The sequence below is a fragment of the Pseudomonas sp. 5Vm1k genome, assembly GCF_056161485.1.
In genome coordinates this window covers 1-115,107 of sequence record NZ_JBSPCZ010000011.1, presented here as the reverse complement: position 1 = coordinate 115,107, position 115,107 = coordinate 1, and the positions used below count along the sequence as shown (strand labels likewise).

Genomic DNA, 115,107 nt, shown 5'->3' with positions numbered 1-115,107 from the left:
CATGGCAGCTCGTTGATTGCCGGTTATGGCACGACCCAGACCGCCGGCTATGAAAGCAGCCTCACCGCTGGCTATGGCAGCACCCTCACGGCCCAGGAAAGCAGCTCCCTCACCGCTGGCTACGGCAGTACCGAAACCGCTGGCGGCGACAGTTCGTTGATCGCCGGTTACGGCAGTACTCAAACCGCCGGTTATGACAGCAGCCTGACAGCCGGGTATGGCAGCACCCTCACCGCACAGGACGGCAGTTCCCTCACGGCGGGATATGGCACGACGGAAACCGCCGGGCATGAAAGCTCGCTGATCGCTGGCTACGGCAGTACGCAGACGGCCGGCTATGAAAGCCACCTGACCGCAGGCTATGGCAGCACGCAAACCGCGAGGGAAAACAGTGTCCTGACCGCGGGTTATGGCAGCACCGCGACGGCGGGTGGCGACAGTTCCGTGATCGCCGGTTACGGCAGCACGCAAACCGCCGGACACGACAGCACGCTGACGGCAGGCTACGGCAGCACCCTCACCGCCCGGGAACACAGTTCACTCACGGCTGGCTACGGCAGCACCGAGACCGCCGGCTACAAAAGCACGCTGACCGCTGGTTATGGCAGCACGCTGACCGCGCGGGAAAGCAGCGTCCTCACCGCTGGCTATGGCAGCACCGAAACCGCCGGTTGCGACAGTTCGCTGATCGCCGGTTATGGCAGCACACAAACGGCCGGCTACGAGAGCACGCTGACGGCGGGTTATGGCAGCACCCTCACCGCCCAGGACAACAGTTCCCTCACCGCCGGTTATGGCAGTACCGAAACCGCTGGCTATGAAAGCTCGCTGATCGCCGGCTACGGCAGCACGCAAACCGCCGGTTACGCAAGCACGTTGACGGCAGGCTACGGCAGCACCCTCACCGCCCAGGACAACAGCTCCCTCACCGCCGGTTATGGCAGCACCGAAACCGCTGGCTACGACAGTACTTTGATCGCCGGCTACGGCAGCACCCTGACGGCTCAGCACAACAGCACCCTCACTGCTGGTTACGGCAGCACAGAAACTGCGGGCCAGGACAGTTCCTTGATCGCCGGCTACGGCAGCAGTCTGACCAGCGGCATTCGCAGCTTCCTCACGGCGGGATACGGCAGCACGTTGATCAGCGGGTTGCGCAGTGTATTGACTGCCGGGTACGGCAGCTCGCAAACCGCCGGTTACGAAAGCACGTTGACCGCCGGATACGGCAGCAACCAGATCGCCAGTTATCGTAGTTCACTGATCGCCGGCCCCGACAGCACACAAATCGCCGGGCATAAAAGCATGTTGATCGCCGGCAAAGACAGCTCACAAACTGCCGGTTATCGCAGCACGCTCATCGCCGGCGCCGGCAGCACCCAGACCGCAGGCGATCGCAGCAAATTGATCGCGGGCAAGGACAGCACGCAAATCGCCGGGGACCGCAGCAAATTGCTGGCGGGCAGCAACAGCCACCTCACGGCGGGTGATCGCAGCAAGCTGACAGCGGGTGATGACTGTACGTTGATGGGCGGCGATAAAAGCATTTTGACGGCGGGCAAGAACAGCATTCTGGTGGGCGGTGCCAGCAGCAAGTTGATTGGCAGCCTGGGTTCGACGCTGACGGGGGGCGAGAATGCGACGCTGATTTTTCGCTGCTGGAACGGCAAGCGCTACAAGAATGTCGTGGCGCGTACCGGCAAGGATGGCGTCGAGGCGCATGTGCCGTATCAGGTGGATGAGACGGATAACATCGTCAGCAAACCAGAGGAGTAAGGGACGGAAAGTAAATCCGCCCCTTGTTCAAGACCCTCAATAACCGAGCGACAACCCGGTATTGCGACGCGGATCATTCGCGCCGTAGTAGCGGTTCTTGCCCACCGGTTTGCCGCCCAGCGAAGGAGCGCCGACCAGGATCGCCGCCACATGGTTGGCATCCTGTGGCCCGGCAAATTTATGCCCCCAACTTTCGAGCAGCTTCACCGTATCCGGGCTGGTGGTGAAGGTCTCCAGGTTGGTTTCTTCCGGCAACCACTGCTGGTGGAAACGCGGCGCATCCACCGCTTCCTGGATGTTCATGCCGTAGTCGATCACGTTGAGGATGGTCAGCAACGTCGCGGTGATGATGCGGCTGCCACCCGGCGTGCCGACCACCATCACCACTTTGCCGTCCTTGGTGACGATGGTCGGGCTCATGGACGACAGCGGTGCCTTGCCGGGCGCGATGGCGTTGGCCTCCCCTTGCACCAGGCCGTACATGTTCGGCACGCCGATTTTCGAGGTGAAGTCGTCCATTTCGTCGTTGAGAATGACCCCCGTCTTGCTCGCCATGACCCCGGCACCGAACCAGTCGTTGAGGGTGTAGGTCATCGAGACCGCGTTGCCCCATTTGTCGACGATGGAGAAATGCGTGGTGTTACTGCCTTCATGCGGTGCTACGCCGGGTTTGATCTCGCGGGACACACCAGCCTTTTGCGGCTGGATGGCGGTGCGCAGTGTGGTGGCGTAGTTTTTGTCCAGCAGATGGGCGATCGGGTTCTTCACGAAATCCGGGTCGCCGAGGTAGCTGTTACGGTCCACATAGGCGTGGCGCATGGCTTCGATCTGATAGTGCATGCCCTGGGCCGAGTGGTAGCCCAGGTCTTTCATCGGGTAGCCGTCGAGGATGTTCATGATCTCGCAGATCACCACCCCGCCGGAGCTTGGCGGTGGCGCGGAGACCACGTGGTAGCCACGGTAATCGCATTCCACCGGGGCCAGTTCGCGGGTCTTGTACTTGTCGAGGTCGGCCTGGGTAATGATGCCCTTGTTGGCCTGACTGGAGGTGACGATGGCGTCGGCCACCCAACCTTTATAGAAACCGTCGGCGCCCTTCTCGGAGATTTCCCGCAGGGTTTTGCCGAGGTCTTTTTGGATCAGTTTCTGCCCGACCTGCATCGGTTCGCCGTTGCTCAGGAAGATCGAACCGGAGTCGCGCATGTCTTTCTTGAACACGTCAGTCGCCGTTTCCAGCAGATCGACATCGCCTTGCTCCAGCACGAAGCCTTCTTCGGCGAACTTGATTGCCGGGGCGATCACTTCCTTGCGCGGCTTGGTGCCGTATTTGCTCAGGGCCAGTTCCATGCCGGACACGGTGCCCGGCACGCCAACGGCCAGGTGACCACGGGTGCTCAGGTCCGGAACGACGTTGCCGTCCTTGTCCAGGTACATGTTGGCAGTAGCGGCCAGCGGGGCTTTTTCGCGGAAATCGAGGAAGGTCTTGCGCCCGTCCGCCAGTTGAATGGTCATGAAACCACCGCCGCCCAGGTTGCCCGCTGCGGGATAGACCACCGCCAGCGCATAAGCAACCGCAACCGCGGCATCCACGGCGTTACCACCGTTCTTCAGTTCATCCACGCCGACGTGGGTGGCCAGATGCTGGGCCGTGACCACCATGCCGTTTTCGGCCGCGACCGGGGCCACCGAGGCTGCGTAAGCACTGAGGCAACTGAGCGCCAATGAGGTCGCAATCAGCGATTTGGCAAAAGGTTCGAACTTCATGATTCGGTCTCTTTTTTGTTTTTAGGCTCTGCAATAACAGAGGGAACGCTTCAAGAACAGTAGCCAGTATGGCTGGGATTACGTATTGCGCCTCCCCGATCAGGCAGTATGCTTGCCCTCTATTCAGCTGTTTTCGGAGCTCGCCGGCATGAGTTACACCTTCACCACCATGGCCTCCCCTGTCGGCGAGTTGAAGCTGGTCGCGAACGGTTCAAGACTGGCAGCCATCCTCTGGGAAAACGACAAACCGAATCGGGTACGACTCGGGCCGATGACTGAAGCGCCAGACAATCCGATCCTGTTGCGCACCGTTCAACAGTTGCAGGAATACTTTGCCGGCACGCGAAACCGGTTCGACCTGGAGCTGGATTTTGCCGGCACCGACTTTCAGAAAAAGGTCTGGCAGGCGCTGCTGACCATTCCGTTTGGCGAGACCCGCAGTTACAGCCAGATTGCCGAGCAGATTGGCAATCCGAGTGCGGTTCGAGCGGTGGGTGCAGCGAATGGCAAGAACCCGATCTCGATCGTGGCGCCGTGCCACCGGGTAATCGGGGCGTCGGGGAAGTTGACCGGGTTTGCGGGTGGGCTTGAGGCCAAGGAAAGGTTGCTGACGCTGGAAGGTTGTGAGTGGTCTGGGGCTGGCCGGACGGGTGACCTATTCTGACTGAGCTGCCCTTTGTGGCGAGGGAGCTTGCTCCCGCTCCAGTGCGTAGCACTGGCAAGGACCTTGGGGCTGCTTCGCAACCCAGCGCGAGCAAGCTCGCTCGCCACAGTCAGATTCAGGATTCTGCGAAGAGGTTCTTCATCGCCGCATATTGCAGCAGCATGATGGTCTTCGCATCGCAGATCTCCCCGCGATAAAACGCCTCAAGTGCCGCGTCGAATTTCCATTCCAGCACTTCCAGCTCTTCGGTTTCTTCTTCCAGCCCACCGCCATCACTGACTTTCGACGCAGCGTCATATTCAGCGATGAAGAAGTGCAGTTTTTCAGTAACCGAGCCCGGGCTCATGTAGGACTCGAAGACCTTTTGCACGTGGTGCACGCGATAGCCGGTTTCCTCTTCAGCTTCAGCACGAATCCGTTCTTCCGGTGCCGCGCCTTCGAGCAGGCCCGCCGCCACTTCAATCAGCAAACCATCGTGACCGTTGACGAACACCGGCAGCCGAAACTGACGCGTCAGCACGACGGTTCTTTTTTCGCGGTTGAACAGCAGAATCGCCGCACCATTGCCACGGTCGTAGACTTCGCGGGTCTGGCGCTGCCACTCACCATCATTACGCTGATAGTCGAAGGTAATTTTCTTCAGCAGGTACCAGTCGTGGGACAACACCTGGGAGTCGATGAGGTTGACCCGGTCGGCTGTATTCGCCATCACAACGCATCCTTTTTTCGTGAGAGGAACCCCATGGTAGGCGAAAACGAAAAAGCCCGGCATCTTTACCGGGCTTCTTTTTTACTGCTGGCTGGCGACTTCAGGCGCCGCGAGCTCTTCTTCGTGGGACGAGAGCCGCTTGCCGTTGATCAACGGCCCGTAGCGACGACTGAATTCCCAGTTGTACGGCACGTGGTCCTTGTTGACGCCATTGTCCCAGTTCACCGACCAGGTCATCAGGCCTTTGATCGAAAGCCCTTTGGCGTCCAGACGCTTGAAGGCGTTCACCACTGCCGCCGGGTTGATCACATAACCGGTGGCCGCCGCATCGACGTTGGCCGGCAGGCCGATCACGAACTTGTCCGCCGGGATTTTGGTGAACCCGCGAGTTCCGCTGACCAGACTTTCGGTCAGGTAGAACAGAAAGTCCTCTTTCATCGCGTCGTTATTTTGCGCGATCCATGCACCATTGCCGTTATTGGCTTCCTGCACCCAGATTCCGTCACCACCCTGGTTGTAATACTGCGGGGCGATGAAGTCGTAATAGCCTTCCAGGGCCTGGAGGTAGCCGACATATTTGCCAGCGGTGGTCAGATACGGAAACTCCGGCGCCATGCTGATGATGAAGTGTTTGCCTTCACCGGCGTAATGGTCCTTGACCAGTTTCAGCGCGGCAGGCAGGACGGTCTTGTTGTCGGCGAAATCAATCGCGCTCTGTTCAAGATCGATGTCCAGGCCATCGAAACCGTAGGTTTCCACCAGGCGGATGATTTCGTTGGCCAGTGGCTGTTCGTTGCCTTTGTGCAGTTCGATGTGCGCGTCGGCGCCACCGAGGGAAATCAGCACCGCCCTGCCCTGGCTGTTCAGCACGCCGACCTGGCGACGGAACTCGGCATCGGACAGGTTGTACGGCTTGAAGGTTGGGATACCGTTGCCTTTCATGAAGGCCACGGCCACCACGTTGTAATCCTTGGGCACATCCTGCAGCGCGATGTTGGCGAATTGGCCACGCTGGTAACCGTCGCTCGGCCCAGCAGGCCAGTTATGCCAGAAGCCCATGAGGATCTTTTTGCCGGCAATGCTCGGCATCAATGAAGCCGCGTCGCTGACGGGCGATTTCAATAACGTAAAGTCGAATTTAGACATGTTCTATTCCTTCAGAACGTGGGGAGGTTAACGCCGTGGGCTTATTTGAAGTCCACGTCGAACGCTTGATAGAAGGCATTGCCGGTGTTGGCCACGATCCACACCAGCACGATGACGTGATGGCCTTTTTTGTGGGCTGGCAATTTCACTTCGTGGTTGACCTTGGCTTTCATCTCATCGGAATGGCTGTAGTACGGGACCTGGGTGTAGAAGTCGTCGAAGAACGATTTCGGCTCCAGTTGCGCACGGCTGATGCGCTGTTTCGGGTCCCAGCCATCCTTGGTGATAAACCAGCTGTAGCCACGGGTAACGTGAGGCGCGGTGTATTCCCAGGTGACTTTGAAGGTCTGGCCCGGGTCGACATTCAGCAGCGGCCAGGCGAACGGACGGTTGAGCTTTTTGCTCAGTTCTTCGTTGGTGAAGTTGATGCAGTCACGGGCATCGACCTTGCCACCGCTGAGAATGTAACCATCGGCGGGTGGCACGTCGCTGGCGGTGTCGGTTTGATATGGCGCTGGGAACGGGCCGGCGGTCAGCGACGGGAAGTTCTTGCCGCCTTCCATTTCGTTGACCTGCCAGTTACCCAGCAGGCCCAGCTCTACGGCGACTGCACCGCGGCTGGAAGGGGATGTGACACGACCGTGTCGCAGTTGGGGTTGAGTCTGTGGTTTGTTCATCTTCTTCACTCCATTGATTTAAGAACTCTCCTTCCTGAGGAGAGGCCTTCAACCTAACGGAGCTGCTTTTTTTGTCCACCGACCGGATTTCTGCTGCCGATGCTGCCTGCTTGGCTAATCGCCAACAAATACTGGATATAAAACCAGTACTTTGAGCCAAGTCCTACGCCCCCTGTAGCAAAAGACCTACACCGCAAGGCAGCAATCGGAACCATTCTCACCTCAAGAAAGTTGTTCCTTGTATTCCTTTTCATACTGGCCGGCGAGGGACTCTTTTTGCTTGTCATCGAGCAGCTTGCCAGCCATCTGGAAGAACTTCTGCTCCTCTTCCTTCAGGTGGTGGTGGACCTTCTCGGACAGTTTTTTTGCTGTCACCAGCCACGTCGGATCAGACATCTCAGTTTCATCCAGGGTCTCCATCATTTCGTCCATCTCATGGTGTTCGGAAATGGCATGGCGGCTCAGATCGACACCGTTGTCGAACTCCATCAGCGGAATGTAGAAATACCGCTCTTCCGCGGTTTCATGGGCCTGGAGTTCAGCTTTGAGCTGTTTGTAGGCTTCGACCCGTTCCGGGGTGTCGCCGCTGGTCTTGACCAGTGCGTCGGCATAGCTGCGCTGGCGGTCGTGGCTTTCGCGCAAGGCTTCGAAAATGTTCATTGGCTATCCTCATGGCCGCGTTCTGAATTGACGCTCTAGAGGCTAGACATCTGCGCGTAAGCGACGGTTCCACTGGCGTTCGGGGATGGAACAATGGCAGCGAGCCAGATAATCTCCGGGCTCACAGCCATAAGGACATCGCCATGACATTGCGGATCGAACGCTCGCAAGACCCCACCAATGAAGAGCGCGAGGCCATCCTTGCACCGCTGCGCACCTATAACGCGGCGCAAGCGGGGCTCGCCAAACCTGAGCCGGTCGCCTTGCTGGTGCGCGACGAGAATGGCGAGATTCTCGGCGGGCTCTATGGCCGGGTGTTTTACCAATGGCTATTTATTGAGTTGCTGTCAGTACCGGAACAAGGCCGGGGACAGGGGCTGGGCACGAAACTGATGCAGATGGCCGAAGAACTGGCGCTGGAGAAGGAATGCGTAGGGATCTGGCTCGACACCTTCAGCTTCCAGGCGCCGGAGTTCTACAAGAAGTTGGGGTACAGCGAGTTCGGCCAGATTGCTGACTACCCGCCGGGGCATAAGCGCCACTTCTTCCAGAAGCGCCTGATTCATACCCTTTAAAACACAAAACCCTGTGGGAGCGGGCTTGCTCGCGAAGGCGATTTAACATTCAACATTGATGTCGACTGACACACCGCCTTCGCGAGCAAGCCCGCTCCCACAGGGGATCTTCATCTGCCATCAATTACAAACAGGTCGCCAACGCCGCTAACCGGCGCTTGGTCACAAAATCATCGTGCTGCGAGTAGAAACTCAACTGCGTCCCGGAAGCATCGCTGCTCAAGTCCACAAACACTTCCGCCGACCGGGTGTAAACCGTCGAACCACCCTTCTTGCCCGGTTGCAGATAAGCCCCGGCATCCACCCCGAATACCGCTTCGTCCTGCCAGGCGAATTGCACGCACTGGGCGACGACTTTTTCCGGTTTGTCCGAGTTCAGGACCTTGGTCGGGGATTTGGTGCGGGAGTCGTCCATTACCGAGCCCGCGCAGCCCGCCAACAGGGTTGCGGCCAGCGCCACCATCAGAATTCGCATTGTGTTCGCTCATCAAGAAAAAGCGGACTGTATCACCGTGGCGCGGCGTATCGTTCTGCTTTACTTCATTTATAGCGCGACACCGCGTGACGATTCGCGCACCCTGTCGCGCAATTAACAGCGCATCACCTCTTTTTCTGGAAAGCCACATGACACCCAACGCCGAATTTTACAAACCAACCGCCGAATACGCCGACAAGCTGATCAGCCAGATCGGTCAGACCCCTTCCTGGATCGCCAAGCGCATCGGCGTCACCGACAAGCGGATTCGCTACATCCTCGACGGCGAACGGACCGTCAAGGGCGAAACCACGCCAATCCAGATGACCTACCCCGAGCAGTTCGCACTTGAATGCCTGGCCGCAGCGGCCAAAGCCAAGAAACAGTCTTCGTAACCTGACCTGCAAGGAGCGACCATGGCAGCCACCGAACAGCAACACGAGCAGGCACTGAAAAGGTTTCTCGATGAGCGCCCGGAACTGCGTCACGAGCTCGACAACCTCAACCCGCTGCTCGCCCAGGCCAAGGGTGAAACTGCGGCCCAGTACCGCGACGAGCGCTTGCACGAAGCCTTCGAAGCCGAGGCTGAGCGCCTGGGCTTGTTTGCCTGGGAGCTGACGTTGCAACTGACCGCCTCCACTGCCGAGGACTATCAGGCCCAGCGCATGGAAGTGCATAAAGAAGTGGCTGAAATGGCCGGCATGGACTGGCTGGAGTATTGCGAGTTATATGGATTGAGTAAGTGACCGCCACGGTCACTGCCTGAGGACGATTTACGCCGATGCTGCCATCCGCCTCCACTCACCGGGCCAGCCCTGGCCATTTGCACATCCAGAAATGGCGCGGGCGCATCGGCATGACGCTGGTCGCCACACTGTCGGTGCTCGCCGGCATGACCGACGCCATCGGCTTCATGGCCAGCGGCGACTTCGTATCCTTTATGAGCGGCAACACCACCCGCCTCGCCGTGGCTATCAGCGATGGCGACCTGGGACTGACGCTGCGGCTGTTGATTCTTGTAGCAACGTTCATCGTCGGCAACGCGCTGGGTATTGTCGTCAGCCGCCTCGGCGGGCGGCGGGCGCTGCCGTTATTGTTGTGCATCGCCACCTTGCTCTGTGGTGCGGCCGCGTGGCCGTATGACGAGCAACTGCCGGCGCTGCTGGCGGCGATCATCGCCATGGGCATGCTCAATGCCGCCGTGGAGGAAGTTAACGGGCTACCCGTCGGCCTGACCTACGTCACCGGCGCCCTGTCGCGGTTTGGCCGTGGCCTGGGACGCTGGATGCTGGGCGAGCGGCGTAATGGCTGGCGGGTCCAGCTGATTCCCTGGACTGGGATGTTCGCCGGCGCAATCCTCGGCGCGGTGCTGGAACATCACTTAGGGCTCAAGGCATTGTTTGTCAGCGGCTTGTTGGCCGGGGTGGTGGGGTTGCTGTCGTTGAAGATTCCGCGGCGGTGGCAGTTGGGTTATATGCCGCGCTGACCCGCCCCGAAAAAATCGACCCATCTGCAAACGGAAGGCTTTGCAGCCCTCCATTTAGACTAAGCAGTTTTTTGTCGATATCCACACATGCTCCAGCGTGTGCATTGCTGCTGACTTTTCCACTCCAACAACGAACCCACATCGCACCGAGGACAAGGTAATCGCTGTTCCCCCTGACTAATCCATTGAATGGCGCCATTTGCGCCGTTCTGGTCCTGCAGCTCAAAAATGAACTGGCTGGGCTTCCTGGCTACCGACAACACTACCGCTTGGTGTCGGGCACGAGTCAGTCCTACATAGAAAAGACGTCGCTCCTCTTCTACGGGGTCAGCTCTCAAGGGCAAAACCAAATCCAGCAGCGGCTCTGGCGCTCTTTCGTCCGGGAAACCACCAAAGCCTGAGTCAAGTCCCGGAAGGATGACAAAGTCGGCTTCAAGGCCCTTTGAACCATGGGTGGTCATCAACTCAATGTTCAGAGTGGACTTGTAGTTATTCTGTAAATCTTCCAGAAACTCATCGTCCAGTCCTTTTGGCGCAGTTGCTGGTGACTTAGTCCGACGCAATATCAAAACGGTCGGTAACTCGGTCCTGAGATTACCTGCGGATAACTTGATGGCTGCGGCATCCAGAACCAACCGGTCGAGCTCCGCACACAACGCTTCGCGACGGTCTTGCAGATCCACACCATGCTCGACGACGCGCACGGCGTCCACGCGCTGTGCGTTGCGCGCCTGGACCGGCTTGCTGACCTGCCCAGGGTTACGCGAGACCACGACACGCGACACATCGGCGATGCCTTGCGAGCAGCGAAAGGTATCGGGCAGGATTACCGACTCGACGTGGCGTCCAAAATGCTGACCCATCCCGGTAAAAATGCGCACATCCGATCCGGAGAAGCGATTAATTGTCTGCCAGTCATCCCCTACTCCGAAAACAATTGAATCCCGCCCAGCCTGATCCAGCAATGCCTTGACCAGATTAGCTTTAAGCAGGGAAATATCCTGAAATTCATCGACCAGCACAAACCGATAGGGGCTTTTTACGCTGGCGTTTTCCAACAGGGTAACGGCGTCTCGAAGCATGTCCGAGAAATCGATGTTGCCGGCAGAGCGAAGTGCATGCTGATAACCATCAAAAACTGCGAATGCCACTTTCAGGAACAGCTGCGCTCTATGCCGATTATCGGACTCAAGTGCTTGATTCTCGACCTGCTGTTTGGTCAGGCCACTGTCTTTGAACGCCAGGACGAAGTTTTTTAGCAGCTCTTCCGGCTCACTGATCAGACGAAAGCTGGCCAATGCCTGATCGGCGATGCGTTGATCAGGCTGATCAATTTTCACGCCAGCATCGGTAAGTTGGGTGCGCAGTTTGTCGAAAATACTCCCGTCATAAAAATCAGCTGAGCGCGTTTCAATGAAAATGACTTTCTGAGATTTGCTATGTCGAGTCTCCTCAGCCCACCGCATATACATCTTGCGCTTCTTTCGAGCGTGCTCCTCGTAAAGGGCACCACCCATCCAGGGTGGCGCTACACCTTGGGCATTGAGTGCAAAATGCTCATGGACAATACGAACATCCGGTTTTACTGAATCCCCCTCGGATCGAGGTAGTCGATAGGTAAAGTCCGGCTTGCACGGAGGCGTTTTGGCACCTTCTTTTTTTGCCTTCAACTCCAACCGCTTGCCGCCCTCCCAGTCCAGCTCTTCATATTTAAAACCGACCTTATGCAAGGTTAGCCAGTTGGCAATACTGCGTTCCTGAAGCGAACGTACATTAACATTCTGATCGAATGTCGGAATGCTCGGTTCAAAAGGCTTCTCCTTGGCTTGAACCCGACGAGCGCATAGCGCTTCGTAGCGCTTTTCACACTCTTGCAGATCGTCGGCCTGTCCCACTGGCTGAGGATCGTCAAACGGGGCCAACAGCATCCATTGAGTCAACTGCGACTTAAAAGTGATGTCGTTTCTGAAGAGACTGTCTATGACTGTCTTCATCAGTCGACCCTCTTCACCATCTTCCTCTTTGAAGACTTTGGGTTTGTAGTCGTCGCCATAGTGTTCGAGCAGAATTGACAAACCAAAGCTATGAAACGTGCGCGAGGCCACACTTATCTGACGGCCAAGTGCTACGGACAGTTTGTCCTTCAAGCGAACCTGCAACTCTTTTGCGGCCTTTTTGTTATAGGCGAGCGCCAGAACTTCGCTCTCTTTGAACATCCCAGTTTTCAGTGCAAAGCCGATTTTGGCCACGATGCAGGAGCTCTTGCCCGATCCTGCTGCTGCAGTAACTAGCGTTGCATCGTCGAAAACCAGCGCTGCCTTGGTCTGCGATGGCGTTAGCGGACTGCTTTCAACACTACTGAAATAAGGCTGTTCTGCCAAAGTTTGATCAGCAATGACGCGCGTATTGTGTTGCGTCCTTGCCGCTGAACGGTCCTCTATATAGGGCCTCAGCTCATTGACTTTGGATAACAAGGAACGAAACTGAACGAACAATGTTTCGCCCATCAGGGCTTGCAAGCCACAGCAATAGTTCACGGCCTTGGACAGATCTTCGAAAGCTTTGGCATGGGTACTCGAAAATTCTTCGGCACGGGAATGACGCACGTAGCGATCAACGGGATAAGTCACCACATGATCAGAGCTTATCGTGTCCAAGGACGTGGACAACCTTTGGGCGATGGACTGGAAGGATGACTTCACATATCCATCCAGCACCGTATGCAGTTCGATTGCCTGCTGGCTAAAGGTGTAAAACACAACCTGATGCAGGTTCTTCTCGCGCCGGTACTGAATCACTACCGCCCGGACATCAAACAGCTGCCACAGCGCAGAGCCTTGCTCAATACGAAGCTGCCGGACACTGACAAATGGAATTTCGAATCCGTTTATCCAAAGTCCGCTCTCAGATGCATCAATCCTTAGACGCCTTTTGAACCGAGTCCAGGCAAACAGGCGACGCTCCTTGTAAATACCACTCCCTACAACACCCACTGATTACCCCCAATCGAAATCCAAACGCCTGCCGCACCTGACAAACCGCCTACGGTTGCCGGACGCAGCACAAGGAAACGAAAAGTAACACAGCGCGTTTGACAGTTCCTCCGTCTTACAGAGTTTGCTCCATATAGGTAGGAAGTATCTTCGCCGCAGGTAAGACAGGCGCTGAAGTCGAATGCATAACCCTTGCAACTCGCACAGGTGCATCCAAAGACGTTTCGCCGCCCCACCGATAAAGCTTTATCATGGCCGCAGTTTTGCTGATCGAGTCCGTCATGAAGTTCGCCATCGCGCTGTTTTCCGCCGCCCATGCGCCCTCCTCGCGCCGTGCCTTGCTGTTCGCCCAGGCCGCGCTGGCCGGCGGGCATGAGATTGTCCGGCTGTTTTTCTATCAGGACGGCGTCTACAACGCGTCCAGCAGTGTGGTCACGCCCCAGGATGAGCAGGATTTGCCCAAGCAATGGCGCGCATTTGTCGCCGAGCATCAACTGGACGGCGTCGTGTGCATCGCTGCCGCCCTGCGCCGTGGTGTGCTGAACGATGAAGAAGCCAAGCGCTATCAGCGCGAAGCGGTAGCCGTCGGTGCACCGTGGGAGTTGTCCGGCCTCGGTCAGTTGCATGATGCAGTGCAAGACGCCGATCGCTTGATCTGTTTTGGAGGCGCGTGAGATGGCTAAATCTCTACTGATTATCAGCCGCCAGGCGCCATGGTCTGGGCCGAGCGCGCGGGAAGCGCTGGACATCGTGCTGGCCGGCGGCGCGTTCGACCTGCCGATCGGCCTGCTGTTTCTCGATGACGGGGTATTCCAGCTCGCCACGAAACAGGACGCCAAGGCATTGCAACAAAAAGACCTGAGCGCCAACCTGCAAGCGCTGCCAATGTTTGGTGTCGATGACCTGTTTGTCTGCGCCGACAGCGCCGCCGAACGGGGTCTGGACCCGAGCGCTCTGGCGCTGGAAGAAGCCCAGGTGCTGCCCGCCGCCGAAATCACCGCCCTTATCGACCGTTACGACCAGGTGATCACCCTCTGATGTCGACTTTGCATGTGTTGTCTCATTCCCCGTTCGGCGACGATCGCCTGACAAGTTGCCTGCGCTTGATCGGCGCCAACGATGCGTTGCTGCTGTCCGGCGACGCGGCGTATGCCTTGCAACCTGGCACAGCACCGTTCGATGCGCTGAATGCTCGCAGCCTGAAACTGTTCGTGCTGGCCGAAGATGCCCAGGCTCGGGCGCTGGATGTTCCGGATTGGGCCGAAGCCATTGACTACCCGGCCTTCGTCGAGCTGTCGATCCACTACGACAAGGTCAACAGCTGGCTATGAATTCCCTGACCGTCGGCGCCCGCGCCATCGAACTGGACAAGGACGGCTTCCTGGTCGAACTGAGCGACTGGTCCGCCGATGTCGCCAGCGCCCTCGCTGCTGCCGAAGACATCGAGTTGAGCCCCGAGCACTGGGAAATCCTCGAACTGCTGCGCAGCTTCTACGACGAATTCCAGCTGTCCCCGGCGACGCGCCCGCTGATCAAGTACACCGCGTTGAAACTCGGCCCGGAAAAAGGCAACAGCCTGCACCTGAACCGACTGTTCAAAGGCACCCCTGCCAAACTCGCCGCAAAACTGGCGGGCCTGCCCAAACCGACGAATTGCTTATGACCGACTTCCCTGCACTGACCCTCGAAACGCCCGCCGAGCACCCGTTCGCCCAGTTCGTACGAATCCTCGGCAAAGGCAAGCGCGGCGCCCGTGACCTGACTCGCGATGAAGCCCGGGAAGCCATGGGCTTCGTGCTGGACGACAAGGTCGAGGACACTCAACTCGGCGCGTTCTTGATGTTGTTGCGGCACAAGGAAGAAAGCGCCGAGGAAATGGCCGGGTTTACCGAAGCCTTGCGTGAACGGTTGCAGCCCCCGGCCTTGAAGGTCGATCTGGATTGGCCGACGTATGCCGGCAAGAAGCGCCATCTGCCGTGGTACTTGCTCGCGGCCAAGTGCCTGGCGCAGAACGGCGTGCGGATTTTCATGCACGGCGGCGGCGCACACACGGCGGGTCGGCTGTACAGCGAGCAACTGCTGGAAGAATTGCAGATCCCGCTGTGTCGCGACTGGCAGCAGGTGGGTGAAGCGCTGGACAACGGCGGTCTGGCATTTATGCCGCTGGTGGATTGGGCGCCGCAGCTTCAGCGCATGATCGACCTGCGCAATACCTTGGGCCTGCGTTCGCCGATCCATTCCCTTACGCGCATCCTCAATCCGTTGGGCGCGCGCTGTGGTCTGCAAAGTATTTTCCATCCTGGCTATCAAGCCGTGCATCGCGATGCCAGCGGCCTGCTCGGTGACACCGCGATTGTGGTCAAGGGCGATGGCGGCGAAATCGAAATCAACCCGGACGCCGACAGTCACTTGTACGGCACCACCGGCGGCGAAAGCTGGGACGAAGAATGGCCGCAATTGTCAGCGCAGCGCCACGTCAAACCGGCGAGCCTTGATCCTGAACATTTGAAAGCCGTGTGGCGTGGTGATGTGGTCGACAGCTACCCGCAAATGGCGTTGATCTCGACCATGGCCCTGGCCTTGCGCGGCCTCGGCCAGACCCGCGAACAAGCCTTCGAAACCGCCCAGCAATACTGGGATGCCCGGGACAGATCGATTTAACCGATCATAACTGCCCAACCTTTGCGCTATTTTATCGAACCTATGCGCATAGACTCCTCTCCAACGCTTATCGGTTGAGGAGTCTTGAAATGGGTTTGTTAGTTGAAGGCCGCTGGCACGACCAGTGGTACGAAAGCAGCAAGGACGGTGCGTTCCAGCGCGAACAGGCGCAGCGCCGCAACTGGGTGACCGCGGATGGCCAGCCCGGCCCAAGCGGTGTTGGTGGCTTTGCCGCCGAGGCCGGTCGTTATCACCTCTACGTGTCCCTCGCCTGCCCGTGGGCGCACCGCACGCTGATCCTGCGAAAACTCAAAGGCCTCGAAAGCCTGATCGATGTGTCGGTGGTCAGTTGGTTAATGCTGGAAAACGGCTGGACCTTCGACAAGAGCCTAGGCTCGACCGGCGACAAGCTCGATCACTTCAATTTCATGCACCAGCGTTACACCGCCGATACCGCCGACTACACCGGACGCGTCACCGTGCCCGTGCTGTGGGACAAACAGCAGCAGCGTATCGTCAGCAATGAATCGTCAGAGATCATCCGCATGTTCAACAGCGCGTTTGATGACCTGACCGGCAATGACCTGGATTTCTATCCGGCGCCGTTGCGGGGCGAGATTGATGCACTGAACGAACGGATTTATCCAGCAGTGAACAACGGCGTGTACCGCGCCGGGTTTGCCACGTCGCAGCAGGCTTATGAAGCAGCGTTCGATGATGTGTTTGCCGAACTGGATCGACTGGAGTTGCTGCTTGGTGAGAACCGCTATCTGGTTGGCGAATACCTGACGGAAGCGGACATTCGGTTGTTCACCACGCTGATTCGTTTTGACGCGGTGTACTACGGGCACTTCAAGTGCAACCTGCGGCGGATTGCCGATTATCCGAACTTGTCGAACTGGCTGCGGGAGTTGTATCAGTGGCCGGGGATTGCCGAGACGGTGGATTTTGAGCACATCAAAAATCACTACTACGGCAGCCACAAGACCATCAATCCGACGGGCGTTGTGCCGAAAGGGCCGGCGCAGGATTTCACAGCGGCCCATGATCGGGCGCGGTTGAGTGGGAAAGGGGTTTGGCGCAGGGCCTGATACGCCGCTGAAACCTGAGGGTGGGCACGATCAATTGTGGCGAGGGGGCTTGCCCCCGTTCGGCTGCGAAGCAGTCGCAAAACAGCGAGCGCGGTCTTTTCAGTCAGAACTCGCTCGCCGCTTCAGGGCCGCTGCGCGCCCCAACGGGGGCAAGCCCCCTCGCCACAGGTCAGACCTGCGCCTGAGCCCCTTCAAACCACGCCAGTTTCTCGCGCAGTTGCACCACTTCCCCAACAATCACCAGCGTCGGTGCATGCACTTCATGCTCCGCCACCATTTGTGGAAGGTCGGCCAACGTACCGGTAAACACCCGCTGATTAACCGTGGTGCCCTGCTGAATCAACGCCGCCGGGGTGTCCGCCCCACGACCATGCTTGATCAACTGCTCGCAGATAATCGGCAAGCCCACCAACCCCATGTAAAACACCAGGGTTTGCGCCGGGGCAACCAGGTCGGCCCACGGCAAATCGGTGGAGCCGTCCTTCAGGTGCCCGGTGACGAACCGCACCGACTGCGCGTAATCACGATGCGTCAGCGGGATCCCGGCATAGGCCGCGCAACCGCTGGCCGCCGTAATGCCCGGCACGACTTGGAACGGGATGCCATGGGCCGCCAGCTCTTCGATCTCTTCACCGCCACGGCCGAAGATGAACGGATCACCGCCCTTCAACCGCACCACGCGCTTGCCTGCCTTGGCCAGGTCCACCAATTGCTTGTTGATCTGGTCCTGCGGTACGGCGTGGTCAGCGCGACGCTTGCCGACGTAAATCCGCTCGGCATCACGACGGCACAAATCCAGTATCGCCGGCGCCACCAAGCGGTCGTACAGCACCACATCGGCTTGCTGCATCAGGCGCAAGGCACGGAAGGTCAGCAAGTCCGGATCACCCGGCCCGGCACCAACCAAATACACTTCACCGGTTTTTGTCGGCGGCTCGCCAGCGATTTTCGCCAGCAGCAAGCGCTCGGCTTCAGCGCCCTGCCCGGCCAGTTGCCGATCGGCGATCGGGCCCTGGAAAACATCTTCCCAGAACGAACGACGCTGCTGGACATCTGGAAGCAGGCCTTTGACCTGGTTACGGAAACGCGCCGCCAAGCCGGCCAGTTGACCGTAGGTGGAAGGAATCCAGGTTTCGATTTTGGCCCGAATCAGCCGCGCCAGCACCGGCGCATCGCCACCGCTGGAGATGGCAACGATCAGCGGCGAACGGTCGACAATCGCCGGGAAAATCACGCTGCACAGGGCCGGCGCATCCACCACGTTGACCGGCACGCAACGCCGATGGGCGTCGGCAGAAACTTGTGCGTTCAGCGGTTCGTCATCGGTGGCGGCAATGATCAGCCCGCAACCGTCCAGATCCGTTTCGACGTAGCCACGCAACAGGCACTCGCCACCGCTGCCGGTTACCAGTTCGCGCAATTGCGGTTCTATTTCAGGTGCGACCACCCGCAGCAGCGCACCGGCTTCGGCCAGCAGGCGGGACTTGCGCAAGGCAATCTCCCCGCCGCCGACGACCAACACACGACTGCCGCGCAGGTTATGAAACAGCGGCAGATAGTCCATTTAGCCGATGACCTCAAGGCCACCCATGTACGGTTTCAGTACGGCTGGCACACGGATCGAACCGTCGGCCTGCTGGTAGTTTTCCAGCACTGCCACCAGGGTACGACCGACCGCCAGGCCGGAACCGTTCAGGGTGTGAACCAGTTCAGGCTTGCCGGTTTCCGGGTTACGGAAACGCGCTTGCATACGACGGGCCTGGAAATCGCCGCAGTTGGAGCACGACGAAATCTCGCGGTACTTGTCCTGGCTCGGAATCCACACTTCCAGGTCGTAAGTCTTGACCGCGCTGAAGCCCATGTCGCCGGTGCACAGCGCCAAGGTGCGATACGGCAATTCCAGCAGTTGCAGGACTTTCTCGGCGTTAGCAGTCAGGCCCTCCAGCGCGTCCATCGAGGTCGATGGCTCAACGATCTGGACCATCTCGACTTTGTCGAACTGGTGCTGACGGATCATGCCGCGGGTGTCGCGACCCGACGCGCCGGCTTCACTGCGGAAGCACGGGGTGTGGGCAACAAATTTGATCGGCAGCAGTTTCGAATCGACGATTTCGCCAGCAACGATGTTGGTCAGCGACACTTCGGCGGTCGGGATCAGGTACAGATCGGCTTCGCCTTCGCGGCTGATCTTGAACAGGTCTTCTTCGAATTTCGGCAACTGGCCAGTGCCTTGCAGGGCCGGCGCCTGGACCAGATAAGGCGTGTAGGCCTCTTCGTAACCGTGTTCGCTGGTGTGCAGGTTGATCATGAACTGCGCCAGGGCGCGGTGCAGACGGGCGATCGGGCCACGCAGCAAGGCAAAGCGTGCGCCGGACAGCTTGGCGGCGGTTTCAAAGTCCAGCCAGCCGAACTTCTCGCCCAGGGCCACGTGATCCAGAATCGGGAAATCGAATGCGGTCGGTGTGCCCCAGCGGCGCACTTCGACGTTGCCATCTTCATCGGCGCCGATGGGCACGGATTCGTGTGGCAGGTTCGGGATGCCGAGCAGAATCGAATCCAGGTCGGTCTGGATCTGATCCAGTTCTACCTTGCCGGCGCTCAACTCGTTCGCCATGCGCTCGACGTCGGCCATCAACGGTGCGATGTCTTCGCCGCGCTGCTTGGCCTGACCGATGGATTTGGAGCGCGCATTACGGTCAGCCTGCAGTGCTTCGGTGCGGGTCTGGACGGTCTTGCGCTGTTCTTCCAGCGCTTCGATGCGCGCAACATCCAACGTGTAGCCACGGGATGCCAGGCGGTCCGCTACGTCCTGAAGGTTGCTACGTAACAGTTTGGAATCGAGCATGTCGGTCTCTCGTTTATCAAAGTTTGGTCAAGGACAGGCCAGCCCAGGTGGCAAGCAGCCCGCCGAATACGCTGATGGCAGCATAGCCCAGGGCCAGCGGCACTTGCCCGCTTTCGAGCAGGCGCACCGTATCCAGTGAAAAGGATGAAAAAGTCGTCAGCCCCCCGAGGAAGCCAACTATCAACCCGGCGCGCACCTCGATCGGCACCTCCGGGCGTATCAAAAACAGACCGTATAGAACGCCGATCAGCAAACAGCCGACGATATTAACGGCCAGCGTCGCGGTATAGAAGTGCCGCGGCCAATTAGCGTTGATCCAGTTGCCGGTAGCAAAGCGCAACAGCGTGCCGGCGATCCCGCCGATGGAAACCGCAACGATCAATGGAAGCACTATTTTCTCCGCTGCCGGGGGCTCAGACGGTCAAGTTGCGCGAGGTGATTGAGCTTCTCGCCGATCTTCAATTCCAGGCCTCGCGGCACCGGCTGATAGAACGGTTGTGGCTCAAGCTCATCCGGGAAGTAGTCTTCGCCAGCAGCGTAGGCGTCCGGCTCATCATGGGCGTAACGGTATTCGTCGCCATAACCCAGCTGCTTCATCAGCTTGGTCGGTGCGTTACGCAGATGCAGCGGCACTTCCAGCGAACCGTGTTCGGTGGCACTGCGCATAGCGGCTTTGAAACCCATGTACACCGCGTTGCTCTTCGGCGCACAAGCCAGATAGGTGATGGCCTGGGCCACCGCCAACTCGCCTTCGGGGCTGCCGAGGCGTTCCTGCACTTCCCACGCCGCCAGGCACAGGCTCAGGGCGCGGGGATCAGCGTTGCCGATGTCTTCGCTGGCCATGCGCACCACGCGCCGGGCCAGGTACAGCGGATCGCAACCGCCGTCGATCATGCGCGCGAACCAGTACAGCGCGCCGTCGGGGTTAGAGCCGCGTACGGATTTATGCAGTGCAGAAATCTGGTCGTAGAACGCTTCACCACCCTTGTCGAAACGCCGACGGGTGTCGCCGAGCAGACTTTGCAGCAGATCAATGCCTATCTCGCTGTTGTCTTCGGCCAGATCAGAGGCGTTTTCCAACAGGTTGAGCAAACGCCGACCGTCGCCATCGGCGGCGGACAGCAGCATCTGGAAGCCTTCATCGCTGAGGGTCAGTTGACGCTTGCCCAGGCCACGCTCTTCGGTGAGGGCGCGGTGCACCAGCTTGCGCAGGGCCGCTTCGTCGAGGCTTTTGAGCACGTAGACGCGCGCCCGTGAGAGCAAGGCGTTGTTGAGTTCGAAGGACGGGTTTTCGGTGGTCGCGCCGATGAAAATCAGCGTGCCGTCTTCCACGTACGGCAGGAAGGCATCCTGCTGGGACTTGTTGAAACGGTGCACTTCGTCGACAAACAGAATGGTGCGTCGGCCGTACTGCCCGGCCTGTTGCTTGGCGATTTCCACCGCCTGACGGATTTCCTTCACCCCGGCCAGTACCGCTGAAACCGTTTCAAAGTGCGCATCCGAGACTTCCGCCAACAACCGCGCCAGGGTGGTTTTACCCACACCTGGCGGGCCCCAGAAGATCATCGAGTGCAGGGCACCCTGCTCCAGCGCTTCGCGCAAAGGCTTGCCGCGAGCGAGCAGGTGTTCCTGACCGACGTACTCATCCAGATTGGCTGCACGCAAGCGAGCGGCCAAGGGTTGAGCAATCGGGGCACTGCGAAACAGGTCCATCACTACTTTCTGAAACCTCACTGAGTCTTGGTGCTGCCCCCTGTGGGAGCGGGCTTGCTCGCGAATGCGGTGTGTCAGGCAACAATGATGGCGACTGACACGCCCTCTTCGCGAGCAAGCCCGCTCCCACAGGTCCGGCGGTTATTCCTGGATCACGTCGGCACCCTTGGGGATGTCGAACTTGAACTTGGACGCGGGGATCGGCTCGTTGGCCTTCACGCCGGTGAACAGGATGTTGGTGCGCTGGCCGACGCTGTCGATCAGTTGCATGTCATTGACCAGGCCATTGCGGAACGACAGGCGCAGGCTGTCGAACAGGGTGTCCTTGGTTTTCGGCTTGAGGGTGAAATCGATCACGCCGCCGGCTTCCTTGGCGCTGATGTCGAAGCTCTGGCTGATTTTCGACACATCACCGGACAGCAGCAACGCCGGGGTCTGGGTCAGGCGCAGGTCGAGGGTCTTGATGGTGACCTGTTCCAGGTCCGGGTCCCACAGGGTGACCTTCTTGCCATCGGAAACCATGGTTTGTTCGGCTGGCGCATTGGTGTGCCAGTAGAACAGGCCCGGACGCTGCAGCGACATATCGCCAGCGGTTTCCTGCAATTGGGTGCCGCTACCATCGAGGGTCAGCTGCGAGAAACGCGCAGTCAGGGTCTTGGATGTTTCCAGCAATTGGGTCAGACGCGCCACGTCCTTGTCATCGGCGTGGGCCGAGAGTGTGGTCAAAGCCAGTACCGGCAGCAACAGCATGCGGATAAGACGCATTGGAGTCCTCTTGATATGCGTGGGGATGCGGCGGTGCGTCATTGCTCCACCGTTTTTCAATTCAATCAGTCGCGCACCGGGCCAGGGGCCAGGACTTCGCGCGAACCGTTGGTGTTCATAGACGTCACGACCCCGGCCATTTCCATGGCTTCGATCATGCGCGCAGCGCGGTTGTAGCCGATTTTCAGCTTGCGCTGAACCGCCGAGATGGAGGCGCGACGGCTTTCCAGCACGAACTGCACGGCTTCGTCGTAGAGCGCGTCGGATTCGCTGTCTTCATCGCCGCCGCTGCCGCCTTCAAAGCCGCTACCCGGCTCTTCGACACCGGCCAGGATCTCGTCGTTGTATTCCGGTGCGCCGCGCAGTTTCCAGGCTTCAACCACCCGGTGCACTTCGTCATCGGACACGAATGCACCGTGAACCCGAATCGGCAGGCTGGTGCCCGGCGGCATGTAGAGCATGTCACCGTGGCCCAGCAGTTGTTCGGCGCCGCCCTGGTCGATGATGGTCCGGGAATCGATCTTGCTCGACACCTGGAACGCCATGCGCGTCGGAATGTTGGCCTTGATCAGACCGGTGATCACGTCAACCGACGGACGCTGGGTCGCGAGGATCAAGTGGATACCGGCGGCACGGGCCTTCTGGGCGATACGGGCGATCAGTTCTTCAACCTTCTTGCCGACGATCATCATCATGTCGGCGAATTCGTCGACGACCACGACGATGGTCGGCAGCTTGTGCAGCAGCGGCGCTTCGTCGTGGATGCTTTCGCGCTTGTACAGCGGATCGGACAGCGGCGTACCGGCCTCCTCCGCGTCCTTGACCTTCTGGTTGAAGCCCGACAGGTTACGCACGCCCATCTTCGCCATCAGTTTGTAGCGACGCTCCATCTCCGCCACGCTCCAGCGCAGGGCGTTGGCCGCGTCCTTCATGTCGGTAACCACTGGGCAGAGCAAGTGCGGAATGCCTTCGTAGATCGACAGCTCAAGCATTTTCGGGTCGATCATGATCAGCTTGGCGTCTTCCGGGCCGGACTTGAACAGGATCGACAGGATCATCGCGTTCACACCCACCGACTTACCGGAACCGGTCGTACCGGCTACCAGCAAGTGGGGCATTTTCGCCAGGTCGGTGATGACCGGCTTACCGCCGATGTCGTGGCCCAGGGCCAGGGTGACCGGCGATTTGAAGTTGTCGTATTCCGGCGAGGACAGCACTTCGGAGAAGCGCACGATCTGCCGGTCTTCGTTGGGAATCTCGATACCGACGGTGGTCTTGCCGGGAATCACTTCCACCACCCGCACGCTGGTCACGGCCAAGGAACGCGCCAGGTCTTTCGCCAGGTTGGAAATGCGGCTGACCTTGACGCCTGCGGCCGGCTGGATCTCGTAACGGGTAATCACCGGACCGGGGTGAATCGAATCCACGGTGACTTCGACGCCGAATTCCTTGAGCTTGATTTCCAGCAAGTGGCCAACCGCAGCCAGGGATTCGGGCGAGTAATTGAGTTGTTTCTTTTCTGCCGGGTCGAGAATCGAGATCGGCGGCAAGGTGCCTTCCACGGCGCTGTCGACGAACAGCGGCGCCTGCTTCTCTTTTTCCACGCGTTTGCTCGGCGCTGCCGGCTTGGACGGTGCTGGCGCAATCACTGGCGGCACCTGCTTCTCGCGGTCCGACATGTGCTTGCTCAGGGCCTGCTCGCGCTCGATCAGGCGTTCCTTGACCTTGGCCTGTTCGCGCTTGTCGGTCACGGTCGGCGCCACTACATCGTGGACGCGGTCGTCGACTTCACGCAACTGGGCTACCAGCTGTTTGCGTTCGACACGCGCCGCCCACCAGCGATTGGCCGCGCCTTGGAACAGTTCGAACAAATCGAGGGTGATCTTGCCGGTAAGGTCCATCACCTTGAACCAAGACAGGTCGGTGAACACCGTCAGGCCGAACAGGAACAGGGCGATGAACAGCAGCGTGCTGCCCTGGATGTTCAGGGCATTGCGGGCCAGGTCGCCGAGGCTTTCGCCCAACGCGCCACCTGCGCCGGCCGGCAGACCGGTCGCCGCATGGAAATGGATATGCGCCAGCGCCGCGCCCGACAGCACCAGGAACACCAGGCCGATCAGGCGCCAGGAGAACAGCCAGCCGCTCCACTGCCACGGTTCGTGGCGTTGACGGAAGATCTGGTAGATTTTGACCGCCAGCAGCAGCGGGAAGATGTAGGCGAAGTAACCCAGCACCATGAACAGGATATCGGCGCTGTAGGAGCCAACCGGACCGCCGAAGTTCTGCACATCGTCGATCTTGCTGTTATGGCTCCAGCCCGGATCGTCCTTGCCATAGGTCAGCAAGGCCATCATCAGGAACAGGCACAAGGCGCCGATGGCGATCAATGCACCTTCCTTGAGTCGGTAGTGCAAATGCTGGCGCCAGAGCGGAACGACGGCTGGTTTAGGTGCTGCGGTGGATTTCTTCAAAACGCTACTTTTCCTGCGCCTATGGCGCGTCCATCTGTTGAATGACTATAAAAACTGCCCAATCCAGGCAGGTAAAAAAGTTAACAGGTGCAACTGGGACTACTTTTAACACTGCACCCCGGTGTTTCAAAACAGGGCAGGCACTGCTTTTTTAATACAAGCGCTGTAACAAGCAGGCATTGTACGGGTTTGTTCGCCCGATGCCATGCTTGAGGCCCTTGGGTGTAGCATAGCCAAAAGCACATTACACACGGTCCAATTTGAGCACGCATTCTCTTTTGTGACAAAGGCTTATGAGGTGTTTTTATGAGCGAAGCTAAGCATTCACGCCTGATCATTCTGGGTTCCGGCCCTGCCGGTTACAGCGCCGCCGTTTATGCTGCCCGCGCCAACCTCAAACCGGTGGTCATTACCGGCATACAGGCCGGTGGTCAGCTCACCACCACCGTCGAAGTCGACAACTGGCCCGGTGACGTCGAAGGCCTCACCGGCCCGGTGCTGATGGAACGCATGCAAAAACACGCCGAGCGCTTTGACACAGAGATCGTTTACGACCACATCCACACCGCCAAGTTGCAGCAGCGCCCTTTCGAACTCATCGGCGACAGCGGCACTTACACCTGCGACGCGCTGATTATCGCCACCGGCGCCTCGGCGCAATACCTGGGACTGCCCTCGGAAGAAGCCTTTGCCGGCAAGGGCGTTTCGGCCTGCGCGACGTGCGACGGCTTCTTCTACCGCAATCAGGTGGTCGCCGTGGTCGGCGGCGGCAACACCGCAGTTGAAGAAGCGCTGTACCTGTCGAACATCGCCAAGGAAGTCCATCTGGTGCATCGACGCGACAAACTGCGCTCGGAGAAGATTCTTCAGGACAAATTGTTCGAAAAAGCTGCCAACGGCAATATCCGCCTGCACTGGAACCATAATCTCGACGAGGTGCTGGGCGATGCCAGCGGCGTGACCGGCGCCCGTCTGCGCGACAGTCATACCGGCGTCACCAGCGAATTGCCGCTGGCTGGCGTGTTCATCGCTATCGGTCACAAGCCCAACACCGACCTCTTCCAGGGCCAATTGCCGATGCGTGACGGTTACCTGCTGATCAAGGGCGGCAACGAAGGCGACGCCACCGCCACCGAGATACCGGGCGTGTTTGCCGCCGGCGACGTGGCCGATCACGTTTACCGCCAGGCGGTAACATCCGCTGGAGCGGGTTGCATGGCCGCGCTGGACGCCGAGAAGTACCTCGACGATATTCCTGCCGTCTGACGCTCCATTTCACGGCGGATCGACAAATCCGCCACCGCCCTCCCCTACTGCAAGCCCGGATGCCATGCTGACTTGGTTACAACGCAACACCCTGACTTTTCCGCCCCTGGAAAAAGCCATGCGCGACCCCAACGGATTGTTGGCTGCGGGCGGCGATCTGTCCGCCGATCGGCTGATTCAGGCCTATCGCCACGGCTGTTTCCCCTGGTTCTCTGAAGGCCAGCCGATTCTCTGGTGGTCACCGGACCCGCGCACGGTTTTGTTTCCCGACGAACTGCACGTTTCTCGCAGCCTGAACAAATTGCTGCGCCAGCAGCGCTATCAAGTGACCTTCGATCAGGATTTTGCCGCAGTCATCCGCGCCTGCGCTGCGCCGCGCGATTACGCTGACGGCACCTGGATTACCCAAGCCATGCAGGACGCCTACCTGGAACTGCACCGGCGCGGCTACGCCCACTCGGTGGAAGTCTGGGATCAGGGCGAACTGGTCGGCGGGCTGTACGGCCTGGCCATGGGGCAGCTGTTTTTCGGCGAGTCGATGTTCAGCCGTGCCGACAACGCGTCCAAATATGGCTTTGCCACATTGGTGCGACATCTGAAAGACTCGGGTTTTGTGCTGATCGACTGCCAGATGCCCACCGACCACTTGCACAGCCTCGGCGCCCGAGCGATCCCCCGCAGCGAGTTCGCCGCCTACCTGGCGCGCCATCTGGACCAACCCAATCACGCCAACTGGGTTTGCTGAGCGACTTTTGCGCCGGTGGCTTACACTTAATTCAAAAGCTTATCCCGAGGGTTGATCATGACCGAGTTGGCGCGTTTGAAGTTCTATGCCACTCAGCCCCATTCTTGCAGTTATCTGCCCGAGGAGCAGGCCACGACCCTGTTTCTCGATCCTAGTCAGCCCATGGATGTGCATGTCTACGCAGACCTGTCGGAAATGGGTTTTCGTCGCAGTGGCGATCATCTTTATCGGCCTCATTGCCAGAATTGCAATGCATGCGTACCGGCACGCATTCCTGTGGCCCAATTTGCGCCTAACCGTCAGCAGAAACGCATTTTCAAGCGCAACGCCGACTTGCAGGTGCGCCCGGCCCGGCCCGGGTTCAGCGAAGAGTATTTCGACCTTTATCAGCGCTACATTGAACAGCGTCATGCCGACGGCGACATGTACCCGCCCAGCCGCGATCAATTTTCGACGTTCCTGGTGCGTGACCTGCCGTTTTCCCGATTCTACGAATTTCGCCTTGATGGACGGCTGGTGGCTGTAGCCGTGACCGATTTGCTGCCCAACGGTCTGTCGGCGGTCTACACCTTCTACGAGCCCGCCGAGGACCATCGTAGCCTCGGACGTTACGCAATCCTCTGGCAGATTGCCGAAGCCCAGCGGCTGGGACTGGAAGCGGTCTACCTCGGCTATTGGATCAAGAACTGCAAAAAGATGAACTACAAGACCCAGTATCGTCCCATCGAACTGCTGATTAATCAGCGTTGGGTCGTCCTGAACTAAGGCAATCCGTAAACCCCTTGGCGTAAACCCCATTTTTCGGGCACAATGCACGCCGCTTTTGCCTGGCGCAGTTGCACCGGGCCATTCATTGGATACCGAGGGCTTTACTGCATGTCGAAAGAAGACAGCTTCGAAATGGAAGGCACTGTCGTCGACACCCTGCCCAACACCATGTTTCGTGTGGAGTTGGAAAATGGGCACGTCGTAACCGCGCATATTTCCGGCAAGATGCGCAAGAACTACATTCGTATTCTTACCGGTGACAAAGTGCGCGTCGAGCTGACGCCCTATGACTTGAGCAAAGGGCGCATTACTTACCGCGCTCGCTAATCAAGTCAATACAAAACGCCCGGTTATGCCGGGCGTTTTTGTGTCTGGGGTTTGGGGGTCTTGTGTGTTTATCCGTTGCTGCGTTAACGGCTGATTTGGGGGTTGGGGGTTGGGTGAATATCCGTTGCTGCGGTGATGGCGGCTGGCGGTTTCGCTCTTACAGCGACTCACTTTTCCAGACGCCGAAAAGTAAGCAAAAGGCTTCGCCCCGGCGTACGGCATCTCGCTTCGCTCAATGTACCCTCGCTACGGTGTCCATCAGGGGGCATCGCCTACGGTCTGCTTCGCGACGACCTCCTCTCGATGTGTGCGGCTTCGCCGCACGGCGCTACGCGCCTAACCCCCTGATGAACACCTACGCTCGGCCTGCCGAAGGGGCGAGAGATCAAGATCAACATCAAAATCAACGTCCACAGCCACAGCCACAGCCACAGCCACAGCCACAGCCACAGCCACAGCCACAGCCACAGCCACAGCCACAGCCACAGCCACAGCCACAGCAATATCTGGGGTTTGGGCCCGGATCAAAAGTTCGTAGCCTTCGGCAACTCAGGTATCAGTACGCCAGAAAGAGATAAGTCGGCCATCAGGCCGTCTTCGCGGGCAAGCCTCGCTCCTACAGGGAGCGGTTTACACCACCCCGCTTCTCACCACTCAACAGGCCGAGCGTTAGCTCGCCTGCAGCTCGTGATCTTGCTTTGCCCGCCCCTTCGGGAGGCTGAGTGGAGGTGTTCAGCTGGGGGGTGGGCGCGTAGCGCCGTACGGCGGAGCCGCACACATCGAGAGGAGGTCGAAGCGAAGCCGACCGTAGGCGATGCCCCCAGATGAATACCGGAGCGAAGGAACGCCGAGCCTAAGCGAGGGGCCGGACGCTCGGGGCGAGCCTTTTTTTGCTTACTTTTTTTTGGCGTTTGAAAAAAAGTGAGTCGCCGTAAGGGCGAAACCATAAGCAGCCGTTACCGCAGAAATGGATATACACCCAAACTAAAAAAGGCGCCTTTCGGCGCCTTTTGCTTTACAGCAACAACCCTCAGGCCATTTCTGCCGTGGTCTCAAACTCAAAGGTCAGCTCGCCGTCCTTCAGGTCGATATGAACCACACCACCATGGTCAGCCAATTCGCCAAACAAGATCTCTTCCGCCAACGGACGCTTGATCTTGTCCTGAATCAAACGTGCCATAGGTCGAGCGCCCATCGCCGAATCGTAGCCACCCGCCGCCAGCCAACTGCGCGCCGCATCGGTCACCTCCAGCTGCACGCGCTTGTCTTCCAACTGCGCCTGAAGCTCGGTAAGGAACTTGTCCACCACACTTTTGATGACCTCATGACTGAGGCGACCAAACTGAATAATGGTGTCCAGACGGTTGCGGAACTCTGGCGTGAAGCTCTTCTTGATCACTTCCATCGCATCAGACGAGTGGTCCTGATGGGTGAAACCAATCGAAGCACGGGCTGCGGTTTCGGCACCGGCGTTGGTCGTCATGATAACAATCACGTTACGGAAATCCGCCTTGCGCCCGTTGTTATCGGTCAGCGTACCGTGGTCCATGACCTGCAACAGCAGGTTGAAGACTTCCGGATGCGCCTTCTCGATCTCATCGAGCAACAACACGCAGTGAGGCTGCTTGGTGATGGCTTCGGTCAGCAGACCGCCCTGATCGAACCCGACATAGCCTGGAGGTGCACCGATCAGACGCGATACGGTGTGACGCTCCATGTACTCGGACATGTCGAAGCGAACCAGTTCGATGCCCAACGCCTTGGCCAACTGACGCGCCGCTTCGGTTTTACCGACACCGGTAGGACCGGCGAACAGGAACGAACCGACAGGCTTGTCAGGCGACTTAAGGCCAGCACGGGACAGTTTGATCGCAGTCGACAACGAGTCGATCGCGGCATCCTGGCCAAATACCGTCAGCTTCAGGTCACGCTCAAGGTTACGCAGCAGCTCTTTGTCGGAACTGGTGACGTGCTTAGGCGGAATCCGCGCGATTTTCGCCACGATGTCCTCAACCTGAGGCACCTCGATGCGTTTCACGCGTTTCTCGATCGGTTGCAGGCGCTGGTAGGCACCGGCTTCGTCAATGACGTCGATGGCCTTGTCCGGCATGTGCCGGTCGTTGATGTAGCGCGAGGCCAGCTCTGCTGCTGCACGCAACGCTTCATCGCTGTATTCGATGCCGTGGTGCGTTTCGAAACGCCCTTTCAGGCCACGCAGGATGCTGATGGTGTCTTCGACCGAAGGCTCCGACACATCGACCTTCTGGAAGCGGCGTGCCAAGGCACGATCCTTCTCGAAGATCCCGCGAAATTCCTGGAATGTAGTCGAACCGATGCAGCGGATATCGCCGGACGACAGCAACGGCTTGAGCAGGTTCGAGGCATCCATGACGCCACCGGACGCGGCACCCGCACCAATGATGGTGTGGATTTCGTCGATGAACAGGATCGCCTGCGGACGTTTTTTCAGTTCATTGAGCAACGCCTTGAAGCGCTTCTCGAAATCACCGCGGTACTTGGTCCCGGCCAGCAAAGCACCGAGATCAAGGGAATACACCACGCTATTGGCCAGCAGGTCCGGAACCTGGTTGTCGACAATACGTTTGGCCAGGCCTTCGGCAATCGCGGTTTTACCCACGCCCGCCTCGCCCACCAACAGCGGATTGTTTTTGCGACGACGCGCCAGGATCTGCGCGACACGCTCGACTTCCATCTCACGGCCTACCAGTGGATCGATGCGACCCTGGCGCGCGAGTTCGTTGAGGTTACTGGCATAAGCATCCAGAGGATTGCCTGAAGAAGAAGACTCACCGCCCTCGTCGTCCTGCATATCTTGCTCACCTTCAGAGTGATCGCCGTGCCCCGGTACTTTGGAAATGCCATGGGCGATGTAGTTGACGACATCAATGCGTGCAACGCTCTGCTGTTTCAGCAGGAACACTGCCTGGCTTTCTTGCTCACTGAAGATTGCGACCAGCACGTTGGCGCCAGTCACTTCGCGTTTGCCCGAGCTCTGTACGTGAAAGACAGCACGCTGCAGAACACGCTGGAAGCCCAGAGTGGGTTGGGTCTCGCGATCCTCGTCATGCACGGGGATCAGCGGCGTGGTGGAGTCGATGAACTCCTGCAGGTCATGCTTGAGTTTGTCGAGGTTTGCGCCGCAGGCACGCAAAACGGTGGCGGCAGCCTCATTGTCCAATAGGGCCAACAGGAGATGTTCGACGGTCATGAATTCATGACGTTTCGAACGAGCCTCCTTGAAGGCTAAATTGAGGGTGACTTCGAGCTCGCGGTTTAACATAGCTTCACCTCATACCCAAGTGGTCGGCGATTAACCGTCCTTCTCGATTTCACAGAGTAGCGGATGCTGGCTTTCCCTGGCGTACTGGTTGACCTGCATGGCCTTAGTCTCGGCGATGTCGCGGGTAAACACTCCACATACTGCCCGTCCTTCTGTATGGACGGCCAGCATGACCTTGGTCGCCAGCTCGCGATTCAGGTTAAAAAACACCTCGAGCACTTCGACGACGAAATCCATCGGTGTGTAGTCATCATTAAACAAAACCACCTTGTACATCGGCGGCGCCTGTAAAGCAGGCTTGGCCTCCTGAACAGCAATGCCTGCGGAATCGTCGTCGTGTTCCTCCGGGTGTTCTTTCTGGAGAGTCGGGCGATCCTGATTGAATGTTAGTCGAATCTGGCTGATTGCATGCATGGAAAGAAAGGTTCGTCAGTTGTGCAAATACAGTGGTGGGGGCGGCTATCAACGATTTCAACTCCGACTACCCGGTCACCTTGACTATCGGGAAAACGGTGTTACAACCAATAGAGCCCACAGTGGGTAAAAAAGGTCCGCGGAGTCAATCTTATTTATGAGATTAGACTGCGGATGTACTGGATGATACTCCAGTGATGGAGTCTGTTGCAGAGGGATATGAGCATGGCAGTCGGCAAGGTCAAGTGGTTCAACAATGCCAAGGGGTTCGGTTTCATAAATACCGAGGCCCGGGAAGGACACGACGAGGACGGTAAAGAAATCGACTTCTTTGCCCACTTTTCGGCCATCGAGATGGACGGATACAAGACCCTCAAGGCCGGACAAGCCGTCAACTTCGAGATCGTCCAGGGCCCCAAAGGCCTGCACGCCGTGAAGATTACGGCTGCACATGTCGAGCATGAACTCGCCAGGCACTCTTCCCATCACGACCATCATGAAAAGGTATCGCACTGACGCGACCGATCATCCAGTCATAAAAAAACCGCCCGAAGGCGGTTTTTTTTGGTGCGAATGCCTTACATGTGCGAGATCAGCGCGTCGCCGAAGCCGGAAGAAGACACCAATTTGGCGCCGTCCATCAGGCGTTCAAAGTCATAGGTCACGGTCTTGGCGGAAATCGCGCCGTTGGTGCCCTTGATGATCAGGTCGGCCGCTTCGGTCCAGCCCATGTGCCGCAGCATCATTTCGGCGGACAGGATCAGCGAACCCGGGTTGACCTGGTCCTTGCCGGCGTACTTCGGCGCGGTACCGTGGGTCGCTTCGAACATCGCGATGGTGTCGGACAGGTTGGCGCCTGGCGCAATACCGATACCGCCCACTTCGGCCGCCAGGGCGTCGGAGAGGTAGTCGCCGTTCAGGTTCAGGGTTGCAATCACGTCGTACTCGGCCGGGCGCAGCAGGATCTGCTGGAGCATGGCGTCGGCGATGGCGTCCTTGACGATGACGTTCTTGCCGGTTTTCGGGTTCTTGAACTGCATCCACGGACCGCCGTCGAGCAGGGTCGCGCCGAACTCTTCAGCCGCCACTTCGTAGGCCCATTCCTTGAAGGCACCTTCGGTGAACTTCATGATGTTGCCTTTGTGCACGATGGTCAGCGAATCGCGATCGTTGTCGACCACATATTGCAGGGCCTTGCGCGCCAGACGCTTGGTGCCTTGCAGCGAAACCGGTTTGATGCCGATGCCGCAGTTCTCGTCGAAACGAATCTTGGTAACGCCCATTTCATCTTTAAGGAACTTGATGACTTTGGTCGCTTCCGGCGAACCGGCTTTCCACTCGATACCGGCGTAGATATCTTCCGAGTTCTCACGGAAGATCGTCATGTCGACGTCGCCTGGCTTCTTGACCGGGCTCGGCACGCCTTCGAACCAGCGTACCGGACGCAGGCAAACATAAAGGTCGAGTTGCTGACGCAGGGCCACGTTCAGCGAGCGGATGCCGCCACCGACCGGGGTGGTCAGAGGGCCCTTGATGGAAACCACGTAATCCTTGACTGCGTCCAGGGTTTCCTGAGGTAGCCAGGTATCCTGATCGTAAACCTGAGTCGCTTTTTCCCCGGCGTAGACTTCCATCCAGGAAATTTTGCGCTCGCCGCCGTAAGCCTTCTTAACAGCAGCATCGACAACCTTGATCATGACCGGGCTGATATCAACGCCGATGCCATCGCCTTCAATGAAGGGGATGATCGGGTTGTTAGGAACATTGAGAGAATGGTCCGCGTTGACGGTGATTTTGTCGCCGACTGCTGGAACCTGAATCTTCTTGTATCCCATGCTGAACTCCATTGTTTGGATTGAACATCTGGCTTCGTTCGAGCGTACCCCAGTTAAATCGGCGCGCAAACCCTATGTTCCACCCATCTGCCGCAAAGCTGTGCAGTTCGTGATCTACAAGCCTGAAAGCAAAGGGAAAAGCGCCAAACTCAAGCACGGTGGAAGACTCTACGCCGCCCGCTCCCCTGCGACCTTTAGACCAATGGACGAGAATCGTTGCATATGAACCATCGGCAGATTGCCAGCTACCTATGTATAATGCCGCCGCTGACCGAAGGGTCACAAAGGCCAAGCTCTCTATTACGAGACTTTCGGCCAGATTGAAGCCGGGTTGTTACCGCAACCCACCCGCTTGACGCTCGACTGATGCACCCAACATCACCGCGAAGAAACCTCGACATTCGGCTCATGGATGACTTTGAACGAACGCGCTTACCCGGCGCCCCTCGAGTTTTCTGCGCATGCTTTAGCAAAGAAGAGAGTTAATCCGAATATGCCCACCCGCTCGAAGATCATCTATACCTTCACCGACGAAGCCCCAGCCCTCGCCACCTATTCACTGTTGCCTATCGTAGAGGCCTTCACTGCCTCCGCTGATATCGCCGTGGAAACCCGCGATATCTCTCTTGCAGGGCGCATCCTGGCCAGCTTCCCCGAGCAACTGGGTGACAAAGCCGTAGCCGACCACCTCGCCGAACTGGGCGACCTGGCCGTTACGCCTGAAGCCAACATCATCAAGCTGCCGAACATCAGCGCCTCGGTTCCGCAACTGCAAGCCGCGATCAAAGAGCTGCAAGCCCAGGGCTTTGCGCTGCCGGACTACCCGGAAACCGTGACCACCGAGGCCGACAAAGAAGCCAAGTCGCGTTACGACAAGATCAAGGGCAGTGCCGTGAACCCGGTTCTGCGCGAAGGCAACTCCGATCGTCGCGCCCCGCTGTCGGTCAAGAACTACGCTCGCAAGCACCCGCACAAAATGGGCGCCTGGGCTGCGGACTCCAAGTCCCACGTCGCGCATATGAGCACCGGCGATTTCTACGGCAGCGAAAAAGCTGCCCTGATCGACGCCGCTGACGCCGTTAAAATCGAACTGATCGCTCAAGACGGCACCACCACCGTCCTGAAAGAAAAAACCACCGTGCAAGCCGGTGAGATCCTCGATTGCGCGGTACTGAGCAAAAACGCCCTGCGCAGCTTCATCGCTGCCGAGATCGAAGACGCCAAAGCCAAAGGCGTGCTGCTGTCGGTTCACCTGAAAGCCACCATGATGAAGGTCTCCGACCCGATCATGTTCGGCCAGATCGTTGCCGAGTTCTATAAAGACGCACTGGCCAAGCATGCTGACGTGCTGGCCCAGATCGGCTTCAACCTGAACAACGGCATCGGCGACCTGTACGCTCGCATCAAGGCTTTGCCGGCGGAGCAACAAGCGCAGATCGAAGCGGACATCCAGGCGGTCTACGCCGTTCGTCCGTCGTTGGCCATGGTCAACTCCGACAAAGGCATCACCAACCTGCACGTGCCGAGTGACGTCATCGTCGACGCCTCGATGCCGGCAATGATCCGTGACTCCGGCAAAATGTGGGGCACCGACGGCCAGTTGCACGACACCAAGGCTGTGATCCCGGATCGCTGCTACGCCACCATCTACCAAGCCGTCATCGAAGACTGCAAGGTAAACGGCGCTTTCGATCCAACCACCATGGGCAGCGTGCCAAACGTTGGCCTGATGGCGAAAAAAGCTGAAGAGTACGGCTCCCACGACAAGACTTTCCAGATCAAGGCCAACGGTGTCGTTCGCGTCACCGACAGCAAAGGCGCCCTGCTGCTGGAACAGTCGGTTGAAGCCGGCGACATCTTCCGCATGTGCCAGACCAAAGACGCGCCGATCCAGGATTGGGTCAAACTGGCCGTCAACCGTGCTCGTGCAAGCGCTACTCCAGCGATCTTCTGGCTGGACCCGATGCGCGCTCACGATGGCGTTGTGATCGAGAAAGTTCAGGCTTACCTGAAGGATCACGACACCTCTGGCCTGGACATCCGCATCATGTCGCCTGTCGACGCGATGAAGTTCACCCTGGAGCGTACTCGCGAAGGCAAGGACACCATCTCGGTGACCGGCAACGTACTGCGCGACTACCTGACTGACCTGTTCCCGATCATGGAACTGGGCACCAGCGCCAAGATGCTGTCGATCGTGCCACTGATGAATGGCGGCGGCCTGTTCGAAACCGGCGCTGGCGGCTCGGCACCGAAGCACGTTCAGCAACTGCTGGAAGAGAACTTCCTGCGCTGGGATTCCCTGGGCGAGTTCCTGGCCCTGGCCGCTTCCCTTGAGCACCTGGGTGTTACTTACAACAACCCTAAAGCTCTGGTTTTGGCCAAGACCCTGGACCAGGCCACCGGCCAGTTCCTGGACAACAACAAGTCGCCATCGCGCAAAGTCGGCAACATCGACAACCGCGGCAGCCACTTCTACCTGGCGCTGTACTGGGCACAAGCCCTGGCCGCCCAGTCCGAAGACACTGCACTGCAAGCGCAGTTCGGCCAACTGGCCAAAACCCTGACCGAGAACGAAGCGACCATCGTCGCCGAGCTCAACGCCGTTCAGGGCAAGCCAGTGGACATCGGCGGTTACTACCACGCCAATGCCGAGCTGATCAGCAAGGCGATGCGCCCAAGCAACACCTTCAACGCCGCGATCTCCGCGCTGGTTTAAGGTTGTAAGGATGCAAAGAAGCCCCGGCCCAGTGCCGGGGTTTCTGTTTCTGGTCTCACCACAGAACCAATGTGGGAGCGGGCTTGCTCGCGAATGCGGTTTATCATTCAACACTTTTATTGACTGACCCACCGTATTCGCGAGCAAGCCCGCTCCCACATTGACCGCATTTCATTATTCAGAATTTGAGGAAGCACTATGGATTGGCTACCCCACATCACTGTCGCCACCATCGTCGAAGACAACGGCCGCTTCCTGATGGTCGAAGAATCCAAAGGCGGACGAACGGTGCTCAACCAGCCCGCCGGCCACTTGGACCCGGATGAAACCCTGATCGAAGCCGCCGTGCGCGAAACGCTTGAGGAAACCGGCTGGGACGTCGAGCCGACCGGCATAGTGGGGATTTACCTCTACACCGCCCCGAGTAACGGCGTGACTTATCAGCGGGTCTGCTTCATCGCCAAGGCGCTGAAACACCACCCCGACTATCAACTGGACGACGGCATTGTCGGCGCCAAGTGGCTAACCCGTGACGAACTGCTGGCACAACGCGCAAACTGGCGCAGTGAGCTGATCATCCGCTGTATCGATGATTATCTGGGAGGCTTTCACTTCGGTCTCGAACTGATCCGCCCTTCTCTTTAGCCTTGCGGGCTTCGGCCTGTTAGAATCGCGTCCTTTTTCAAGACACTCATTGAATCCCTATGCGTGATCCAGCCCCTTCTGACACAAAAAAGAAGCGCGTCATTGTCGGTATGTCCGGCGGCGTGGACTCTTCCGTTTCCGCTCTCCTGCTGATCGAGCAGGGTTATGAGGTGGAAGGCCTGTTCATGAAGAACTGGGAAGAAGACGATGGAACGGAATACTGCACCGCCATGGACGACCTGGCGGATGCGCAGGCTGTGTGCGACAAAATCGGCATCAAGCTGCACACCGCCAACTTCGCCGCCGAGTACTGGGACAACGTGTTCGAGCACTTCCTGGCCGAATACAAGGCCGGTCGCACGCCGAACCCGGACATCCTGTGTAACCGCGAGATCAAGTTCAAGGCGTTCCTCGACTACGCCATGATGCTCGGCGCCGACCTGATCGCCACCGGTCACTACGTGCGTCGCCGCGATATCGATGGCCGCACCGAACTGCTCAAGGGCCTGGACCCGAACAAGGACCAGAGCTACTTCCTGCACGCCGTGGGCGGTGAACAGATCGCCAAGACCCTGTTCCCGGTCGGCGAGCTGGAAAAACCCGAAGTGCGCGCGATTGCCGAGAAACACGAACTGGCCACCGCGAAGAAAAAGGACTCCACCGGGATCTGCTTTATCGGCGAACGCCGCTTCAGCGACTTCCTCAAGCAATACCTGCCGGCTCAGCCCGGCGAGATCAAGACCACCGAAGGCGAAGTCATCGGCCGTCACCACGGCTTGATGTACCACACCATCGGTCAGCGTCAGGGCCTGGGCATTGGCGGCTTGAAAGACGCCAGTGACGAGCCGTGGTACGTGCTGATCAAGGACCTGGTCAACAACGAACTGATCGTTGGCCAGGGCAATGATCACCCCTACCTGTTCTCCCGCGCCCTGCTCGCCTCGGACATCTATTGGGTCAACCCGATTGATCTGAGCGAACCACGCCGGTTGACCGCCAAAGTGCGTTATCGCCAAAGCGACCAGCCCTGCACGCTGGAAAAAACCGCCACCGGTTACCGCGCAACCTTCGATGACCCACAACGCGCGGTCACCCCAGGCCAATCCGTGGTGTTCTACGACGGTGAAATCTGCCTCGGTGGCGGCGTGATCGAAATTGCCGAACCGTGGACTAGCAAAGGCACTCCTCAAGGCGCGCAGCAATGAGCCCGACTCAGGAGCAACTGACGGCACTGGGCGGTGTGTTTCTCGCCGCCGTGCTGGTCGACAAGATCGCCAAGAGCGGCCAGACCAGCGAGGCCGGCCTGACTTGCATGCTCGGCAGCCTGCTGATTCGCGACCCCAAGGACACCCTGGAAGTCTATGGCGGGGACGACATCAATCTGCGCGAAGGTTATCGCGCGCTGATCGGCGCCCTGGAACGCGATCCGAGCACCCTGCAGCGCGAACCGCTGCGTTATGCCCTGGCGATGCTCGGTCTTGAGCGTCAACTGGCCAAGCGCGGCGATATGCTCGACGTGATCGGCAAGCGTCTGCCGCAGATTCAATCCCAGGTAGAGCACTTCGGCCCGGCCCACGAAAACGTGATCGCGGCCTGCGGTGCGCTGTATCAGGACACCTTGAGCACTTTGCGCCAACGAATCCAGGTCCACGGCGACATGCGCAACCTGCAGCAACCGAGCAACGCCTCGAAGATCCGCGCGCTGCTGCTCGCAGGGATTCGTTCGGCACGCCTGTGGCGGCAGTTGGGCGGTCATCGCTGGCAGCTGGTGATCAGCCGTCGCAAGTTGCTTAAAGAGCTTTACCCGCTGATGCGCAGCAGCTGAACCGCGCCCGCAACACCGCTTTGTAGTCAGTAACGCGTAGTACGCCGGTCAGTTGGCAACGGACCGGCGGATTTTTTCATGTATGATACGCGCCCCATTTCGTTGCCCGACTGTCCGAGAACACCCCATGCAGCTCTCTTCGCTCACTGCGGTTTCCCCTGTTGACGGCCGCTACGCCGGCAAAACCCAGGCCCTGCGCCCAATTTTCAGCGAATACGGTCTGATCCGTGCTCGCGTTCTGGTTGAAGTGCGCTGGCTCCAGCGCCTGGCCGCTCACCCTGGCATCAGCGAAGTGCCGGCGTTCTCCGCCGAAGCCAACGCGGTGCTGAACACCTTGGCGGACAACTTCGCTCTGGAGCACGCCGAGCGTGTCAAAGAGATCGAGCGCACCACCAACCACGACGTCAAAGCCATCGAATACCTGCTCAAAGAGCAAGCGGCCAAGCTGCCGGAACTGGCCAAGGTCAGCGAGTTCATCCACTTTGCCTGCACCAGCGAGGACATCAACAACCTGTCCCACGCCCTGATGCTGCGCGAAGGCCGTGATGACGTGATGCTGCCGCTGATGCGCCAGACCGCCGAAGCCATTCGCGAACTGGCGATCCGTTTCGCTGACGTGCCAATGCTGTCGCGTACCCACGGTCAACCGGCCTCGCCGACCACCCTGGGCAAAGAACTGGCGAACGTTGTTTACCGTCTGGAGCGTCAAATCGCTCAGGTCGCTGCCGTTCCGCTGCTGGGCAAGATCAACGGCGCTGTCGGCAACTACAACGCACACATCTCCGCCTACCCGGAAATCGACTGGGAAGAAAACGCCCGCGCCTTCATCGAAGACGAACTGGGCCTGGGCTTCAACCCGTACACCACGCAGATTGAACCGCACGACTACATCGCCGAGCTGTTCGACGCGATCGCGCGCTTCAACACCATTCTGATCGACTTCGACCGCGACATCTGGGGTTATATCTCCCTGGGTTATTTCAAACAGCGCACCATCGCTGGCGAAATCGGTTCGTCGACCATGCCGCACAAGGTCAACCCGATCGACTTCGAAAACTCCGAAGGCAACCTGGGCATCGCCAACGCACTGTTCCAGCACCTGGCGAGCAAACTGCCAATCTCCCGCTGGCAGCGCGACCTGACCGACTCCACCGTATTGCGTAACCTCGGCGTCGGCTTCGCCCACAGCGTGATCGCGTACGAGGCCAGCCTCAAAGGCATCAGCAAACTGGAGCTCAACGCGCAGAAAATTGCCGCTGACCTGGACGCTTGCTGGGAAGTGTTGGCCGAGCCGATCCAGACCGTGATGCGCCGCTACAACATCGAAAACCCGTACGAGAAGCTGAAAGAGTTGACGCGCGGCAAGGGCATCAGCCCTGAAGCGCTGCAAACTTTCATCGACGGCCTGGACATGCCAGCCGCCGCCAAGGCCGAGCTGAAACTGCTCACCCCGGCGAACTACATCGGCAACGCTGTAGAGCAAGCCAAACGCATCTGATCGACCGCTTGACCCTTTTGAGACGCCCGGCAGCGCCGGGCGTTTTTATTCCCGTCTGAAAAGTGCATTTTTTCAATAGGTTACACATGAATCCTGATATTCCTCTTCAACTTCTGGGTGGCATCACGGCGCGCGAATTCCTGCGTGACTACTGGCAGAAAAAACCGCTGCTGATCCGCCAGGCAATCCCTGATTTCGAAAGCCCGATCGATCCCGACGAACTGGCCGGCCTGGCGCTGGAAGAAGAAGTTGAATCGCGCCTGGTGATCGAGCACGGCGAGCGTCCTTGGGAATTGCGCCGCGGCCCGTTCGCAGAAGACGAATTCAGCAAGTTGCCGGAAACCGAATGGACCCTGCTGGTTCAAGCAGTTGACCAATTCGTGCCGGAAGTCGGCGAGTTGCTGGAAAACTTCCGCTTCCTGCCGAGCTGGCGCGTCGACGACGTGATGATCAGCTTCGCCGCCCCGGGTGGCAGCGTCGGCCCGCACTTCGATAACTACGATGTGTTCCTGCTGCAAGGTCACGGCAAGCGCAACTGGAAAATCGGCCAGATGTGCGATTCCGAGAGCAAGCTGCTGCCACACGCGGACCTGCGCATCCTCGCCGACTTCGAAGCCACCGATGAGTGGGTTCTGGAACCGGGCGACATGCTCTATCTGCCGCCGCGCCTGGCCCATTGCGGCGTCGCGATCGATGACTGCATGACGTATTCCGTAGGTTTCCGCGCGCCGAGCGCCGCTGAAGTACTGACGCACTTCACCGACTTCCTCAGCCAGTTCCTGACCGACGAAGAGCGCTACACCGACGCCGACGCACTGCCTGCGGTAGATCCGCACCAGATTCAGCATGACGCCCTCGATCGCCTGAAAGCTTTGCTGGCCGAACACATGAGCGACGAGCGCCTCCTGCTGACCTGGTTCGGCCAGTTCATGACTGAGCCGCGCTACCCGGAACTGGTTGTAGGCCCGGAAGAAGTGGAAGAAGAAGACCTGCTCGCCAGCCTGGAGCAAGGCGCCGTGCTGATCCGCAACCCGAGCGCGCGCATGGCCTGGTCCGAAGTCGATGACGACCTGCTGCTGTTCGCCAGCGGCCAAAGCCGTTACCTGCCGGGCAAACTGCGCGAACTGCTGAAGCTGATCTGCGCCGCCGACGCTCTGCACACCGATAACCTCGGTGACTGGCTGAGCGACGAAGACGGCCGCGGCCTGTTGTGCGAGCTGGTCAAACAAGGCAGCCTGGGGTTTGCTGATGAATAAAATCCACGTTCGTGTCGCAGACTGGCAGAAGGATATCGCCGAGATACGGCGCATTCGTGAGACGGTGTTCATCGCCGAGCAATCCGTTCCGCCCGAGCTGGAATGGGATGCTGATGACGCGACAGCGGTGCATTTTCTGGCCTTCGAAGGCGACTTTCCGATTGGCACCGCCCGCCTGTTGCCCGATGGTCACATCGGCCGGGTGTCGGTACTCAAGGACTGGCGCGGCTTGAAAGTCGGCGATGCATTGATGCAAGCGGTGATCGGTGAAGCCGAGAAGCGCGGGCTGAAGCAGCAGATGTTGAGTGCACAGGTTCAGGCCACGGCGTTCTATGAGCGCCTGGGTTTCAGCCTGGTCAGTGAGGAGTTCCTGGAAGCCGGGATTCCGCATGTGGACATGGTTCGGCATTCGGCATAACCCTTGTGGCGAGGGAGCTTGCTCCCGCTGGGCTGCGCAGCAGACCCAAGATTTTGGGGCCGCTTCGCGCCCCAGCGGGAGCAAGCTCCCTCGCCACAAAGGCTCGCAAGAACACCACAAAACGCCCCGCCATCCTCAGATGCCGGGGCGTTTTGCTGTCTACGATTCAACTTGCCCCACCCCGGGCCGACAAACTGGCAATATCAAGCCTTTAGAAAGCGGAGATAACGGACATGTCCCTACGCACCCTGCTCACCACGCTGCTGCTGACCTGCAGTTTTTCGGTCATGGCCGCCACCGAGATCGTGCCCCTGAACTACCGCACCAGCGCCGACATGCTGCCGGTGGCGCAGAATTTCATCGGCAAGGATGGCCAGGTCAGTGCCTATGGCAATCAACTGATCGTCAACGCCGAACCCGGCAAGATCGACGAACTTAAGACCTTCCTCGCCCAACTCGACACCGCCCCCAAGCGCCTGCTGATCACCGTCGACACCAACGAGAACAACTTCCAGGGCGACCAGGGTTATTCGGTGAACGGCGCCAAGCCCGACCAGACCCGCATCATCAATCGCAGCACCGACAGTCGCGACGGCGGCATCCAGCAGGTGCAGACCAGCGAAGGCGCGCCGGCGCTGATCCAGGTCGGCCAGAGCGTGCCGCTGACCAGCACGCAAACCGATACCTACGGCCGCCTGCAAAGCCAGACCGAGTATCGCAATGTCACTCAAGGGTTCTACGTCACAGCCAGCGTCACCGGCGACATCGTTCATCTGGCGATCAGTACCAATCGTGACCGCATGAGCCAGGAACGTCCCGATGTAGTGAATGTGCAAAGTACCGACACAACTGTCACGGGCCGGTTGGGCGAGTGGATCACCCTGGCCGGCGTGAATCGCCAGACTCAGGCCGATAAACAGGGCCAGACCCGCAGCTACTCTACTCAGGGCCGGGATGACATGACCTTGCGTGTGAAAGTCGACACGCTGGACTAAAGCACCAAAAACTGACTGATGAGTCGTATTAGACTAAAGATGTAGTGCTTGAAAAAAAGCACTACAAAATGTTTGACGAGCCAAAAAAGCAAAGGCATGATGGCCTCGCTCCCGCTAATCAGGGGCCCTGGCAAGGGCCTTCGAGTCGCCGCCTGCATCTACCCCGCAAGCCGATTCGTGTCTGTACCGCCCACAAGGTGTGTTTGACGAGGTTGCCGACTGGAACGAAGTTGTCCCGAGGGACGGAAGCGTAATTAGGTAACCCGGCATCACACTGAAGTTCGTACCAAGGCCCACGACGCCCGAATGCGCTCGCCAGTTCGCCCTTACCTGCTCACTTCCCCTCGAGCCCATCGTTCATCCCGTCGCCATCCCCGCCAAATCCGACTTGACCACCTAAGCTTCTGGTCAGCGAGCAGCCTTTTACGCTTCCTTGATAGGCGTAACCGGCAGGAGCAGGAATTTTCCACCCAAGACCTATGCGACGAGGTTTATCTCCATGGCACTGACACGCGAACAGCAAATTGCAGCCCTCGAAAAAGATTGGGCTGAAAACCCACGCTGGAAAGGCGTGACACGCGCTTACTCCGCTGCTGACGTCGTCCGCCTGCGCGGCTCGGTTCAACCTGAGCACACCTTTGCAAAACTGGGCGCCGAGAAGCTGTGGAACCTGGTTACCCAAGGTGCCAAGCCGTCCTTCCGTCCTGAGAAAGATTTCGTCAACTGCATGGGCGCCCTGACCGGCGGCCAGGCTGTACAACAAGTCAAAGCCGGTATCCAGGCGATCTACCTGTCGGGCTGGCAGGTTGCTGCGGACAACAACTCCGCCGAATCGATGTACCCGGACCAGTCGCTGTACCCGGTGGATTCGGTTCCAACCGTGGTCAAGCGCATCAACAACTCGTTCCGTCGTGCTGACCAGATCCAGTGGAAAGCCGGTAAAGGTCCGGGCGACGAAGGCTACATCGACTACTTCGCGCCAATCGTGGCTGACGCTGAAGCCGGTTTCGGCGGCGTACTGAACGCCTACGAACTGATGAAGAGCATGATCGAAGCAGGCGCTGCTGGCGTTCACTTCGAAGACCAACTGGCTTCCGTGAAAAAATGCGGCCACATGGGCGGCAAGGTACTGGTTCCTACCCAGGAAGCTGTACAGAAGCTGACCGCTGCTCGTCTGGCAGCTGACGTTGCTGGTACACCGACCATCATCCTGGCCCGTACCGATGCGAACGCCGCTGACCTGCTGACTTCGGATTGCGACCCGTACGACCAGCCATTCGTAACTGGCGAACGTACCCAGGAAGGCTTCTACAAAGTGCGCGCCGGTCTCGACCAGGCCATCGCTCGCGGCCTGGCTTACGCACCGTACGCCGACCTGATCTGGTGCGAAACCGCCAAGCCGGATCTGGACGAAGCTCGTCGCTTCGCTGAAGCGATCAAAAAGGAATACCCGGACCAACTGCTGTCGTACAACTGCTCGCCTTCCTTCAACTGGAAGAAAAACCTGGACGACGCGACCATCGCCAAGTTCCAGCGCGAACTGTCCGCCATGGGTTACAAGCACCAGTTCATCACCCTGGCCGGCATTCACAACATGTGGCACAGCATGTTCAACCTGGCGCACGACTACGCCCGCAACGACATGACTGCCTACGTGAAGCTGCAAGAGCAAGAGTTCGCTGACGCCGCCAAGGGTTACACCTTCGTGGCTCACCAGCAGGAAGTGGGCACCGGCTACTTCGACGACATGACCACCGTGATTCAAGGTGGCTCGTCTTCGGTTACCGCGCTGACCGGTTCGACTGAAGAAGAACAGTTTCACTGATCTGAGCAAACGGCCGTTGCGGACCGAGTAAAAAGCTAACCGCAACGTCGCACATCTGACGCCCCGACTGGTTCGGGGCGTTTTTTTTGCCCGGGATTTCACCATCACCGCAAACCCTGTAGGAGCTGTCGAGTGAAACGAGGCTGCGATCTTTTGATCTTGCGCCTAAAAGATCGCAGCCTCGTTTCACTCGACAGCTCCTACGTGGGGAACAGCGACAGCATGGGCAAAAAACATTGATCCAGAGCGCTTCCGCAATCAGAAAAATGCGGTAAAACGGGCGCCGCTGCTACTTGCAGTAACGGCTATATAAGACAACTTCCCAACCCCCCGCCCGTTAAACAGTTTAAAAACCGACTCAAACAATATTGATTATCATTTAGCGCTAACTATGTTCGTTACATTTCCTACAAAACAATATTGATGAAAAGCCTGCTAATGCCCGCACCGCATGGGCTGCAGGCTCCAGAAGGTGCGCTATGTCCTTATTCCTATAAATAATTTCGCTATAGGAATTTTACTTGCACGGTGTTGTGCCATAAAATCACCGCGATTGATTGCTGCGACATATCGTCACTGCTTTGTTTCTATTCAAGCTCAGAGACCTTTGCTCTCTGTTAAGGATTACCAGCATGCCCGAAGCGACAGGACTCATGGCCCACAACTGGGGCTTTGCCATTTTCCTTCTGGGCGTTGTCGGCCTCTGCGCCTTCATGCTCGGCGTCTCCAGCCTTCTCGGGTCAAAAGCCTGGGGTCGCAGCAAAAACGAACCGTTCGAGTCCGGCATGCTACCTACAGGTGGCGCCCGCTTGCGGCTCTCAGCCAAATTCTATCTGGTCGCGATGCTGTTCGTGATCTTCGATATCGAAGCCCTCTTTCTCTTTGCCTGGTCTGTGTCCGTCCGCGAAAGCGGCTGGACCGGATTCGTCGAAGCTCTCGTTTTCATAGCAATTCTGTTGGCAGGTCTTGTCTACCTGTTCCGAGTGGGCGCCCTTGACTGGGCTCCGGAAGCTCGTCGCAAGCGGCAGGCGAAGCTGAAACAATGAGGCTTTGGCAATGCAATACAATCTCACCAGGATCGACCCCGATGCTCCTAACGAGCAGTATCCGATTGGCGAGCGGGAAACCGTTTCCGATCCGTTAGAAGATCAAGTTCACAAAAACATCTTCATGGGCAAGCTCGAAGACGTGCTTAACGGCACGATCAACTGGGGGCGCAAGAACTCCCTGTGGCCGTATAACTTCGGTCTTTCGTGCTGCTACGTGGAAATGACCACCGCCTTCACGGCGCCCCACGACATCGCGCGCTTTGGCGCCGAAGTTATCCGGGCATCGCCACGCCAGGCGGATTTCATGGTTATCGCCGGTACCTGCTTCATCAAGATGGCGCCGATCATTCAGCGTCTCTACGAGCAAATGCTCGAACCTAAATGGGTTATCTCCATGGGTTCGTGCGCCAACTCCGGTGGCATGTACGACATCTACTCCGTCGTTCAAGGGGTGGACAAGTTCCTGCCCGTGGACGTCTACGTGCCTGGCTGCCCGCCCCGTCCCGAAGCTTTCCTGCAAGGCTTGATGCTCTTGCAAGAGTCGATTGGACAGGAGCGTCGTCCGCTTTCCTGGGTCGTCGGCGATCAAGGCGTGTATCGCGCCGAGATGCCTTCGCAAAAGGAACAGCGCCGCGAACAGCGAATCGCAGTCACCAACCTGCGCAGCCCCGACGAAGTCTGATCCAGCTCTGCTTCTTTTATAGAACGAGACACTGGCTTCATTCTTTACGTTGACCGAAAGCGATAAATAACCATGACTAAAGGCAGTGCTCTGTACATCCCGCCTTATAAGGCAGACGACCAGGATGTGGTCGTCGAACTGAACAACCGTTTTGGCCCCGAGGCGTTCACCGCCCAGCCTACCCGCACCGGCATGCCGGTGCTTTGGGTTGCCCGCGCCAAACTCGTCGAAGTCCTGACCTTCCTGCGCAACCTGCCCAAGCCGTACGTCATGCTCTATGACCTGCACGGCGTGGACGAGCGTCTGCGCACCAAGCGTCAAGGTCTGCCAAGCGGCGCCGACTTCACTGTGTTCTATCACTTGATGTCGATCGAACGTAATAGTGACGTAATGATCAAGGTCGCCTTGTCCGAGAGCGACCTCAGCCTGCCGACCGTCACCAGCATCTGGCCGAACGCCAACTGGTACGAGCGTGAAGTCTGGGACATGTACGGGATCGACTTCAAAGGTCACCCGCACCTGACCCGCATCATGATGCCGCCGACCTGGGAAGGTCACCCGCTGCGCAAGGACTTCCCGGCCCGCGCCACCGAGTTCGATCCGTTCACCCTGAACCTGGCCAAGCAACAGCTTGAGGAAGAAGCCGCGCGCTTCAAGCCTGAAGACTGGGGCATGAAGCGTTCCGGGGCGAACGAGGACTACATGTTCCTCAACCTCGGCCCGAACCACCCTTCCGCGCACGGTGCGTTCCGCATCATCCTGCAGCTGGACGGTGAAGAAATCGTCGATTGCGTGCCGGACGTTGGCTACCACCACCGTGGTGCCGAGAAGATGGCCGAGCGTCAGTCCTGGCACAGTTTCATCCCGTACACCGACCGTATCGACTACCTCGGCGGCGTGATGAACAACCTGCCGTACGTGCTCTCGGTCGAGAAGCTGGCCGGCATCAAGGTGCCCGAGAAGGTCGACGTTATCCGCATCATGATGGCCGAGTTCTTCCGGATCACCAGCCACCTGCTGTTCCTGGGGACCTACATCCAGGACGTTGGCGCAATGACCCCGGTGTTCTTCACCTTCACCGACCGCCAGAAGGCGTACACGGTGATCGAAGCCATCACCGGTTTCCGTCTGCACCCGGCCTGGTACCGCATCGGTGGCGTCGCCCACGACCTGCCGCGCGGTTGGGAAAAACTGGTTAAAGACTTCGTCGAGTGGATGCCAAAGCGTCTGGACGAATACCAGAAAGCGGCGCTGGACAACAGCATTCTCAAGGGCCGGACCATCGGCGTTGCCGCCTACAACACCAAAGAGGCCCTGGAATGGGGCGTCACCGGTGCCGGCCTGCGTTCGACCGGTTGCGACTTCGACTTGCGTAAAGCACGTCCATACTCCGGCTACGAGAACTTCGAATTCGAAGTCCCGCTGGCGGCCAACGGCGATGCCTACGACCGTTGCATCGTGCGCGTCGAAGAAATGCGCCAAAGCCTGAAGATCATCGAGCAGTGCATGCGCAACATGCCGGAAGGCCCGTACAAGGCGGATCACCCGCTGACCACGCCGCCGCCCAAAGAACGCACGCTGCAGCACATCGAGACCTTGATCACGCACTTCCTGCAAGTTTCGTGGGGCCCGGTCATGCCGGCCAACGAATCCTTCCAGATGATCGAAGCGACCAAGGGCATCAACAGTTATTACCTGACGAGCGATGGCGGCACCATGAGCTACCGCACCCGGATTCGTACCCCAAGCTTCCCGCACTTGCAGCAGATCCCTTCGGTGATCAAAGGCAGCATGGTCGCGGACTTGATCGCGTACCTGGGTAGTATCGATTTCGTTATGGCCGACGTGGACCGCTAAGCATGAACAGCACGCTTATCCAGACAGACCGTTTCACGCTGAGTGAAACCGAGCGCTCGGCCATCGAGCACGAGCTGCATCACTACGAAGACCCGCGCGCGGCGTCGATCGAAGCCCTGAAGATCGTCCAGAAGGAACGTGGCTGGGTGCCTGACGGCGCGCTCTACGCCATCGGCGAAATCCTCGGCATCCCGGCCAGCGACGTTGAAGGGGTGGCGACGTTCTACAGCCAGATCTTCCGTCAGCCAGTCGGTCGCCACATCATTCGCGTCTGCGACAGCATGGTCTGCTACATCGGCGGCCATGAATCGGTCGTCAGCGAAATCCAGAGCAAGCTTGGCATCGGCCTGGGTCAGACCACCGCCGACGGTCGTTTCACCCTGCTGCCGGTTTGCTGCCTCGGCAACTGTGACAAGGCGCCGGCGTTGATGATCGACGACGACACATTCGGTGATGTTCAGCCTGCTGGCGTCGCCCAATTGCTCGAGGGCTACGTATGACCCTGACTTCCTTCGGTCCTGCCAACCGCATCAAGCGTTCGGCCGAGACTCACCCGCTGACCTGGCGTCTGCGTGACGACGGCGAGGCCGTGTGGCTCGACGAGTACCAGGCCAAGAACGGTTATGCCGCTGCACGCAAAGCCTTCGCCGACATGGCCCAGGACGACATCGTCCAGACCGTGAAAGACGCCGGCCTTAAAGGTCGCGGCGGTGCAGGCTTCCCCACTGGCGTGAAGTGGGGCCTGATGCCCAAAGACGAATCCATCAACATCCGCTACCTGCTGTGCAACGCGGACGAGATGGAACCGAACACCTGGAAAGACCGCATGCTGATGGAGCAACTGCCCCATCTGCTGATCGAAGGCATGCTGATCAGTGCTCGCGCGCTGAAAACCTACCGTGGCTACATCTTCCTGCGTGGCGAATACACCACCGCCGCCAAGCATCTGAACCGTGCCGTGGAAGAAGCCAAGGCAGCCGGCCTGCTGGGCAAGAACATCCTGGGCAGCGGCTTCGATTTCGAGCTGTTCGTCCACACCGGCGCCGGGCGTTACATCTGCGGTGAAGAAACCGCACTGATCAACTCCCTCGAAGGCCGCCGCGCCAACCCGCGTTCCAAGCCGCCCTTCCCTGCCGCCGTTGGCGTGTGGGGCAAGCCGACTTGCGTGAACAACGTTGAAACCCTGTGCAACGTCCCGGCGATCATTGCCGACGGCGTGGACTGGTACAAATCGTTGGCGCGCGAAGGCAGCGAAGACATGGGCACCAAGCTCATGGGCTTCTCCGGCAAGGTCAAGAACCCGGGCCTGTGGGAATTGCCGTTCGGCGTCACTGGTCGCGAGTTGTTCGAAGACTACGCCGGCGGCATGCGCGACGGCTTCAAGCTCAAGTGCTGGCAGCCTGGTGGCGCCGGTACCGGTTTCCTGTTGCCGGAACACCTGGACGCACAAATGTACGCCGGCGGCATCGCGAAGGTAGGCACCCGGATGGGTACTGGCCTGGCAATGGCGGTGGACGACAGCGTCAACATGGTGTCCCTGCTGCGCAACATGGAAGAGTTCTTCTCCCGCGAGTCGTGTGGTTTCTGCACCCCGTGCCGTGACGGTTTGCCGTGGAGCGTCAAGCTTCTGCGCGCGATCGAGAACGGTGAAGGGCAAGCCGGCGATATCGAGACCCTGCTGGGTCTGGTCGGCTTCCTCGGCCCTGGCAAGACCTTCTGTGCTCACGCACCGGGCGCCGTGGAGCCATTGGGCAGCGCAATCAAATACTTCCGTCCAGAGTTCGAAGCCGGCATCGCGCCTACCAGCGCCGTCGTCCCGCCTCTGGCAAGGCCGATCGTAGTCGGCGCGTAAACGCTTAAAAAGGCGAAGGGTCCGTGCCCTTCGTCTCTTGCGATGACGCCTTTATGGGCTGTTTTGATTCGCACGAAAACAAGATTCCATTAGCCACGCCCGCTGACACCGGGCCAACGAAGAACTTTGAACCATGGCCACTATCCACGTAGACGGCAAAGAGCTCGAAGTCGATGGGGCAGACAACCTGTTACAGGCATGTCTGTCGCTAGGCCTCGATATCCCTTATTTCTGCTGGCACCCCGCCCTTGGCAGCGTTGGCGCTTGCCGCCAGTGCGCGGTCAAGCAGTACACCGACGCCAACGACACCCGTGGTCGGATCGTCATGTCCTGCATGACCCCCGCCACCGACGGCAGCTGGATCTCCATCGAAGACGAAGAAGCGAAAGTGTTTCGCGCCAGCGTCGTCGAATGGCTGATGACCAACCACCCTCACGACTGCCCGGTCTGTGAAGAAGGCGGTCACTGCCACCTGCAAGACATGACGGTGATGACCGGCCACAACGAGCGCCGTTACCGCTTCACCAAGCGTACTCACCAGAACCAGGATCTCGGCCCGTTCATCGGTCACGAGATGAACCGCTGCATCGCTTGCTACCGCTGCGTGCGCTTCTATAAGGATTACGCCGGCGGCACCGACCTTGGTGTGTTCGGCGCCCACGACAACGTGTACTTCGGTCGCGTTGAAGACGGCACCCTGGAAAGCGAGTTCTCCGGCAACCTCACCGAGGTCTGCCCGACCGGTGTGTTCACCGACAAGACTCACTCCGAGCGCTACAACCGCAAGTGGGACATGCAGTTCTCGCCGAGCATCTGCCATGGCTGCTCCAGCGGTTGCAACATCTCCCCGGGCGAACGCTACGGCGAACTGCGTCGTATCGAAAACCGTTTCAACGGTTCGGTAAACCAGTACTTCCTGTGCGACCGTGGCCGTTTCGGCTACGGCTACGTCAACCGCGAAGACCGTCCGCGTCAGCCATTGCTGGCCAACGGCGCCAAGCTGAGCCTCGACGAAGCGCTGGATAAAGCCGCTGACCTGCTGCGCGGTCGCAACATCGTCGGTATCGGTTCGCCACGCGCCAGCCTCGAAAGCAACTTCGCGTTGCGTGAGCTGGTCGGCGCCGAGCACTTCTACTCCGGCATCGAAGCCGCCGAGCTGGAGCGCATCCGTCTGGTCATGCAGGTGCTGAAAGACAGCCCGCTGCCGATCCCGAACATGCGCGACATCGAAGACCACGACGCGATCTTCGTCCTCGGCGAAGACCTGACCCAGACCGCTGCGCGCATGGCCCTGTCCCTGCGTCAATCGGTCAAGGGCAAGGCCGAAGACATGGCCGACGCCATGCGCGTTCAGCCTTGGCTCGACGCCGCAGTGAAGAACATCGGTCAGAAAGAACTGAACCCGCTGTTCATCGCCAGCCTGGCTGAAACCAAGCTCGACGACATCGCTGAAGAATGCGTTCACGCTGCGCCAGACGACCTGGCCCGTATCGGTTTCGCCGTGGCTCACGCCCTCGACGCCAGCGCCCCTGCCGTTGAAGGCCTGGACGCTGAAGCCGTGGAACTGGCTCAGCGCATCGCCAATGCCCTGCTGGCCGCCAAGCGTCCGCTGATCATTGCCGGTACGTCCCTGGGTTCCAAAGCGCTGATCGAAGCGGCGGCGAACATCGCCAAAGCCTTGAAGCTGCGCGAGAAGAACGGTTCCATCAGCCTGATCGTGCCAGAGGCCAACAGCCTCGGCCTGGCCATGCTCGGTGGCAACTCGGTCGACGACGCATTGCAAGCAGTGATCGACGGTAAGGCCGACGCCATTGTCGTGCTGGAAAACGATCTGTACACCCGTACCGACAAAGCCCGTGTCGATGCTGCCCTGAACGCCGCGAAAGTCCTGATCGTGGCCGACCATCAGAAGACCGCCACCAGCGATCGCGCGCACCTGGTTCTGCCAGCTGCCAGCTTCGCTGAAGGCGACGGTACGCTGGTCAGCCAGGAAGGCCGCGCCCAGCGTTTCTTCCAGGTCTTCGACCCGAAATACATGGACGCCAGCATCCTGGTTCACGAAGGCTGGCGCTGGCTGCATGCCCTGCGCGCAACCCTGCTGAACCAGCCGATCGACTGGACCCAACTGGACCACGTCACCGCTGCCGTGGCTTCGAGCACGCCGCAACTGGCGCGCATCGTTGATGCCGCACCGTCCGCCGCGTTCCGCATCAAAGGCATGAAACTGGCCCGCGAACCGCTGCGTTATTCGGGTCGTACCGCCATGCGCGCTGACATCAGCGTGCACGAACCGCGTACCCCGCAAGACAACGACACCGCGTTCAACTTCTCGATGGAAGGTTACTCGGGCTCGGTCGAACCGCGTCAGCAAGTGCCATTCGCCTGGTCGCCGGGCTGGAACTCGCCGCAAGCCTGGAACAAGTTCCAGGACGAGGTCGGTGGTCACATCCGCGCTGGCGACCCGGGCACCCGCCTGATCGAAAGCGCCGGTGATTCGCTGAACTGGTTCGCCAGTGTTCCGCGCGCCTTCAACCCGGCGCCGGGCACCTGGCAGGTCGTGCCGTTCTTCCACCTGCTGGGCAGCGAAGAGAACTCTTCGAAAGCCGCACCGGTTCAGGAACGCATTCCGGCTGCCTACGTCGCTTTGGCCAAATCCGAAGCCGATCGCCTTGGCGTCAACGACGGTGCCCTGCTCAGCGTGAACGTCGACGGCCAGACCCTGCGTCTGCCACTGCGTATCAATGAAGAGCTGGGCGCTGGCCTGGTGGCATTGCCTGCGGGTATCGCCGGCATTCCAGCGGCGATCTTTGGCAAAACCGTTGACGGTCTGCAGGAGGCAGCTCAATGACCTGGTTCACTCCTGAAGTGATCGACGTGATCATCGCGGTCCTCAAGGCCATCGTGATTCTGCTCGCCGTGGTGGTGTGCGGCGCGCTGCTGAGCTGGGTCGAGCGTCGTTTGCTCGCCCTCTGGCAGGACCGTTACGGTCCGAACCGCGTCGGCCCGTTCGGCGCGTTCCAGATCGCGGCCGACATGATCAAGATGTTCTTCAAGGAAGACTGGACGCCGCCGTTCGCCGACAAGATGATCTTCACCCTGGCACCGGTAGTCGCCATGAGCGCCCTGCTGATTGCCTTCGCGATCATCCCGATCACCCCGAACTGGGGCGTGGCGGACCTGAACATCGGCATCCTGTTCTTCTTCGCCATGGCCGGTCTGTCGGTCTACGCGGTGTTGTTCGCCGGCTGGTCGAGTAACAACAAGTTCGCCCTGCTGGGCAGCTTGCGGGCCTCGGCGCAAACCGTGTCGTACGAAGTGTTCATGGGCCTGTCGTTGATGGGCATCGTGATCCAGGTCGGCTCGTTCAACATGCGCGACATCGTCGATTATCAAGCGCAGAACCTGTGGTTCATCATTCCGCAGATCTTCGGTTTCCTGACCTTCTTCATCGCTGGCGTCGCCGTGACTCACCGTCACCCGTTCGACCAGCCGGAAGCGGAACAGGAACTGGCCGACGGTTACCACATTGAATACGCCGGCATGAAATGGGGCATGTTCTTTGTCGGTGAGTACATCGGCATCGTGTTGATTTCGGCGCTGCTGGTGACCCTGTTCTTCGGTGGCTGGCACGGTCCGTTCGGCATCCTGCCGCAGATCCCGTTCATCTGGTTCGCGCTCAAAACCGCGTTCTTCATCATGATCTTCATCCTGTTGCGCGCATCGATTCCGCGCCCACGGTATGACCAAGTGATGGATTTCAGCTGGAAGTTCTGCCTGCCGCTGACCCTCGTCAACATGCTGGTGACCGCTGCGATCGTGTTGCTCAACACGCCCGCCGTCGCGGCTCAGTGAGGATAGAGAATCATGAAGTACATATTTGACATCGTGCATGGCTTCTTCACCCAGCTTCGCAGCCTGGTGATGATCTTCGGCCATGCCTTCCGCAAGCGCGACACGCTGCAGTACCCGGAAGAAGCCGTGTACCTGCCGCCGCGCTACCGTGGCCGTATCGTCCTGACCCGCGACCCTGATGGCGAAGAGCGTTGTGTAGCCTGCAACCTGTGCGCCGTGGCCTGCCCGGTCGGTTGCATCTCGCTGCAGAAAGCCGAAACCGAAGACGGTCGCTGGTACCCGGACTTCTTCCGCATCAACTTCTCGCGCTGCATCTTTTGTGGCCTCTGCGAGGAAGCCTGCCCGACCACCGCGATCCAGCTGACACCGGATTTCGAGATGGCCGAGTTCAAACGTCAGGACCTGGTTTACGAGAAAGAAGATCTGCTGATCTCCGGCCCCGGCAAAAACCCTGATTACAACTTCTATCGTGTTGCAGGTATGGCGATTGCCGGGAAGCCGAAAGGCTCCGCGCAGAATGAAGCCGAACCGATCAACGTGAAGAGCTTGCTGCCTTAAGGAAGAAAGATGGAATTCGCTTTCTATTTCGCATCGGGTATCGCGGTTGTGTCCACGCTTCGCGTGATCACCAACACCAACCCTGTGCACGCCCTGCTCTACCTGATCATTTCGCTGATTGCCGTGGCGATGACGTTTTTCGCCCTCGGCGCACCGTTCGCCGGTGTGCTGGAAGTGATCGCCTACGCTGGCGCCATCATGGTGCTGTTCGTGTTCGTGGTGATGATGCTGAACCTGGGTCCTGCCTCGGTTCAGCAAGAGCGCGTCTGGCTCAAGCCCGGCATCTGGCTCGGCCCGGTCGTTCTCGGCGCCCTGCTGCTGGCTGAACTGCTGTACGTACTGTTCAGTCATTCCAGCGGTCAGGCCGTCGGCCACACCACTGTAGACGCGAAGGCCGTGGGCATCAGCCTGTTCGGCCCTTACCTGCTGGTGGTCGAACTCGCCTCGATGTTGCTGCTCGCCGCAGCCGTCACGGCGTTCCACTTGGGCCGCAACGAAGCCAAGGAGCAATGACGATGCCTGCTATCCCTATGGAGCATGGTCTGGCGGTCGCCGGCATCCTGTTCTGCCTCGGTCTGGTCGGCCTGATGGTCCGCCGCAACATTCTCTTCGTGCTGATGAGCCTGGAGGTCATGATGAATGCCTCCGCACTGGCCTTCATCGTTGCCGGTAGCCGCTGGGCGCAACCGGATGGACAGATCATGTTCATCCTGGTGATCAGCCTGGCAGCCGCTGAGGCCAGTATTGGCCTGGCGATTCTGTTGCAGCTGTATCGCCGCTTCCACACTCTCGATATCGACGCTGCCAGCGAGATGCGCGGATGAATCTTCTCTATCTGACTTTCGTATTCCCTCTCATAGGTTTCCTGCTGCTGTCGTTCTCACGCGGCCGCTTCTCGGAAAACCTGTCGGCGCTGATTGGCGTCGGTTCCATCGGCCTGTCGGCGATCGTCGCCGCTTACGTGATCTGGCAATTCAACGTCGCCCCGCCCGAAGGCGGTCACTACACCCAGGTGTTGTGGCAGTGGATGGCGGTTGAAGGCTTCACGCCAAACTTCGCGCTGTACCTGGATGGCCTGTCGGTCACCATGCTCGGCGTTGTGGTTGGCGTCGGCTTCCTGATCCACCTGTTCGCGTCCTGGTACATGCGCGGTGAAGACGGTTACTCGCGTTTCTTCGCCTACACCAACCTGTTTATCGCCAGCATGCTGTTTCTGATCTTGGGCGATAACCTGTTGTTCCTGTACTTCGGCTGGGAAGGCGTGGGCCTGTGCTCGTACCTGTTGATCGGTTTCTACTACAGCAACCGCAACAACGGTAACGCGGCACTCAAGGCGTTTATCGTCACCCGCATCGGCGACGTGTTCATGGCCATCGGCCTGTTCATCCTGTTCGCGCAACTGGGCACGCTGAACATCCAGGAACTGCTGGTGCTGGCACCGCAGAAATTCCAGGTCGGCGACTTCTGGATTGTCCTGGCGACCCTGATGCTGCTGGGCGGCGCTGTCGGTAAATCCGCGCAACTGCCGCTGCAAACCTGGCTGGCGGATGCGATGGCCGGTCCTACCCCGGTTTCGGCACTGATCCACGCCGCAACCATGGTGACCGCAGGCGTTTACCTGATTGCCCGTACTCACGGCCTGTTCGCCCTGGCGCCGGATATCCTGCATCTAGTAGGAATCGTCGGTGGCGTGACCCTGGTTCTGGCAGGTTTCGCGGCACTGGTGCAAACCGACATCAAACGTATCCTCGCCTACTCGACCATGAGCCAGATCGGCTACATGTTCCTGGCCCTGGGCGTAGGCGCGTGGGAAGGCGCGATCTTCCACCTGATGACTCACGCCTTCTTCAAGGCGCTGTTGTTCCTTGCGTCCGGTGCGGTGATCGTTGCCTGCCACCACGAGCAGAACATCTTCAAGATGGGCGGTCTGTGGAAGAAGTTGCCACTGGCCTACACCAGCTTCATCGTCGGCGGCGCGGCCCTTTCGGCCCTGCCACTGGTGACCGCAGGCTTCTACTCCAAGGACGAAATCCTCTGGGAAGCGTTCGCCAGCGGCAACCACGGTCTGCTCTACGCAGGTCTGGTCGGCGCGTTCATGACTTCGCTGTACACCTTCCGCCTGATCTTCATCGCGTTCCACGGTGAAGCGAAGACCGAAGCCCACGCCGGTCACGGCATCGCTCACTGGCTGCCACTGTCGGTGCTGATTGTGCTGTCGACTTTCGTCGGCGCCATGATCGTTCCACCGCTGCACGGCGTGCTGCCAGAAAGCGTTGGCCATGCCGGCGGCGAAGCCAAGCACAGTCTGGAAATCGCCTCGGGCGCCATCGCCCTGGCCGGTATCCTGCTGGCCGCGCTGCTGTTCCTCGGCAAGCGTCGTTTCGTCACTGCAATCGCCAACAGCGGCATCGGCCGCTTCCTTTCGGCCTGGTGGTTCGCTGCCTGGGGCTTCGACTGGATCTACGACAAACTGTTCGTCAAGCCATACCTTGCGATCAGCCACGCACTGCGCAGAGACCCGCTCGATCAGACCATCGGTTTGATCCCGCGTATGGCCAAAGGCGGCCACACCGCCCTGAGCCGTACCGAAACCGGTCAACTGCGTTGGTACGCGGCATCGATGGCAGCCGGCTCCGTGCTGGTCATCGGCGCCATCGTGCTGGTAGCGGTCTGAATATGAACCTTGCGAACTTGCGAAAGGAATTGAGCCCGTCATGATTCTGCCTTGGCTAATCCTGATCCCCTTCATCGGCGGCCTGCTGTGCTGGATGGGTGAGCGCTTCGGCGCCACCCTCCCCCGCTGGATTGCGCTGTTGACCATGACCCTGGAACTCGCACTCGGCCTCTGGCTGTGGGCCCACGGTAATTATTCATTTGCTCCGGCGCCTGGCGCCGATCCGGTCTGGGCGCTTGAGTTCAAGCACATCTGGATCCAGCGCTTCGGCATCAGCGTGCACCTGGCCCTCGACGGCCTGTCGCTGCTGATGATCCTGCTGACCGGTTTGCTGGGTATCCTCTCGGTACTCTGCTCGTGGAAAGAGATCCAGCGTCACGTCGGCTTCTTCCACCTGAACCTGATGTGGATCCTGGGCGGTGTCGTCGGCGTGTTCCTCGCCCTCGACCTGTTCATGTTCTTCTTCTTCTGGGAAATGATGCTGGTGCCGATGTACTTCCTCATCGCGCTCTGGGGTCACAGTTCTTCGGACGGCAAGAAAACCCGGATCTACGCGGCGACCAAGTTCTTCATCTTCACCCAGGCTTCCGGCCTGATCATGTTGGTGGCGATCCTGGGCCTGGTGCTGGTCAACTTCAACAGCACCGGCGTGATCACGTTCAACTACGCCGACCTGCTGAAAACCAAGATGTCGCTCACCACCGAGTACATCCTGATGCTCGGCTTCTTCATCGCTTTCGCGGTGAAACTGCCGGTCGTGCCGTTCCACTCCTGGTTGCCTGACGCTCACGCCCAGGCGCCAACAGCGGGTTCGGTCGACCTGGCCGGTATCTTGTTGAAGACAGCGGCCTACGGCCTGCTGCGTTTCGCCCTGCCGCTGTTCCCGAATGCCTCGGCCGAGTTTGCGCCGATCGCCATGACCCTGGGTCTGATCGGGATCTTCTACGGTGCGTTCCTGGCCTTCGCGCAAACCGACATCAAGCGTCTGATCGCCTATTCCTCCGTTTCCCACATGGGTTTCGTGTTGATCGGCATCTACTCCGGCAGCCAACTGGCGCTGCAGGGCGCAGTGATGCAGATGCTGGCGCACGGTCTGTCGGCCGCGGCACTGTTTATCCTCAGTGGTCAGCTGTACGAACGCACCCACACCCGCGACATGCGTGAAATGGGTGGTCTGTGGTCGAAGATCGCTTACCTGCCGGCCATCAGCCTGTTCTTTGCCGCCGCGTCCCTGGGCTTGCCGGGTACCGGTAACTTCGTCGGTGAGTTCCTGATCCTGATCGGCACCTTCGCCGCTGCGCCGTGGATCACCGCGATCGCAACGACGGGCCTGGTGTTCGGTTCGGTCTACTCGCTGATCATGATCCACCGTGCCTACTTCGGCCCGTCCAAGTCGGACGCGGTGCTGCATGGCATGGATGGTCGCGAACTGATCATGGTGGTCGGTCTGGCGGCACTGCTGATTTACATCGGCGTGTACCCGCAGCCGTTCCTCGACACTTCTGCCGCGACGATGCATGGCGTGCAGCAGTGGCTTGGCTCCGCCTTCACTCAACTCGCTTCGGCCCGGTAAGAGCGCTATGGAATTCACGACTCAACACTTTATCGCGCTCGCGCCGTTGTTGATCACCACCGCCACGATCATCGTGGTGATGCTGGCCATCGCCTGGCGCCGCAACCACTCGCAGACCTTCCTGATTTCCGTGGCGGGTCTGAACCTGGCGTTGCTGTCGATCCTGCCAGCCTTGAAGGTCGCGCCCCTGGCCGTGACCCCGCTGCTGCAAATCGATAACTTCGCTTGTTTGTATATGGCACTGATCCTGGTCGCCACCCTCGCTTGTGTGACCCTCGCCCACGCCTACCTCGGCGATGGCGGCACGGGTTACCCGGGCAACCGCGAAGAACTGTACCTGCTGATCCTGATGGCCGCCGCCGGTGGCCTGGTTCTGGTCAGCGCGCAACATCTGGCCGGGCTGTTCATCGGTCTGGAACTGTTGTCGGTGCCGGTCTACGGTCTGGTGGCGTATGCCTTCTTCAACAAGCGTTCGCTGGAAGCCGGTATCAAGTACATGGTGCTGTCGGCCGCCGGTTCTGCGTTCCTGTTGTTCGGCATGGCCCTGCTCTACGCCGACTCCGGCAGCCTGAGCTTCGTCGGTATCGGTCAGGCACTGGCCGCGACTGGCCTGCCAAGCTCACTGGCGCAAATGGGCCTGGGCATGATGTTGATCGGCCTGGCGTTCAAGCTGTCGCTGGTACCGTTCCACCTCTGGACCCCGGACGTATACGAAGGTGCTCCGGCACCGGTCGCTGCGTTCCTGGCTACCGCTTCGAAAGTGGCCGTGTTCGCGGTGATGGTGCGTCTGTTCCAGATCTCGCCAGCGGCAAGCAGCGGTGTGCTGAGCGACGTGCTGACCATCATCGCCATTGCGTCGATCCTGTTCGGTAACCTGCTGGCACTGACCCAGAGCAACCTCAAGCGTCTGCTGGGTTACTCGTCCATCGCCCACTTCGGTTACCTGCTGATCGCCCTGGTGGCGAGCAAGGGTCTGGCCGTGGAAGCCATCGGCGTGTACCTGGTCACCTACGTGATCACCAGCCTCGGCGCGTTCGGTGTGATCACCCTGATGTCCTCGCCATACAAAGGTCGTGACGCGGATGCCCTGTACGAATACCGCGGCCTGTTCTGGCGCCGTCCGTACCTGACCGCCGTACTGACCGTGATGATGCTGTCCCTGGCCGGTATCCCGCTGACCGCGGGCTTCATCGGCAAGTTCTACATCATTGCTACCGGTGTCGAGTCGCATCAATGGTGGCTGGTGGGTTCCCTGGTACTGGGCAGCGCCATCGGCGTCTTCTACTACCTGCGTGTGATGGTCACCCTGTACCTGATCGAGCCGAACCTGCGTCGCCACGATGCACAACTGCACTGGGAACAAAAGGCAGGCGGCGTGATGCTGCTGGCCATCGCCGCACTGGCGTTCTTCCTGGGTCTGTACCCGCAACCGTTGCTGGTGCTGGTTCAGCAGGCCGGGTTGGCGGGTTGATTGTGTAGCGGTAATTTGTAGAAAACAGAAACGGCACCTTCGGGTGCCGTTTTTGCGTTTAGGGGTTTGAGGGGCTCAAGATCAAAAGATCGCAGCCTTCGGCAGCTCCTACACAAGCGACGCCTACTCGGACATCGCGGTTGACCACCGTCCCTGTAGGAGCTGCCGAAGGCTGCGATCTTTTGATCTTATTGCTCTCCCCTCTCTCGGAAGATGCCTGCGTGGCAGTAGGCAACGGCTGACATCCAACTCAAGGCATTTACCGTTAAGTTCGGCGATTGAATATCGGGAGAGAACAAACAATGAACCGTGACATTTTTCCGAGTCGGTAGAGGGCGTAGAAGCTTGGGCTACCGAGCGCCTGACACCTTCAGGGGAACCTTACTGTCCGCGTATTGGTGCGATGAAAGACAAACTGATTCTTCCTGAAGGCTTGGATGCACCGCTAGCCCCCTGCTCCAGATCCAGCTATCCAGCGCCTATATCACAAGGTTCTTCAGCGGAAAAACCGGGCGTCTAGAGCGCCTTCGTGCGAGCAAGCTCTCCTAGAATCGGACAATGTACATCTGCGAAAGACCGTGCAGCTGTCAGACCGCCATCGCGAGCAAGCTTTGCTCCTACAAAATCAAAAGCAGAGCGGCATACACCGCACCGCTCCTCACCACTCAAGGCCGAGCGTTAGCTCGCCCGCCATTGATCTTGCTCTACCCGCCCCTTCGGGAGGCTGAGCGGAGGTGTTCATCAGGGGGTGGGCGCGTAGCGCCGTGCGGCGAAGCCGTACACATCGAGAGGAGGTCGAAGCGAAGCCGACCGTAGGCGATGCCCCCAGATGAATACCGGAACGAAGGAACGCCGAGCCCAAGCGAGGGGCCGGACGCTCGGGGCGAGCCTTTTTTTGCTTACTTATTTTTGGCGTTTGAAAAAAAAGTGAGTCGCCGTAAGGGCGAAACCTTAAGTCGCCGTTACCGCAGGAATGGATATGTACTCCAACTGCAAAAACATGGTCGGCTCCCAAGGCCTCTTCGCGAGCAAGCCCGCTCCCACAGGGGTTCGGGGTTGTTCACAAATCATGCGTTCGCCACATCTCCCCTGTGGGAGCGGGCTTGCTCGCGATGGCAGTGACACAGACACCAATGAAAACGGCACCTCCCGGTGCCGTTCGCATTTCACCTTACAGCCGCTTACTTACGCGCATCCGCCCACGATTTCAGCAGTTCGTTGTAGCTCACGGTCTCGCCTTTAGGCTTCTCGTTCGCCAACTTAGGCTTCGGCGCACCCGGCTGATCGAACCAGTACTGCGCATCCCGTTCCGGGTTCATTTTCGGCCCGCACACCGGTTGCACCTTGGAGCGTTCAAGCCGCGTCATGATGGCGTCCTGATCCTTGGCCAGGCCATCGAGCGCTTGTTGCGGGGTTTTCTCGCCGCTGGCCGCTTCGGCGATGTGGCTCCACCACAGTTGCGCCAAACGTGGATAGTCCGGCACGTTGGTCCCGGTCGGGGTCCATTGCACGCGGGCCGGGCTGCGGTAGAACTCCACCAGGCCACCGAGTTTCGGTGCGAGATCAGTCATGGCTTGCGAGTTGATGTCCGACTCACGAATCGGCGTCAGGCCAACGATGGTTTTCTTCAGGGATACGGTTTTCGAGGTCACGAACTGCGCGTACAGCCAGGCCGCGAGTTTTTGTTTCTCAGGCGTGGACTTGAGGAATGTCCAGGAACCCACGTCCTGATACCCCAGCTTCATGCCCTCTTCCCAGTATGGGCCGCGTGGCGACGGTGCCATGCGCCATTTCGGCGTGCCGTCGGTGTTCATCACCGGCAGGCCAGCCTTGGTCATGTCGGCGGTAAACGCGGTGTACCAGAAGATCTGCTGAGCGATGTTGCCCTGAGACGGCACCGGGCCGGATTCGGAGAAGGTCATGCCCGCCGCTTCCGGTGGCGCGTAGGCCTTGAGCCAGTCGACATATTTCTGAGTCGCGAAGACCGCCGCCGGGCCGTTGGTGTCGCCGCCACGGGTCACGCTGGAACCCACCGGGTGGCAGTCCTCGACGCGGATGCCCCACTCGTCCACCGGCAAGCCGTTAGGCAAGCCCTTGTCGCCGCCACCGGCCATGGAGAACCAGGCATCGGTGAAGCGCCAGCCCAGGGACGGGTCTTTCTTGCCGTAGTCCATGTGCCCGTAGATGCGCTTGCCGTCGATTTCCTTGACGTCTTCGCTGAAGAACTTGGCGATGTCTTCATAGGCCGACCAGTTCACCGGCACGCCCAATTCGTAACCGTACTTTTCCTTGAACTTGGCTTTCAGCTCCGGCCGTTCAAACCAGTCGGCGCGGAACCAGTAGAGGTTGGCGAACTGCTGGTCGGGCAGTTGATAGATCTTGCCGTCCGGCGCGGTGGTAAAGGAAATGCCGATGAAGTCCTTGATGTCCAGGGTCGGCGAGGTGAAGTTCTTGCCCTCGTTGGCCATCAGGTCGGTGATCGCCTCGGTCTTGCCGTAGCGGAAGTGCGTACCGATCAGGTCCGAGTCGTTGACCCAGCCGTCGTAGATGCTCTTATCCGACTGCATCACGGTCTGCAGTTTTTCCACCACATCGCCTTCTTGCAGCAAGTCGTGGGTGACTTTGATCCCGGTGATCTCGGTAAAGGCCTTGGCCAGTACCTTGGACTCGTATTCGTGGGTGGTCAGGGTTTCCGAGACAACCTTGATGTCCATCCCGCGAAACGGCTCGGCTGCCTTGATGAACCACTTCAATTCCGCGAGCTGCTGATCAGCCGTCAGGGTGGACGGTTTGAATTCGCTGCCGATCCACTTTTTCGCCGCGTCTTCGTAGGCGTCAGCCCAGGCAGTCGCGCTCAAACCGCTGAGTGCCAGCATGGCTGCCAATGAAATGCTATGTCGCAGCTTATTATTTTTATCGAACATATGACCTCCTGTTTAGGTTTCGGAGCAGGCTCTCATACAGACCCTATCCCCATCGCATCACAGCCAACAGCCACACCAGGGACAACGCGGACGCGACCCAGATGCTCCAGTCGGTGACGCCGATTACCAGCAAATGCAGGTAGGCGCTGCCGAGAAGACCGATAAACAACCGATCGCCACGGGTGGTAGCAATCGGCAACAAACCACGGCGAAGAATGCTCGGCGAACGCAATTCCCAGGTCGTCATGCCCACCAAAATCAGGCCAATGACGATGAAAAACGCCGCGGTGGGGACCGTCCAACTCATCCATTCCATCATCAGCTCCTCAGACCCGGCCCAGGGCAAAGCCCTTGGCCACGTGGTTGCGAACAAACCAGATCACCAGCATGCCCGGCAGGATGGTCAACACCCCCGCCGCCGCCAGTACGCCCCAGTCGATGCCGGACGCCGAGACCGTGCGGGTCATCACCGCCGCGATGGGTTTGGCGTTGACCGACGTCAGCGTCCGCGCCAGCAGCAATTCGACCCAGGAAAACATGAAGCAGAAGAACGCCGTCACCCCGATCCCGGAGCCAATCAGCGGGATGAAAATCTTCACGAAGAACTTCGGAAAACTGTAGCCATCGATGTAGGCGGTTTCGTCGATCTCCTTGGGAACCCCGGTCATGAAACCTTCGAGAATCCACACCGCCAGCGGCACGTTAAACAGGCAGTGGGCCAGGGCCACGGCAATGTGGGTGTCGAACAAGCCGATGGAGGAATACAGCTGGAAGAACGGCAACAGAAACACCGCCGGTGGCGCCATGCGGTTGGTCAGCAACCAGAAGAACAGATGCTTGTCGCCGAGGAAGCGATACCGCGAGAACGCATAGGCCGCTGGCAGCGCCACGCTCAGGGAGATCACCGTGTTCAGGCTCACGTAATACAGCGAGTTGAGGTAACCGGTGTACCAACTCGGATCGGTGAAGATCACCTTGTAGTTGGCGAAGGTGAAATTCTGCGGAAACAGCGTCAGACCGCCGAGGATTTCGGTGTTGCTCTTGAAGGACATGTTCAGCAGCCAGTAGATCGGCACCAGCAGGAACAGGATGTAGATCAGCAGCGGGATCAGCTTTCTTTTACTCATGGCAGACCTCAGCGGTTGGCGTCAGAGTGAGTCATGGCGGTATAGAACAGCCAGGACACCAACAGGATGATCAGGAAGTACACCAGCGAGAAAGCCGCCGCCGGGCCGAGGTCGAATTGCCCTACGGCCATCTGGGTCAACGTCTGACTCAGGAAGGTCGTGGCATTCCCCGGACCGCCGCCCGTGAGCACGAACGGCTCGGTGTAGATCATGAAACTGTCCATGAAGCGCAACATCACCGCGATCAGCAGCACGCTCTTGAGCTTGGGCAATTGGATATGTCGGAAAACCGCCCAGGCCGACGCACGATCAATTCGCGCTGCCTGGTAGTACACGTCCGGAATCGCCCGCAAACCGGAGAAACACAGCAGCGCCACCAGCGAGGTCCAGTGCCAGACGTCCATCACCAGCACGGTGACCCAGGCGTCCAGGGTGTTGGCCGCGTAGTTGTAGTTCAGGCCCATGGCCTTGAGGCTCGCGCCGAGCAAACCGATGTCCGCGCGGCCGAAGATCTGCCAGATAGTGCCTACCACGTTCCACGGAATCAGCAGCGGAATCGCCAGAATGATCAGCACCAGCGACGACCAGCGCCCCTTGGTCGGCATGGTCAGGGCGATGGCGATGCCCAGCGGGATTTCGATCAGCAACACGCAGCCGGAGTAGATGAACTGACGCAGCAACGAGTCATGCAACCGTGGATCGAGCAGCACCTGTTTGTACCAGTCGGCGCCGACGAAGTAGCGGCTGGACTGGTCGAAGATGTCCTGCACCGAGTAGTTGACCACGGTCATCATCGGGATCACCGCACTGAATGCCACCAGCAGGAACACCGGTAACACCAGCCACCAGGCCTTGTTGTTTTGCACCTTGTTCATGGCTGCACCTCCAGCAGGTAATCGTCCGCATACACCATCAACCACTGCGCCGGAAAACTGATGTACGCCGTGCCTTCGGGCACCGGTTTGTCTTCGGCCAGGCGCACTTTCAACGGCACGCCGTCGAGGTTCAGGGTCATGATCTTGTAGGTGCCAAGGTCTTCGATGTGTACGACTTTTGCCTGCATCGCGTCATCAAATGGCTCGTCCCACACATGCACGAACTCCGGGCGAATCCCGACTTTCAGGGTTTTCCACTCGGACTCGGCGATGCTTTGCTGCTGGGCGTCGGAAAGCGGCAAGTGCGTCGAGGCGAAACCGACACCGCCGGGCTGCGGTTGAACGTCGATCAGATTCATCCCGGGGCTGCCGATGAAATAGCCGACAAAGGTGTGGCTCGGTCGCTCGAACAATTCCCGTGGCGTACCGAACTGCACGATCTGCCCGCCGTACATCACCGCGATCTTGTCGGCGAAGGTCGAGGCTTCGAGCTGGTCGTGGGTGACGTAGACCATGGTGATGTTGAACTGCTCGTGGATCTGCTTGAGCTTGCGCCGCAGTTTCCACTTCAGGTGCGGGTCGATCACCGTCAGCGGCTCGTCGAAGAGGATTGCCGACACGTCATCGCGCACCAGCCCACGGCCCATGGAGACTTTCTGCTTTTCATCGGCGGTGAGGTTGCGCGCCTTTTTGCTCAGCAGCGCCTGGAGGTCAAGCACCTCGGCAATTTCCTGCACCTTGCTGTGAATTTTCGCCTCACCCATGCCCTGATTTCGCAGCGGGAAGGCCAGGTTGTCGAACACCGTCATGGTGTCGTAGACCACCGGAAACTGGAAAACCTGGGCGATGTTGCGTTTCTCCGGGGTCAGGTCGTTTACCACTTTGCTGTCGAACAGCACCTGGCCCTGGGACGGGCTGAGCAGCCCGGAAATGATGTTGAGCAAGGTCGATTTGCCGCATCCCGACGGCCCGAGCAAAGCATAAGCACCGCCCTGCTCCCAGATGTGGTCCATCTCGCGAATCGCGTAGTCCTCAGGCCCGCTCGGGGTGCGTGTGTAGCTGTGGGCGAGGTTCTGCAAACGAATTTCGGCCATCAGGCAACCCTCGCGATACGGCGACCGGGCGCCTGGACCAGCCGCCCCTGCATATCGAAGACGAACAGTTTATGGGTCGGGATATAGATGCGAATCGGCGCATCGACGTCGTATTCGTGGACGCCCGGCAAGTGCAGGACCAACAGGAAATGCTCGTTGCGCACATGCAGGAAAGTTTCCGAACCGCTGATCTCGGCCACCTCAACGGTCACCGCCAGTTCCAGGTCATCGTCGTTGCTCGGCACCAGCGAGATGTGGCTCGGACGTACGCCGAAGCGGAACTCGCCCTCGCCCACCGGGCGCAGATCAACGTTCAGCGGGAAGTGCACGAAATTCGCGAAACTCACTTCGTTGCCGGCAATACGCCCCGGCATCAGGTTGATCGGCGGTTCGGAAAACAACTCCGCCGCCAGCACCGTTTGCGGCTGGTGATAGACCTCGGAGGACTTGCCGCTCTGGATCACCCGGCCTTCATGCAAAATCGTGGTGGTACCGCCGAGCGCGAGGGCTTCGTTGGGTTCGGTGGTGGCGTAGATGGCGATGGTGTGCCGCGCCTTGAACAGCTCGCGCATTTCCTGGCGCAGTTCTTCGCGCAGTTTGTAGTCGAGGTTGACCAGCGGTTCGTCGAACAGGATCAGCTCGGCATCCTTGACCAGCGCCCGGGCCATGGCCGTGCGCTGTTGCTGGCCACCGGACAGTTCCAGCGGATGACGCTGCAGGAACTTCTCGATGCGCAGCATCTTCGCGGTTTCCAGTACTTTGCTCTGGATCAGTTCGTTGGACACACCGCCCTGGCGCAATGGCGAGGCGATGTTCTCGAACACCGTCATGGTCGGGTAGTTGATGAATTGCTGATAGACCATCGACACGTTGCGCAGACGCACCGGACGCTGGGTGACGTCGACGCCGTTCATCAGGATGCGCCCGGTGTCGGGCTTGTCCAGGCCGGCCATTAAACGCATAAGGCTGGTTTTGCCGGACAGCGTGCGTCCGAGCAAAACGTTGAAAGATCCGGGTTCGAAAACTAGGCACGCATCGTCGATCCAGGTCTGGCCCTCGACGGTACGGCTGACGTGCTCCAGGGTTAATGACATGGCTCGGCCTTTTTTATTATTTGGAGTCAAGCGACCGAAGCGATAGAGCGACATTCGTGCCAGAAATCACAAACTATTGATCTGGTTTGAAAATCCGTGGAATCAGGGAAAAACCGCGTTCGTTGCTGAACAGAAATGAACAGTTGCGGCTGAACAACTGAACAGTTCGGCGGTTGACAATGAACAATAGTGAACAACACTCTACAGACCGTTTACGGTCCCTGTAGGAGCTGCCGAAGGCTGCGATCTTTTGATCTTGGCGTCCGTGAGGATTGCACAGATCAAGATCAAAAGATCGCAGCCTTCGGCAGCTCCTACGGGGGATCGTGGGCCACTGAAATACCCATAAAAACAATAAAAGCTCTGCTCAGAGATCGACTGCCATGGCCGTACCCGCCTCGCCGCTCTCCCATGACGCCATCATTCAGGACTCCTGGTCCCGCTGCCGCGCGTTCGGTCTCAGCCATCACAGCGTGCCAACCTTCGATCAGCTACCAGCCGACGGCATTGCGCACTTGCTGGAGAGCCAGCATTCCCTGGTGCAGACCACCCATCAGGAAGTCCTGCCGTATTACGAGAACATCCTCAGTAACTCCAATTGCCTGATCATGCTCGCCGACAACCAAGGCCAGGTGCTGACATCGTGGGGCACCCAGCGCTTTATCGAGCCGAGCCTGACCCGCGGTTTCAGCGCCGGCGCGAGCTGGATGGAGCGTTGCAGCGGGACTAATGCGATTGGCACTGCGTTGGCTTGCGAGCAAGCGGTGCATATCGAACACGACGAGCATTTTCTGAAGGCCAACCGCTTCATGACCGGGTCCGCCGCGCCGATTTTCGATGCCGAGCGCAAGGTGATTGCGGTGCTCGACGTGTCCAGCGACAGCTACCTGCCGCCGTCCCACACCCTGGGCATGGTCAAGATGATGAGCCAGACCGTAGAGAATCGGCTGATCCTCAACCTGTTCCACGGCCAGCATTTTCAACTGACCTTCAACACCGGGTTGAACAACCTCGACAGCCAGTGGGCCGGGTTGCTGATTTTCGATGAGACCGGGCAAGTGCTGTCGGCCAATCGCCGGGCTGACAATCTGCTGGGCATCAGCCTGTCGCGGGTTAGCGTCGAGAGTTTGTTCAAGGTGTCCTTGCTGGAGTTGCTGAACCAACCCGATGGTTTGCCGTTTGCCCTGCAAGCCTCCGGGCGCAACCGTTTCCAGTGCCTGTTGAAGCGACCGAAACAGGCCCCGATTCAGGCGCGAGTGTTTTCTGAAACCAAGGGCACCGAATCGACCGTCGTAGCGCCTGCCGCGATCAGCCTGAACACCCTGCATTTCGGCGACAGTCGCGTGGAAAAAGCCGTGCGCCAGGCTGAGCGCCTACTGGAAAAAGACATCCCGCTGCTGATCCACGGCGAAACCGGAGTCGGCAAGGAGGTCTTCGTCAAAGCCCTGCACCAGGCCAGCTCCCGCAGCAAACAGCCCTTTATCGCCGTCAACTGTGCAGCGATCCCCGCCGAACTGGTGGAGTCCGAGTTGTTTGGCTACGAGAAAGGTGCGTTCACGGGCGCCAACCAGAAAGGCAGCATCGGGCTGATTCGCAAGGCTGACAAAGGCACGCTCTTCCTCGATGAAATCGGCGACATGCCGCTGCCGACCCAGGCTCGCCTGTTGCGGGTGTTGCAGGAGCGCTGCGTGCAACCGGTAGGTAGCAGCGAGTTATTCCCAGTGGACATCCGCATTATTTCAGCGACCAACCGCTCGTTGCGCGAACAGGTGCAACTGGGGCGGTTTCGCGAGGATCTTTATTACCGGATTGGCGGTTTGACCCTGGAACTGCCGCCGCTACGGGAACGCAGCGACAAGCAGGCGCTGTTCAAGCGCTTGTGGGAACAACACCGGGAACCGTCGCAGTGGGCTGGATTGAGTCGTGAGGTGATGGAGCTGTTTGGCCGTCATCCGTGGCCGGGAAATTTAAGGCAGGTCAGCAGCGTGATGCAGGTGGCGCTGGCCATGGCCGAGGATCAACCGGTCAAGCCTGAGCATTTGCCGGATGATTTTTTTGTCGATCTGGAAATGGAACCGGTGGAGACAGCGGAGCCGCTGGCGGTGGATTTGAATGATGCAGAGGATTTGAATCGGTTGTTGCAGGCGGCCGGGGGGAATATTTCGCATTTGGCGCGGCGGTTGGGGGTTAGTCGCAATACGTTGTACAAGCGGTTGCGGCAGGCTGAGTGATGGAGTGAACCACATTGGCGGTGGTCGGCTTTAGACCTTCGCGAGCAAGCCCGCTCCCACAGGGGATGTGTGTCGTGCACAACACTCAACCACACCCAAAATCCCCTGTGGGAGCGGGCTTGCTCGCGAAGACGTCAGCCCCGCCACCGCAGAACTAAAGCCCTGCGCATAAACAAAAACCCGCACAAGGCGGGTTTTGTTTGTAACGAAGCAGCAATCAGTCAGCCAAACGCCAGGTCGTGCCGCCCTTGCCGTCTTCCAGCACCACGCCCATGGCGGTGAGCTGGTCGCGGATGCGGTCGGATTCGGCCCAGTCTTTGCCGGCACGAGCGGCCAGACGCGCAGCAATCAGCGCATCCACTTCAGCCGCATCAACCCGACCTTCAGCGCCAGCCTGCAAGAAGTCATCGGCTTCGAGCTGCAACACACCCAGCACGCTCGCCAGTTCCTTCAAGCGCGCCGCCAGACCCGCCGCCGCATCAAGATCGCTCTCGCGCAGACGGTTGATCTCACGAACCATCTCGAACAGCACCGCGCAAGCTTCCGGCGTGCCGAAGTCGTCGTTCATCACCTGGGTGAAACGCTCGACAAACGCTTCGCCACCGGCCGGCGCCACGCTCGGCAGGCCTTTCAACGCGTGGTAGAAACGCTCGAGTGCGCCCTTGGCGTCCTTGAGGTTGTCTTCCGAGTAGTTGATGGCGCTGCGGTAGTGGCTCGACACCAGCAGGTAACGCACGACTTCCGGGTGGTACTTTTCCAGCACGTCGCGAATGGTGAAGAAGTTGTTCAAAGACTTGGACATCTTCTCGCCATTGATGCGAATCATGCCGCAATGCATCCACGCGTTGGCGTAGGTCTTGCCGGTCGCCGCTTCGCTCTGGGCGATTTCGTTTTCATGGTGCGGGAACTCAAGGTCGCTGCCGCCGCCATGAATATCGAAAGTCTCGCCCAGGCAGCAAGTCGACATCACTGAGCACTCGATGTGCCAGCCCGGACGACCGTCGCCCCACGGCGAAGGCCAGCTCGGCTCGCCCGGCTTGGCGCCTTTCCACAGCACGAAGTCCAGCGGGTCCTGCTTGGACTCGTCGACTTCGATCCGCGCGCCGATGCGCAGGTCTTCGATTTTCTTGCGCGACAGCTTGCCGTAGCCCATGAACTTGGCGACGCGGTAGTACACGTCGCCATTGCCCGGGGCGTAGGCGTAACCCTTGTCGATCAGGGTCTGAATCATGGTCTGCATGCCAGCGATGTGATCGGTGGCCCGCGGTTCCATGTCCGGTTTGAGAATATTGAGGCGCGCCTCATCCTCGTGCATCGCAGTGATCATGCGCTCGGTCAGCACGTCGAACGGCTCGCCGTTCTCCTTGGCCCGATTGATGATTTTGTCTTCAATGTCGGTGATGTTGCGCACATAGGTCAGGTTATAACCGCTGAACCGCAACCAGCGGGTCACCAGGTCGAACGCGACCATGCTGCGGCCGTGGCCAATGTGGCAGTAGTCGTACACGGTCATCCCGCAGACGTACATGCGCACATTGTTGCCATCCAGAGGCTTGAAAACTTCTTTGCTCTTGGTGAGCGTGTTGTAGATCGTTAACACTTTAATTGTTTCCTTGAATCACTGGCCCCACGAATCACGCAAGGTCACGGTACGGTTGAATACCGGAGCGCCCGGTTTCGAGTCCTTGATATCCGCGCAGAAGTAACCTTCGCGCTCGAACTGGAAACGGTCTTCCGGCTGTGCATTGCCCAGCGAAGGCTCAGCACGACAACCAGTGAGAACTTGCAGCGAGTCAGGGTTGATGTTGTCCAGGAAACTGGCGCTGTCTTCAGCCTTTTCAGGGTTCGGCGAACGGAACAGGCGATCGTACAGGCGCACTTCACACTCGACGCTTTCTGCTGCCGGCACCCAGTGCACCACGCCTTTGACCTTGCGGCCTTCAGGGTTTTTGCCCAACGTTTCCGGGTCGTAGGAGCAACGCAGTTCGACGATATTGCCATCGGCGTCCTTGATTGCTTCGTCGGCACGGATCACGTAGCTGCCGCGCAGACGCACTTCGCCGTTCGGCTCCAGGCGCTTGTAGCCTTTTGGCGGCTCTTCCATGAAGTCATCGTGGTCGATGTAGATCTCACGGGAGAACGGCAGCTTGCGCACGCCCAGCTCTTCTTTCTGCGGATGACGTGGCAGTTCGAGGTGATCGACCTTGTCTTCCGGGTAATTGGTAATCACGACCTTCAACGGACGCAGCACGCACATGGCACGCGGAGCGTTCTGGTCCAGGTCCTGGCGGATGCTGAACTCGAGCATGCCGAAATCCACCACGCCGTCGGAACGGTTGGTACCGACCATGTCGCAGAAGTTACGGATCGACGCTGGCGTATAGCCACGGCGGCGGAAGCCCGACAGCGTGGACATGCGCGGGTCATCCCAGCCGAACACGTGCTTTTCATCGACCAGTTGCTTGAGCTTGCGCTTGCTGGTGATGGTGTAGTTCAGGTTCAGGCGGCTGAATTCGTACTGACGTGGGTGCGCCGGCACTGGCAACGCGTCCAGGAACCAGTCGTACAGCGGACGATGGCTTTCGAACTCCAGGGTGCAGATCGAATGAGTGATGCCTTCGATGGCGTCAGACTGACCGTGGGTGAAGTCGTAGTTCGGGTAGATGCACCACTTGTCACCGGTCTGGTGGTGGTGGGCATGACGGATGCGATACATGATCGGGTCGCGCAGGTTCATGTTCGGCGAGGCCATGTCGATCTTGGCCCGCAGCACGCGTGCGCCGTCCTGGAATTCGCCAGCCTTCATGCGGGCGAACCAGTCGAGGTTTTCTTCCACGGAGCGGTCACGGAACGGGCTGTTCTTGCCCGGCTCGGTCAGGGTGCCACGGTATTCCTTGGCTTGCTCCGGGCTCAGGTCATCGACGTAGGCCTTGCCGGCCTTGATCAGCTCGACGGCCCAGTCGTGCAACTGGTCGAAATACTGCGAGGCGTAGCGCACTTCACCGGACCATTCGAAGCCCAGCCATTTGATGTCGCTTTCGATCGCGTCAATGTATTCCTGGTCTTCCTTGGCCGGGTTGGTGTCGTCGAAACGCAGGTGCGTGACGCCGCCAAATTCCTGGGCCAGGCCAAAGTTCACGCAAATCGACTTGGCGTGACCGATGTGCAGGTAGCCGTTGGGCTCAGGCGGGAAACGGGTGACGATCTGCGTGTGCTTACCCGAGTCCAGGTCCGCCTGGATGATCGGGCGCAGGAAATTGACCGGCACGGCAGGGCCAGTCTTGGAATTCGAGGTAGGGTCGACAGTGGGCTTGCTCATAGGATCCTTGAACGTACAAGTGCGCGGCCGGAACGAAAGGCCTGACAAAACAAAGCCGCTATCATAGCCGATGCTGTCAAGCGCCTGACAGAGCGCGCTTGCAAACGGTCGCATTTAATCGGCTACGGATGAAAAACAGCCTCGAAATTCGCGCCCGGCACGCTAAACTGCGCACCTTGGTCGAGACAGACCAGACCGGTTGCGGGCCCAAACGCCCCGAAACCCACGAATTCATATAAAGAGTGCCGATCATGACCCAAGTCAAACTGACCACCAACCACGGCGACATCGTCCTGGAACTGAACGCTGAAAAAGCACCGGTTACCGTTGCCAACTTCATCGAGTACGTTAAAGCCGGTCACTACGAAAACACTGTTTTCCATCGCGTCATCGGTAACTTCATGATCCAGGGCGGCGGTTTCGAGCCAGGCATGAAAGAAAAGAAAGACAAGCGCCCAAGCATCCAGAACGAAGCTGACAACGGCCTGCCGAACGAGAAGTACACCGTGGCCATGGCGCGCACCATGGAGCCGCATTCGGCTTCCGCCCAGTTCTTCATCAACGTGGCTGACAACAGCTTCCTGAACCACAGCGCCAAGACCACTCAGGGCTGGGGCTACGCGGTATTCGCCAAAGTCGTTGCCGGCACCGACGTCGTGGACAAGATCAAGGGTGTTTCCACCACCATGAAATCCGGCCACCAGGACGTACCAGCAGACGACGTGATCATCGAGAAAGCCGAGATCATTGAGTGATATTGCTGATTTCAGACTTGCATCTGGAAGAGGAGCGCCCGGATATTACCCGGGCGTTTCTGGATTTGCTCGCCGGACGCGCCCGTTCGGCGAGTGCGTTGTACATTTTGGGCGACTTTTTCGAGGCATGGATTGGCGACGATGCCATGACGCCGTTCCAGCGTTCCATCTGTCAGGCCCTGCGTGAACTTAGCGACAGCGGCACGGCGATTTTTCTGATGCACGGCAATCGCGACTTCATGCTCGGCAAGGCCTTTTGCAAACAGGCCGGCTGCACGTTGTTGAAAGACCCGAGTGTCGTGCAGTTTTACGGCGAGCCGGTGCTATTGATGCACGGCGACAGCCTCTGCACCCGCGATGTCGGCTATATGAAGCTGCGTCGCTACCTGCGTAACCCGATCACCCTGTTCATCCTGCGCCACCTGCCCTTGCGCACCCGCCATAAACTGGCGCGCAAGCTGCGCAGTGAAAGCCGTGCGCAAACGCGGATGAAGGCGAACGACATTGTCGATGTCACCCCCGAGGAAGTGCCGCGGATCATGCAGCAATATGGCGTGAAGACGCTGATCCATGGGCACACCCATCGACCGGCGATTCACAAGTTGCAAATTGGCGAGCAAGCGGCCCGGCGCATTGTGTTGGGAGATTGGGATCGCCAGGGCTGGGCATTGCAGGTGGATGAGCAAGGGTTTGCCCTCGCCCCCTTCGACTTCGCCCCGCCACCGCAACTTGCGTTGCCGAACGGCTAAGAGCCACCCCTCACCCCAGCCCTCTCCCCAGAGGGAGAGGGGGAAAGGGAGCAGATCTCCATCGTTTACCAGACCTGAGTTCGACTCGGGCTTTCAGGTCGATGGAACTCAAAAGAACGCCTCGGTCAGTCCCCTCGCCCCCTTGGGGAGAGGGTTAATCTCAAGCCCTACACTCAATGCCCAGATGCCGCAGGCCCCGCCTTCGCCGCAAACGGCGGTTTCGCCAGCCACACAATCAGCATCAACCCAAAGAACCCCCAGCCCAGCAACGTGAAGTAATCCACGGTGGAGAGCATGTACGCCTGGCTGGTCAGCACATGATCAAGCTGCGCATACGCCGGGGTACTCGCACCCCCCAGGGTGTTCAAGGCATCCCGGGTCGGTTGATCGTAGGTGGTGATGCTTTCACTCAAATACGCGTGATGCTGATCCGCCCGGCGAATCCAGATCCAGGTGGTCAACGACGCCGCAAAACTACCGCCCAGTGTCCGCAGGAAAGTCGCCAGGCCCGCGCCATCGGCAATCTGGCTTGGCGGCAAGTCCGACATCAGGATGCTCAAGGTCGGCATGAAGAACAACGCCACGCCAATGCCCATGAACAGTTGCACCAAGGCGATGTGCTGGAAGTCCACTTCGTTGGTAAACCCGGCACGCATGAAGCAGCTCAAGCCAATCGCCAGGAACGCCAGCCCGGCCAACAGCCGCAGGTCGAACTTGTGCGCGTACTTGCCGACAAACGGCGACATCAGCACCGGCAGAATCCCGATTGGCGCCACTGCCAAGCCAGCCCAGGTCGCGGTGTAACCCATCTGGGTTTGCAGCCATTGCGGCAGGATCAGGTTGATACCGAAGAACCCGGCATAACCCAACACCAACACGATGGTGCCGATGCGGAAGTTGCGATAGGCAAACAGCCGCAGATTCACCACTGGGTGCTTGTCAGTCATTTCCCAGATGATGAACACCGCCAGGGCGATCACCGAAATCGCTGCGCCGATGATGATGAAGTTCGATTCGAACCAGTCCAGGTCGTTGCCTTTATCGAGGATCACCTGCAGTGCACCGACGCCAATGATCAACGTGATCAAACCGACGTAGTCCATCGGCTGGCGGCTGGTTTCCACTGGGCGCGCCTTGAGCTGCGAGCGCACCACCATCACCGCGAAAATCCCGATTGGCACGTTGATAAAGAAGATCCACGGCCAGCTATAGCTGTCGGTAATCCAGCCACCGAGAATCGGCCCGGCAATCGGCGCCACCACCGTGACCATCGCCAGCAACGCCAGGGCCATGCCGCGCCTGGCCGGGGGATACACCGCAATCAACAAGGTTTGGGTCATCGGGTACAACGGGCCGGCCACCAGGCCTTGCAGCACGCGGAAACCGATCAGTTCCGGCATCGAAGTCGAGATACCGCAAAGAAACGAGGCCAGCACAAACAGAATCGTGGCCCAGAGAAACAGCTTCACTTCACCGAAACGCCGGCTGAGCCAACCGGTCAGCGGCAGCGCGATGGCGTTGCTCACGGCAAACGAAGTGATCACCCAGGTGCCTTGCTCCGAACTCACGCCCAGGTTGCCGGAAATTGTCGGCAAGGCCACGTTGGCGATGGTGGTGTCGAGCACTTGCATGAAGGTCGCCAGCGACAGACCGATGGTGCTGAGCACCAGGCTGGGCGGAGTGAAAGACGCGTTATTGCTCATCGCTAATCCTTTGAAACATGGCTGGCGCGCCGCCTGTTACAGACGCAGCTGACCTTGTGGGAGCCTTTGTGGCGAGGGAGCTTGCTCCCGCTGGGTCGCGAAGCGGCCCCAAAAGCTTTACGACTGCTTCGCAGTCGAGCGGGAGCAAGCTCCCTCGCCACAAAGGCTTGCTCCCACAGGGTCGGTGTGATGGCGAATCAGCGTTGCACGGTCTTGCTGACCGCAGCGCTGTTGTCATGGATCAACTGAGTGATCATCGCGTCGGCCTCGGCCAACTGACGGTCATAGACGTTGGTGCTGAACGAAGCCTTTTGTGGCGGCTGTTGCGCCAGCACCGGGCCGCTCTGGTCATGCAGGTTCACATCAACCTGGGTCGACAGGCCGACCCGCAATGGATGCTTGGCCAGTTCTTCGGCATTGACGTGAATCCGCACCGGCACCCGCTGAACAATCTTGATCCAGTTACCCGTGGCGTTTTGCGCTGGCAGCAAGGCAAACGCGCTGCCGGTGCCGGCGCCGAGGCTGTCGATGGTGCCGCTGAATTTCACGTCGCTGCCGTACAGGTCGGCTTCGATGTCCACTGGTTGGCCGATGCGCATGTCACGCAGCTGGGTTTCCTTGAAGTTGGCGTCGATCCACAGTTGATCCAGTGGAATCACCGCCATCAGCGCGGTGCCCGGCTGAACCCGTTGGCCCAGTTGCACCGAGCGTTTGGCGACGTAGCCAGTGACTGGTGCGATCAAGGTGCTGCGCGAGTTGTTCAGGTAAGCCTGACGCAGTTGCGCAGCGGCGGACATCACGTCCGGGTGCGACGAAACCACGGTGTCATCCACCAGGGCGCTGGTGGTTTTCAGCTGTTGCTGCGCATTGGCCAAGGCGTTTTGCGCCGAGGTCAGGTCATCGCGAGCGTGGGACAGTTCTTCCTGGGAAATCGCGCCACCGGCGGCGAGGTTTTTCCGGCGGTTGAAGTTGTCCTGGGCTTTTTGCACGTTAGCCTGCTGGGCGTTGACCTGGGCGCGCATGCCGTCGACGTTGCTGTACAAACCGCGCACTTGACGCACGGTGCGAGCCAGGTTGGCCTGGGCACTTTGCAGCCCGACTTCGGCGTCGTTCGGGTCGAAGTTGACCAACACCTGGCCTTCGTGGACCAGGTCGCCATCATCGGCGCCGATGCTCACCACGGTGCCGGTGACCAGCGGAGTAATTTCCACCACGTTGCCGTTCACATAGGCGTCATCGGTGCTTTCGTTCCAGCGCCCGTAGAATTCGTGATAGGCCCAGACGCCGGCACCGGCGAGGATCACCAGAATCGCCAGCACCACCAGCATGACTTTGCGTTTGCGCGGGTTGCTGGTGTCTTGGGCGTTTTCAGGAGCTTGAGTAGTTTCGGTGGCCATGACAGTTACCTTGAATTAGTTGTTCAGCTTGGCTGGAGCTGGATTGGCCGAGGCGATGGTTTCGGCCTGGAAGCCGCCGCCGAGCGCCTGCATCAGTTGGATCGACAAGTCGATCTGCTCGGCATTCAGGTCCGCCAACTGACGCTGGGCCTGGAGCAATTGCTGTTCGATGCTGAGCACGTCCAGGTAATTGCCGATGCCGGAACCGTAGCGTTGGACCACGGTGTTGTAAGAATCTTGAGCAATCTCGGTGGCGTGCTGCTGAGCACCAATCTGCCGGCCGATATCGCGTAACTGGTTGATGGTGTCGCTGACATCACCCAGGGCTTTGACCAGGCTCTTGTTGTACTGCGCCACCGCCAGGTCATAGTCGGCGTCGCGGGCATCGAGGTTGGCGCGCAAGCGGCCACCGTCGAAAATCGGCACCGAGATGGTCGGCGCGATGTTGAAGAAACGACTGGCCGAACCGAGCATCGCGTCACCCAATAAGGATTCGGCACCGGCAGCGGCGGTAAGGTTCAGGTTGGGATAAAACTGGGTTTTGCTCGCGGCGACGTCCTTGCTCGCGGCTTCAACCCGCCAGCGTGCGGCGACCAGGTCCGGGCGACGACCGAGCAATTCCGCCGGCAACACCGACGGCAAGGCCACGGCGCTGGCCTGGAGGATCTTCGGCCGGGCGATTTCGTTGCCGCGATCCGGGCCTTTGCCCAGCAGCACGGCTAGGGCGATTTTCGCGCTGTTCAGGCGTTTTTCCGCATCGATCAGGCTGGCTTCGGAGCTGGCTTCCAGGCTTTCGGTTTGCTGAAACTGGTACTGACTGTCGATCCCGGAACTCAAGCGGCGCTGGCTCAGGTCGAGCATTTGTTTGGTGCGCTTGAGGTCATCATTGGCCAGGTCATAAACAATGTGCGCCTGACCCAGATCGCTGTAGGCGCGAGCGACGTCGGCGGACAGGGTCAGTTGCGCGGCCTGTTGATCGACTTCGGCAGCGCGAGCCTGGCCCAACGCAGCTTCCCAGGCGTCACGCTGACCGCCCCAAAGGTCGAAGTTGTAATTGAAACTGGCGCTGACATTACGCACGGTGGCGTAGGCATCGCCCTGCCCGCGCGGGTCCTGATCCTTGGCCAGGCGCGAACGGCTGACGCCGGCGCTGGCATCGAGGGTCGGCATCCGCGCGGCATCGGCGGCATACGCGGCGGCGCTGGCCTGGTGGGCGCGGGCTTCGGCGATTTGCATGTCCGGGCTGTCGTGCAGGGCTTCGCGGATCAGACCGTCGAGTTGTGGGTCGCCGAGGCTCTTCCACCAGTCGCTTTTCGGCCAGGCCGCCGGCGACAGGGTCACGCCCGTGAGGGATTGCCCGGCCTTGAGGCTTTTCGCATCGAGGCTTTTGCCTTCAGTGGTGAGGCCGCTGTAGCTGGCGCAACCGGCCAGGGTCATGGCCGCCAACACCAGGCTCAGGCCGGTACGCAAGGTTTTGCTGCTCATTTGTCACCTACCCGCAGCAGGGTGATCGAGTCACCGGCTGCCACCAAGATTTTCTTCAGGATCTGTTCCAGGGTGCTCAACTCGTCCGGCGTGATGGCGCCGGCCAGTTCATTCATGGCGTCGGCACCGATATCCGGCAAACGATCAGCCAGTTGCTGGCCCAGCTCGGTCAGCACCAGTTGCACCTGTCGTCGATCGGCCTCGGAGCGTTGGCGGGCAAGGAAACCTTTCTGTTCCAGACGATCGAGCATGCGCGTCATCGAACCGCTGTCCAGGGACAGGTGACGGCACAGTTCAGCCGGGGTATCGACGCCGAACTGGGCCATGATGATCAGCACTTTGAACTGCGCGGCGGTGATGCCGTGGGGTTCCATGTGCGTGTCGATGATCCGGTCCTTGAGCAGCGCGGCGCGCCCGAGCAAAAGGCCGAGATGGCAATGCTTGAATTGTTCCGGGGTGAAATGCTTCATCTGACCACCAATTAGCTGCCTAGGCAGAGAATGTATGTCGAGATGTTACTGCCTAGGCAGCGAATGTCAACGTAATAGTTAGGATGCTTTGTATTTTGTTGATGAGCGGCGGGGTTGAAAAGCAAAAAGATCGCAGCCTTCGGCAGCTCCTACAGGGGTTTTGTGTACACCCGTAGGAGCTGCCGAAGGCTGCGATCTTTTGATTGATCGTTCCCACGCTCCGCGTGGGAATGCCTCTTGGGACGCTCCGCGTTTCGCTCTTGAATCGTGACGCAGAGCGTCGCCGGCTGCATTCCCACACGGAGCGTGGGAACGATCAGATGGGCGAGTCTAGAAATCCCGCTTGTAGAAGATGTCCAGCGAACTCGCCACGCCGCTGGCGGCTTCGAGGTAAACCTTCTTGCTCAGTTTGTAGCGCAAGGCAATGGTGTTGGCCGGTTCAAACACGCCGACGCCATAACGCAAACTGAGTTTCTCGGAGATGTTGCCACTGGCCACCACGCTGGTGGTGTTGCCGCTGCCCTGGGTGTCGAGCTGGAAGTCTTGAATGCCCAAGTCCTTGGCCAAGCCGCTGGTCACCCCGGAACTGCCCATCAAGCCCAACCCCAGTGCTGCCTGGGCCAGCATGTTGTTGTCTTCGCCGTTGGTGCTCAGCGGACGCCCGAGCACCAGATAGGACAACGCCTGCTCCTGGCTCATGGCCGGTTCGGAGAAGATTTGCGTGGTTGGCTGCTCGGCGCTGCCGCTCAAGCGAATGCCAGCGATGACGTCGTCAGTCTGGCGAATCGCTTCGATGTCCAGGTACGGTTGATCGATCGGGCCGGCGAACAGCAGCCGCGCGCGACGCACCGTCAGGCGCTGGCCGTAGGCGCGGTAGCGACCGTCGTTGAGCCATAGTTCACCACGGGTGTCCATGTTGTCGCCGATGTGCACGTGACCTTGCAGATTCGCGGTCAGGCCAAACCCGGCAAAGCTCAGCTTGTCATCACCGACAACCACATCGATGTCCATTTTCATGGCAATCGGTGGCTTGCCCTGTTCGGTCTGCGCACCGACGATCACCGTGTCATCGGAGACCTTGACCGTCGACGGCGGCAATTCGCGCACGGTGATTTCACCCTTGGGCACCAGCACTTTGCCGGCGATGGCCAGTTCGTCGCCCTTCATCGAGATTTTCAGGTCCGGCGCCACTTCGAGCTTGGCGTAAGGCTCGACAGTGACCGGCAATTGCGTGCCTTTGAGCGCCAGATCGACGACCAGCGCCTGCCCCCAGGCGATGTTGCCGTTCAAGCTGCCCTGCCCGCTCTTGCCGCTTTTCCAGCCGCCATTCAATTGCACGGTTTCGCCGGCAATCACCGCTTGCAGCTGCAAGGCCTCAAGGTCCATCGGCAATTCAGCCCCGGACACCTCGCCATCGCTGAGCGTGAGGTTGCCGTTGACCTGCGGCGCCAGCAGCCCACCCGAAAGCGTGCCGCTGCCATTCAATCGGCCGGTGAGTTTCTCGACCATCGGCACAAACGGTCGCGCCACTGACAAGTCCAGACCGTTGAGGCGGAATGAGCCGACCAGAGGTTTGTTCTTCGCCAGCGGGTTGATCTGCGCCTGCACCATCAGCTCGCCGAGCTTGCCGCCGACGAAGTTGAGGTCGGTGTCGATGCGCTTGGGCGTGAGTTTGCTGGTGAGTTTCAGGGTCTGGTAGGGGAAGTCCAGCCACTGATCCTTCTCTTTCATGCGCAGGGTGCCGCCGCTGGCATCAATGCTGATCTGACCGTTCGGGCCACTGGCCGGCAGGTCCAGTTGCAGGTCGGCGTTTAGCTTGCCCTTCCAGGCGAAATCCTTGGGCAACCACTGGGCCAGGCTGTCGATCGGGAATTGCTTGAGGTGATAACGCAGCTTGGGTTCCGGCATCAGCCGTTGGTCTTCGCCGCACAGACTGGCCGGCCCGGACATCCAGCAATGGGCGCCGAAATTGATTTTGCCGTCCGCCAGCCGTTCCAGCTTCGCCGGACCTTGCAGCTTCCAGTCCTGGCCGCCAGCCTGGATATCGCCGCTGGTCAGGCGTCCGCGCCAGTTGCCCTTGTCCAGTGCGCCGTCGAGGCCAAGCGCCAGTTTCAGCTGCGGGCCTTGCAGGTCGAGGCTGAGTTTCTGGTTTTTGATATCGCCCTGACCGCTGGCGGTCAGGTTACCCAGCGAGGTGTCGCCGGCCTGAATGCCGCTGCCCTTGAGGTCGATCTTGGCCCGTTGGGCGCTGTCGAGCGTCGCGTCGAGGTTCAGGCTTTGCAGGCGATTGTCTTCAAAGGCCAGTTGCGAACCTTGCAGCCCGAGCTTGCCTTGGGGCGCCTTGAGCGTGCCGGCGACATCGACCCGACCGTTGAGTTGACCGCGCAGTTGCGGCCAGAGCTGGGCCAGGCGCGGCATTTTGATGTCGATCTGCCCGGCAAGCTTTTGTTGCAGGCTGCCCTTGCCGTTGATGCTGTTGTCGCCGAGGCGAATCTGTAGCGCATTGAGGTTCCATTGCTCACCAGCCCCATCGGCCTTGGCCTGGATCACCGCCGGTTGGCCGCGCAATTTGCCTTTCAAATCGAGGTCGGCGCTCAGGCTGAGTTTGTCATTCTTCATCTCGCCTTTGCTGCGCAACGGTCCGGCCAATGTACCCGGCAACTCCGCCATCCAGTAAGCCGGGTTGATCGCCGACAGGTCCAGCGCAGTGTCCCAGGCAATGCCATCGGCGAATTGCAGGTTCAGGTGGCCCTCGGCCTTGCCCTGCCCGGCTTCGAGCTGGAATTGTTGCAGGTAGATTTTTGTCAGGTCGCCAGCGAACGGGCTGCTCAGGCTGAACGCCCCGGCCGGGCCGTCCAGCGCGGCTTTGAAGTTGCCGAGGTATTTGCCGTCGGTGTAAGAGACTTCGCCGTTGAAGCTGCGCAACGTCACCTGTGGCTCGTCGATCAGCGGATAGAGGCGGTGCCACGGGAAGTCCAGCCAGTCGATGTTCGCCTGTGCGCTGAGGCCTTTGCTCCAGTCGAGGTTGCCGGTGAGCTTGAGGCTTTGCTTGTCGTTGGCCGTCAGGTCCAGCCCGGCAATTTGCGCGCCCTTGGCGTCGACCTTGCCTTGCAGCAACAGCGCGACCGGGCCTTGCTCGGCCGGCAACGTGGCTTTGCCGAGCAACTGGTAACCGTTTTTCAGGTCGCCTTCGCCGGTGAGTTCCAGTTGATTGAGTTGCAGGGTGTCCGGCAGATCGGCGCTGGGCTTGAAGCCGTCGGCGGTGATCCGCACTTTGGCCGGTAGATTTTCCACCAGTGGTTGCAGTTCGCCGGTCAGTTGGCCGTCCAGGTAACCGCTGCTATCGGCTTTCAGGTTCAGGGTTTTCAGCAAGTCGCCATCAACCTTCAAGGCCAGCGTCCAAGGCGCGGGCGTCGACATTGTCAGCTTGCCTTCGGCGCTCAGCGGCCAGTTGCCACCGGGTTGCAGCAGGCCGGAGAGGTTCAGGCTCAGGTCATCTCGCTGCAATTGCACCGAGTCAATCTGCAAGCCTTTGGCCGTCCAGTGCGCCGCCAGTTGCAGGCCTTTGAGCTCTTCGCTGCCATTGAACAACAGACTGCCGACCTTGACGTCGCCCAGCTCAATCGCCAGCGGCAGTTTCAAATCTGGAAGTTTGATTGGACCGCTGCTTTCCTCTTCCACGCCCGGCGGGAATTGCAGGCTGACTTGATCGGCCTGAAGTTGATCGATGCACAAAGTCATCCGCGTCAGGCACAGCGGCGACCAGGCGAAAATCACCTTGTTCAGCTCGACGCGGCTGCTGTCCTGCTGCCACAACAGATGATCGACGCTCCACTGCCCGCCCAAACGGCCCTGGAAATTCTCCACGGTCAAACCCGGCACAAACCCCAGCGCCCAACGGCTTCCCGTCGCCGTGCCCAGCACCGTGGCCACGGCCAGTACGATCAGCATCAGCAGCGTCAGAATCGCCAGCAGCGTTATTTTCAAACCACGATTCACAGCTCAGGCCCCATGGAAAAGTGCAGTCGAATGCCGCCGTCATCGTCCATCGCGTGAGCCAGGTCAAGGCGGATCGGCCCTACCGGGGAAACCCAGCGCACGCCGATACCGACACCGGTCTTGAGGTTTGGCAGTTCGAGTGTGTTGAAGGAGTTGCCTTGGTCGATGAAGGTCGCGACCCGCCATTTCTCGGCGATGGAATATTGATACTCGACGCTGCCGGCAATCATGTAGCGGCCACCGATGCGATCGCCCTCGGAGTTTTCCGGGGACAGGCTCTGGTAGTCATAACCGCGCACGCTCTGATCGCCACCAGCGAAGAAGCGCAGGGACGGCGGCACCGATTTGTAGCCGTTGGTGGCGCTGCCACCGACCTGCACCCGACCGAGGAAGCGGTGATTATTGAACACCGTGGTCAAGCCTTTGATCAGCGCAGTGCCGTAGACCAGATTGGTATCCGAACCCAGCCCTTCCTTGGCGACTTTGGTTTCGAACGTCAGGCGATAGCCGTTGTGCGGGTCGATGCGGTTATCGCTTTTCAGATACGAATAACTCACGCCGGGCATCAGCAAGGTGCTTAAACCGGAGTCATCACCGAGGGTGTATTCCTCGCGCTGCCATTTGAGCGACACCACCCGTTGCCAGCCGCTGGGCAACTTGCTGTGCCATTCAGGGCCGAGGGTCAACAGCTTACTCAGAGAATCGGTGTCGGCGATTTCTTCGTATTGATAACCGGCGGCCCAGCGCAGCTTGTCGGTGAGCGGCGGGTCCAGGGGAATGTCGTAGAACACCCCGACGTTCTGCCGTGGCGCCGACACTTCAGCTTCCCAGCCATAGCTGTCACCCTGCGGGTTGACCCAGTGCCGGGTCCAGTTGGCCTTGATTCGCGGCCCGACGTCGGTGGAGTAACCCAGGCCCAGGCCCATGGTTCTCGGTTTACGGGTGTCGAGTTTGACCGCCACCGGGATCACATCGTCCTTGGACGCGGTCGGTGCGGCGTCCACTCGGACGCCTTCGAAGTAACCGCTCGATTGCAGGGCCTGGTTGAGTTCGGCGATCAGTTCGGAGTCGTATGGCGCGCCAGCCTTGAACGGCACCATGCGTTGCAGCAGGTCTTCGTCGAACGGCGTGTCGCCTTCAAACGTGACTTTGCCCAGGGCATAGCGCGGGCCGCTGTCGTAGATCAGTTCGACGTCTGCCACACCGGCGCGCGGGTCCACCAACAGTTTCTGGCTGGTGAAGTGGCCGCTGAAGAAGCCGAAGCGAGAAGCTTGGTTCTGGATCAGGCGCTTGGCGTCTTCGTAATGCCCATGATTGAGCACCGCGCCGGGCTTGAGCAGCTCTGGGGGCGGTGCGCGAAAGGATTTGAGGGAGGCGGCTGGCCCGTCAATGCGCACGGTGACGTTGCGCAAATGGATCGGCTCGCCGGGATCGATCTTCAGCGTCAGGCGCGGTTTCTCGCCGCCCTTCACTTCGCTGTCAATCTGCGGCTGGTAATACCCCAAGGCCTGGGCGGCCTTGCGCGCCTGTTCCTCGGCGCCACGACTGAAGCGCAGCAAAGCTTCTTCGTCACGATCGCCGAGGCTGCCGATATAGCCCTCTATATTGGCTTTCAGTTCATCGTTGGACGGTTTGATCCGCACATCCAATTCACTTTGCGCCAGCGCCGTGCAGCTGGATAACAGCATGAGCACGCCACTGGTAAATCTTCCTGGAAACTTCATAGGCGCGGATGCTATCACGAGCTTGGGAGCGTGATAGAGCCTGGCGTGCGGTGAAAGTTCTACCGCTATGCCGTTGCTGTTTGTAACACCTGAGGATTGGCGTGGAAAAACACGTGCTCGCGGATCGGTCCTACGGCCACTTCGCCGATTTCCTCATAGCCTTGGCGCTTATAAAACTCAAGATAGCGAGGATTCCCGGTGTCGAGGATCACACCTTCCGAGTGTTCATCCACTGCGCACCAGTTGTGCACCGCTTGCAGCAGTTGTTCGCCGAAGTGTTTGCCCTGGAATTGCGGGTGAATCCCCAGCAATGGCAGCACATGCACCGCATCGGACGGCACGCACGCGGTGACGGCATCGTGGTATTCGAGGTAGCGGCGGGTGCAGCGGAAACCGGTGCTGAGCACCATGCGCAGGCGCCAGGCCCAGCTTTCGGTGATGCCCAAGCGGCGCTGTGGCGGCGCGATCAGGGCGATGCCGATCAAGCGGTCATTGACCAGCAGGCCGATGGCCGGCAAGTCCTGAAGGAAGTGTTGCTTGACCAGTTCGCGCACTGTTGCCCGCACCCGCTGCTCGTATCCAGGGCGCTCGGCCTCGAACAGGTAGCCGAAGGTCGGCTCGTGGCGATAAGCCTGGTACAGCAAGGAACGCGCTTCGCGGGAGTAGCCGCTGTCGAGCATGTGGATATCGGCGATGGCGGTCGAGGTTTCAGGCATAACGGTAGTTCTCCCCGGGGCACCGTTCAAATGACGGCACTCTTCTGGTTACGAGCCTATAGCGCTGGCACAGTTCCTTTCTGATCCGAATCAGTGTTGCGGCTCAGGCCGTCTTCGCGAGCAAGCCCACTCCCACACAGGTATAGACCAGACTCATCACCTGTGGGAGCGGGCTTGCTCGCGAAGAGGCCGGTCCTGGCGACAAAAGACCTACGCCAAACACGAATCCCCTCACCCCAACACTGGCCCCATTCCTACATGTCAGCTAGCATCGCCCTTTTGCCAGGACTGCCGACCATGAAGATCGTCTCCTTCAACATCAACGGGCTGCGCGCTCGCCCGCATCAGCTGGCAGCGCTGATTGAAAAGCATCAACCGGATGTCATCGGCCTGCAGGAAACCAAGGTCCACGACGACCAGTTCCCGCTGGCCGAGGTTCAGGCCCTGGGTTATCACGTGTATTTCCATGGTCAGAAAGGCCATTACGGCGTCGCCATCCTGTCGCGCCAGGAACCGCTGGCCCTGCACAAAGGCTTCGCCACCGATGAAGAAGACGCCCAGCGCCGTTTCATCTGGGGCACGTTCGCCGACGCCAATGGCGTGCCGGTGACGATCATGAACGGCTATTTCCCTCAGGGCGAAAGCCGCGACCACCCGACCAAGTTCCCGGCCAAGCAACGTTTCTACAACGATCTGCAGCACCTGCTGGAAAGTCAGTTCAGCAATGAGCAGCCGGTGGTGGTGATGGGCGATGTGAACATTTCCCCGGAAGACTGCGACATTGGTATCGGCCCGGACAACATGAAGCGTTGGCTGAAAACCGGTAAGTGCAGCTTCCTGCCGGAAGAACGCGAGTGGATGGCGCGCCTGAAGAACTGGGGCCTGGTGGACAGTTTCCGTCATCTGAACCCGGACGTGGCCGACCGTTTCAGCTGGTTCGACTACCGCAGCCGCGGCTTTGAAGACGAACCCAAGCGTGGCCTGCGGATTGACGTGATCATGGCGTCCCACGGCTTGTTGCCACGGGTGAAGGATGCGGGCGTGGATTACGATTTGCGAGGGATGGAAAAGCCGTCGGATCATGCGCCGATCTGGCTTGAATTGAGCTGATATCCCAGGTTCTACACAGATCCACTGTGGGAGCGGGCTTGCTCGCGAAGGCGGAGTGTCAGTCGACACCTCTATTGACTGACGCTCCGCCTTCGCGAGCAAGCCCGCTCCCACATTTGGAAAGCTGTCATCTTTCGGAAATCTTACTGACTTATTCTCCCGGCACTTCCTTTGGCTTATTAAGGTGCCGGCATGATGCTGCGCGTATTGTTCCTGTTAATGGTGTGTGTCTGCCTGCCGTTAACGGCCACCGCCAGCGACCTGCCTACGCCTGAAAATGGTCCGGTGCTGCGCATTCAGGGCTCCAACACCATTGGCGCGGACCTGGGCCCGGCGTTGGTCGCCGGGTTGATGCATGAGCAAGGCCTGCTCAAGGTGCACAGCGAAACACCGGACAAGGCCAACGAACAACGTATCGTCGGGCTAACCGCCCAGGGTCGGCGGGTGGTCATCGAAGTCGCGGCCCACGGTTCCAGCACCGGTTTCGCCGCACTGAAAAGCGCCACCGCCGACCTCGCCGCCTCTTCCCGCCCGATCAAGGACAGCGAACTGGCGGACCTCAAATCCCTCGGCGACCTGAAAAGCCCCGCTGCCGAGCAAGTCATCGCCATTGATGGACTGGCGATCATCCTCCACCCGCAAAATCCGCTGAATCAGCTCAATACCGAACAACTGGCGCGCATTTTCAGTGGCGAAGTGAGTACGTGGGAAGAGATCGGTGGCGTCGGTGGGACGATTCATCTGTATGCGCGGGATGATCAGTCGGGCACCTACGACACGTTCAAGGAATTGGTTCTCAGTCGGCGTGGGAAAACCCTGAATAGCGCGGCGAAACGGTTCGAGTCCAGCGAGCAGTTATCCGACGCGGTCAGCCTCGACCCACAAGGCATCGGCTTTATAGGTCTGCCCTATGTGCGCCAAGCCAAAGCCGTGGCCATTGTCGACGGGCAGTCCCAGGCGATGTTGCCGCTCAATAGCTTGATTGCCACCGAGGATTATCCGCTGTCCCGGCGGCTGTTCTTTTACCTGCCGCCCAACGGGAAAAATCCCTGGGCCGAGGCGCTGGTGACGTTCGCGCAAAGCAGCAAGGGCCAGGCGATTGTCGCGGCCAATGGCTTTATCGCCCAAACGGTGCAGGCCATGGCGGTTACGCCGAATGCGCTGATGCCCGAGGGTTATCAGGCCCTGAGCCGGCATGCCCAACGCTTGACGGTGAATTTTCGCTTCGAAGAAGGCAGCGCGAGCCTGGATAACAAGGCCCGGCAGGACCTGCATCGGGTGCTCGACTATATAAAGCAACACGACAAAGCCAATCGCGAGGTGACGCTGGTGGGATTTGGCGATGCCAAGAGCGATCCGGCGCGGGCCGATCTGCTGTCGAAGCTGCGAGCAATGGCGGTGCGGCGAGAATTGGTGAAAAACGGCGTAGTGTTTCGCGAGATTCGTGGCTTTGGCGCCGAGATGCCGGTGGCGGCGAATAGTGCGGATGAGGGGCGGATCAAGAATCGGCGGGTTGAGGTTTGGGTGTACTAAAGCGGCGTGCGAACAACTGTGGCGAGGGAGCTTGCTCCCGCTCGGCTGCACAGCAGTCGTAAAATCAGACAACCCGGTACATCTGAACCAACCGGGTTGCCCATTTTATTTTAGGGCCGCTTCGCGCCCCAGCGGGAGCAAGCTCCCTCGCCACAAAAGCCCTGCGGTCTTAATGACTGCTACGCATCATCTCTTTCGGCACATATTTGCCGATCTCGAATTTGCCGATCGCCGCGCGGTGCACTTCGTCCGGGCCGTCGGCCAGGCGCAGGGTGCGTTGCATGGCGTACATGTAGGCCAGCGGGAAATCGTTGGAGACCCCTGCCCCGCCGTGGATCTGGATCGCCCGGTCGATCACCCGCAAAGCAACATTCGGCGCGACGACTTTGATCTGGGCGATTTCGCTCTTGGCGATCTTGTTGCCTACGGTGTCCATCATGTACGCCGCTTTCAACGTCAGCAGCCGTGCCATGTCGATTTCCATCCGCGAGTCGGCAATCTTGTCGATATTGCCGCCCAGGCGTGCCAACGGTTTGCCGAACGCGGTACGGCTCACCGCCCGTTTGCACATCAGTTCCAGCGCGCGCTCGGCCATGCCGATTGAGCGCATGCAGTGGTGAATCCGGCCAGGGCCAAGGCGACCTTGGGCGATTTCGAAGCCGCGTCCTTCGCCCAACAGAACGTTTTCGTACGGCACCCGCACATTTTCAAACAGTACTTCGGCGTGGCCGTGCGGCGCATCGTCGTAACCGAACACCGGCAGCGGCCGAACGATCTTCACGCCCGGCGTATCAACAGGCACCAGGATCATCGAATGCTGGGCATGACGCGGCGCATCGGGGTTGCTCAGGCCCATGAAGATCAGGATCTTGCAGCGTGGGTCGCAAGCGCCTGACGTCCACCATTTCTTGCCATTGATCACCCACTGGTCGCCATCACGCACGGCGCGGGCCGCCATGTTGGTGGCGTCGGACGAGGCCACATCCGGCTCGGTCATGGCGAACGCCGAACGAATCTCGCCGCGCAGCAGCGGTTGGAGGTAGCGCTGCTTCTGTTCTTCGTTGGCGTAACGCACCAGCACTTCCATGTTGCCGGTGTCCGGCGCCGAGCAGTTGAACGGCTCCGGCCCCAGCAGCGAACGGCCCATGATTTCTGCCAGGGGCGCGTATTCGAGGTTGGTCAGGCCGGCGCCGAGTTCGGACTCAGGCAGAAACAAATTCCACAACCCTTCAGCCTTGGCCTTGAGTTTGAGTTCTTCCATGATCGCCGTCGGCTGCCAGCGATCGCCTTCGGCGACCTGACGCTCGAACACGGCTTCAGCGGGGTAAACGTAGGTGTCCATGAACGCGGTCACGCGCTCACGCAGTTCCTGAACCTTGGGCGAATAAGCGAAATCCATGAGCAATTACCTTCTTGGGCAGAGGTTGTTTAGGTCATGTATCGATGCTAGAACAGCGTTGATAATTTACCTAGCCTATTCTCGGCGTGTATTAACATTCATCACCGATATATGATCGGGTGATCGCAAAGGCCTCCGGCCACAACAAAAAGCCCCAAACAATAAGAGTGCCGCGCAATGAATCTGAGCAAGGTCGACCTCAACCTTTTCATCGTCTTCGACGCGATCTACACCGAAGCCAACCTGACCCGCGCCGGGCAGATTGTCGGCATTACCCAGCCAGCGGTCTCGAACGCTCTGGCCCGCCTGCGCGAGACCTTCAACGACCCATTGTTCGTGCGCACCGCCCAAGGCATGGTGCCGACACCGATGGCCCAGAACATCATCGGCCCGGTGCGCAACGCCCTCTCACTGCTGCGGGTGTCGGTGCAGGAAAGCCGCATCTTCAACCCGTTGCAGGCGGTCAAGACCTACCGCATCAGCATGACCGACCTCACCGAAGCGGTGATCCTGCCAGCACTGTTCCAGCGTCTGCGTCGCCTGGCGCCGGCGGTGATCATCGAAAGCTTCCTGTCCAAGCGCCGCGAAACCACCAAGGAACTGGCGGCCGGTCGCCTCGACTTCGCAGTGGATGCGCCGCTCAACACCGACCCGCAAGTGCGCCACGTCAAGTTGATGGAAGACCGTTACGTGTGCGCCATGCGCAAGGGCCATCCGCTGGCGGGCAAAGAAAAATTCACCCTCGATGATTACCTGTCATTGACCCACATCCACATTTCCAGCCGTCGCAGTGGTTTGGGGCATGTCGACCTGGCGCTGGGGAAAATGGGGATTCAGCGCAAGATCGCCCTGCGCTCCCAGCATTACTTGATGGCGTCCCAGGTGTTACAGCAGACCGACATGGTCATGACCGTGCCGGAGCGCTTCGCCCGTCGCCATGATTTGCATGCGTTTAATCTGCCGGTGACTGATGTGCCGCCAGTGGAGACTCATCTTTACTGGCACGAAAGCACAGACCAGGACCCGGCCAACCGCTGGATGCGCGAGCAGATGATCGAGTTGTGCCAGCAGGTGACGGCGCAGGAGAAAAAGCTCGATAAGGTGTAGGACTCTGGATCGCGTTATCGTTCTTCGCGGGCAAGCCTCGCTCCTACAGGTTGTGTCGTAATGCGAAATTCCGCGAACGACACTAAACCTGTAGGAGCGAGGCTTGCCCGCGAAGAGGCCAGCAGCAACACCACAACCCCTGCCCCTTGACGTAAACGTCAACCTGACATTAGCTTAGCGCCATGACCTTCTTCGAGCGCTTCCATGAGCAGCCAGACCTACAGCATTTCCGACCTCGCCCGCGAGCTCGACATCACCACCCGGGCCATTCGCTTTTATGAAGAGCAAGGCCTGCTTAGCCCCGAGCGCCGTGGTCAGGAACGCATCTATTCGCCCCGGGACAAGGTCAGCCTGAAGCTGATCCTGCGGGGCAAGCGCATCGGCTTTTCCCTGGCCGAATGCCGCGAGCTGATCGAACTCTACGACCCCACGGGCGGCAATCAGAAACAGCTGCAAACCATGCTGACCAAGATCGCCGAACGTCGCGAGCAGCTTGAGCAACAGATGCTCGACATCGAACAGATGAAGCTGGAACTGGATACGGCGCAAGAGCGCTGCACCCAGGCGTTGGAGCAGACGATCAAGAGTCAGGAAGCCATTCAATAACCCACGACTATCCCCTGTGGGAGTGGGCTTGCTCGCGAAAGCGGTTTCACATTCAACATTGATGTTGGCTGATAGACCGCCTTCGCGAGCAAGCCCGCTCCCACAAGGGTGCTGCGAACATTCCGACAATTACAACAGGTCCATCACCATGTCCCTCCCCACCCACGTACGCCTGATCGAAGTCGGCCCCCGCGACGGTCTGCAAAACGAAGCCCAGCCCATTAGCGTCGCGGACAAGGTGCGACTGGTCGACGCCTTGAGCGCCGCCGGCCTGGGCTATATAGAAGTCGGCAGTTTCGTTTCGCCCAAGTGGGTGCCGCAAATGGCCGGCTCCGCCGAGGTCTTCGCGCAGATCCAGCGCAAGCCCGGCGTGACCTACGGTGCACTGGCGCCGAACCTGCGCGGCTTTGAAGACGCCATCGCAGCCGGGGTCAAGGAAGTCGCGGTGTTCGCCGCCGCGTCCGAAGCGTTTTCCCAGCGCAATATCAATTGCTCGATCAGCGAAAGCCTGGCGCGGTTCGTGCCGATCATGGACGCCGCCAAGCAACACGGCGTGAGCGTGCGCGGTTACGTGTCATGTGTGCTGGGCTGCCCTTACGAAGGTCACGTCGCGCCGGAGCAAGTCGCCCTGGTCGCCCGTGAGCTCTACGCCATGGGCTGCTATGAAGTCTCCCTCGGTGACACCATCGGCACCGGCACCGCAGGCGCGGCCCGCCGGATGTTCGAAGTGGTCTCGGCCGATGTGCCACGGGAAAAACTGGCCGGTCACTTCCACGACACCTACGGCCAAGCCATGGCCAACATCTACGCCAGCCTGCTGGAAGGCATTGCGGTGTTCGACAGCTCTATCGCCGGCCTCGGCGGTTGCCCGTATGCCAAAGGCGCCAGCGGTAACGTTGCCACCGAAGACGTGGTGTACCTGCTCAACGGCCTCGGCATCGAGACCGGAATCGACCTGGACGCCTTGATTCTGGCGGGCCAACAAATTTGCACCGTGCTGGGACGCCCGACCGGTTCGCGCGTGGCCAAGGCTCGCAGCGCCCAGTGAGGGCGCGGTTGTGTCCGGGTGTTACCGCTGTGTCTGGAGTGCGGGTACAAAACGAGTAACACGGAAACAAATTGTCGGGTTTGAGCTGATCGAAAAATATCGATAAAACATAACTTACTGATTTATAACGATATTTTAAAGTTGGCACGGCTCCTGCTATCTCTATTGCATAACAAGAACAAAAAAAGCGGCAAACCTAATAAAAATAAGACGTAACGACTCTGACATAACAAAAACAACACGGCAGAGACGCAGCTAACAGATTTTTTTGGAGAAGGTGTGCTTTTCAGGGTGCTTTTCGGAGTAACCCGCAACCGGGCAGAGAACAATAAAACTACCTTCAGGTAGCTCCCGAACTGGTTGGATCGCTTGGCGAAAAAGTAGATCAGCGCTCAAAAAAATACGTTTGCTCTTGATCCCGGATGGGGATCGACAAAAACAGCGGTAAAGGGCCACGGTTGCCAAAAACAACAACAGACCGCCCCTCAATAATAAAAAAAGAGCACGCGCAACGACAAATTAAAGGGGAGCTTCGGCTCCCCTTTGTGCTTTCTGGGGTTTACCCCCGCCCTGCCTGATCTACATTCCTGCTGCCCTCGGTTTGCCGTTATTCTCTGGTTTTTTCCCGGGAATACCGACGCTTATGGACATGTTCCAGGCCATGCAGATTTACACCCAAGTGGTCGACACCGGCAGTTTCAAGAATGCCGCCGACGCCCTGCAACTGCATCGTCCGGCCATTACCAAAGCCATCCAGCAACTGGAAAAAACCCTCGAAGTCCGCCTGCTCAACCGCACCACGCGCAAAATCAGCATGACCGCCGAAGGCGAGCGCTTCTATGACCAGTGCTCGAAAATCCTCGGCGACGTCGCCTCGACCCTGGCCACGTTTTCCCATGACGCCGAAAGCCCGAGAGGAAAACTGCGCCTGGACTTGCCGGTCACACTGGCCAAAGAAGTGATCATCCTGGCCCTGCCGGCCTTTCGTGAACGTTATCCAGACATTGAACTGGTGGTGGGCTGCGGTGATCAGGCCGTCGACATGATCAATGAAGGTATTGATTGTGTGGTCCGTCTGGGCGAACTGTCCGACTCCAGCAGTATTGCCAAGCGCATCGGCGCGGTCCCCATGTTGACGTGTGCGTCGCCGGCTTATCTGGCGCGCGAAGGGATGCCGACACAGCTTTCGGACCTGAACCGGCATCTGGCGGTGAATTACTTTTCCGGGCCCACGCGAAAAATCATGGACTGGCAATTCTGCATCGACGGTGAAACGGTGCTCATCCGTTTGAAAAGCGGGATTCAGGTCAATGATTCCGAGGCGTTTCTTGCCTGCGGCCTGGCGGGACTGGGTCTGGTGCACGGGTTGCAGTTGTCTTTGCAGCCGTTTCTGGACAGCGGCGAGTTGGTGCCGGTATTGCCGGAATTGAAGGCGCTGCCCAAACCGATTTCGGTGCTGTACCCCAACAAACGCTATCTGGCGCCCAAGGTCCGGGTGTTCATCGATTGGCTGAGCGAACTGCTCCAGCACAAGGGGCTGAGCTGAACCATTGTTATTTTTCTGATAACAATGAAAACCCGTAACAGCTATTTTTCTTTCCAATCCGGCCGCCTATCGTTCGCCCCATCGGTGCCCTCTGCACCAGGATCTTTCGAATGGAGGCCTTATGGACCTGAAACTCAACGGCAAGACCGCCCTGGTCACTGGCGCCAGCATGGGGCTGGGCCGCGCCATCTGCAAAACCCTCGCCGCTGAAGGCGTCCAGGTCATGGGCGTGGCCCGCAGCGGCGATCTGCTGCAAAGCCTGGTCGAAGAAGTCTGGGCCGAGGGTGGTGTCGTACCGCTGACCCTGAATCAGGACTTCGTCGCCCCCGACGCGCCTCGACGCATTGCCGCCGCCGCGCTGGAGCGCCTGCAGCATGTCGACATTCTGATCAACTGTGCCGGCGGCAGTCGTCCGATGGCCATCGATGCGCCGGAAAGTGAATGGATTGAGGGCATGCCCCTGAATTTCGACCGTCATCGGCAATTGACCCAGCAATTGCTCGCGCAGTTCATCGAGCGCAGAAGCGGCACGATCATCAACATCAGCGGCAACCTGGAGCCGGAAGTGGTGAACGCCGCCATCGTTGCCAAGGCCGGGCTGGTGGCGTGGTCCAAAGGGCTTTCCGAGCAACTGGGCCAATACGGCGTCACGGTCAATTGCGTACAGCCGGGCCTGATCGACACCGCGCAAATCCGCCGCCTCTACCCCGGCGACGCCCGACGAGAGTTCGCCGAACGCAACATCGCACTCGGCGATTTCGGTGAGCCGATTGACGTGGCCAACGCCGTGACCTTCCTCGCCTCGCCCCTCGCGCACTACATCACCGGGACCATCGTGACCGTAGACGGCGGCATGCGCGGTTACTCGTTCTGATCGGATTCAAGGAGATTTCCATTCGCCTTCGACCCATATTCCCTTGTGGGAGCGGGCTTGCTCGCGAAAGCGGTGTGTCAGTCAAAGTAATGTCAACTGACCCGACGCCTTCGCGAGCAAGCCCGCTCCCACAAGGGGGGTTGGGGTTAGGCGTTGTTTTCGCGGAGCTCCTCGATGCTGATTTCACGCATCCGGAATTTCTGGATCTTGCCGGTCACGGTCATCGGAAATTCTTCCACGAATTTGAAGTAACACGGCGTCTTGAAGTGCGCGATGCGCGACTTGCACCAGGTTTTCAGCTCTTCTTCGGTCGCGCTGTGGCCGGGGTGAAACTTGATCCAGGCGACGATCTCTTCGCCGTAGCGCGAGCAGGGAATGCCGATCACTTGCACATCCGCTACCGCCGGGTGGGTAAAGAAGAACTCTTCCAGCTCCCGTGGGTAAACATTCTCACCGCCGCGGATGATCATGTCCTTGTTGCGCCCGGCGATGCACACGTAGCCCTCGTCGTTCATGCTCGCCAGGTCGCCGGTGTGCATCCATCCGGCCTGATCAATCGCTTCGGCCGTGCCTTGCGGGTTGTTCCAGTAGCCAAGCATCACGCTGTAACCACGGGTGCAGAGCTCGCCAATCGTGCCGCGCGACACCAGGTTGCCGGCCTCGTCGATGATTTTGCTTTCCAGTTGTGGCTGGGTGCGGCCGACGGTGGTGACGCGCAATTCCAGTTCGTCTGACGGACCAGTCTGCAAAGACACCGGGCTGGTTTCCGTCATGCCGTAGGCAATTTGCACTTCGCTCATGTGCATTTCATTGATGACCCGACGCATCACCTCGATCGGACACGTCGCCCCGGCCATGATCCCGGTGCGCAGGGTCGACAAATCAAAATCAGCGCGTTGCGGTTGATCGAGCATGGCGATGAACATGGTCGGTACGCCGTAGAGCGCGGTGGCTTTTTCTTCGGCGACGGTGGTCAGGGTCAGCAGCGGATCGAATGCATCGTTGGGGTAAATCATCGTGCTGCCGTGGGTGATGCAGCCGAGGTTGCCCATGACCATGCCGAAGCAGTGATACAACGGCACCGGTATCACCAGCCGATCATCGGCGCTCAGGCCCAGGCTTTCGCCGACCATGTAACCGTTATTGAGAATGTTGTAGTGACTGAGGGTCGCGCCCTTGGGGAAACCGGTGGTGCCCGAGGTGTACTGGATGTTCACCGCTTGGTCGAAATGCAGGCTCTGTTGCCGTTCGTTTAGCTGCTCGACTGAGACGCTGGCCGCAAGATCGGCCAGTTGCGACCACGGCAGGAAACCCGAGGGCGGCTGGGCGTCGAGGCTGATCACTCCGCGCAAATCCGGCAGGCGTTCGCTGTGCAATTGACCGATGGATTGCTCCGCCAAATCCGGCACCAGCCCTTGCAGCATCCCGTGATAGTCGGAGGTCTTGAAAGCCCCGGCGCAGACCAGCCATTGGCAGCCGGATTGCTTCAGTACGTATTCGAGTTCAGAGCTGCGGTAGGCCGGGTTGATATTGACCAGGATCACGCCGATTTTCGCGCTGGCGAACTGGCTGACGCACCACTGCGCACAGTTCGGCGCCCAGATGCCGAGGCGGTCGCCGGTTTTTAAACCCAGCGCCAGCAGTGCCCGGGCGTGCAAGTCCACGGTGTCGGCCAGTTGCTGCCAGGTGTAACGCAGCTGCTGATGACGCACGACCAGCGCTTCGCCGTCCGGGTACTGCGCGACCGTGTGATCGAACTTCTCACCGATGGTCATCGCCAGCAAGGCTTTGTCCTGGGAACCGCGGGTGTAGCTGCGCTGCGGGTTTGCACTGGGTTGATCCATGACGACCCCTATTGTCTTTATTTGTGGGTTGCCGACGTTCACCTGTGGGAGCGCCTGTGGCGAGGGGGCTTGCCCCCGTTTGAGTGCGTAGCACTCACAAGATCTCTGGTGTATCGGAAATCTTGGGGCTGCTTCGCAACCCAACGGGGGCAAGCCCCCTCACCACAGCCCGCTCCCACAGGGTAGGTCCGCTTTCTATCTTGAACTGGCTCTACTCTCGCTCAAGTTGACGTTAACGTAAAGGGTGATTGACAGCCATTCGTCACAGGCTTACGTTAACGTAAAGGTGAGAACCCAATCACGGCGCTCCCTACCCTACAAAAAAGCCAAAAGGTGACCCATGAGCTATCCATCCCTGAACTTTGCCCTCGGTGAAACCATCGACATGCTGCGCGATCAGGTTCAGTCCTTCGTCGCCAAAGAGATCGCCCCGCGCGCGGCTCAGATCGACATCGACAACCTGTTCCCCGCGGACCTGTGGCGCAAATTCGGTGACATGGGCCTGCTGGGCGTCACCGTGCCGGAAGAGTACGGCGGCGCTGGTCTGGGTTACCTGGCGCACGTGGTGATCATGGAAGAAATCAGCCGTGGCTCAGCCTCGGTGGCGTTGTCCTATGGCGCACATTCCAACCTTTGCGTGAACCAGATCAACCGCAACGGCAACCACGAACAGAAAACCAAATACCTGCCCAAACTCATCAGCGGCGAGCACATCGGCGCCCTGGCCATGAGCGAACCGAACGCCGGTTCCGACGTGGTCTCAATGAAACTTCGCGCTGACAAACGCGGCGACAAGTACGTGCTCAACGGCAGCAAGACCTGGATCACCAACGGCCCCGACGCCAATACCTACGTGATCTACGCCAAGACCGACCTGGAAAAAGGCCCCCACGGCATCACCGCGTTTATCGTCGAACGCGATTCCAAAGGTTTCAGCCGCAGCAACAAGTTCGACAAGCTCGGCATGCGCGGTTCCAACACCTGCGAGCTGTTCTTCGATGACGTCGAAGTGCCGGAAGAGAACATCCTCGGCGTGCTCAACGGTGGTGTGAAAGTGCTGATGAGCGGCCTCGATTACGAGCGCGTCGTGCTGTCGGGTGGCCCGACCGGGATCATGCAGGCGTGCATGGACCTGATCGTTCCGTACATCCACGACCGCAAGCAGTTTGGCCAGAGCATCGGCGAATTCCAGCTGATCCAGGGCAAAGTCGCCGACATGTACACCCAACTCAACGCCAGCCGCGCCTACCTCTACGCGGTGGCCCAAGCTTGCGAGCGTGGCGAAACCACACGCAAGGACGCTGCGGGCGTGATCCTCTACAGCGCCGAACGCGCCACGCAAATGGCCCTCGACGCGATCCAGATTCTCGGCGGCAACGGCTATATCAACGAATTCCCGGCGGGTCGTCTGCTGCGTGACGCCAAGCTGTACGAAATCGGCGCCGGCACCAGTGAGATCCGTCGCATGCTGATCGGTCGCGAACTGTTCAACGAAACCCGCTAAACGGAGCTGTCCATGGCTATCCTGCATACCCAGCTCAACCCCCGTTCGGCGGAGTTCGCCGCCAACAGCGCGGCGATGCTCACACAGGTCGACGCCCTGCACACCCTGCTCGCCCAAGTGCAGCAAGGTGGCGGCCCGAAGGCACAAGAACGCCACACCTCGCGGGGTAAATTGTTGCCCCGTGAGCGGATCAATCGCCTGCTCGATCCGGGCTCGCCATTCCTCGAAATCAGCCAACTCGCGGCTTATGCGGTGTATGGCGAGGACGTTCCAGCGGCCGGCGTGATTGCCGGGATCGGCCGTGTCGAAGGCGTCGAATGCATGATCGTCGCCAACGACGCCACGGTTAAAGGTGGCTCGTACTACCCGCTGACCGTGAAAAAACACCTGCGCGCCCAGACCATCGCCCAGCAAAACCGTTTGCCGTGCATCTATCTGGTGGACTCCGGCGGCGCCAACCTGCCGCGTCAGGATGAAGTGTTTCCGGACCGCGAGCACTTCGGGCGGATCTTCTTCAACCAGGCCAACATGAGCGCCATGGGCATTCCGCAAATTGCCGTGGTGATGGGCTCGTGCACCGCCGGCGGCGCTTATGTGCCCGCGATGGCCGACGAAGCGATCATGGTGCGCAATCAGGCAACGATTTTCCTCGCCGGCCCGCCGCTGGTGAAAGCCGCGACGGGCGAAGTGGTCAGCGCCGAAGACCTGGGCGGGGCCGATGTGCACTGCAAGATTTCCGGGGTCGCCGACCATTACGCCGAGAGCGATGAACACGCCCTCGCCCTCGCTCGACGCAGCGTTGCCAACCTCAACTGGCGCAAGCTCGGCGAGCTGCAACAACGCACACCGATTGCACCGCTGTACAGCAGCGACGAGTTGTACGGCGTGGTTTCGGCCGACGCCAAGCAGCCGTTCGATGTGCGCGAAGTGATCTCGCGGCTGGTCGATGGGTCAGTGTTCGACGAATTCAAAGCGCTGTTCGGGACCACCCTGGTGTGCGGCTTTGCCCACTTGCACGGTTACCCGATCGCGATCCTCGCCAACAACGGCATCCTGTTCGCCGAGGCCGCGCAGAAAGGCGCGCACTTTATCGAACTGGCCTGCCAGCGCGGCATTCCGTTGCTGTTCCTGCAGAACATCACCGGCTTCATGGTCGGCCAGAAATACGAGGCCGGCGGCATCGCCAAGCACGGCGCCAAACTGGTGACCGCCGTGGCGTGTGCCAAGGTGCCGAAATTCACCGTGATCATCGGTGGCAGCTTCGGCGCCGGCAACTACGGCATGTGCGGGCGGGCTTACGATCCGCGCTTCCTGTGGATGTGGCCGAATGCGCGCATTGGCGTGATGGGCGCCGAGCAAGCCGCTGGCGTGCTGGTGCAGGTCAAGCGCGAGCAGGCCGAACGCAGTGGCCAGTCTTTCAGCGCGGAACAGGAAGCCGAGATCAAGCAGCCGATTCTCGATCAGTACGAGGAGCAGGGTCACCCCTACTACTCCAGCGCACGGCTATGGGACGACGGTGTCATCGACCCGGCGCAGACCCGCGATGTACTGGCCCTGGCCTTGTCCGCGTCGCTGAACGCGCCAATCGAACCGAGCCGCTTCGGCGTGTTCCGGATGTGATGTTCTGTGGGAGCGGGCTTGTGTGGCGAGGGAGCTTGCTCCCGTTCGATTGCGCAGCAATCGCCATCCCCAGCAATCCCCCCACAAGAGTTGTGGAGACGAACCAATATGAGCGACTTCAACACCCTCGAACTGCTGACCGACCCGCGAGGTTTCGCGACCCTGTGGCTCAGCCGTGAAGAAAAGAACAACGCGTTCAACGCCGAGATGATCCGCGAACTGATCCTCGCCCTGGACAAAGTCTCGGGCGATGCCAGCCTGCGGTTCCTGCTGGTGCGCGGACGCGGCAAGCATTTCAGCGCTGGCGCCGACCTGGCCTGGATGCAGCAATCGGCCGAGCTCGATTACCACACCAACCTCGACGACGCCCGGGAACTGGCGGAGTTGATGTACAACCTCGCCAAGCTGAAAATTCCGACCTTGGCCGTGGTGCAAGGCGCGGCGTATGGCGGTGCGCTGGGCCTGATCAGTTGCTGCGACATGGCCATCGGCGCCGATGACGCGCAGTTCTGTTTGTCGGAAGTGCGCATCGGTTTGGCGCCTGCGGTGATCAGCCCGTTCGTGGTGCAAGCCATCGGCGAACGCGCAGCGCGGCGTTATGCCCTGACCGCCGAACGTTTCGGCGGGCAACGGGCGCGGGAAATCGGCTTGTTGTCGGAGAGTTATCCGGTCGCGGAACTGGAACAGAAAGTCGAGCAGTGGATCGACAATCTGTTGCTCAACAGCCCGGCGGCCATGCGCGTCAGCAAGGACTTGCTGCGTGAAGTCGGCCACGGCGGACTGACCCCGGCCCTGCGCCGCTACACCGAAAACGCCATCGCGCGCATTCGCGTCAGCCCTGAAGGTCAGGAAGGCCTGCGCGCCTTTCTGCAAAAACGTCCGCCGAACTGGCAAGCCGCAACCACCCCCAAGGAGCCGCGTTGATGAGCGCACCTGTTCTCACCACCCTGCTGGTGGCCAACCGTGGCGAGATTGCCTGCCGCGTGATGCGCACCGCCAAGGCCCTGGGCCTGACCACCGTTGCCGTGCACAGTGCCACCGACCGTGACGCCCGGCACAGCCGCGAAGCGGATATCTGCGTGGACCTGGGCGGCAGCAAGGCTGCCGACAGCTACCTGCAAATCGACAAACTGATCGCTGCGGCCAAAGCCAGCGGCGCTCAGGCGATTCATCCGGGTTATGGCTTTTTGTCCGAGAACGCCGGGTTCGCCCGCGCGATCGAAGCCGCCGGTTTGATCTTCCTCGGCCCGCCCGCCTCGGCCATCGATGCGATGGGCAGCAAATCTGCCGCCAAAGCCTTGATGGAAACCGCCGGCGTGCCGTTGGTGCCGGGCTATCACGGCGAAGCTCAGGACCTCGACACCTTCCGCGACGCCTGTGAACGCATCGGTTATCCGGTGCTGCTCAAGGCCACGGCCGGCGGCGGCGGTAAAGGCATGAAAGTGGTCGAGGACGTCAGCCAACTGGCCGAAGCTCTGGCCTCGGCCCAACGGGAAGCGCAGTCGTCGTTCGGCGATTCGCGGATGCTGGTGGAGAAGTACCTGCTCAAGCCGCGTCACGTGGAAATCCAGGTGTTTGCCGATCAACACGGTAACTGCCTATACCTAAATGAACGGGATTGCTCGATCCAGCGCCGCCATCAGAAAGTCGTCGAAGAAGCACCGGCCCCAGGCTTGAGCGCGCAACAGCGCCGGGCCATGGGTGAAGCGGCTGTGCGTTCGGCCCAAGCCATCGGTTACGTCGGCGCGGGTACGGTGGAGTTTCTGCTGGATTCGCGCGGCGAGTTCTTCTTTATGGAGATGAACACGCGCCTGCAAGTCGAACACCCGGTCACCGAAGCCATCACCGGCCTGGACCTGGTGGCCTGGCAGATTCGCGTGGCGCGGGGTGAAGCGTTGCCGATGACCCAGGCTGAAGTGCCGCTGATTGGGCACGCGATTGAGGTGCGCTTGTATGCCGAAGATCCGGGCAATGATTTCCTGCCGGCCACCGGGCGCCTGGCGTTGTATCGCGAATCGGTCGCAGGTCCGGGACGTCGCGTGGACAGTGGCGTCGAGGAAGGTGATGAGATCTCACCGTTCTACGACCCGATGCTCGGCAAGCTGATTGCCTGGGGCGAGGACCGTGAACAGGCGCGCCTGCGGTTGTTGAGCATGCTCGATGAGTTCGCTATTGGCGGGCTCAAGACCAACATCAACTTCCTGCGCCGGATCGTTGGCCATCCTGCATTCGCTGCGGCGGAGCTGGATACCGGGTTCATTCCCCGTTATCAGGAACAACTGCTGCCAGCGCCCGCCGACCTCAGCGATGAGTTCTGGCAAGCGGCGGCCCAAGGGTTTGCACAGAGTCAGCCGCCGGTGTCGCGTGCCGATGACACCAGTTCGCCTTGGGCGATCAACAGTGGTTTCCGTGCCGGGCTGCCGAAAGAAATCACCCTGCATTTGAGCTGCGAAGGCCAGGATCGCGCATTGACCCTGGGCGATGTGAGCACCGCGCAACTCAAGGGCGAACAGCTGCTGACCGAGCACGACGGCGTGCGCCGCCAGCATCGGGCGATCCGTTGTGGCGACTCTCTGTACTTGCAATGGGAAGGTGAACTGCGCCGGGTCGAAACCTACGACCCGATCGCTGCGGTCGAATCCAGTCACAGCCATCAGGGCGGCCTGACCGCGCCGATGAATGGCAGCATTGTTCGCGTGTTGGTGGAGGCCGGGCAAACGGTCGAAGCAGGGGCGCAACTGGTGGTGCTGGAAGCGATGAAAATGGAGCACAGCATTCGTGCGCCCCATGCCGGGGTGATCAAGGCGCTGTACTGCCAGGAAGGCGAGATGGTCAGCGAAGGCAGTGCGTTGGTGGAGTTGGAAGAAGCGTGAAATGAAGATCGGTCCTACGCGTCGCGAGGACCGATCTGATTAGAATTTGGCGGTTGCCTGAACCACCACGCCGATAATTCGGCACTCCTCGGTGAAAAGGGCTTTCGGATACGTCGGATTGAGCGGGACCAGGTAACGCTGCCCGCCCTCTTCGATCAGCCTGCGAAAGGTCGCCTCCGAACTGTCCGGCCACTGGGCAATCACCAGTTTTCCGGGTTCCGGCACAATGGCCGGGTCCACCAGGATCATCATGCCGTCGGCAATGCTGATGCCGGTTGGCGCGGTCATCGCGTCGCCCACCACACTCAGCCAGAAAGCCGGACCCTGGGCGTGGTAGTCGGTCAGCTCGAAGCGTTCCTCCTTGCGGTACACCGTCAGCTCACCATCGCGCAGCTGCGCCGGCTCCTTCCAGGAGCTGACCGGGTAGCGGAAGTACGGGTTGTACTTGAATGCCAGGGGCATCTCTTCCTCTTCCAGGGCGAGCGGTTCGCGGATCACCAGCGCCACTTCGAGAAAGTCCATGCCCAACGCCTTCAACACACGGTTCATGTTGACGACGCCAGGATCGCGGCGTTTGTTCAGCCAGTGGCCGACGCCGCCCTGGGACATCCCGAGGCGCTCTGCGAGTTCTTCTTGAGTGATTTTGAGTTCACTCATTTTGGCCTTGACCAATTCAATCCATTTATCCATGTGCGGCACGATACGTGGGCGCCTCCGGCCATCAAAACACAAATTGTAGTATTAAAACTCTGGTCACAAATACAGTAAGTACTAGGATGGGTTCACGGATCTGAATCTATCACGGAGTTTGTAATTACCATGACCATCCCTAGCCACGACTCGCCAGACACGCAGTTCGACACCACCTTCACCTCGCCAAAAGGCAGTGCCGCCGCACAGCGGGCGCTGGATTATTACTTGAAACCAGCTGTTTCAGAGGTGGAAGTCCAGGCGCGCTTTTTCGATGTCAACCGCAACATCAGCAGTGAAGAAGCGTTGGTGCATGCGTCCGATCTGCTGCGCTGCGCCGCCGCCACCGCACAGGAGTCAGCCGACAACCAGCAAGGTTCACAGCGGGCGCTGGCGTTTTCGGTAGTGCACATGATTGATATGGCGCAAGCGATGGTCGACCGATCCCTGGATGGCGATCAGAACGACTGAAACAGATGTGTTTTGGAGGAGGACAGGAAAGAATTTTCCAATCGTGCAGATAAAATCATTTGACTTGCAAACGAGAATGATTATTATTGCATGCAGCTGGTCGCGAGATCAGTCGATGGACCAGAGGACCTTAGGTCGGTCTCCTGGACTATCTCCTCATCAGGCTAATCACGGTTTTTGACCCGGCTTTTTGCCGGGTCTTTTTTTTGCCAGTTATTCTGGCTTTGGCTTCAGGCTAATGAAGACTGTAGGTGCTGCTAATTCGATGGCCGGCATGATATCAAAAGAATATCCGTTGGCAAGAGAGCCCCGGCAGCATTGGGCCAAACTAATGAAAAATAGCACTTGAGAATCAATCACACAGTCTCTAAGCTGCTTCGGCGTCAAGGAGGACGCCCCCCGCTTCACCCCGCATTTTTCCCCGATTCATCCCTGCCTTGCGTGTAAAGTAGCAGCCATAAAATCATAATCAGGAATCGACTATGACCGTGGCTAAATCCTCTTTCGATATCAGCGCCAACTTCGACAGCGGCAACATTGAAGTGCTGGACATCAGCAATCCGTTGCAAGCTCTTTTGGCGATCAAGCCAGACACCCGCAGCCAGCATTTCCAGTGGTTTCACTTCAAGGCAAGCGGCCTGCATGTCGGTCAAGAGCATTGGTTTCGCCTGAACAACGCCAGTAAATCCTCGTACAACAAAGCCTGGGACGGTTATCAGGCCGTGGCGTCCTACGACCACGTCAACTGGTTCCGCGTACCGACCATTTTCGAAGGCGACTGCCTGCGCTTCAGCCTCGAAGCCACGGCCACCCACGCCTGGTTTGCCTACTTCGAACCCTACAGCCGCGGTCGCCATGACTGGCTGATCGAACAGGCGCTGACCAAGGCCGGCACGCAATTGCTGGCCACCGGCAAAAGCGCCGAAGGCCGGGATATCCAGTTGCTGCGCAAAGGCAGCGGCGCCGAAGGTCAGCGCAAGGTCTGGATGATCGCGCAACAGCACCCGGGCGAGCACATGGCCGAGTGGTTCATGGAAGGCGTGATCGAACGTCTGGAAAAACATGACGATCCCCTACTGAAAAAACTCCTGACCAGTGCCGACCTGTACCTGATCCCCAACATGAACCCGGACGGCGCTTTCCACGGCCATCTGCGCACCAATGCCATGGGTCAGGACCTGAACCGCGCTTGGCAGAGCGCCAGCCAGGAAGTCAGCCCGGAAGTGCTGTTTGCTCAGCAGCAGATGGAAAAGTACGGCGTCGATCTGTTCCTCGATATCCACGGCGATGAAGAAATCCCCTACGTGTTTACCGCCGGTTGCGAAGGCAACCCGGGGTATACGCCGCGGATCGAGAAGCTCGAAACCCACTTCCGCGATCACCTGAAGCACCTGACCAAAGACTTCCAGACCAAACACGGCTACACCCGTGACTTGCCTGGTAAAGCCAACATGACCCTGGCTTGCAACAGCGTAGGTCAGAAGTTCGACTGCCTGTCGCTGACCCTGGAGATGCCGTTCAAAGACAACAACGACGCGCCGAATGCGTTGACGGGTTGGTCGGGCAAACGCTCCAAGCAGTTGGGTAAAGATGTGCTGACAACTGTTGCGGAGATGGTTGATACGTTGCGTTGATTGCTCCTTAAGATCAAAAGATCGCAGCCTTCGGCATCTCCTACGAAGGCGCGATCTGTTGATCGTTTATTCGGCGGCCAAACGCACACAATCCTCCGGCCCCAACAATCGTCCATCCTCGGCGCGCAATTCCAACGGTCGCACCGGCCGCCCCTGTTCACGATCAACCACCCGTGAATGCGCCTCCCCGGCCTCAAAGAAAAACGCCTCGCCCCACTGCCGCAAGCCGATGATCAACGGGAACAGGCCTTTGCCCTTCTCCGTCAGCACGTACTCCTGATACGCACTGCCATCCGATGCCGGCACCAGATCAAAAATCCCGTGGGCCACCAACGTGCGCAGTCGCGCCGAGAGGATGTTCTTGGCCATGCCCAAATTGCGCTGAAACTCGCCGAACCGGCGGATGCCATCGAAGGCATCGCGCACGATCAGCAACGACCACCAATCGCCAATGGCATCCAGTGACCGGGCGACCGGGCATTCGGCGCCTTCCATGCTTGTTCGTTTGACCATGATCGCGCTCGCAGACAACAAATGTGGTTGCAATATAAAACCAGCCTCCTTACCGTACAACTGGTTTTATTTTGAAACCACACCAGGAGTCTGGCATGAAGCCCAACCCTTCTTTGAACAGCAGCGTGGTGCTGCTGTTCGCTGTAGCCTGCGGACTGGCCGTCGGCAACGTGTATTACGCCCAACCGTTGCTCGATGCCATGGCCGACGCGTTTGCCATGAACCCGGCGACCATCGGCATCGTCGTCACCCTGACTCAGGTCGGTTACGGCATGGGCCTGTTGTTGCTGGTGCCGCTGGGGGATTTGCTCAATCGGCGGCGCCTGATCGTCACGCAAACGCTGTTGTCGGCAGTGGCGTTGCTGATGATCGCGTTCGCGCAAAACAGCACCTGGCTACTGATCGGCATGGCGTTGACCGGGTTGCTGGCGGTGGTGACGCAGGTGTTGGTGGCGTACGCGGCCACCTTGGCGATTCCTGCCCAACGTGGCCGCGTGGTGGGCGTGGTCACCAGCGGCATTGTCGTCGGCATTTTGCTCGCGCGCACCGTGGCCGGCGGCATGGCGGATTTGGCCGGTTGGCGTTCGATTTATCTGTTGTCGGCAGGCTTGACCCTGTTGATGGCGTTGCTGTTGTTTCGCGTGCTGCCCAAGCAAGAAGCTCCGCAAGCGGCCCACACTTACGCCGCACTAATCGGCTCGGTATTCAGTCTGTTCAAAGAAGAACCGGTGCTACGTCAACGGGCCATCCTCGCCCTGCTGACCTTCGCCAGCGCCATGGTGTTGTGGACGCCCATGGTCTTGCCCCTGAGCGCCCCGCCGCTGTCGTTGTCCCACACGCAAATCGGATTATTCGGACTGGCCGGCGCGGCTGGTGCTCTCGCGGCTGCTCGCGCGGGACACTTGTCTGATCGAGGTTTGGGTCAATGGACCAGCGGCCTGTCGCTGTTGCTGATGCTGGCTTCGTGGCTGCCTATCGCCTTCACCCAATCTTCGTTGTGGGCGTTGTTGCTTGGGGTGATCACTCTGGATTTGGGCCTGCAAGCCGTGCACGTCACTAGCCAGAGCATGATCTACAGCGTGCGGCCGGAAGCGCAAAGCCGATTGACCGCTGGGTACATGCTGTTTTATTCGATTGGTAGCGCACTCGGGTCGATTGGCTCGACGGCGATGTATGCGTGGGGTGGGTGGATGGGCGTGTGCCTGCTCGGTGCAGGGATCAACGCCGTGGCGCTGATCTATTGGTGGCGAACACTGCCCGCCAAAACAACGCAATCCTGTGGGAGCGGGCTTGCTCGCGAAGGCGGAGTGTCAGTCGACATTTCTATCGACTGACATGGCCTCTTCGCGAGCAAGCCCGCTCCCACAATGGTTCAGTGAGCTCAGGTCAACCGCGATCCTTACCCCGCAACATGCTATCCAGCACATCATCACGCCGCACCCAGCCATGAAACAGCGCCGCCGCCAGATGCAGCAGCACCGTCAGGAACAACAGATACGCCAGATACCCGTGAGCCTTGCGCAGTACCGCAAACACCTGCGCATTCGCCGGCACAATCGACGGCAACTGCAACGAACTGCTGAGCATCACCGGGTCGCCCGCCGCCGAAATCATCGCCCAGCCCAGCAGCGGCAAAATCAGCATCAGCGCATACAACAAGACATGGGACGCTTTGGCCGCCAGCACCTGCCAGCCCGGCAGGTCCACCGGCAACGGTGGTTGTTGCGTGGAGAAACGCACCGCCAGGCGTACGATCACCAACAGCAAAATCGCGATGCCCAAGGGTTTGTGCAGGTGGATCAGCCACTCATGGCGCTCGGACACCGAGGCCACCATGCCCGCGCCGATAAACAGCATCGCGATGACCATCAGTGCCATCAGCCAGTGCAGCAGTCGCGCCAGCGGGACGAAATGCTTGGGTTGGGCGCTCATTGTTGAGCCTCCTGTTTGGCGGCGGGCAACTGATTGACTTCGCTGGTGCGGCGCAAGTAGGAACTGGCGTAACCGGCGGAACGTGCGGCGAGCAACGGGTCGTCGGAACCTTCGATCCCGGCGGGCAATACCAGCGGATCGTAGTTGATGTCGCGGCATTCGCCGTTCAGTTGCGGCTGGGTCGCTTCCAGGACCAGAGTCCCGGCATTCAGGACTTTACGGCCATCGGGCCAGGCCTTGCTGGCGTCGTTCACCGGATCACCGGGGTTGGCCAGGGTGATGTTCAACTGCCAACGCAACGGCCCTGCGGAAATCCGTTGCACCAGATCTTTTTCGAGGAAATCGCTGCCTTCAGGCGCAGTGGCACCCGCCGCGTCCTTGACCACCGGGACCATGCTCCAACGCACTGCCTGCTTCTGCCCGGATGCATTCACCAGGTAAAACGCGTTGACGCTGTTGTAGGTTTCCGTCACGTAACTGGCCGACGGCTTGGCGGTTTTGATCCAGGCCAGGAATGGCCCGGCTTCCGGATGCGAACCGAAGAACGCAGGGACCAACGCAGGGTTCGGTTTACCGGTGGCCGGGTCCGGCGACTGCGCCTGTTGCAGTTGATAGAACGCCTCGGGCGTGCCCACCGGGAATACCGGCATGCTGTTCATACCGGTGCGCCACTGCTGACCATTGGCCTGGGTGAAGCGCAGCGCCAGGCTACGGATCGGCACCGCAGTGTCCGGCGCGTAAGGATTGCCGGCTGGCAGTGCGAAACGTCCGACTACCGGAGTCTGTGGCTCGTTGAACACCTGTGCGGTGGAATAGCTGCGGGCCTCGCCGCTGCTCTCGAAGTGCCCGATCACGCACACGCCTTTGGAGTGGTTACGCCGAAACCCCGGGTGCACGCCGTTGTTGGTTTCCAGCACATTGATCAGTTTTTTCGGCGTCAGGCGCTGTGGGTCGAAGGTGCCGTTGACGTAGGCAAAAGCCCCGGCCACTGCTGCGACGATCACGGCAATGCCGGCCAGGCGCAACGTCAGGCTCGCGGCACTCAAGGGTGGCCGGGTGGGCGGTGATGAGCGATCTACCATGAAAGACTCCAGGGCCATCGGCCACAAGTGAGAAGAACCAAGCAGACGCACCCCGCGCAGCTTTATTCCATCACGCCATATTTATTTTTACGGGTGTGGAATAACCTCGAGTGCCGGGCGTCTTCCTAGTCCAGCGTAGTGACTAGTCAGAAACTCATGAACGATATCGACGAACAACTGAGAGAAATCATTCCCAGATTGCGCCGGTTTGCCGTCTCGTTGACGCGCAACCCCAGCAGCGCCGACGATCTGGTCCAGGCCAGCCTGGAGCGGGCGCTCTCGAGTTGGAGCGATAAACGTCCCGACGGCGATTTGCGCGCCTGGCTGTTTTCGATTCTGTATCGCCAGTTCCTCGACGCTCACCGGCGCTCCCGGCGCTATGCGCGGATGCTCGAATTCTTTACCGGCCGTGACGATGCGCACCCCTCGGCCGAGCGCAGCGTGATTGCCCAAACCACCCTGCAAGCCTTCGATCAGCTCAACACCGAACAGCGCGCCCTGCTGCTATGGGTGTCGGTGGAAGGCCTGACCTATAAAGAGGTCGCCGAGATTCTCGGCGTCCCGACTGGCACCGTGATGTCCCGCCTGTCCCGCGCCCGCCAGGCCTTGCGCGAACTCAGCGACGGCGAAATCAGCCGCCCTTCTCTGCGGAGACTCAAATGATCAGCATGCCCCCAAGCGAGCGTGACCTGCACGCCTACGTCGATCACCAACTCAGCGACGCCGACCGACGTCTGGTGGAGACTTTTCTTGCGACTAACACCGACATTTCCGAGCAGGTACGCGCCTGGCAGCACGACGCCCAGCAACTGCGCGCGGCCCTCGGCGGTGCGTTACAGCAACCGGTCAACCCGGAGCTTGATCCGGCGCTGATTCGCCAGCGCCTCAAGCGCCAGTCCCGACGTCATCTGGCCAGCGCGGCGGTGTTGCTGATTGCAGTCGGCATTGGCGGGATCAGTGGCTGGCAGGCGCGGGAGATGACCCTTCTCAGCACCCAGGCGCCGATGGCCGATGCGATGCAGGCCTACCGGTTGTTTGCCCAGCAAGGCATGTTGCCGGCGGATTACAAGGTCAGCGATGACGGCGATATTCAGGGCTGGCTCGACCGTTACTTCACCCAGGCCCATCGCTTGCCGGATCTGGCGAGTGCCGGGTTCAAACCGGTCAGCGGACGCTTGCTCAGCACCGAGCAAGGGCCGGCGGCGATGGTGGTCTACGAAGACCAAGGCGGGCACAAGATAAGTTTCTACGTGCGGCCGCCGGGGCCGAAGAACTACTTATTGCCACGGGGCAGTCGCAGTGATGGGGAATTGCAGGCCGAGTACTGGTCGGGTGCCGGGTACAACTACGCGATTGTCAGCCCGAGCGATACGGCGGCGGCGCGGATGCTCAAGCAAACCGTACAGTTCTAACCACAACAAAAATCCCCCTGTGGGAGCGGGCTTGCTCGCGAATGCGGTGTGTCAGTCGGCAACTATGTGTCTGACACACCGCATTCGCGAACAAGCCCGCTCCCACAGGGGATCTATGTACTCAGTTCTGACCGAAGACTTGCGAAGGCCGCCGCAGCAAAGGATCAAACGGATTAATCCGCGGCCCGATCAACGCCGCTTCCCGCTTGAGCATTTCCACCACCGTCGGCAATCGATCCGGCCCTAGCCGATCACTCACGGTGGCCACGCTCAACGCCGCCACCGCGCGACCGTCGCGGTCCAGAATCGGCACCGCCACCCCGGCCATGCCTTGCAACACGCCGGTATTGCGCCCGGCATACCCGAGCGCCCGCACGTTCTCGACTTCCGAACGCAGGAACACCTCGTCATACAAATGGAAATCCTTGAGCCGCGGCAGGTTGTAGTGAATCACCGTGTCCCGCTCCTCTTCCGGCAGAAACGCCAGAATCGCCAAACTGCCCTGCCCAACACCCAACGCCACACGCCCGCCGATGTCGCCGGTAAAAGTACGGATCGGAAACGGCCCTTCACTGCGATCCAGACAGATCGCATCAAACCCGCTGCGCGCCAGCAAAAACAATGAATCCCCCAACGATGCCGACAACCGCAGCAACGCCGGGCGCGCCAGTTCCCGCAGGTTGCCGGTATTGCCAGCACGCGCCGCCAGGGCGAAGAAATCCAGGCTCAGACGATAGCGTTTGCTGCGCGCGTCCTGTTCGACCATGCCCTCGTCCATCAGGCTGCGCAGCAAACGATGCGTCGTCGGTTGCGACAAACCGATGCGCTGGGCCAGTTGCGTCACGCGCTCGCCGCCCTCGACCGTATCACCGAGGCTGCGCAGCACCGCAAACAGCCGGGAGACGGCGCCGACACCGACTTCATTTTTGTTTTCATTCCGCTCAATGGAATCAGGCATGGGTTTTCTCGACTAAAAAATTTACTCACTGAATGAAACTGAAAATAGTCATCGCTTCAGTGAAATAGGCCATTGAGCCCATCCTATTCTTCGTCCTACTCTGCGTCCATACAGGGGCGATTCGAACAACAGCGGCAGCCGACCCACGTCGAGCGCCAACGCACCCCGCATCATCCTTTCGTATCTGCCCATACAAAAAAGCGCGCCTTCAGGCCGCGCATAACAATCTCAGGTGGAGCGCAGCTATGGCATTCGTGCAACTTGAAAACCTCGGTAAACGCTACGGCGAAATCGACGCCGTCGTCGCCACCAACCTCTCGGTGGAGAAAGGCGAGTTCGTCTCCCTGCTCGGCCCTTCCGGTTGCGGCAAAACCACCACGCTGCAAATGATTGCCGGCTTCGTTGAAGTCAGCAGCGGACGCATCGTGCTCGACGGTCGCGACATCACCCACGCCAAACCCGCCAGTCGTGGCCTGGGCGTGGTGTTCCAGAGCTATGCGTTGTTCCCGCACATGAGCGTGCAAGACAACGTCGCCTTCGGCTTGCGGATGCGCAAAGTACCCAACGCCGAGTTGCAGCAGCGGGTAGATCGAGTGCTGAAACTGGTGCGCCTCGACCAGCACGCCGAGCGTTATCCTCGGGAATTGTCCGGTGGCCAGCGTCAGCGCGTGGCATTGGCCCGCGCGCTGGTGATCGAGCCGCCGGTGCTGCTGCTCGACGAGCCGCTGTCCAACCTCGACGCCAACCTGCGCGAAGAGATGCAGTTCGAGATCCGCCGCATTCAGCGCGAAGTCGGGATCACCACGCTGATGGTCACCCACGACCAGTCCGAAGCGCTGTCCATCAGCGATCGCGTGGTGGTGATGCAGGCCGGGCGCATCACCCAGATCGACGCGCCGTACACCCTTTACGAACACCCGCGTACCGAGTTCATTTCCGGGTTCGTCGGCAAAGCCAACCTGTTGCCCGGCGAGCGTGACAGTGCCGGCGTGGTCCAGGTGCGCAGCGGCGGCGACCTGACCCTGAGCCTGCGCCCGGAAAAAATCGATCTGCGGGACGCCGGCCAGGGTCGCTTGCCAGGCAACATCGTCAGCCGATTTTTCCTCGGCAGCCAATGGCTGTACGGGGTTTCGACGACCCTCGGCGAACTCAGCGTGGTACGCCGCAACGACGGCTCGGCACCGCTGGCCGAAGGCACGGCGGTGGGCCTGGACTGGGACGCGGCGCTGCTGCGGGTGCTGACCGTGGACGAGGTGTCGGCATGAGTCTGCTCGCCTCGATCCGCCGAGGACGCCAAGGCTATTTATTGTCTGCACCGGCGCTGGCGTTGTATGTGTGCCTGCTGGTCATTCCGTTGCTGCTGACGCTGGTGCTGTCGTTCAACGTGTTCGACTACAGCTCGGGGATCAACGGTGACGCCTACACCCTCGATCACTACAGCAGCCTGCTCGGTGATCCGTACTTCTACGAAATCTTTCTGCGCACGTTCTGGATCAGCGGCCTGACCACTCTGTTATGCGTGCTGATCGGTGTTCCCGAGGCCTACATCCTCAGCCGCATGGGCGCGCCGTGGCGTTCGATTTTCCTGATCCTGATCCTCACCCCGCTGTTGATTTCGGTGGTGGTGCGCGCCTTCGGCTGGAGCCTGTTGCTCGGCGCCGATGGCCTGGTCAACCAGACCCTGCAGGCCTTCGGTGGCTCGCCAATGAAGCTGCTCTACACGCCATTCGCCGTGGTGATTGCGCTGGTCCACGTAATGCTGCCGTTCATGATCATTCCGGTCTGGACCTCATTGCAGAAACTCGACCCGGCTGCCGAGCAAGCCGCGCTATCGCTGGGCGCCAGCCACCTCACGGTGATGCGCAAAGTGGTGTTGCCGCAAATCATGCCCGGCGTGTTGTCCGGCACCTTGATCGTGTTCGGCCTCGCTGCCAGTTCCTTTGCGATTCCCGGATTGCTCGGCGGACGTCGCTTGAAAATGGTCGCGACGCTGATCTACGACCAATACCTGTCGGAGCTGAACTGGCCGATGGGCGCTGCGATTGCCGTGGCCCTGCTGCTGCTCAACCTGCTGATCATGCTGTCGTGGAACCGGATGATCGAAGGCCGCTACAAGAAGTCATTGGGATAACTCGTCATGTCCAAGAACGGTCCTTTCGCCCTGCTGTTTCATGCCCTGGTGGTGCTGTTCATGCTCGCACCGCTGGTGGTCGTGTGCCTGGTGGCCTTCACCCCGGAAAACACCCTGAGCCTGCCCACCACGCACTTTTCCCTGCGCTGGTTTCGCGCAGTGTTCGAGCGGGCTGATTTTGTCGATGCGTTTTACAACAGCCTGATCCTGGCGTTCTGCGCCGCGAGCTTGGCGACGCTGATTGCGGTGCCGGCGGCGTTGGCCATCACCCGTTATGAGTTTCCCGGACGCGGATTTTTCAATGGTTTGTTCCTGTCGCCGATCATCATTCCGCACCTGGTACTGGGGGTGGCGTTGCTGCGTCTGTTTGCGCTGATGGGCGTGAATGGCAGCTTCGGCTGGCTGATCTTCGCCCATGTGTTGGTGATCACGCCGTATGTGTTGCGGCTGGTGCTGGCCTCGGCGATTGGCCTGGATCGCAGCGCTGAACACGCCGCGCAATCCTTGGGCGCCGGGCGCTTCACGTTGTTCAAGCAAATCACTTTGCCGATGATTTTGCCGGGGGTAGCCGGGGGTTGGTTGCTGGCGTTTATCAACAGTTTTGATGAGGTGACGTTGTCGATTTTCGTCACCTCGCCGGCCACGCAGACGCTGCCGGTGCGGATGTACGTGTACGCCACTGAATCCATCGACCCGATGATGGCGGCGGTATCGGCACTGGTGATCGGCCTGACGGCGTTGACGATGATTCTGCTCGACCGGGTCTATGGCCTGGATCGGGTTCTGGTAGGCAAACAATGAGGGCGCCATGGCTCTGCTGAAACGACTGGCCGAAGGCGACCGCCCGGCCCTGGACTTCGTCCTCGACGGCCAACCGGCCACCGCGCTGCTAGGCGACACCGTACTGACCGCGGTGCTGACCTGCAGCGATCACCTGCGCGGCAGCGACTTCAGCGCGCAGCCACGCGCCGGTTTCTGCCTGATGGGCGCGTGCCAGGATTGCTGGGTGCGCCTGGGCGACGGCCGCCGCGTGCGGGCCTGCTCGACCCTGCTCGAACCCGGCCAACAGATCAACCGCGAACCGGGGCGCGTCTTATGAACACATCTACAACTTGTGGGAGCGAGCTTGCTCGCGAAAGCGTCGTGTCAGCCACCATCTCTATCGAATGTGTCGCCCCCTTCGCGAGCAAGCCCGCTCCCACAGGGGTTTTGCGTCGATCACAAATATTGCAGCCCACCGAGAACCACTGTGGGAGCGAGCCTGCTCGCGAAAGCATTCTGTCAGCCGCCATCCCTTTTGAATGTGCCGCCCCCTTCGCGAGCAAGCCCGCTCCCACAGGGGTTTTGCGTCGATCACAAATATTGCAGCCAACCGAGAACCACTGTGGGAGCGAGCCTGCTCGCGAAAGCATTCTGTCAGCCGCCATCCCTTTTGAATGTACCGCCCTCTTCGCGAGCAAGCTCGCTCCCACAAGGGTTCTGCGTCGTTCACAAACATTGCAGCCCACCGAGAACCACTGTGGGAGCGAGCCTGCTCGCGATAGCAATCTGTCAGCCACCATCCCTTTTGAATGTGCCGCCCCTTTCGCGAGCAAGCTCGCTCCCACAAGGGTTCTGCGTCATTCACAAACATTGCAGCTTACCGAGAACCACTGTGGGAGCGAGCTTGCTCGCGATAGCGA

Annotated in this window: 99 protein-coding genes and 1 pseudogene (1 of these 100 only partly in view); 62 read left to right on the top strand and 38 right to left on the bottom strand. The window is 59.6% G+C overall.

Annotated features, from left to right (window positions below; all coding sequences use genetic code 11):
• Positions 1–1,776: the 3' portion of a beta strand repeat-containing protein gene (locus ACWIKB_RS21485; protein WP_475269393.1), read on the top strand. Its footprint begins 1,050 nt before the window's first position; 1,776 of the gene's 2,826 nt are visible here — the last part of the coding sequence; its start codon lies off the left edge, out of view; the stop codon is at positions 1,774–1,776.
• Positions 1,777–1,812: 36 nt separating this feature from the next.
• Here ACWIKB_RS21485 and ggt read toward each other — a convergent pair whose 3' ends face one another.
• Positions 1,813–3,540: a gamma-glutamyltransferase gene (gene ggt / locus ACWIKB_RS21480; RefSeq protein WP_475269257.1), complete on the bottom strand. Its 1,728-nt coding sequence runs from the start codon at positions 3,538–3,540 to the stop codon at positions 1,813–1,815.
• A 148-nt stretch (positions 3,541–3,688) separates the two neighbouring features.
• On the opposite strand from ggt, the gene ACWIKB_RS21475 reads away from it, so the two are divergent.
• The gene (locus ACWIKB_RS21475; protein WP_475269256.1) at positions 3,689–4,204 is read left to right on the top strand and encodes a methylated-DNA--[protein]-cysteine S-methyltransferase; all 516 of its coding nucleotides are present in this window, start codon (positions 3,689–3,691) and stop codon (positions 4,202–4,204) included.
• A gap of 115 nt (positions 4,205–4,319) precedes the next feature.
• Here the strand turns inward: ACWIKB_RS21475 and ACWIKB_RS21470 are convergent, their stop codons facing one another.
• The 4 genes and pseudogenes from ACWIKB_RS21470 to ACWIKB_RS21455 all read right to left on the bottom strand — a co-directional run bounded on the left by ACWIKB_RS21470 (position 4,320) and on the right by ACWIKB_RS21455 (position 7,396).
• Positions 4,320–4,913: an NUDIX domain-containing protein gene (locus ACWIKB_RS21470; protein WP_475269255.1), complete on the bottom strand. Its 594-nt coding sequence runs from the start codon at positions 4,911–4,913 to the stop codon at positions 4,320–4,322.
• Between the two features lie 144 nt (positions 4,914–5,057).
• A pseudogene (locus ACWIKB_RS21465) lies at positions 5,058–6,059 on the bottom strand (chitinase); the annotation flags it as partial.
• A gap of 41 nt (positions 6,060–6,100) precedes the next feature.
• Positions 6,101–6,736 carry a lytic polysaccharide monooxygenase auxiliary activity family 9 protein gene (locus ACWIKB_RS21460; RefSeq protein ID WP_475269254.1) on the bottom strand — a complete coding sequence of 212 codons (636 nt, stop codon included), beginning with the start codon at positions 6,734–6,736 and terminating at the stop codon, positions 6,101–6,103.
• Positions 6,737–6,958: 222 nt separating this feature from the next.
• On the bottom strand, positions 6,959–7,396 hold the full coding sequence (locus ACWIKB_RS21455; protein ID WP_475269253.1) for a hemerythrin domain-containing protein: 438 nt from the start codon (positions 7,394–7,396) through the stop codon (positions 6,959–6,961).
• Between the two features lie 143 nt (positions 7,397–7,539).
• Between ACWIKB_RS21455 and ACWIKB_RS21450 the strand changes: the two genes are divergently transcribed.
• Entirely contained in the window at positions 7,540–7,971 is a 432-nt protein-coding gene (locus tag ACWIKB_RS21450; RefSeq protein ID WP_475269252.1) for a GNAT family N-acetyltransferase, read from the top strand.
• Between the two features lie 124 nt (positions 7,972–8,095).
• Here the strand turns inward: ACWIKB_RS21450 and ACWIKB_RS21445 are convergent, their stop codons facing one another.
• Positions 8,096–8,446, bottom strand: a complete 351-nt coding sequence (locus ACWIKB_RS21445) for a hypothetical protein (protein WP_403018160.1) — start codon at positions 8,444–8,446, stop codon at positions 8,096–8,098.
• A 149-nt stretch (positions 8,447–8,595) separates the two neighbouring features.
• Between ACWIKB_RS21445 and ACWIKB_RS21440 the strand changes: the two genes are divergently transcribed.
• From ACWIKB_RS21440 to ACWIKB_RS21430, 3 genes are read left to right on the top strand one after another with little or no spacing between them, the layout of a single operon-like run.
• The gene (locus ACWIKB_RS21440; protein ID WP_054053620.1) at positions 8,596–8,841 is read left to right on the top strand and encodes a hypothetical protein; all 246 of its coding nucleotides are present in this window, start codon (positions 8,596–8,598) and stop codon (positions 8,839–8,841) included.
• Between the two features lie 21 nt (positions 8,842–8,862).
• On the top strand, positions 8,863–9,192 hold the full coding sequence (locus ACWIKB_RS21435; RefSeq protein WP_475269251.1) for a DUF6388 family protein: 330 nt from the start codon (positions 8,863–8,865) through the stop codon (positions 9,190–9,192).
• 35 nt (positions 9,193–9,227) lie between these two features.
• A complete protein-coding gene (locus ACWIKB_RS21430) occupies positions 9,228–9,932 on the top strand; it encodes a YoaK family protein (RefSeq protein ID WP_475269250.1) in 705 nt (234 codons plus the stop codon).
• 59 nt (positions 9,933–9,991) lie between these two features.
• Here ACWIKB_RS21430 and ACWIKB_RS21425 read toward each other — a convergent pair whose 3' ends face one another.
• Positions 9,992–12,925: a UvrD-helicase domain-containing protein gene (locus ACWIKB_RS21425; protein WP_475269249.1), complete on the bottom strand. Its 2,934-nt coding sequence runs from the start codon at positions 12,923–12,925 to the stop codon at positions 9,992–9,994.
• A 281-nt stretch (positions 12,926–13,206) separates the two neighbouring features.
• On the opposite strand from ACWIKB_RS21425, the gene tusD reads away from it, so the two are divergent.
• The 6 genes from tusD (at position 13,207) to ACWIKB_RS21395 (ending at position 16,677) form a co-directional block, all read left to right on the top strand.
• Positions 13,207–13,599 (top strand): sulfurtransferase complex subunit TusD, encoded by a 393-nt coding sequence (tusD, locus tag ACWIKB_RS21420; RefSeq protein WP_475269392.1) that lies wholly within the window; start codon positions 13,207–13,209, stop codon positions 13,597–13,599.
• Position 13,600: 1 nt separating this feature from the next.
• Complete coding sequence (gene tusC / locus ACWIKB_RS21415; protein WP_475269248.1) at positions 13,601–13,963, top strand: sulfurtransferase complex subunit TusC; 363 nt, start codon at positions 13,601–13,603, stop codon at positions 13,961–13,963.
• Complete coding sequence (gene tusB / locus ACWIKB_RS21410; protein ID WP_475269247.1) at positions 13,963–14,256, top strand: sulfurtransferase complex subunit TusB; 294 nt, start codon at positions 13,963–13,965, stop codon at positions 14,254–14,256. The genes tusC and tusB overlap by 1 nt, the downstream gene beginning before the upstream one ends.
• Entirely contained in the window at positions 14,253–14,588 is a 336-nt protein-coding gene (locus tag ACWIKB_RS21405) for a TusE/DsrC/DsvC family sulfur relay protein (protein WP_475269246.1), read from the top strand. The genes tusB and ACWIKB_RS21405 overlap by 4 nt, the downstream gene beginning before the upstream one ends.
• Positions 14,585–15,586, top strand: a complete 1,002-nt coding sequence (locus ACWIKB_RS21400; RefSeq protein ID WP_475269245.1) for a glycosyl transferase family protein — start codon at positions 14,585–14,587, stop codon at positions 15,584–15,586. The genes ACWIKB_RS21405 and ACWIKB_RS21400 overlap by 4 nt, the downstream gene beginning before the upstream one ends.
• A gap of 89 nt (positions 15,587–15,675) precedes the next feature.
• On the top strand, positions 15,676–16,677 hold the full coding sequence (locus ACWIKB_RS21395) for a glutathione S-transferase family protein (RefSeq protein ID WP_475269244.1): 1,002 nt from the start codon (positions 15,676–15,678) through the stop codon (positions 16,675–16,677).
• A 169-nt stretch (positions 16,678–16,846) separates the two neighbouring features.
• Here ACWIKB_RS21395 and cysG read toward each other — a convergent pair whose 3' ends face one another.
• The 6 genes from cysG to ACWIKB_RS21365 form a co-directional block, all read right to left on the bottom strand.
• Positions 16,847–18,241: a siroheme synthase CysG gene (gene cysG, locus ACWIKB_RS21390; RefSeq protein WP_475269243.1), complete on the bottom strand. Its 1,395-nt coding sequence runs from the start codon at positions 18,239–18,241 to the stop codon at positions 16,847–16,849.
• Entirely contained in the window at positions 18,242–19,522 is a 1,281-nt protein-coding gene (gene serS / locus ACWIKB_RS21385) for a serine--tRNA ligase (protein ID WP_475269242.1), read from the bottom strand.
• Positions 19,523–19,538: 16 nt separating this feature from the next.
• Positions 19,539–19,913: a fluoride efflux transporter CrcB gene (gene crcB, locus ACWIKB_RS21380; RefSeq protein ID WP_475269241.1), complete on the bottom strand. Its 375-nt coding sequence runs from the start codon at positions 19,911–19,913 to the stop codon at positions 19,539–19,541.
• A complete protein-coding gene (locus tag ACWIKB_RS21375) occupies positions 19,913–21,235 on the bottom strand; it encodes a replication-associated recombination protein A (protein WP_463260634.1) in 1,323 nt (440 codons plus the stop codon). Before ACWIKB_RS21375 ends, crcB begins: the two co-directional genes overlap by 1 nt.
• Positions 21,236–21,376: 141 nt before the next feature.
• Positions 21,377–22,000 (bottom strand): outer membrane lipoprotein periplasmic chaperone LolA, encoded by a 624-nt coding sequence (lolA, locus tag ACWIKB_RS21370; RefSeq protein ID WP_054053642.1) that lies wholly within the window; start codon positions 21,998–22,000, stop codon positions 21,377–21,379.
• 65 nt (positions 22,001–22,065) lie between these two features.
• On the bottom strand, positions 22,066–24,471 hold the full coding sequence (locus tag ACWIKB_RS21365) for a DNA translocase FtsK (RefSeq protein WP_083471288.1): 2,406 nt from the start codon (positions 24,469–24,471) through the stop codon (positions 22,066–22,068).
• Positions 24,472–24,777: 306 nt separating this feature from the next.
• Here ACWIKB_RS21365 and trxB point away from each other — a divergent pair, with 306 nt between their 5' ends.
• The 4 genes from trxB to infA all read left to right on the top strand — a co-directional run bounded on the left by trxB (position 24,778) and on the right by infA (position 27,577).
• Positions 24,778–25,737 (top strand): thioredoxin-disulfide reductase, encoded by a 960-nt coding sequence (gene trxB / locus ACWIKB_RS21360; RefSeq protein WP_475269240.1) that lies wholly within the window; start codon positions 24,778–24,780, stop codon positions 25,735–25,737.
• A gap of 64 nt (positions 25,738–25,801) precedes the next feature.
• Entirely contained in the window at positions 25,802–26,482 is a 681-nt protein-coding gene (gene aat / locus ACWIKB_RS21355) for a leucyl/phenylalanyl-tRNA--protein transferase (RefSeq protein WP_475269239.1), read from the top strand.
• Positions 26,483–26,539: 57 nt separating this feature from the next.
• Positions 26,540–27,247 carry an arginyltransferase gene (locus ACWIKB_RS21350; RefSeq protein WP_475269238.1) on the top strand — a complete coding sequence of 236 codons (708 nt, stop codon included), beginning with the start codon at positions 26,540–26,542 and terminating at the stop codon, positions 27,245–27,247.
• 111 nt (positions 27,248–27,358) lie between these two features.
• A complete protein-coding gene (gene infA, locus ACWIKB_RS21345; protein WP_002553999.1) occupies positions 27,359–27,577 on the top strand; it encodes a translation initiation factor IF-1 in 219 nt (72 codons plus the stop codon).
• 1,030 nt (positions 27,578–28,607) lie between these two features.
• Here infA and clpA read toward each other — a convergent pair.
• Positions 28,608–30,878, bottom strand: a complete 2,271-nt coding sequence (clpA, locus tag ACWIKB_RS21340) for an ATP-dependent Clp protease ATP-binding subunit ClpA (protein WP_054053653.1) — start codon at positions 30,876–30,878, stop codon at positions 28,608–28,610.
• Between the two features lie 30 nt (positions 30,879–30,908).
• Positions 30,909–31,292 carry an ATP-dependent Clp protease adapter ClpS gene (clpS, locus tag ACWIKB_RS21335; RefSeq protein ID WP_092270045.1) on the bottom strand — a complete coding sequence of 128 codons (384 nt, stop codon included), beginning with the start codon at positions 31,290–31,292 and terminating at the stop codon, positions 30,909–30,911.
• Positions 31,293–31,517: 225 nt separating this feature from the next.
• Here clpS and ACWIKB_RS21330 point away from each other — a divergent pair, with 225 nt between their 5' ends.
• Positions 31,518–31,808 carry a cold shock domain-containing protein gene (locus ACWIKB_RS21330; RefSeq protein WP_475269237.1) on the top strand — a complete coding sequence of 97 codons (291 nt, stop codon included), beginning with the start codon at positions 31,518–31,520 and terminating at the stop codon, positions 31,806–31,808.
• 62 nt (positions 31,809–31,870) lie between these two features.
• Here ACWIKB_RS21330 and icd read toward each other — a convergent pair whose 3' ends face one another.
• Complete coding sequence (gene icd / locus ACWIKB_RS21325; protein ID WP_027925122.1) at positions 31,871–33,127, bottom strand: NADP-dependent isocitrate dehydrogenase; 1,257 nt, start codon at positions 33,125–33,127, stop codon at positions 31,871–31,873.
• Between the two features lie 493 nt (positions 33,128–33,620).
• Between icd and ACWIKB_RS21320 the strand changes: the two genes are divergently transcribed.
• The 22 genes from ACWIKB_RS21320 to nuoN all read left to right on the top strand — a co-directional run bounded on the left by ACWIKB_RS21320 (position 33,621) and on the right by nuoN (position 59,876).
• Complete coding sequence (locus ACWIKB_RS21320; protein ID WP_475269236.1) at positions 33,621–35,846, top strand: NADP-dependent isocitrate dehydrogenase; 2,226 nt, start codon at positions 33,621–33,623, stop codon at positions 35,844–35,846.
• Positions 35,847–36,044: 198 nt separating this feature from the next.
• Positions 36,045–36,491 (top strand): NUDIX hydrolase, encoded by a 447-nt coding sequence (locus ACWIKB_RS21315; protein ID WP_475269235.1) that lies wholly within the window; start codon positions 36,045–36,047, stop codon positions 36,489–36,491.
• 59 nt (positions 36,492–36,550) lie between these two features.
• Entirely contained in the window at positions 36,551–37,696 is a 1,146-nt protein-coding gene (gene mnmA / locus ACWIKB_RS21310) for a tRNA 2-thiouridine(34) synthase MnmA (RefSeq protein WP_475269234.1), read from the top strand.
• Positions 37,693–38,316 carry a high frequency lysogenization protein HflD gene (hflD, locus tag ACWIKB_RS21305; RefSeq protein WP_475269233.1) on the top strand — a complete coding sequence of 208 codons (624 nt, stop codon included), beginning with the start codon at positions 37,693–37,695 and terminating at the stop codon, positions 38,314–38,316. The genes mnmA and hflD overlap by 4 nt, the downstream gene beginning before the upstream one ends.
• Before the next feature lie 127 nt (positions 38,317–38,443).
• Positions 38,444–39,814, top strand: a complete 1,371-nt coding sequence (purB, locus tag ACWIKB_RS21300; RefSeq protein WP_054614119.1) for an adenylosuccinate lyase — start codon at positions 38,444–38,446, stop codon at positions 39,812–39,814.
• Between the two features lie 86 nt (positions 39,815–39,900).
• The gene (locus ACWIKB_RS21295; RefSeq protein WP_475269232.1) at positions 39,901–41,070 is read left to right on the top strand and encodes a ribosomal protein uL16 3-hydroxylase; all 1,170 of its coding nucleotides are present in this window, start codon (positions 39,901–39,903) and stop codon (positions 41,068–41,070) included.
• Entirely contained in the window at positions 41,063–41,488 is a 426-nt protein-coding gene (locus ACWIKB_RS21290; RefSeq protein ID WP_054053668.1) for a GNAT family N-acetyltransferase, read from the top strand. The genes ACWIKB_RS21295 and ACWIKB_RS21290 overlap by 8 nt, the downstream gene beginning before the upstream one ends.
• A gap of 233 nt (positions 41,489–41,721) precedes the next feature.
• On the top strand, positions 41,722–42,483 hold the full coding sequence (locus ACWIKB_RS21285; RefSeq protein ID WP_475269231.1) for a secretin N-terminal domain-containing protein: 762 nt from the start codon (positions 41,722–41,724) through the stop codon (positions 42,481–42,483).
• 499 nt (positions 42,484–42,982) lie between these two features.
• A complete protein-coding gene (aceA, locus tag ACWIKB_RS21280; RefSeq protein WP_008032724.1) occupies positions 42,983–44,308 on the top strand; it encodes an isocitrate lyase in 1,326 nt (441 codons plus the stop codon).
• A gap of 632 nt (positions 44,309–44,940) precedes the next feature.
• Complete coding sequence (locus ACWIKB_RS21275; protein ID WP_003223812.1) at positions 44,941–45,354, top strand: NADH-quinone oxidoreductase subunit A; 414 nt, start codon at positions 44,941–44,943, stop codon at positions 45,352–45,354.
• Between the two features lie 10 nt (positions 45,355–45,364).
• Entirely contained in the window at positions 45,365–46,039 is a 675-nt protein-coding gene (locus ACWIKB_RS21270; RefSeq protein WP_008146035.1) for a NuoB/complex I 20 kDa subunit family protein, read from the top strand.
• Between the two features lie 72 nt (positions 46,040–46,111).
• Positions 46,112–47,896 (top strand): NADH-quinone oxidoreductase subunit C/D, encoded by a 1,785-nt coding sequence (nuoC, locus tag ACWIKB_RS21265; protein ID WP_475269229.1) that lies wholly within the window; start codon positions 46,112–46,114, stop codon positions 47,894–47,896.
• A 2-nt stretch (positions 47,897–47,898) separates the two neighbouring features.
• Positions 47,899–48,396, top strand: a complete 498-nt coding sequence (gene nuoE / locus ACWIKB_RS21260; protein WP_054053673.1) for an NADH-quinone oxidoreductase subunit NuoE — start codon at positions 47,899–47,901, stop codon at positions 48,394–48,396.
• Complete coding sequence (gene nuoF, locus ACWIKB_RS21255; RefSeq protein ID WP_054053675.1) at positions 48,393–49,748, top strand: NADH-quinone oxidoreductase subunit NuoF; 1,356 nt, start codon at positions 48,393–48,395, stop codon at positions 49,746–49,748. Before nuoE ends, nuoF begins: the two co-directional genes overlap by 4 nt.
• A gap of 133 nt (positions 49,749–49,881) precedes the next feature.
• Complete coding sequence (nuoG, locus tag ACWIKB_RS21250; protein ID WP_475269228.1) at positions 49,882–52,596, top strand: NADH-quinone oxidoreductase subunit NuoG; 2,715 nt, start codon at positions 49,882–49,884, stop codon at positions 52,594–52,596.
• The gene (gene nuoH, locus ACWIKB_RS21245) at positions 52,593–53,600 is read left to right on the top strand and encodes an NADH-quinone oxidoreductase subunit NuoH (RefSeq protein WP_123508914.1); all 1,008 of its coding nucleotides are present in this window, start codon (positions 52,593–52,595) and stop codon (positions 53,598–53,600) included. The genes nuoG and nuoH overlap by 4 nt, the downstream gene beginning before the upstream one ends.
• A 12-nt stretch (positions 53,601–53,612) precedes the next feature.
• On the top strand, positions 53,613–54,158 hold the full coding sequence (gene nuoI / locus ACWIKB_RS21240) for an NADH-quinone oxidoreductase subunit NuoI (protein ID WP_157712570.1): 546 nt from the start codon (positions 53,613–53,615) through the stop codon (positions 54,156–54,158).
• Between the two features lie 9 nt (positions 54,159–54,167).
• Complete coding sequence (gene nuoJ, locus ACWIKB_RS21235; protein WP_475269227.1) at positions 54,168–54,671, top strand: NADH-quinone oxidoreductase subunit J; 504 nt, start codon at positions 54,168–54,170, stop codon at positions 54,669–54,671.
• A gap of 2 nt (positions 54,672–54,673) precedes the next feature.
• A complete protein-coding gene (gene nuoK / locus ACWIKB_RS21230; protein WP_007946416.1) occupies positions 54,674–54,982 on the top strand; it encodes an NADH-quinone oxidoreductase subunit NuoK in 309 nt (102 codons plus the stop codon).
• Positions 54,979–56,832 carry an NADH-quinone oxidoreductase subunit L gene (nuoL, locus tag ACWIKB_RS21225; protein WP_054053686.1) on the top strand — a complete coding sequence of 618 codons (1,854 nt, stop codon included), beginning with the start codon at positions 54,979–54,981 and terminating at the stop codon, positions 56,830–56,832. Before nuoK ends, nuoL begins: the two co-directional genes overlap by 4 nt.
• 40 nt (positions 56,833–56,872) lie before the next feature.
• Entirely contained in the window at positions 56,873–58,405 is a 1,533-nt protein-coding gene (gene nuoM / locus ACWIKB_RS21220; protein ID WP_475269224.1) for an NADH-quinone oxidoreductase subunit M, read from the top strand.
• Between the two features lie 7 nt (positions 58,406–58,412).
• Positions 58,413–59,876 carry an NADH-quinone oxidoreductase subunit NuoN gene (gene nuoN, locus ACWIKB_RS21215; RefSeq protein WP_123403085.1) on the top strand — a complete coding sequence of 488 codons (1,464 nt, stop codon included), beginning with the start codon at positions 58,413–58,415 and terminating at the stop codon, positions 59,874–59,876.
• Between the two features lie 1,181 nt (positions 59,877–61,057).
• On the opposite strand, the gene ACWIKB_RS21210 is transcribed toward nuoN, so the two are convergent.
• The 6 genes from ACWIKB_RS21210 to ACWIKB_RS21185 are packed head-to-tail and all read right to left on the bottom strand — an operon-like array spanning position 61,058 to position 66,990.
• Entirely contained in the window at positions 61,058–62,800 is a 1,743-nt protein-coding gene (locus tag ACWIKB_RS21210; RefSeq protein WP_475269222.1) for an ABC transporter substrate-binding protein, read from the bottom strand.
• A 43-nt stretch (positions 62,801–62,843) separates the two neighbouring features.
• Positions 62,844–63,116: a DUF2160 domain-containing protein gene (locus ACWIKB_RS21205; protein WP_027925091.1), complete on the bottom strand. Its 273-nt coding sequence runs from the start codon at positions 63,114–63,116 to the stop codon at positions 62,844–62,846.
• Between the two features lie 10 nt (positions 63,117–63,126).
• Entirely contained in the window at positions 63,127–63,927 is an 801-nt protein-coding gene (locus tag ACWIKB_RS21200; protein WP_475269220.1) for a carbohydrate ABC transporter permease, read from the bottom strand.
• Positions 63,928–63,935: 8 nt separating this feature from the next.
• Positions 63,936–64,802, bottom strand: coding sequence for a carbohydrate ABC transporter permease (locus ACWIKB_RS21195; RefSeq protein ID WP_475269218.1), 867 nt, complete (start codon positions 64,800–64,802; stop codon positions 63,936–63,938).
• Positions 64,799–65,896 (bottom strand): ABC transporter ATP-binding protein, encoded by a 1,098-nt coding sequence (locus tag ACWIKB_RS21190; RefSeq protein WP_475269216.1) that lies wholly within the window; start codon positions 65,894–65,896, stop codon positions 64,799–64,801. Before ACWIKB_RS21190 ends, ACWIKB_RS21195 begins: the two co-directional genes overlap by 4 nt.
• Positions 65,896–66,990 (bottom strand): ABC transporter ATP-binding protein, encoded by a 1,095-nt coding sequence (locus ACWIKB_RS21185; RefSeq protein ID WP_475269215.1) that lies wholly within the window; start codon positions 66,988–66,990, stop codon positions 65,896–65,898. Before ACWIKB_RS21185 ends, ACWIKB_RS21190 begins: the two co-directional genes overlap by 1 nt.
• Before the next feature lie 383 nt (positions 66,991–67,373).
• On the opposite strand from ACWIKB_RS21185, the gene ACWIKB_RS21180 reads away from it, so the two are divergent.
• Positions 67,374–69,221, top strand: coding sequence for a sigma-54-dependent Fis family transcriptional regulator (locus tag ACWIKB_RS21180; RefSeq protein WP_475269213.1), 1,848 nt, complete (start codon positions 67,374–67,376; stop codon positions 69,219–69,221).
• Positions 69,222–69,438: 217 nt separating this feature from the next.
• Here ACWIKB_RS21180 and cysS read toward each other — a convergent pair whose 3' ends face one another.
• Positions 69,439–70,821, bottom strand: coding sequence for a cysteine--tRNA ligase (gene cysS, locus ACWIKB_RS21175; RefSeq protein ID WP_475269212.1), 1,383 nt, complete (start codon positions 70,819–70,821; stop codon positions 69,439–69,441).
• An 18-nt stretch (positions 70,822–70,839) separates the two neighbouring features.
• Positions 70,840–72,540 (bottom strand): glutamine--tRNA ligase/YqeY domain fusion protein, encoded by a 1,701-nt coding sequence (locus ACWIKB_RS21170; RefSeq protein WP_475269210.1) that lies wholly within the window; start codon positions 72,538–72,540, stop codon positions 70,840–70,842.
• Between the two features lie 251 nt (positions 72,541–72,791).
• Here ACWIKB_RS21170 and ACWIKB_RS21165 point away from each other — a divergent pair, with 251 nt between their 5' ends.
• On the top strand, positions 72,792–73,295 hold the full coding sequence (locus tag ACWIKB_RS21165) for a peptidylprolyl isomerase (RefSeq protein ID WP_475269209.1): 504 nt from the start codon (positions 72,792–72,794) through the stop codon (positions 73,293–73,295).
• On the top strand, positions 73,292–74,044 hold the full coding sequence (lpxH, locus tag ACWIKB_RS21160; RefSeq protein ID WP_475269208.1) for a UDP-2,3-diacylglucosamine diphosphatase: 753 nt from the start codon (positions 73,292–73,294) through the stop codon (positions 74,042–74,044). Before ACWIKB_RS21165 ends, lpxH begins: the two co-directional genes overlap by 4 nt.
• Positions 74,045–74,217: 173 nt before the next feature.
• On the opposite strand, the gene ACWIKB_RS21155 is transcribed toward lpxH, so the two are convergent.
• The 7 genes from ACWIKB_RS21155 to ACWIKB_RS21125 all read right to left on the bottom strand — a co-directional run bounded on the left by ACWIKB_RS21155 (position 74,218) and on the right by ACWIKB_RS21125 (position 85,538).
• Positions 74,218–75,747, bottom strand: coding sequence for a DHA2 family efflux MFS transporter permease subunit (locus tag ACWIKB_RS21155; protein ID WP_123508900.1), 1,530 nt, complete (start codon positions 75,745–75,747; stop codon positions 74,218–74,220).
• Between the two features lie 197 nt (positions 75,748–75,944).
• Positions 75,945–77,144 (bottom strand): EmrA/EmrK family multidrug efflux transporter periplasmic adaptor subunit, encoded by a 1,200-nt coding sequence (locus tag ACWIKB_RS21150; protein WP_475269206.1) that lies wholly within the window; start codon positions 77,142–77,144, stop codon positions 75,945–75,947.
• Positions 77,145–77,159: 15 nt separating this feature from the next.
• Complete coding sequence (locus tag ACWIKB_RS21145) at positions 77,160–78,629, bottom strand: efflux transporter outer membrane subunit (protein WP_475269205.1); 1,470 nt, start codon at positions 78,627–78,629, stop codon at positions 77,160–77,162.
• Complete coding sequence (locus ACWIKB_RS21140) at positions 78,626–79,099, bottom strand: MarR family winged helix-turn-helix transcriptional regulator (protein ID WP_475269204.1); 474 nt, start codon at positions 79,097–79,099, stop codon at positions 78,626–78,628. Before ACWIKB_RS21140 ends, ACWIKB_RS21145 begins: the two co-directional genes overlap by 4 nt.
• A gap of 330 nt (positions 79,100–79,429) precedes the next feature.
• Complete coding sequence (locus ACWIKB_RS21135; RefSeq protein ID WP_475269203.1) at positions 79,430–83,098, bottom strand: translocation/assembly module TamB domain-containing protein; 3,669 nt, start codon at positions 83,096–83,098, stop codon at positions 79,430–79,432.
• Positions 83,095–84,822, bottom strand: coding sequence for an autotransporter assembly complex protein TamA (locus ACWIKB_RS21130; protein ID WP_475269202.1), 1,728 nt, complete (start codon positions 84,820–84,822; stop codon positions 83,095–83,097). The genes ACWIKB_RS21135 and ACWIKB_RS21130 overlap by 4 nt, the downstream gene beginning before the upstream one ends.
• 65 nt (positions 84,823–84,887) lie before the next feature.
• The gene (locus ACWIKB_RS21125; RefSeq protein ID WP_475269201.1) at positions 84,888–85,538 is read right to left on the bottom strand and encodes a GNAT family N-acetyltransferase; all 651 of its coding nucleotides are present in this window, start codon (positions 85,536–85,538) and stop codon (positions 84,888–84,890) included.
• Positions 85,539–85,835: 297 nt separating this feature from the next.
• Here ACWIKB_RS21125 and xthA point away from each other — a divergent pair, with 297 nt between their 5' ends.
• Positions 85,836–86,648 carry an exodeoxyribonuclease III gene (gene xthA / locus ACWIKB_RS21120; RefSeq protein ID WP_475269200.1) on the top strand — a complete coding sequence of 271 codons (813 nt, stop codon included), beginning with the start codon at positions 85,836–85,838 and terminating at the stop codon, positions 86,646–86,648.
• Between the two features lie 192 nt (positions 86,649–86,840).
• Complete coding sequence (locus ACWIKB_RS21115) at positions 86,841–88,181, top strand: substrate-binding domain-containing protein (RefSeq protein WP_475269198.1); 1,341 nt, start codon at positions 86,841–86,843, stop codon at positions 88,179–88,181.
• 169 nt (positions 88,182–88,350) lie between these two features.
• Here the strand turns inward: ACWIKB_RS21115 and ACWIKB_RS21110 are convergent, their stop codons facing one another.
• Positions 88,351–89,580 (bottom strand): acyl-CoA dehydrogenase, encoded by a 1,230-nt coding sequence (locus tag ACWIKB_RS21110; RefSeq protein WP_475269197.1) that lies wholly within the window; start codon positions 89,578–89,580, stop codon positions 88,351–88,353.
• A 177-nt stretch (positions 89,581–89,757) separates the two neighbouring features.
• On the opposite strand from ACWIKB_RS21110, the gene ACWIKB_RS21105 reads away from it, so the two are divergent.
• From ACWIKB_RS21105 to ACWIKB_RS21085, 5 genes are all read left to right on the top strand, one after another.
• Positions 89,758–90,687: a LysR family transcriptional regulator gene (locus ACWIKB_RS21105; RefSeq protein WP_475269196.1), complete on the top strand. Its 930-nt coding sequence runs from the start codon at positions 89,758–89,760 to the stop codon at positions 90,685–90,687.
• 204 nt (positions 90,688–90,891) lie between these two features.
• Entirely contained in the window at positions 90,892–91,293 is a 402-nt protein-coding gene (locus tag ACWIKB_RS21100; protein ID WP_054053745.1) for a MerR family transcriptional regulator, read from the top strand.
• Positions 91,294–91,441: 148 nt separating this feature from the next.
• Entirely contained in the window at positions 91,442–92,341 is a 900-nt protein-coding gene (locus ACWIKB_RS21095) for a hydroxymethylglutaryl-CoA lyase (RefSeq protein ID WP_475269195.1), read from the top strand.
• Positions 92,342–92,984: 643 nt separating this feature from the next.
• The gene (locus ACWIKB_RS21090) at positions 92,985–93,887 is read left to right on the top strand and encodes a LysR family transcriptional regulator (RefSeq protein WP_475269194.1); all 903 of its coding nucleotides are present in this window, start codon (positions 92,985–92,987) and stop codon (positions 93,885–93,887) included.
• Positions 93,888–94,008: 121 nt separating this feature from the next.
• Positions 94,009–94,761, top strand: coding sequence for an SDR family NAD(P)-dependent oxidoreductase (locus ACWIKB_RS21085; RefSeq protein ID WP_475269193.1), 753 nt, complete (start codon positions 94,009–94,011; stop codon positions 94,759–94,761).
• Positions 94,762–94,907: 146 nt separating this feature from the next.
• On the opposite strand, the gene ACWIKB_RS21080 is transcribed toward ACWIKB_RS21085, so the two are convergent.
• Positions 94,908–96,605 (bottom strand): AMP-binding protein, encoded by a 1,698-nt coding sequence (locus tag ACWIKB_RS21080; protein WP_475269192.1) that lies wholly within the window; start codon positions 96,603–96,605, stop codon positions 94,908–94,910.
• Between the two features lie 340 nt (positions 96,606–96,945).
• Here ACWIKB_RS21080 and ACWIKB_RS21075 point away from each other — a divergent pair, with 340 nt between their 5' ends.
• From ACWIKB_RS21075 to ACWIKB_RS21060, 4 genes are all read left to right on the top strand, one after another.
• The gene (locus ACWIKB_RS21075; RefSeq protein WP_403020093.1) at positions 96,946–98,109 is read left to right on the top strand and encodes an isovaleryl-CoA dehydrogenase; all 1,164 of its coding nucleotides are present in this window, start codon (positions 96,946–96,948) and stop codon (positions 98,107–98,109) included.
• A gap of 12 nt (positions 98,110–98,121) precedes the next feature.
• The gene (locus tag ACWIKB_RS21070) at positions 98,122–99,729 is read left to right on the top strand and encodes a carboxyl transferase domain-containing protein (protein WP_475269190.1); all 1,608 of its coding nucleotides are present in this window, start codon (positions 98,122–98,124) and stop codon (positions 99,727–99,729) included.
• Positions 99,730–99,837: 108 nt separating this feature from the next.
• Positions 99,838–100,653, top strand: a complete 816-nt coding sequence (locus ACWIKB_RS21065; RefSeq protein ID WP_475269189.1) for a gamma-carboxygeranoyl-CoA hydratase — start codon at positions 99,838–99,840, stop codon at positions 100,651–100,653.
• Positions 100,653–102,602, top strand: a complete 1,950-nt coding sequence (locus tag ACWIKB_RS21060; RefSeq protein ID WP_475269188.1) for an acetyl/propionyl/methylcrotonyl-CoA carboxylase subunit alpha — start codon at positions 100,653–100,655, stop codon at positions 102,600–102,602. Before ACWIKB_RS21065 ends, ACWIKB_RS21060 begins: the two co-directional genes overlap by 1 nt.
• Before the next feature lie 39 nt (positions 102,603–102,641).
• Here the strand turns inward: ACWIKB_RS21060 and ACWIKB_RS21055 are convergent, their stop codons facing one another.
• On the bottom strand, positions 102,642–103,292 hold the full coding sequence (locus ACWIKB_RS21055; RefSeq protein ID WP_475269187.1) for a LexA family protein: 651 nt from the start codon (positions 103,290–103,292) through the stop codon (positions 102,642–102,644).
• Between the two features lie 129 nt (positions 103,293–103,421).
• Between ACWIKB_RS21055 and ACWIKB_RS21050 the strand changes: the two genes are divergently transcribed.
• Together ACWIKB_RS21050 and ACWIKB_RS21045 are read left to right on the top strand one after the other, a co-directional pair.
• Positions 103,422–103,763 carry a DUF6124 family protein gene (locus ACWIKB_RS21050; RefSeq protein WP_475269186.1) on the top strand — a complete coding sequence of 114 codons (342 nt, stop codon included), beginning with the start codon at positions 103,422–103,424 and terminating at the stop codon, positions 103,761–103,763.
• Between the two features lie 482 nt (positions 103,764–104,245).
• Positions 104,246–105,397, top strand: a complete 1,152-nt coding sequence (locus ACWIKB_RS21045; protein WP_475269184.1) for a M14 family metallopeptidase — start codon at positions 104,246–104,248, stop codon at positions 105,395–105,397.
• Positions 105,398–105,463: 66 nt separating this feature from the next.
• Here the strand turns inward: ACWIKB_RS21045 and ACWIKB_RS21040 are convergent, their stop codons facing one another.
• On the bottom strand, positions 105,464–105,910 hold the full coding sequence (locus ACWIKB_RS21040) for a winged helix-turn-helix transcriptional regulator (RefSeq protein ID WP_475269183.1): 447 nt from the start codon (positions 105,908–105,910) through the stop codon (positions 105,464–105,466).
• A gap of 95 nt (positions 105,911–106,005) precedes the next feature.
• On the opposite strand from ACWIKB_RS21040, the gene ACWIKB_RS21035 reads away from it, so the two are divergent.
• Positions 106,006–107,244: an MFS transporter gene (locus tag ACWIKB_RS21035; protein WP_475269182.1), complete on the top strand. Its 1,239-nt coding sequence runs from the start codon at positions 106,006–106,008 to the stop codon at positions 107,242–107,244.
• Between the two features lie 52 nt (positions 107,245–107,296).
• Here the strand turns inward: ACWIKB_RS21035 and ACWIKB_RS21030 are convergent, their stop codons facing one another.
• Together ACWIKB_RS21030 and ACWIKB_RS21025 are read right to left on the bottom strand one after the other, a co-directional pair.
• Positions 107,297–107,842 (bottom strand): cytochrome b, encoded by a 546-nt coding sequence (locus ACWIKB_RS21030; protein ID WP_475269181.1) that lies wholly within the window; start codon positions 107,840–107,842, stop codon positions 107,297–107,299.
• Positions 107,839–108,924, bottom strand: coding sequence for a catalase family peroxidase (locus ACWIKB_RS21025; RefSeq protein ID WP_475269180.1), 1,086 nt, complete (start codon positions 108,922–108,924; stop codon positions 107,839–107,841). Before ACWIKB_RS21025 ends, ACWIKB_RS21030 begins: the two co-directional genes overlap by 4 nt.
• A gap of 156 nt (positions 108,925–109,080) precedes the next feature.
• On the opposite strand from ACWIKB_RS21025, the gene ACWIKB_RS21020 reads away from it, so the two are divergent.
• Both ACWIKB_RS21020 and ACWIKB_RS21015 read left to right on the top strand, forming a co-directional pair.
• Positions 109,081–109,587 (top strand): sigma-70 family RNA polymerase sigma factor, encoded by a 507-nt coding sequence (locus ACWIKB_RS21020; RefSeq protein ID WP_054614089.1) that lies wholly within the window; start codon positions 109,081–109,083, stop codon positions 109,585–109,587.
• Positions 109,584–110,336, top strand: coding sequence for an anti-sigma factor family protein (locus tag ACWIKB_RS21015; protein ID WP_475269178.1), 753 nt, complete (start codon positions 109,584–109,586; stop codon positions 110,334–110,336). Before ACWIKB_RS21020 ends, ACWIKB_RS21015 begins: the two co-directional genes overlap by 4 nt.
• 121 nt (positions 110,337–110,457) lie before the next feature.
• On the opposite strand, the gene ACWIKB_RS21010 is transcribed toward ACWIKB_RS21015, so the two are convergent.
• Positions 110,458–111,294, bottom strand: coding sequence for an IclR family transcriptional regulator (locus ACWIKB_RS21010; RefSeq protein WP_475269177.1), 837 nt, complete (start codon positions 111,292–111,294; stop codon positions 110,458–110,460).
• A 245-nt stretch (positions 111,295–111,539) separates the two neighbouring features.
• On the opposite strand from ACWIKB_RS21010, the gene ACWIKB_RS21005 reads away from it, so the two are divergent.
• From ACWIKB_RS21005 to ACWIKB_RS20990, 4 genes are read left to right on the top strand one after another with little or no spacing between them, the layout of a single operon-like run.
• Positions 111,540–112,559 (top strand): ABC transporter ATP-binding protein, encoded by a 1,020-nt coding sequence (locus ACWIKB_RS21005; RefSeq protein WP_475269176.1) that lies wholly within the window; start codon positions 111,540–111,542, stop codon positions 112,557–112,559.
• Positions 112,556–113,425, top strand: coding sequence for an ABC transporter permease (locus ACWIKB_RS21000; protein ID WP_475269175.1), 870 nt, complete (start codon positions 112,556–112,558; stop codon positions 113,423–113,425). The genes ACWIKB_RS21005 and ACWIKB_RS21000 overlap by 4 nt, the downstream gene beginning before the upstream one ends.
• A gap of 6 nt (positions 113,426–113,431) precedes the next feature.
• On the top strand, positions 113,432–114,226 hold the full coding sequence (locus ACWIKB_RS20995; protein ID WP_475269174.1) for an ABC transporter permease: 795 nt from the start codon (positions 113,432–113,434) through the stop codon (positions 114,224–114,226).
• 7 nt (positions 114,227–114,233) lie between these two features.
• Positions 114,234–114,524 (top strand): (2Fe-2S)-binding protein, encoded by a 291-nt coding sequence (locus tag ACWIKB_RS20990; RefSeq protein ID WP_475269173.1) that lies wholly within the window; start codon positions 114,234–114,236, stop codon positions 114,522–114,524.
• Positions 114,525–115,107: the final 583 nt, after the last annotated feature.

Coding starts and splice junctions, on each gene's coding strand:
- purB (WP_054614119.1), top strand. CDS start 38,444: ATGCAGCTCTCTTCGCTCACTGCGGTTTCCCCTGTTGACGGCCGCTAC.
- ACWIKB_RS21405 (WP_475269246.1), top strand. CDS start 14,253: ATGAATTCCCTGACCGTCGGCGCCCGCGCCATCGAACTGGACAAGGAC.
- ACWIKB_RS21040 (WP_475269183.1), bottom strand. CDS start 105,910: ATGGTCAAACGAACAAGCATGGAAGGCGCCGAATGCCCGGTCGCCCGG.
- ACWIKB_RS21115 (WP_475269198.1), top strand. CDS start 86,841: ATGATGCTGCGCGTATTGTTCCTGTTAATGGTGTGTGTCTGCCTGCCG.
- nuoL (WP_054053686.1), top strand. CDS start 54,979: ATGAATCTTCTCTATCTGACTTTCGTATTCCCTCTCATAGGTTTCCTG.
- nuoM (WP_475269224.1), top strand. CDS start 56,873: ATGATTCTGCCTTGGCTAATCCTGATCCCCTTCATCGGCGGCCTGCTG.
- ACWIKB_RS21125 (WP_475269201.1), bottom strand. CDS start 85,538: ATGCCTGAAACCTCGACCGCCATCGCCGATATCCACATGCTCGACAGC.
- ACWIKB_RS21460 (WP_475269254.1), bottom strand. CDS start 6,736: ATGAACAAACCACAGACTCAACCCCAACTGCGACACGGTCGTGTCACA.
- ACWIKB_RS21065 (WP_475269189.1), top strand. CDS start 99,838: ATGAGCGACTTCAACACCCTCGAACTGCTGACCGACCCGCGAGGTTTC.
- ACWIKB_RS21170 (WP_475269210.1), bottom strand. CDS start 72,540: ATGAGCAAGCCCACTGTCGACCCTACCTCGAATTCCAAGACTGGCCCT.
- clpA (WP_054053653.1), bottom strand. CDS start 30,878: ATGTTAAACCGCGAGCTCGAAGTCACCCTCAATTTAGCCTTCAAGGAG.
- ACWIKB_RS21330 (WP_475269237.1), top strand. CDS start 31,518: ATGGCAGTCGGCAAGGTCAAGTGGTTCAACAATGCCAAGGGGTTCGGT.
- ACWIKB_RS21150 (WP_475269206.1), bottom strand. CDS start 77,144: ATGGCCACCGAAACTACTCAAGCTCCTGAAAACGCCCAAGACACCAGC.
- ACWIKB_RS21155 (WP_123508900.1), bottom strand. CDS start 75,747: ATGAGCAATAACGCGTCTTTCACTCCGCCCAGCCTGGTGCTCAGCACC.
- ACWIKB_RS21010 (WP_475269177.1), bottom strand. CDS start 111,294: ATGCCTGATTCCATTGAGCGGAATGAAAACAAAAATGAAGTCGGTGTC.
- infA (WP_002553999.1), top strand. CDS start 27,359: ATGTCGAAAGAAGACAGCTTCGAAATGGAAGGCACTGTCGTCGACACC.
- ACWIKB_RS21145 (WP_475269205.1), bottom strand. CDS start 78,629: ATGAGCAGCAAAACCTTGCGTACCGGCCTGAGCCTGGTGTTGGCGGCC.
- nuoF (WP_054053675.1), top strand. CDS start 48,393: ATGACCCTGACTTCCTTCGGTCCTGCCAACCGCATCAAGCGTTCGGCC.
- ACWIKB_RS21375 (WP_463260634.1), bottom strand. CDS start 21,235: ATGGACCTGTTTCGCAGTGCCCCGATTGCTCAACCCTTGGCCGCTCGC.
- nuoC (WP_475269229.1), top strand. CDS start 46,112: ATGACTAAAGGCAGTGCTCTGTACATCCCGCCTTATAAGGCAGACGAC.
- ACWIKB_RS21060 (WP_475269188.1), top strand. CDS start 100,653: ATGAGCGCACCTGTTCTCACCACCCTGCTGGTGGCCAACCGTGGCGAG.
- ACWIKB_RS21020 (WP_054614089.1), top strand. CDS start 109,081: ATGAACGATATCGACGAACAACTGAGAGAAATCATTCCCAGATTGCGC.
- ACWIKB_RS21210 (WP_475269222.1), bottom strand. CDS start 62,800: ATGTTCGATAAAAATAATAAGCTGCGACATAGCATTTCATTGGCAGCC.
- nuoN (WP_123403085.1), top strand. CDS start 58,413: ATGGAATTCACGACTCAACACTTTATCGCGCTCGCGCCGTTGTTGATC.
- ACWIKB_RS21015 (WP_475269178.1), top strand. CDS start 109,584: ATGATCAGCATGCCCCCAAGCGAGCGTGACCTGCACGCCTACGTCGAT.
- ACWIKB_RS21090 (WP_475269194.1), top strand. CDS start 92,985: ATGGACATGTTCCAGGCCATGCAGATTTACACCCAAGTGGTCGACACC.
- ACWIKB_RS21285 (WP_475269231.1), top strand. CDS start 41,722: ATGTCCCTACGCACCCTGCTCACCACGCTGCTGCTGACCTGCAGTTTT.
- ACWIKB_RS21205 (WP_027925091.1), bottom strand. CDS start 63,116: ATGGAATGGATGAGTTGGACGGTCCCCACCGCGGCGTTTTTCATCGTC.
- ACWIKB_RS21165 (WP_475269209.1), top strand. CDS start 72,792: ATGACCCAAGTCAAACTGACCACCAACCACGGCGACATCGTCCTGGAA.
- ACWIKB_RS21050 (WP_475269186.1), top strand. CDS start 103,422: ATGACCATCCCTAGCCACGACTCGCCAGACACGCAGTTCGACACCACC.
- ACWIKB_RS21105 (WP_475269196.1), top strand. CDS start 89,758: ATGAATCTGAGCAAGGTCGACCTCAACCTTTTCATCGTCTTCGACGCG.
- ACWIKB_RS20990 (WP_475269173.1), top strand. CDS start 114,234: ATGGCTCTGCTGAAACGACTGGCCGAAGGCGACCGCCCGGCCCTGGAC.
- tusB (WP_475269247.1), top strand. CDS start 13,963: ATGTCGACTTTGCATGTGTTGTCTCATTCCCCGTTCGGCGACGATCGC.
- ACWIKB_RS21270 (WP_008146035.1), top strand. CDS start 45,365: ATGCAATACAATCTCACCAGGATCGACCCCGATGCTCCTAACGAGCAG.
- ACWIKB_RS21195 (WP_475269218.1), bottom strand. CDS start 64,802: ATGAACAAGGTGCAAAACAACAAGGCCTGGTGGCTGGTGTTACCGGTG.
- ACWIKB_RS21025 (WP_475269180.1), bottom strand. CDS start 108,924: ATGGTAGATCGCTCATCACCGCCCACCCGGCCACCCTTGAGTGCCGCG.
- ACWIKB_RS21080 (WP_475269192.1), bottom strand. CDS start 96,605: ATGGATCAACCCAGTGCAAACCCGCAGCGCAGCTACACCCGCGGTTCC.
- nuoI (WP_157712570.1), top strand. CDS start 53,613: ATGAAGTACATATTTGACATCGTGCATGGCTTCTTCACCCAGCTTCGC.
- serS (WP_475269242.1), bottom strand. CDS start 19,522: ATGCTCGATTCCAAACTGTTACGTAGCAACCTTCAGGACGTAGCGGAC.
- ACWIKB_RS21320 (WP_475269236.1), top strand. CDS start 33,621: ATGCCCACCCGCTCGAAGATCATCTATACCTTCACCGACGAAGCCCCA.
- ACWIKB_RS21095 (WP_475269195.1), top strand. CDS start 91,442: ATGTCCCTCCCCACCCACGTACGCCTGATCGAAGTCGGCCCCCGCGAC.
- ACWIKB_RS21035 (WP_475269182.1), top strand. CDS start 106,006: ATGAAGCCCAACCCTTCTTTGAACAGCAGCGTGGTGCTGCTGTTCGCT.
- ggt (WP_475269257.1), bottom strand. CDS start 3,540: ATGAAGTTCGAACCTTTTGCCAAATCGCTGATTGCGACCTCATTGGCG.
- ACWIKB_RS21290 (WP_054053668.1), top strand. CDS start 41,063: ATGAATAAAATCCACGTTCGTGTCGCAGACTGGCAGAAGGATATCGCC.
- ACWIKB_RS21430 (WP_475269250.1), top strand. CDS start 9,228: ATGCTGCCATCCGCCTCCACTCACCGGGCCAGCCCTGGCCATTTGCAC.
- ACWIKB_RS21055 (WP_475269187.1), bottom strand. CDS start 103,292: ATGGATAAATGGATTGAATTGGTCAAGGCCAAAATGAGTGAACTCAAA.
- tusD (WP_475269392.1), top strand. CDS start 13,207: ATGAAGTTCGCCATCGCGCTGTTTTCCGCCGCCCATGCGCCCTCCTCG.
- ACWIKB_RS20995 (WP_475269174.1), top strand. CDS start 113,432: ATGTCCAAGAACGGTCCTTTCGCCCTGCTGTTTCATGCCCTGGTGGTG.
- ACWIKB_RS21440 (WP_054053620.1), top strand. CDS start 8,596: ATGACACCCAACGCCGAATTTTACAAACCAACCGCCGAATACGCCGAC.
- nuoK (WP_007946416.1), top strand. CDS start 54,674: ATGCCTGCTATCCCTATGGAGCATGGTCTGGCGGTCGCCGGCATCCTG.
- nuoJ (WP_475269227.1), top strand. CDS start 54,168: ATGGAATTCGCTTTCTATTTCGCATCGGGTATCGCGGTTGTGTCCACG.
- ACWIKB_RS21075 (WP_403020093.1), top strand. CDS start 96,946: ATGAGCTATCCATCCCTGAACTTTGCCCTCGGTGAAACCATCGACATG.
- ACWIKB_RS21045 (WP_475269184.1), top strand. CDS start 104,246: ATGACCGTGGCTAAATCCTCTTTCGATATCAGCGCCAACTTCGACAGC.
- ACWIKB_RS21315 (WP_475269235.1), top strand. CDS start 36,045: ATGGATTGGCTACCCCACATCACTGTCGCCACCATCGTCGAAGACAAC.
- ACWIKB_RS21450 (WP_475269252.1), top strand. CDS start 7,540: ATGACATTGCGGATCGAACGCTCGCAAGACCCCACCAATGAAGAGCGC.
- hflD (WP_475269233.1), top strand. CDS start 37,693: ATGAGCCCGACTCAGGAGCAACTGACGGCACTGGGCGGTGTGTTTCTC.
- nuoG (WP_475269228.1), top strand. CDS start 49,882: ATGGCCACTATCCACGTAGACGGCAAAGAGCTCGAAGTCGATGGGGCA.
- ACWIKB_RS21400 (WP_475269245.1), top strand. CDS start 14,585: ATGACCGACTTCCCTGCACTGACCCTCGAAACGCCCGCCGAGCACCCG.
- ACWIKB_RS21185 (WP_475269215.1), bottom strand. CDS start 66,990: ATGTCATTAACCCTGGAGCACGTCAGCCGTACCGTCGAGGGCCAGACC.
- ACWIKB_RS21395 (WP_475269244.1), top strand. CDS start 15,676: ATGGGTTTGTTAGTTGAAGGCCGCTGGCACGACCAGTGGTACGAAAGC.
- xthA (WP_475269200.1), top strand. CDS start 85,836: ATGAAGATCGTCTCCTTCAACATCAACGGGCTGCGCGCTCGCCCGCAT.
- aat (WP_475269239.1), top strand. CDS start 25,802: ATGCTGACTTGGTTACAACGCAACACCCTGACTTTTCCGCCCCTGGAA.
- aceA (WP_008032724.1), top strand. CDS start 42,983: ATGGCACTGACACGCGAACAGCAAATTGCAGCCCTCGAAAAAGATTGG.
- trxB (WP_475269240.1), top strand. CDS start 24,778: ATGAGCGAAGCTAAGCATTCACGCCTGATCATTCTGGGTTCCGGCCCT.
- ACWIKB_RS21275 (WP_003223812.1), top strand. CDS start 44,941: ATGCCCGAAGCGACAGGACTCATGGCCCACAACTGGGGCTTTGCCATT.
- ACWIKB_RS21130 (WP_475269202.1), bottom strand. CDS start 84,822: ATGAAGTTTCCAGGAAGATTTACCAGTGGCGTGCTCATGCTGTTATCC.
- ACWIKB_RS21110 (WP_475269197.1), bottom strand. CDS start 89,580: ATGGATTTCGCTTATTCGCCCAAGGTTCAGGAACTGCGTGAGCGCGTG.
- cysG (WP_475269243.1), bottom strand. CDS start 18,241: ATGGACTATCTGCCGCTGTTTCATAACCTGCGCGGCAGTCGTGTGTTG.
- ACWIKB_RS21085 (WP_475269193.1), top strand. CDS start 94,009: ATGGACCTGAAACTCAACGGCAAGACCGCCCTGGTCACTGGCGCCAGC.
- ACWIKB_RS21475 (WP_475269256.1), top strand. CDS start 3,689: ATGAGTTACACCTTCACCACCATGGCCTCCCCTGTCGGCGAGTTGAAG.
- ACWIKB_RS21200 (WP_475269220.1), bottom strand. CDS start 63,927: ATGAGTAAAAGAAAGCTGATCCCGCTGCTGATCTACATCCTGTTCCTG.
- lolA (WP_054053642.1), bottom strand. CDS start 22,000: ATGCGTCTTATCCGCATGCTGTTGCTGCCGGTACTGGCTTTGACCACA.
- nuoE (WP_054053673.1), top strand. CDS start 47,899: ATGAACAGCACGCTTATCCAGACAGACCGTTTCACGCTGAGTGAAACC.
- ACWIKB_RS21455 (WP_475269253.1), bottom strand. CDS start 7,396: ATGAACATTTTCGAAGCCTTGCGCGAAAGCCACGACCGCCAGCGCAGC.
- ACWIKB_RS21190 (WP_475269216.1), bottom strand. CDS start 65,896: ATGGCCGAAATTCGTTTGCAGAACCTCGCCCACAGCTACACACGCACC.
- ACWIKB_RS21030 (WP_475269181.1), bottom strand. CDS start 107,842: ATGAGCGCCCAACCCAAGCATTTCGTCCCGCTGGCGCGACTGCTGCAC.
- ACWIKB_RS21470 (WP_475269255.1), bottom strand. CDS start 4,913: ATGGCGAATACAGCCGACCGGGTCAACCTCATCGACTCCCAGGTGTTG.
- tusC (WP_475269248.1), top strand. CDS start 13,601: ATGGCTAAATCTCTACTGATTATCAGCCGCCAGGCGCCATGGTCTGGG.
- icd (WP_027925122.1), bottom strand. CDS start 33,127: ATGGGATACAAGAAGATTCAGGTTCCAGCAGTCGGCGACAAAATCACC.
- ACWIKB_RS21350 (WP_475269238.1), top strand. CDS start 26,540: ATGACCGAGTTGGCGCGTTTGAAGTTCTATGCCACTCAGCCCCATTCT.
- ACWIKB_RS21435 (WP_475269251.1), top strand. CDS start 8,863: ATGGCAGCCACCGAACAGCAACACGAGCAGGCACTGAAAAGGTTTCTC.
- mnmA (WP_475269234.1), top strand. CDS start 36,551: ATGCGTGATCCAGCCCCTTCTGACACAAAAAAGAAGCGCGTCATTGTC.
- ACWIKB_RS21445 (WP_403018160.1), bottom strand. CDS start 8,446: ATGCGAATTCTGATGGTGGCGCTGGCCGCAACCCTGTTGGCGGGCTGC.
- ACWIKB_RS21005 (WP_475269176.1), top strand. CDS start 111,540: ATGGCATTCGTGCAACTTGAAAACCTCGGTAAACGCTACGGCGAAATC.
- ACWIKB_RS21070 (WP_475269190.1), top strand. CDS start 98,122: ATGGCTATCCTGCATACCCAGCTCAACCCCCGTTCGGCGGAGTTCGCC.
- ACWIKB_RS21140 (WP_475269204.1), bottom strand. CDS start 79,099: ATGAAGCATTTCACCCCGGAACAATTCAAGCATTGCCATCTCGGCCTT.
- ACWIKB_RS21100 (WP_054053745.1), top strand. CDS start 90,892: ATGAGCAGCCAGACCTACAGCATTTCCGACCTCGCCCGCGAGCTCGAC.
- nuoH (WP_123508914.1), top strand. CDS start 52,593: ATGACCTGGTTCACTCCTGAAGTGATCGACGTGATCATCGCGGTCCTC.
- ACWIKB_RS21000 (WP_475269175.1), top strand. CDS start 112,556: ATGAGTCTGCTCGCCTCGATCCGCCGAGGACGCCAAGGCTATTTATTG.
- ACWIKB_RS21180 (WP_475269213.1), top strand. CDS start 67,374: ATGGCCGTACCCGCCTCGCCGCTCTCCCATGACGCCATCATTCAGGAC.
- clpS (WP_092270045.1), bottom strand. CDS start 31,292: ATGCATGCAATCAGCCAGATTCGACTAACATTCAATCAGGATCGCCCG.
- ACWIKB_RS21295 (WP_475269232.1), top strand. CDS start 39,901: ATGAATCCTGATATTCCTCTTCAACTTCTGGGTGGCATCACGGCGCGC.